The 110,374-nt window shown below is 71.9% G+C and carries 117 protein-coding genes (2 of these 117 only partly in view); 45 read left to right on the top strand and 72 right to left on the bottom strand.

Features of this window, described 5'->3' with window-relative positions; all coding sequences use genetic code 11:
* Positions 1-138, bottom strand: the beginning of a protein-coding gene (locus IEX22_RS01660) for a hypothetical protein (RefSeq protein WP_188665357.1). 219 nt of this gene lie to the left of the window's left edge; 138 of the gene's 357 nt are visible here — the first part of the coding sequence; it begins with the start codon at positions 136-138; the stop codon falls past the left edge of the window.
* A gap of 229 nt (positions 139-367) precedes the next feature.
* Here IEX22_RS01660 and IEX22_RS01655 point away from each other — a divergent pair, with 229 nt between their 5' ends.
* A complete protein-coding gene (locus tag IEX22_RS01655) occupies positions 368-1,387 on the top strand; it encodes a zinc-dependent alcohol dehydrogenase family protein (protein WP_188665354.1) in 1,020 nt (339 codons plus the stop codon).
* A 79-nt stretch (positions 1,388-1,466) separates the two neighbouring features.
* Here IEX22_RS01655 and IEX22_RS01650 read toward each other — a convergent pair whose 3' ends face one another.
* Positions 1,467-1,877, bottom strand: a complete 411-nt coding sequence (locus tag IEX22_RS01650; RefSeq protein WP_188665351.1) for an arsenate-mycothiol transferase ArsC — start codon at positions 1,875-1,877, stop codon at positions 1,467-1,469.
* Between the two features lie 406 nt (positions 1,878-2,283).
* Complete coding sequence (locus IEX22_RS01645) at positions 2,284-2,541, bottom strand: metal-sensitive transcriptional regulator (protein WP_188665348.1); 258 nt, start codon at positions 2,539-2,541, stop codon at positions 2,284-2,286.
* 142 nt (positions 2,542-2,683) lie between these two features.
* Here IEX22_RS01645 and IEX22_RS01640 point away from each other — a divergent pair, with 142 nt between their 5' ends.
* The 6 genes from IEX22_RS01640 to IEX22_RS01615 all read left to right on the top strand — a co-directional run bounded on the left by IEX22_RS01640 (position 2,684) and on the right by IEX22_RS01615 (position 7,566).
* Positions 2,684-3,271 carry a rhodanese-like domain-containing protein gene (locus IEX22_RS01640; RefSeq protein ID WP_188665346.1) on the top strand — a complete coding sequence of 196 codons (588 nt, stop codon included), beginning with the start codon at positions 2,684-2,686 and terminating at the stop codon, positions 3,269-3,271.
* Positions 3,272-3,309: 38 nt separating this feature from the next.
* Positions 3,310-3,606: a rhodanese-like domain-containing protein gene (locus IEX22_RS01635; protein ID WP_188665343.1), complete on the top strand. Its 297-nt coding sequence runs from the start codon at positions 3,310-3,312 to the stop codon at positions 3,604-3,606.
* Between the two features lie 30 nt (positions 3,607-3,636).
* Positions 3,637-4,500, top strand: a complete 864-nt coding sequence (locus IEX22_RS01630; RefSeq protein WP_188665340.1) for a sulfite exporter TauE/SafE family protein — start codon at positions 3,637-3,639, stop codon at positions 4,498-4,500.
* A 45-nt stretch (positions 4,501-4,545) separates the two neighbouring features.
* Complete coding sequence (gene trxA / locus IEX22_RS01625; protein WP_188665337.1) at positions 4,546-4,947, top strand: thioredoxin; 402 nt, start codon at positions 4,546-4,548, stop codon at positions 4,945-4,947.
* A 64-nt stretch (positions 4,948-5,011) separates the two neighbouring features.
* Positions 5,012-6,364 carry an MBL fold metallo-hydrolase gene (locus IEX22_RS01620; RefSeq protein ID WP_188665334.1) on the top strand — a complete coding sequence of 451 codons (1,353 nt, stop codon included), beginning with the start codon at positions 5,012-5,014 and terminating at the stop codon, positions 6,362-6,364.
* Between the two features lie 119 nt (positions 6,365-6,483).
* Positions 6,484-7,566, top strand: coding sequence for a HoxN/HupN/NixA family nickel/cobalt transporter (locus IEX22_RS01615; RefSeq protein ID WP_188665331.1), 1,083 nt, complete (start codon positions 6,484-6,486; stop codon positions 7,564-7,566).
* Positions 7,567-7,921: 355 nt separating this feature from the next.
* Here the strand turns inward: IEX22_RS01615 and IEX22_RS01610 are convergent, their stop codons facing one another.
* The gene (locus IEX22_RS01610; protein ID WP_188665327.1) at positions 7,922-9,088 is read right to left on the bottom strand and encodes an amidohydrolase; all 1,167 of its coding nucleotides are present in this window, start codon (positions 9,086-9,088) and stop codon (positions 7,922-7,924) included.
* Between the two features lie 94 nt (positions 9,089-9,182).
* Between IEX22_RS01610 and purB the strand changes: the two genes are divergently transcribed.
* Entirely contained in the window at positions 9,183-10,607 is a 1,425-nt protein-coding gene (gene purB, locus IEX22_RS01605; RefSeq protein WP_188665323.1) for an adenylosuccinate lyase, read from the top strand.
* 223 nt (positions 10,608-10,830) lie between these two features.
* On the opposite strand, the gene IEX22_RS01600 is transcribed toward purB, so the two are convergent.
* From IEX22_RS01600 to IEX22_RS01585, 4 genes are all read right to left on the bottom strand, one after another.
* Positions 10,831-11,100 (bottom strand): PLDc N-terminal domain-containing protein, encoded by a 270-nt coding sequence (locus IEX22_RS01600; RefSeq protein WP_188665320.1) that lies wholly within the window; start codon positions 11,098-11,100, stop codon positions 10,831-10,833.
* Between the two features lie 79 nt (positions 11,101-11,179).
* Positions 11,180-12,559, bottom strand: coding sequence for a hypothetical protein (locus IEX22_RS01595; RefSeq protein WP_229659685.1), 1,380 nt, complete (start codon positions 12,557-12,559; stop codon positions 11,180-11,182).
* Positions 12,560-12,641: 82 nt separating this feature from the next.
* A complete protein-coding gene (locus tag IEX22_RS01590) occupies positions 12,642-13,322 on the bottom strand; it encodes a DUF429 domain-containing protein (RefSeq protein ID WP_188665318.1) in 681 nt (226 codons plus the stop codon).
* A gap of 28 nt (positions 13,323-13,350) precedes the next feature.
* Positions 13,351-14,838 carry an MDR family MFS transporter gene (locus IEX22_RS01585; protein WP_188665315.1) on the bottom strand — a complete coding sequence of 496 codons (1,488 nt, stop codon included), beginning with the start codon at positions 14,836-14,838 and terminating at the stop codon, positions 13,351-13,353.
* 62 nt (positions 14,839-14,900) lie between these two features.
* Between IEX22_RS01585 and IEX22_RS01580 the strand changes: the two genes are divergently transcribed.
* The 3 genes from IEX22_RS01580 to IEX22_RS01570 all read left to right on the top strand — a co-directional run bounded on the left by IEX22_RS01580 (position 14,901) and on the right by IEX22_RS01570 (position 16,913).
* A complete protein-coding gene (locus IEX22_RS01580; protein ID WP_188665312.1) occupies positions 14,901-15,503 on the top strand; it encodes a TetR/AcrR family transcriptional regulator in 603 nt (200 codons plus the stop codon).
* Between the two features lie 28 nt (positions 15,504-15,531).
* Positions 15,532-16,227: an NADPH-dependent F420 reductase gene (locus IEX22_RS01575; RefSeq protein ID WP_229659684.1), complete on the top strand. Its 696-nt coding sequence runs from the start codon at positions 15,532-15,534 to the stop codon at positions 16,225-16,227.
* Positions 16,228-16,403: 176 nt separating this feature from the next.
* Positions 16,404-16,913, top strand: coding sequence for a hypothetical protein (locus tag IEX22_RS01570; protein WP_188665309.1), 510 nt, complete (start codon positions 16,404-16,406; stop codon positions 16,911-16,913).
* Between the two features lie 54 nt (positions 16,914-16,967).
* Here IEX22_RS01570 and IEX22_RS01565 read toward each other — a convergent pair whose 3' ends face one another.
* Both IEX22_RS01565 and mdlC read right to left on the bottom strand, forming a co-directional pair.
* Positions 16,968-18,425 (bottom strand): benzaldehyde dehydrogenase, encoded by a 1,458-nt coding sequence (locus tag IEX22_RS01565; RefSeq protein ID WP_188665307.1) that lies wholly within the window; start codon positions 18,423-18,425, stop codon positions 16,968-16,970.
* A 108-nt stretch (positions 18,426-18,533) separates the two neighbouring features.
* Positions 18,534-20,141: a benzoylformate decarboxylase gene (gene mdlC / locus IEX22_RS01560; RefSeq protein ID WP_229659723.1), complete on the bottom strand. Its 1,608-nt coding sequence runs from the start codon at positions 20,139-20,141 to the stop codon at positions 18,534-18,536.
* Positions 20,142-20,212: 71 nt separating this feature from the next.
* Here mdlC and IEX22_RS01555 point away from each other — a divergent pair, with 71 nt between their 5' ends.
* On the top strand, positions 20,213-21,103 hold the full coding sequence (locus IEX22_RS01555; protein ID WP_188665301.1) for a LysR substrate-binding domain-containing protein: 891 nt from the start codon (positions 20,213-20,215) through the stop codon (positions 21,101-21,103).
* Positions 21,104-21,168: 65 nt separating this feature from the next.
* Here the strand turns inward: IEX22_RS01555 and IEX22_RS01550 are convergent, their stop codons facing one another.
* Positions 21,169-22,401, bottom strand: coding sequence for an MFS transporter (locus tag IEX22_RS01550; protein WP_188665298.1), 1,233 nt, complete (start codon positions 22,399-22,401; stop codon positions 21,169-21,171).
* Positions 22,402-22,536: 135 nt separating this feature from the next.
* Positions 22,537-23,148, bottom strand: a complete 612-nt coding sequence (locus IEX22_RS01545; RefSeq protein WP_229659683.1) for a class I SAM-dependent methyltransferase — start codon at positions 23,146-23,148, stop codon at positions 22,537-22,539.
* A gap of 88 nt (positions 23,149-23,236) precedes the next feature.
* On the opposite strand from IEX22_RS01545, the gene IEX22_RS01540 reads away from it, so the two are divergent.
* The gene (locus tag IEX22_RS01540; RefSeq protein ID WP_188665296.1) at positions 23,237-23,680 is read left to right on the top strand and encodes a pyrimidine dimer DNA glycosylase/endonuclease V; all 444 of its coding nucleotides are present in this window, start codon (positions 23,237-23,239) and stop codon (positions 23,678-23,680) included.
* Positions 23,681-23,774: 94 nt separating this feature from the next.
* Here the strand turns inward: IEX22_RS01540 and IEX22_RS01535 are convergent, their stop codons facing one another.
* Together IEX22_RS01535 and IEX22_RS01530 are read right to left on the bottom strand one after the other, a co-directional pair.
* Positions 23,775-24,407, bottom strand: a complete 633-nt coding sequence (locus tag IEX22_RS01535; protein ID WP_188665293.1) for a TetR/AcrR family transcriptional regulator — start codon at positions 24,405-24,407, stop codon at positions 23,775-23,777.
* A gap of 225 nt (positions 24,408-24,632) precedes the next feature.
* Complete coding sequence (locus tag IEX22_RS01530; RefSeq protein ID WP_188665290.1) at positions 24,633-26,474, bottom strand: ABC transporter ATP-binding protein; 1,842 nt, start codon at positions 26,472-26,474, stop codon at positions 24,633-24,635.
* A gap of 107 nt (positions 26,475-26,581) precedes the next feature.
* Between IEX22_RS01530 and IEX22_RS01525 the strand changes: the two genes are divergently transcribed.
* From IEX22_RS01525 to IEX22_RS01515, 3 genes are read left to right on the top strand one after another with little or no spacing between them, the layout of a single operon-like run.
* Entirely contained in the window at positions 26,582-27,004 is a 423-nt protein-coding gene (locus IEX22_RS01525; RefSeq protein WP_229659682.1) for a MarR family winged helix-turn-helix transcriptional regulator, read from the top strand.
* Between the two features lie 38 nt (positions 27,005-27,042).
* Positions 27,043-27,585, top strand: a complete 543-nt coding sequence (locus IEX22_RS01520) for a helix-turn-helix domain-containing protein (RefSeq protein ID WP_229659722.1) — start codon at positions 27,043-27,045, stop codon at positions 27,583-27,585.
* Between the two features lie 3 nt (positions 27,586-27,588).
* Positions 27,589-28,173 (top strand): PIN domain-containing protein, encoded by a 585-nt coding sequence (locus IEX22_RS01515; protein WP_188665287.1) that lies wholly within the window; start codon positions 27,589-27,591, stop codon positions 28,171-28,173.
* A gap of 6 nt (positions 28,174-28,179) precedes the next feature.
* Here IEX22_RS01515 and IEX22_RS01510 read toward each other — a convergent pair whose 3' ends face one another.
* From IEX22_RS01510 to exaC, 4 genes are all read right to left on the bottom strand, one after another.
* A complete protein-coding gene (locus IEX22_RS01510; protein WP_188665285.1) occupies positions 28,180-30,252 on the bottom strand; it encodes an acyltransferase family protein in 2,073 nt (690 codons plus the stop codon).
* Between the two features lie 140 nt (positions 30,253-30,392).
* Entirely contained in the window at positions 30,393-30,815 is a 423-nt protein-coding gene (locus IEX22_RS01505) for a DUF779 domain-containing protein (protein WP_188665282.1), read from the bottom strand.
* Complete coding sequence (gene adhP / locus IEX22_RS01500) at positions 30,808-31,842, bottom strand: alcohol dehydrogenase AdhP (protein ID WP_188665279.1); 1,035 nt, start codon at positions 31,840-31,842, stop codon at positions 30,808-30,810. Before adhP ends, IEX22_RS01505 begins: the two co-directional genes overlap by 8 nt.
* Before the next feature lie 84 nt (positions 31,843-31,926).
* Positions 31,927-33,450 (bottom strand): acetaldehyde dehydrogenase ExaC, encoded by a 1,524-nt coding sequence (exaC, locus tag IEX22_RS01495; protein ID WP_188665276.1) that lies wholly within the window; start codon positions 33,448-33,450, stop codon positions 31,927-31,929.
* A 130-nt stretch (positions 33,451-33,580) separates the two neighbouring features.
* Here exaC and IEX22_RS01490 point away from each other — a divergent pair, with 130 nt between their 5' ends.
* Positions 33,581-34,045, top strand: a complete 465-nt coding sequence (locus IEX22_RS01490; protein ID WP_229659681.1) for a GNAT family N-acetyltransferase — start codon at positions 33,581-33,583, stop codon at positions 34,043-34,045.
* A gap of 12 nt (positions 34,046-34,057) precedes the next feature.
* Here IEX22_RS01490 and IEX22_RS01485 read toward each other — a convergent pair whose 3' ends face one another.
* On the bottom strand, positions 34,058-35,404 hold the full coding sequence (locus tag IEX22_RS01485; RefSeq protein ID WP_229659680.1) for a GAF domain-containing protein: 1,347 nt from the start codon (positions 35,402-35,404) through the stop codon (positions 34,058-34,060).
* 119 nt (positions 35,405-35,523) lie between these two features.
* Between IEX22_RS01485 and IEX22_RS01480 the strand changes: the two genes are divergently transcribed.
* On the top strand, positions 35,524-36,015 hold the full coding sequence (locus IEX22_RS01480; protein WP_188665273.1) for a septum formation family protein: 492 nt from the start codon (positions 35,524-35,526) through the stop codon (positions 36,013-36,015).
* Between the two features lie 12 nt (positions 36,016-36,027).
* Here the strand turns inward: IEX22_RS01480 and IEX22_RS01475 are convergent, their stop codons facing one another.
* From IEX22_RS01475 to IEX22_RS01465, 3 genes are read right to left on the bottom strand one after another with little or no spacing between them, the layout of a single operon-like run.
* Entirely contained in the window at positions 36,028-36,360 is a 333-nt protein-coding gene (locus IEX22_RS01475; protein ID WP_188665269.1) for a DUF202 domain-containing protein, read from the bottom strand.
* A 7-nt stretch (positions 36,361-36,367) separates the two neighbouring features.
* Entirely contained in the window at positions 36,368-36,802 is a 435-nt protein-coding gene (locus IEX22_RS01470) for a YidH family protein (protein WP_188665266.1), read from the bottom strand.
* A complete protein-coding gene (locus IEX22_RS01465; protein ID WP_229659679.1) occupies positions 36,799-37,953 on the bottom strand; it encodes a sulfite oxidase in 1,155 nt (384 codons plus the stop codon). The genes IEX22_RS01470 and IEX22_RS01465 overlap by 4 nt, the downstream gene beginning before the upstream one ends.
* 121 nt (positions 37,954-38,074) lie before the next feature.
* Here IEX22_RS01465 and IEX22_RS01460 point away from each other — a divergent pair, with 121 nt between their 5' ends.
* Positions 38,075-38,929, top strand: a complete 855-nt coding sequence (locus IEX22_RS01460; protein ID WP_188665263.1) for an EamA family transporter — start codon at positions 38,075-38,077, stop codon at positions 38,927-38,929.
* Positions 38,930-39,635: 706 nt separating this feature from the next.
* Here the strand turns inward: IEX22_RS01460 and IEX22_RS01455 are convergent.
* From IEX22_RS01455 to IEX22_RS01445, 3 genes are read right to left on the bottom strand one after another with little or no spacing between them, the layout of a single operon-like run.
* Positions 39,636-40,277, bottom strand: coding sequence for a hypothetical protein (locus IEX22_RS01455; RefSeq protein WP_188665259.1), 642 nt, complete (start codon positions 40,275-40,277; stop codon positions 39,636-39,638).
* Positions 40,274-40,921 (bottom strand): hypothetical protein, encoded by a 648-nt coding sequence (locus tag IEX22_RS01450; RefSeq protein ID WP_188665256.1) that lies wholly within the window; start codon positions 40,919-40,921, stop codon positions 40,274-40,276. The genes IEX22_RS01455 and IEX22_RS01450 overlap by 4 nt, the downstream gene beginning before the upstream one ends.
* The gene (locus tag IEX22_RS01445; protein WP_188665253.1) at positions 40,918-41,583 is read right to left on the bottom strand and encodes a hypothetical protein; all 666 of its coding nucleotides are present in this window, start codon (positions 41,581-41,583) and stop codon (positions 40,918-40,920) included. Before IEX22_RS01445 ends, IEX22_RS01450 begins: the two co-directional genes overlap by 4 nt.
* Positions 41,584-41,699: 116 nt before the next feature.
* Between IEX22_RS01445 and trxB the strand changes: the two genes are divergently transcribed.
* The 4 genes from trxB (at position 41,700) to IEX22_RS01425 (ending at position 46,237) form a co-directional block, all read left to right on the top strand.
* Complete coding sequence (gene trxB / locus IEX22_RS01440) at positions 41,700-42,710, top strand: thioredoxin-disulfide reductase (RefSeq protein WP_188665250.1); 1,011 nt, start codon at positions 41,700-41,702, stop codon at positions 42,708-42,710.
* Positions 42,711-42,832: 122 nt separating this feature from the next.
* Positions 42,833-43,480: a DUF305 domain-containing protein gene (locus IEX22_RS01435; protein ID WP_188665247.1), complete on the top strand. Its 648-nt coding sequence runs from the start codon at positions 42,833-42,835 to the stop codon at positions 43,478-43,480.
* A 32-nt stretch (positions 43,481-43,512) separates the two neighbouring features.
* On the top strand, positions 43,513-43,737 hold the full coding sequence (locus IEX22_RS01430; RefSeq protein ID WP_188665244.1) for a heavy-metal-associated domain-containing protein: 225 nt from the start codon (positions 43,513-43,515) through the stop codon (positions 43,735-43,737).
* Positions 43,738-43,816: 79 nt separating this feature from the next.
* The gene (locus tag IEX22_RS01425; RefSeq protein ID WP_188665241.1) at positions 43,817-46,237 is read left to right on the top strand and encodes a heavy metal translocating P-type ATPase; all 2,421 of its coding nucleotides are present in this window, start codon (positions 43,817-43,819) and stop codon (positions 46,235-46,237) included.
* Positions 46,238-46,288: 51 nt separating this feature from the next.
* Here the strand turns inward: IEX22_RS01425 and IEX22_RS01420 are convergent, their stop codons facing one another.
* Positions 46,289-47,281, bottom strand: a complete 993-nt coding sequence (locus IEX22_RS01420; protein WP_229659677.1) for an EamA family transporter — start codon at positions 47,279-47,281, stop codon at positions 46,289-46,291.
* Positions 47,282-47,358: 77 nt separating this feature from the next.
* Between IEX22_RS01420 and IEX22_RS01415 the strand changes: the two genes are divergently transcribed.
* The gene (locus tag IEX22_RS01415; RefSeq protein WP_188665234.1) at positions 47,359-47,907 is read left to right on the top strand and encodes a CGNR zinc finger domain-containing protein; all 549 of its coding nucleotides are present in this window, start codon (positions 47,359-47,361) and stop codon (positions 47,905-47,907) included.
* A 4-nt stretch (positions 47,908-47,911) separates the two neighbouring features.
* On the opposite strand, the gene IEX22_RS01410 is transcribed toward IEX22_RS01415, so the two are convergent.
* The 3 genes from IEX22_RS01410 to IEX22_RS01400 form a co-directional block, all read right to left on the bottom strand.
* On the bottom strand, positions 47,912-48,277 hold the full coding sequence (locus IEX22_RS01410) for a hypothetical protein (protein WP_188665232.1): 366 nt from the start codon (positions 48,275-48,277) through the stop codon (positions 47,912-47,914).
* A 69-nt stretch (positions 48,278-48,346) separates the two neighbouring features.
* A complete protein-coding gene (locus IEX22_RS01405; RefSeq protein ID WP_188665228.1) occupies positions 48,347-48,898 on the bottom strand; it encodes a hypothetical protein in 552 nt (183 codons plus the stop codon).
* Positions 48,899-48,955: 57 nt separating this feature from the next.
* Positions 48,956-50,311 (bottom strand): MATE family efflux transporter, encoded by a 1,356-nt coding sequence (locus IEX22_RS01400; RefSeq protein ID WP_229659676.1) that lies wholly within the window; start codon positions 50,309-50,311, stop codon positions 48,956-48,958.
* 132 nt (positions 50,312-50,443) lie between these two features.
* On the opposite strand from IEX22_RS01400, the gene IEX22_RS01395 reads away from it, so the two are divergent.
* On the top strand, positions 50,444-51,502 hold the full coding sequence (locus IEX22_RS01395; protein ID WP_188665226.1) for an alpha/beta fold hydrolase: 1,059 nt from the start codon (positions 50,444-50,446) through the stop codon (positions 51,500-51,502).
* A gap of 121 nt (positions 51,503-51,623) precedes the next feature.
* Positions 51,624-53,228, top strand: a complete 1,605-nt coding sequence (locus IEX22_RS01390) for an ABC transporter substrate-binding protein (protein WP_188665223.1) — start codon at positions 51,624-51,626, stop codon at positions 53,226-53,228.
* A 4-nt stretch (positions 53,229-53,232) separates the two neighbouring features.
* Here the strand turns inward: IEX22_RS01390 and IEX22_RS01385 are convergent, their stop codons facing one another.
* Positions 53,233-53,544, bottom strand: coding sequence for a hypothetical protein (locus IEX22_RS01385; protein ID WP_188665220.1), 312 nt, complete (start codon positions 53,542-53,544; stop codon positions 53,233-53,235).
* Positions 53,545-53,627: 83 nt separating this feature from the next.
* On the opposite strand from IEX22_RS01385, the gene IEX22_RS01380 reads away from it, so the two are divergent.
* From IEX22_RS01380 to IEX22_RS01360, 5 genes are all read left to right on the top strand, one after another.
* Complete coding sequence (locus tag IEX22_RS01380) at positions 53,628-54,581, top strand: ABC transporter permease (RefSeq protein ID WP_188665217.1); 954 nt, start codon at positions 53,628-53,630, stop codon at positions 54,579-54,581.
* Positions 54,578-55,510 (top strand): ABC transporter permease, encoded by a 933-nt coding sequence (locus IEX22_RS01375; protein ID WP_229659675.1) that lies wholly within the window; start codon positions 54,578-54,580, stop codon positions 55,508-55,510. Before IEX22_RS01380 ends, IEX22_RS01375 begins: the two co-directional genes overlap by 4 nt.
* Before the next feature lie 165 nt (positions 55,511-55,675).
* Positions 55,676-56,485: an ABC transporter ATP-binding protein gene (locus tag IEX22_RS01370; protein ID WP_188665214.1), complete on the top strand. Its 810-nt coding sequence runs from the start codon at positions 55,676-55,678 to the stop codon at positions 56,483-56,485.
* A 194-nt stretch (positions 56,486-56,679) separates the two neighbouring features.
* Positions 56,680-57,477, top strand: coding sequence for an ABC transporter ATP-binding protein (locus IEX22_RS01365; RefSeq protein WP_438816578.1), 798 nt, complete (start codon positions 56,680-56,682; stop codon positions 57,475-57,477).
* Between the two features lie 188 nt (positions 57,478-57,665).
* The gene (locus tag IEX22_RS01360) at positions 57,666-58,784 is read left to right on the top strand and encodes an alcohol dehydrogenase catalytic domain-containing protein (protein WP_188665195.1); all 1,119 of its coding nucleotides are present in this window, start codon (positions 57,666-57,668) and stop codon (positions 58,782-58,784) included.
* Positions 58,785-58,904: 120 nt separating this feature from the next.
* On the opposite strand, the gene IEX22_RS01355 is transcribed toward IEX22_RS01360, so the two are convergent.
* The 5 genes from IEX22_RS01355 to IEX22_RS01335 all read right to left on the bottom strand — a co-directional run bounded on the left by IEX22_RS01355 (position 58,905) and on the right by IEX22_RS01335 (position 63,208).
* Positions 58,905-59,396 (bottom strand): SRPBCC family protein, encoded by a 492-nt coding sequence (locus IEX22_RS01355; RefSeq protein ID WP_188665192.1) that lies wholly within the window; start codon positions 59,394-59,396, stop codon positions 58,905-58,907.
* Between the two features lie 46 nt (positions 59,397-59,442).
* Positions 59,443-60,393: an HNH endonuclease gene (locus IEX22_RS01350; RefSeq protein ID WP_229659674.1), complete on the bottom strand. Its 951-nt coding sequence runs from the start codon at positions 60,391-60,393 to the stop codon at positions 59,443-59,445.
* A gap of 62 nt (positions 60,394-60,455) precedes the next feature.
* On the bottom strand, positions 60,456-62,009 hold the full coding sequence (locus IEX22_RS01345; protein WP_188665189.1) for an MDR family MFS transporter: 1,554 nt from the start codon (positions 62,007-62,009) through the stop codon (positions 60,456-60,458).
* A gap of 120 nt (positions 62,010-62,129) precedes the next feature.
* Positions 62,130-62,588, bottom strand: coding sequence for an SRPBCC family protein (locus IEX22_RS01340; protein ID WP_188665186.1), 459 nt, complete (start codon positions 62,586-62,588; stop codon positions 62,130-62,132).
* A gap of 77 nt (positions 62,589-62,665) precedes the next feature.
* Positions 62,666-63,208, bottom strand: a complete 543-nt coding sequence (locus IEX22_RS01335) for a hypothetical protein (protein ID WP_188665165.1) — start codon at positions 63,206-63,208, stop codon at positions 62,666-62,668.
* Between the two features lie 128 nt (positions 63,209-63,336).
* Here IEX22_RS01335 and IEX22_RS01330 point away from each other — a divergent pair, with 128 nt between their 5' ends.
* The gene (locus IEX22_RS01330; RefSeq protein ID WP_188665163.1) at positions 63,337-64,716 is read left to right on the top strand and encodes an MFS transporter; all 1,380 of its coding nucleotides are present in this window, start codon (positions 63,337-63,339) and stop codon (positions 64,714-64,716) included.
* On the opposite strand, the gene IEX22_RS01325 is transcribed toward IEX22_RS01330, so the two are convergent.
* The 4 genes from IEX22_RS01325 to IEX22_RS01310 all read right to left on the bottom strand — a co-directional run bounded on the left by IEX22_RS01325 (position 64,713) and on the right by IEX22_RS01310 (position 69,014).
* Complete coding sequence (locus IEX22_RS01325; RefSeq protein WP_188665160.1) at positions 64,713-64,940, bottom strand: sulfurtransferase TusA family protein; 228 nt, start codon at positions 64,938-64,940, stop codon at positions 64,713-64,715. The genes IEX22_RS01330 and IEX22_RS01325 overlap by 4 nt on opposite strands.
* A gap of 31 nt (positions 64,941-64,971) precedes the next feature.
* Positions 64,972-66,033 carry a YeeE/YedE family protein gene (locus IEX22_RS01320; RefSeq protein ID WP_188665157.1) on the bottom strand — a complete coding sequence of 354 codons (1,062 nt, stop codon included), beginning with the start codon at positions 66,031-66,033 and terminating at the stop codon, positions 64,972-64,974.
* An 85-nt stretch (positions 66,034-66,118) separates the two neighbouring features.
* Positions 66,119-68,110, bottom strand: coding sequence for a penicillin-binding transpeptidase domain-containing protein (locus tag IEX22_RS01315; RefSeq protein ID WP_188665155.1), 1,992 nt, complete (start codon positions 68,108-68,110; stop codon positions 66,119-66,121).
* 49 nt (positions 68,111-68,159) lie between these two features.
* The gene (locus IEX22_RS01310) at positions 68,160-69,014 is read right to left on the bottom strand and encodes a shikimate 5-dehydrogenase (protein ID WP_188665152.1); all 855 of its coding nucleotides are present in this window, start codon (positions 69,012-69,014) and stop codon (positions 68,160-68,162) included.
* Between the two features lie 118 nt (positions 69,015-69,132).
* On the opposite strand from IEX22_RS01310, the gene IEX22_RS01305 reads away from it, so the two are divergent.
* Both IEX22_RS01305 and IEX22_RS01300 read left to right on the top strand, forming a co-directional pair.
* The gene (locus IEX22_RS01305; protein ID WP_188665136.1) at positions 69,133-70,044 is read left to right on the top strand and encodes a cation diffusion facilitator family transporter; all 912 of its coding nucleotides are present in this window, start codon (positions 69,133-69,135) and stop codon (positions 70,042-70,044) included.
* A gap of 34 nt (positions 70,045-70,078) precedes the next feature.
* Positions 70,079-70,360, top strand: coding sequence for an antibiotic biosynthesis monooxygenase family protein (locus IEX22_RS01300; protein ID WP_188665133.1), 282 nt, complete (start codon positions 70,079-70,081; stop codon positions 70,358-70,360).
* A 29-nt stretch (positions 70,361-70,389) separates the two neighbouring features.
* On the opposite strand, the gene IEX22_RS01295 is transcribed toward IEX22_RS01300, so the two are convergent.
* The 7 genes from IEX22_RS01295 to IEX22_RS01265 form a co-directional block, all read right to left on the bottom strand.
* A complete protein-coding gene (locus tag IEX22_RS01295; protein WP_188665130.1) occupies positions 70,390-70,809 on the bottom strand; it encodes a DUF2975 domain-containing protein in 420 nt (139 codons plus the stop codon).
* Between the two features lie 989 nt (positions 70,810-71,798).
* The gene (locus IEX22_RS01290) at positions 71,799-72,374 is read right to left on the bottom strand and encodes a dihydrofolate reductase family protein (protein ID WP_188665128.1); all 576 of its coding nucleotides are present in this window, start codon (positions 72,372-72,374) and stop codon (positions 71,799-71,801) included.
* Positions 72,375-72,453: 79 nt separating this feature from the next.
* Positions 72,454-72,636: a hypothetical protein gene (locus IEX22_RS01285; protein WP_188665126.1), complete on the bottom strand. Its 183-nt coding sequence runs from the start codon at positions 72,634-72,636 to the stop codon at positions 72,454-72,456.
* Between the two features lie 47 nt (positions 72,637-72,683).
* Positions 72,684-72,968: a YciI family protein gene (locus tag IEX22_RS01280; protein ID WP_188665124.1), complete on the bottom strand. Its 285-nt coding sequence runs from the start codon at positions 72,966-72,968 to the stop codon at positions 72,684-72,686.
* Between the two features lie 284 nt (positions 72,969-73,252).
* Positions 73,253-74,101 carry an NAD-dependent epimerase/dehydratase family protein gene (locus IEX22_RS01275; protein WP_188666056.1) on the bottom strand — a complete coding sequence of 283 codons (849 nt, stop codon included), beginning with the start codon at positions 74,099-74,101 and terminating at the stop codon, positions 73,253-73,255.
* 32 nt (positions 74,102-74,133) lie between these two features.
* Positions 74,134-74,409, bottom strand: a complete 276-nt coding sequence (locus tag IEX22_RS01270) for a helix-hairpin-helix domain-containing protein (protein ID WP_229659673.1) — start codon at positions 74,407-74,409, stop codon at positions 74,134-74,136.
* A 25-nt stretch (positions 74,410-74,434) separates the two neighbouring features.
* Positions 74,435-75,019 (bottom strand): MarR family winged helix-turn-helix transcriptional regulator, encoded by a 585-nt coding sequence (locus tag IEX22_RS01265; RefSeq protein WP_188665122.1) that lies wholly within the window; start codon positions 75,017-75,019, stop codon positions 74,435-74,437.
* Positions 75,020-75,107: 88 nt separating this feature from the next.
* On the opposite strand from IEX22_RS01265, the gene IEX22_RS01260 reads away from it, so the two are divergent.
* A complete protein-coding gene (locus IEX22_RS01260) occupies positions 75,108-77,312 on the top strand; it encodes an MMPL family transporter (protein WP_188665121.1) in 2,205 nt (734 codons plus the stop codon).
* A gap of 135 nt (positions 77,313-77,447) precedes the next feature.
* Here IEX22_RS01260 and IEX22_RS01255 read toward each other — a convergent pair whose 3' ends face one another.
* The 5 genes from IEX22_RS01255 to IEX22_RS01235 all read right to left on the bottom strand — a co-directional run bounded on the left by IEX22_RS01255 (position 77,448) and on the right by IEX22_RS01235 (position 81,319).
* A complete protein-coding gene (locus IEX22_RS01255; protein ID WP_188665118.1) occupies positions 77,448-78,197 on the bottom strand; it encodes an anti-sigma factor in 750 nt (249 codons plus the stop codon).
* The gene (locus IEX22_RS01250; RefSeq protein ID WP_188665115.1) at positions 78,178-78,750 is read right to left on the bottom strand and encodes an RNA polymerase sigma factor; all 573 of its coding nucleotides are present in this window, start codon (positions 78,748-78,750) and stop codon (positions 78,178-78,180) included. Before IEX22_RS01250 ends, IEX22_RS01255 begins: the two co-directional genes overlap by 20 nt.
* A gap of 82 nt (positions 78,751-78,832) precedes the next feature.
* A complete protein-coding gene (locus tag IEX22_RS01245) occupies positions 78,833-79,564 on the bottom strand; it encodes a class F sortase (protein ID WP_188665113.1) in 732 nt (243 codons plus the stop codon).
* A 147-nt stretch (positions 79,565-79,711) separates the two neighbouring features.
* Positions 79,712-80,527: a DUF4397 domain-containing protein gene (locus IEX22_RS01240; RefSeq protein ID WP_188665110.1), complete on the bottom strand. Its 816-nt coding sequence runs from the start codon at positions 80,525-80,527 to the stop codon at positions 79,712-79,714.
* Positions 80,528-80,671: 144 nt separating this feature from the next.
* Positions 80,672-81,319: a TetR/AcrR family transcriptional regulator gene (locus IEX22_RS01235; RefSeq protein ID WP_188665107.1), complete on the bottom strand. Its 648-nt coding sequence runs from the start codon at positions 81,317-81,319 to the stop codon at positions 80,672-80,674.
* Between the two features lie 94 nt (positions 81,320-81,413).
* Between IEX22_RS01235 and IEX22_RS01230 the strand changes: the two genes are divergently transcribed.
* Positions 81,414-82,331: a homocysteine S-methyltransferase family protein gene (locus IEX22_RS01230; protein WP_188665104.1), complete on the top strand. Its 918-nt coding sequence runs from the start codon at positions 81,414-81,416 to the stop codon at positions 82,329-82,331.
* Between the two features lie 37 nt (positions 82,332-82,368).
* Here IEX22_RS01230 and IEX22_RS01225 read toward each other — a convergent pair whose 3' ends face one another.
* Positions 82,369-82,749, bottom strand: coding sequence for a VOC family protein (locus tag IEX22_RS01225; protein WP_188665102.1), 381 nt, complete (start codon positions 82,747-82,749; stop codon positions 82,369-82,371).
* Between the two features lie 150 nt (positions 82,750-82,899).
* Between IEX22_RS01225 and IEX22_RS01220 the strand changes: the two genes are divergently transcribed.
* The 3 genes from IEX22_RS01220 (at position 82,900) to IEX22_RS01210 (ending at position 85,931) form a co-directional block, all read left to right on the top strand.
* Entirely contained in the window at positions 82,900-84,135 is a 1,236-nt protein-coding gene (locus tag IEX22_RS01220; RefSeq protein ID WP_188665099.1) for a multidrug effflux MFS transporter, read from the top strand.
* A gap of 141 nt (positions 84,136-84,276) precedes the next feature.
* The gene (locus IEX22_RS01215; protein WP_188665096.1) at positions 84,277-85,620 is read left to right on the top strand and encodes a hypothetical protein; all 1,344 of its coding nucleotides are present in this window, start codon (positions 84,277-84,279) and stop codon (positions 85,618-85,620) included.
* On the top strand, positions 85,617-85,931 hold the full coding sequence (locus IEX22_RS01210; protein ID WP_188665093.1) for a hypothetical protein: 315 nt from the start codon (positions 85,617-85,619) through the stop codon (positions 85,929-85,931). Before IEX22_RS01215 ends, IEX22_RS01210 begins: the two co-directional genes overlap by 4 nt.
* 31 nt (positions 85,932-85,962) lie before the next feature.
* Here IEX22_RS01210 and IEX22_RS01205 read toward each other — a convergent pair whose 3' ends face one another.
* Positions 85,963-86,955, bottom strand: coding sequence for a phosphotransferase family protein (locus IEX22_RS01205; RefSeq protein WP_188665090.1), 993 nt, complete (start codon positions 86,953-86,955; stop codon positions 85,963-85,965).
* 82 nt (positions 86,956-87,037) lie between these two features.
* A complete protein-coding gene (locus tag IEX22_RS01200) occupies positions 87,038-87,328 on the bottom strand; it encodes a DUF1905 domain-containing protein (protein ID WP_188665087.1) in 291 nt (96 codons plus the stop codon).
* A 196-nt stretch (positions 87,329-87,524) separates the two neighbouring features.
* Here IEX22_RS01200 and IEX22_RS01195 point away from each other — a divergent pair, with 196 nt between their 5' ends.
* The 3 genes from IEX22_RS01195 (at position 87,525) to IEX22_RS01185 (ending at position 90,407) form a co-directional block, all read left to right on the top strand.
* Positions 87,525-88,967 carry a D-alanyl-D-alanine carboxypeptidase family protein gene (locus IEX22_RS01195; protein WP_188665084.1) on the top strand — a complete coding sequence of 481 codons (1,443 nt, stop codon included), beginning with the start codon at positions 87,525-87,527 and terminating at the stop codon, positions 88,965-88,967.
* Between the two features lie 167 nt (positions 88,968-89,134).
* Positions 89,135-89,782, top strand: a complete 648-nt coding sequence (locus IEX22_RS01190) for a 4a-hydroxytetrahydrobiopterin dehydratase (protein ID WP_188665081.1) — start codon at positions 89,135-89,137, stop codon at positions 89,780-89,782.
* A 55-nt stretch (positions 89,783-89,837) separates the two neighbouring features.
* Entirely contained in the window at positions 89,838-90,407 is a 570-nt protein-coding gene (locus IEX22_RS01185; RefSeq protein WP_188665078.1) for a dihydrofolate reductase family protein, read from the top strand.
* Positions 90,408-90,412: 5 nt separating this feature from the next.
* On the opposite strand, the gene IEX22_RS01180 is transcribed toward IEX22_RS01185, so the two are convergent.
* On the bottom strand, positions 90,413-91,429 hold the full coding sequence (locus IEX22_RS01180) for an alcohol dehydrogenase (protein ID WP_188665075.1): 1,017 nt from the start codon (positions 91,427-91,429) through the stop codon (positions 90,413-90,415).
* Between the two features lie 98 nt (positions 91,430-91,527).
* Between IEX22_RS01180 and IEX22_RS01175 the strand changes: the two genes are divergently transcribed.
* Positions 91,528-92,262, top strand: coding sequence for a DUF899 domain-containing protein (locus tag IEX22_RS01175; RefSeq protein WP_188665072.1), 735 nt, complete (start codon positions 91,528-91,530; stop codon positions 92,260-92,262).
* Positions 92,263-92,308: 46 nt separating this feature from the next.
* On the opposite strand, the gene IEX22_RS01170 is transcribed toward IEX22_RS01175, so the two are convergent.
* The 3 genes from IEX22_RS01170 to IEX22_RS01160 are packed head-to-tail and all read right to left on the bottom strand — an operon-like array spanning position 92,309 to position 94,124.
* On the bottom strand, positions 92,309-92,689 hold the full coding sequence (locus IEX22_RS01170) for a glyoxalase superfamily protein (RefSeq protein WP_188665069.1): 381 nt from the start codon (positions 92,687-92,689) through the stop codon (positions 92,309-92,311).
* A gap of 22 nt (positions 92,690-92,711) precedes the next feature.
* Positions 92,712-93,482 carry a phosphotransferase gene (locus IEX22_RS01165; RefSeq protein ID WP_188665066.1) on the bottom strand — a complete coding sequence of 257 codons (771 nt, stop codon included), beginning with the start codon at positions 93,480-93,482 and terminating at the stop codon, positions 92,712-92,714.
* Positions 93,483-94,124, bottom strand: a complete 642-nt coding sequence (locus IEX22_RS01160; RefSeq protein WP_188665063.1) for an NAD(P)-dependent oxidoreductase — start codon at positions 94,122-94,124, stop codon at positions 93,483-93,485.
* A 109-nt stretch (positions 94,125-94,233) separates the two neighbouring features.
* On the opposite strand from IEX22_RS01160, the gene IEX22_RS01155 reads away from it, so the two are divergent.
* Positions 94,234-95,253 (top strand): 1-aminocyclopropane-1-carboxylate deaminase, encoded by a 1,020-nt coding sequence (locus tag IEX22_RS01155; protein WP_188665060.1) that lies wholly within the window; start codon positions 94,234-94,236, stop codon positions 95,251-95,253.
* A gap of 72 nt (positions 95,254-95,325) precedes the next feature.
* Here IEX22_RS01155 and IEX22_RS01150 read toward each other — a convergent pair whose 3' ends face one another.
* The 5 genes from IEX22_RS01150 to dnaB form a co-directional block, all read right to left on the bottom strand.
* A complete protein-coding gene (locus IEX22_RS01150; RefSeq protein ID WP_188665057.1) occupies positions 95,326-96,018 on the bottom strand; it encodes a response regulator in 693 nt (230 codons plus the stop codon).
* Positions 96,015-97,328, bottom strand: a complete 1,314-nt coding sequence (locus IEX22_RS01145; protein ID WP_188665054.1) for a sensor histidine kinase — start codon at positions 97,326-97,328, stop codon at positions 96,015-96,017. The genes IEX22_RS01150 and IEX22_RS01145 overlap by 4 nt, the downstream gene beginning before the upstream one ends.
* Positions 97,315-98,235: a CPBP family intramembrane glutamic endopeptidase gene (locus IEX22_RS01140; protein WP_188665050.1), complete on the bottom strand. Its 921-nt coding sequence runs from the start codon at positions 98,233-98,235 to the stop codon at positions 97,315-97,317. Before IEX22_RS01140 ends, IEX22_RS01145 begins: the two co-directional genes overlap by 14 nt.
* Positions 98,236-98,409: 174 nt before the next feature.
* Positions 98,410-100,215, bottom strand: coding sequence for an ATP-binding protein (locus tag IEX22_RS01135; protein ID WP_188665047.1), 1,806 nt, complete (start codon positions 100,213-100,215; stop codon positions 98,410-98,412).
* Between the two features lie 165 nt (positions 100,216-100,380).
* Complete coding sequence (gene dnaB / locus IEX22_RS01130) at positions 100,381-102,813, bottom strand: replicative DNA helicase (protein ID WP_229659720.1); 2,433 nt, start codon at positions 102,811-102,813, stop codon at positions 100,381-100,383.
* A 518-nt stretch (positions 102,814-103,331) separates the two neighbouring features.
* Between dnaB and IEX22_RS01125 the strand changes: the two genes are divergently transcribed.
* Positions 103,332-103,706 carry a nuclear transport factor 2-like protein gene (locus IEX22_RS01125; RefSeq protein WP_188665040.1) on the top strand — a complete coding sequence of 125 codons (375 nt, stop codon included), beginning with the start codon at positions 103,332-103,334 and terminating at the stop codon, positions 103,704-103,706.
* Between the two features lie 85 nt (positions 103,707-103,791).
* Here IEX22_RS01125 and rplI read toward each other — a convergent pair whose 3' ends face one another.
* The 9 genes from rplI to IEX22_RS01080 form a co-directional block, all read right to left on the bottom strand.
* Positions 103,792-104,241 carry a 50S ribosomal protein L9 gene (gene rplI, locus IEX22_RS01120; protein WP_188665037.1) on the bottom strand — a complete coding sequence of 150 codons (450 nt, stop codon included), beginning with the start codon at positions 104,239-104,241 and terminating at the stop codon, positions 103,792-103,794.
* A gap of 20 nt (positions 104,242-104,261) precedes the next feature.
* Positions 104,262-104,501, bottom strand: a complete 240-nt coding sequence (gene rpsR / locus IEX22_RS01115; protein ID WP_076694200.1) for a 30S ribosomal protein S18 — start codon at positions 104,499-104,501, stop codon at positions 104,262-104,264.
* A 131-nt stretch (positions 104,502-104,632) separates the two neighbouring features.
* Entirely contained in the window at positions 104,633-105,229 is a 597-nt protein-coding gene (locus IEX22_RS01110) for a single-stranded DNA-binding protein (protein ID WP_188665034.1), read from the bottom strand.
* Between the two features lie 78 nt (positions 105,230-105,307).
* Complete coding sequence (rpsF, locus tag IEX22_RS01105; protein WP_076694196.1) at positions 105,308-105,613, bottom strand: 30S ribosomal protein S6; 306 nt, start codon at positions 105,611-105,613, stop codon at positions 105,308-105,310.
* A gap of 233 nt (positions 105,614-105,846) precedes the next feature.
* Positions 105,847-106,722, bottom strand: coding sequence for an ABC transporter permease (locus IEX22_RS01100; RefSeq protein ID WP_188665031.1), 876 nt, complete (start codon positions 106,720-106,722; stop codon positions 105,847-105,849).
* Positions 106,719-107,651, bottom strand: coding sequence for an ABC transporter ATP-binding protein (locus tag IEX22_RS01095; protein WP_188665028.1), 933 nt, complete (start codon positions 107,649-107,651; stop codon positions 106,719-106,721). Before IEX22_RS01095 ends, IEX22_RS01100 begins: the two co-directional genes overlap by 4 nt.
* A 50-nt stretch (positions 107,652-107,701) precedes the next feature.
* On the bottom strand, positions 107,702-108,901 hold the full coding sequence (locus IEX22_RS01090) for an MFS transporter (RefSeq protein WP_188665025.1): 1,200 nt from the start codon (positions 108,899-108,901) through the stop codon (positions 107,702-107,704).
* A 115-nt stretch (positions 108,902-109,016) separates the two neighbouring features.
* Entirely contained in the window at positions 109,017-109,406 is a 390-nt protein-coding gene (locus IEX22_RS01085; protein ID WP_188665022.1) for a hypothetical protein, read from the bottom strand.
* 59 nt (positions 109,407-109,465) lie between these two features.
* Positions 109,466-110,374 carry the 3' portion of a glycosyltransferase family 87 protein gene (locus tag IEX22_RS01080; RefSeq protein ID WP_188665019.1) on the bottom strand. Its footprint extends 609 nt past the window's final position, so 909 of the gene's 1,518 nt are visible here — the last part of the coding sequence; its start codon lies off the right edge, out of view; it ends in the stop codon at positions 109,466-109,468.

Here is a 110,374-nt window from a genome sequence, read left to right as displayed (position 1 = left end):
GGCACAGGCGCAGTGTGCCAGGTCGGCCTGCTGGGCAGACAGGGCGGCGGCCTGCGCGGCGGCCCGCTGCACCAGCTCGTCCACGAGCGCGGCGGCAACGAGCCTCCCGTCGCCCGCGTCGACGCGGTCCCCGGACATCGGCACCTCCTTCCCGGCCTCACGGTGCAGCCGTTGAGCCGACCCTAGGCCGGGGCGCGGGCCGGGCGGGGTGGTTCGCGCCGGCGTGGGGACAACGGGAGAACGCTTCCCCGTTGGGGAGGGAGAAGCTCCGACGGACGGAGCCGTTCCCCGGGGCGGCGCACCAGGGCCGCCACCGTGAGGCACGATGGAATGGAACCGAACCATTCCGACACTCAGGAGCACACTCATGCGCGGAGTCATCATGCACGCCCCCGGCGACGTCCGGGTCGAGGAGCGCGAGAACCCGGTCATCGTCGAGCCCACCGACGCGATCATCAAGCTGGCCGCCAGCTGCATCTGCGGCTCCGACCTGTGGCCCTACCGCGGCGCGGACGACGTCGACGGGGCCCCGATGGGCCACGAGTACGTCGGCGTCGTCACCGAGATCGGCGCCGACGTGACCACCGTCAAGCCCGGCGACTTCGTCGTCGGCTCGTTCATGGCCTCGGACAACACCTGCGAGATCTGCCGGGCCGGGTACCAGTCCCGCTGCGTGCACGTCGTCCCGATGGGCAGCGTCGGCACCCAGGCCGAGTACGCCCGCATCCCCCACGCCGACGGCACGCTGGTCGCCACCCCCGGCCGGCCCGACGAGGACCTGATCCCGTCCCTGCTCGCCGCGTCCGACGTGCTCGGGACCGGTTGGTTCGCGGCCGTCGCCGCGGAGGCCGGCCCGGGCAAGACCGTCGCCGTGGTGGGCGACGGCGCCGTCGGGCTGCTCGGCGTGCTCGCCGCGAAGCAGCTGGGCGCGGAGCGGATCATCGCGATGAGCCGCCACGCGGACCGGCAGGAGCTGGCCCGGCGGTTCGGCGCCACCGACATCGTCGAGGAGCGCGGTGACGAGGGTGTGGCGAAGATCAAGGAGCTGACCGACGGGCTCGGCGCCCACTCGGTGATCGAGGCGGTCGGCACCCAGGAGTCGATGATGCAGGCGATCCGTTCGACGCGGCATGGCGGCCACGTCGGTTTCGTCGGCGTCTCGCACGACGTCGAGCTGCCCGGACAGGAACTGTTCGGCTCGATGGTGCACCTGCACGGCGGCCCCGCTCCTGTCCGCCAGTACCTGCCCGAGCTGATCCAGCTCATCTGGGACCGGACGATCGACCCGGGCGCCGTGTTCGACCTGACGCTGCCCCTGGATCAGGCGGCCGAGGGCTACCGCGCCATGGACGAGCGGCGCGCCACGAAGGTGCTGCTCACCGTCTGATCCTCTCCCGCGCACGACGAAGGCCCCCGGCACCTGCCGGGGGCCTTCGTGGCGCCGGACCGCTTCCTGCCGAGCTCGCTCAACCGGCGGTCAAGTCACGGATCAGGGCTCGAACCCGCCGGTCGATGTCATCGCGGATGAGTCGCATGCGCTCCTCGCCCTCGATGCCTCTCAGGCTCGGCTCGTCCGTCTCCCAGACGTCGATGGGCGCACGCCCGGGATGGTCGATGACCGCCTCGGTGCCGATGACGACCACGCGGTCGACGGTGTCGAGCAGCCCGCGGTCGATCGCCTTGGGCTGCTCCCCGTCCATGGTCGCGCCCACCTCTTCGACGCTGGCCCGCGACTGGGCGTTCAGAGCGGTGCCGGGCCTGGTTCCGGCGGAGTGCACCCGAAGGCGGTCTCCGGCGTGCTGACGCGCGAGGGCGGCAGCCATCTGGGACTTCCCGGCGTTCTTGACGCAGACGAACAGGACGGACGGGGTGCTCATGACGTCTCCTGGGCGGGTTGGAGCCGACGGGTGCTCACGCGCGGACCCGCGCGGCCTCGGCGAGAACGCCGTCCTTGTCGGCGGCGTTCCGGCGGGCCAGATTCGATCTCCCTCGACAGGTGCGCAGGTTGCCCGTTGATTCGATGCTATTCAACATGGGGTAGGGCTGGCGCGACCCCCCTGCGGGACAGGTCCGGACCGCCGAGCACACCGCGCTCGATTCCTCTCGACGGCGCCCAGGCAGAGGCCGTGGCCCGGTCGTTCAAGGCGCTGGCCGACCCGGTGCGGCTGCGGCTGTTCAGCGCGATCGCGGCCGGACCGCGGCCAAACCGCCGCGAAGGCGATCGCCGCGCTCCGCTGACCGGGTTCCGTCCGTCGTCCTGCGCGTCTCCCCTCCGCGATCGCCTCACGCGAGGGAGAGGAACAGCTTCTCCAGGTCCTTCGTGTCGAGCGTCTCGTCGGGGTTGCTCAGGCACTGCTGGAGCCCGCTCGCGATGATCGCGAAGCCGGCGCGGTCCAGTGCCTTGGAGACGGCGGAGAGCTGCGTGACGACGTCCTTGCAGTCCTTGCCGTCCTCGATCATGCGCACGACGCCGGCCAACTGGCCCTGGGCGCGCTTGAGCCGGTTGATCACCGGTGTCATCTCGGTGGTGTCCAGTTGCACGGGGGCCTCCTGTAGCAGTGCCGGGCGGGTGGTGGGCGGTGGGAGCGATCTCATCGTATACCCCCGGGGGTGTCTTGCATACCCCGGGGGGTATCTGTCATGCTGAGGTCGACGCCCCATCGAGAACTCCCGAGAGGACCCCATGACGACCCCTACGATCACCACCATCGAGCCGACGACCCTGCGCGAGTGGATCGACCAGCACGACGACCTCGTGATCCTCGACGTGCGCTCCGCCGCCGAATTCGAGGCCCTGCACATCCGCGGCTCCTACAACGTGCCGCTGCCCCTGCTGGCCGAGCACACCGCGGACCTCGCGTCCCGCCTCGGCGAGCGCGTCGTGCTCGTGTGCCAGTCCGGCGTCCGCGCCGAGCAGGCCCGCGTGAAGCTCGCCGGCGCCGGCGTCGACACCGCGTTCGTGCTCACCGACGGGGCGCCGGGCTACGCGGCGGCCGGCGGCGACGTCGTCCGCGGCGCCGGCACCTGGGCGATGGATCGCCAGGTGCGGATGGCCGCGGGCTCCCTCGTCCTCGCCGGTCTGGTCGGTGGCCGCTTCCTCTCCCCGAAGCTGCGCACCGTGGCCGGCGTCATCGGGGGCGGCCTCGCCTTCTCCGCCGCCTCGAACACCTGCGCCATGGGACAGGTGCTGGCGAAGATGCCCTGGAACCGCAGCGCCCAGGAGCCCACCGCCGCGTCCGCGATCGGCCAGCTCCCGCGACCCACCGCCTGACCGCTCCCCCCGACCACCGCCCCCGAGGAGACGACACCATGTCCGAGATCACCGTCGCCGACGCCGACCGGCGCCGCAGCAACGAGCAGGTCCTCGACGTCCGCGAGGACGTCGAGGTGAGCGCCGGCATGATCCCCGGCGCCCTGCACATCCCGATGGGCGCCGTCGGCGACCGCCTGGCCGAACTGGACCGGAACCGGCCCGTGATCGTGGTCTGCCGCAGCGGCAACCGCAGCGCCCACGTCGCCGAGGCCCTGAGCCGGGCCGGCTACCGCGCCGACACGATGGCCGGCGGCATGGTCGCCTGGCAGCGTGCCGGCCTGCCCGTCGGCTGACCCGGGCCCCGACCGCGAAGGACGCCACCGATGACCGTGCCCCTCACCCTCGCCTTCGCCGTACTGATCGGGCTGCTGCTCGGTCTGCTCGGCGGGGGCGGCTCGATCCTCACGATCCCGGTCCTCACGTGGGTCGCGGGATTCTCCCCGGCGCAGGCCATCACGGCCTCGCTCGTGGTGGTCGGCACGACGTCGGCGGTCAGCGTGATCGCGCACGCCCGAGCCGGCCGGGTCGCCTGGCGCACCGGGCTGCTCTTCGGCGCCGCCGGGGTGCTCGGAGCGTTCGGTGGTGGTCTGCTGGGCCGGCTCGTCCCGGGCACGGTGCTGATGATCCTCTTCGCGCTGATGATGCTCGTGACGTCGATCGCCATGATCCGCGGGCGTCGCGGCGGGCCGGTCACGACGGCGGGACCCACCGGACGACGAGTGCCCCGCGTGCTCGCGGTCGGCGTCGGCGTCGGGCTGCTCACCGGGCTGGTGGGCGCGGGCGGCGGCTTCATGATCGTGCCCGCCCTGACGCTGCTCGCGGGTCTGTCGATGCCGCAGGCCGTCGGCACGTCCCTGCTCGTCATCACCGTCAACTCCGCCGCCGGGCTGGCCGGCCACCTGACCACCAGCACGGCCCTGAACTGGCCGCTGATCGGCGCGGTGACGCTCGTGGCGATCGCCGGCAGCCTGATCGGCGCCCGGCTGGTCGGCCGCGTCCCCGCGATCGCCTTGCGCCGCTGGTTCGGCGTCTTCGTCCTCGCCATGGGCGTCATCGTGCTGGCGCAGAACCTGCCGGGCGCGACGGGCCTCGTCCTCGCGGGCGTCGCCGTGGCCCTGGCCGCCGGCGCCATCGTCTGCTGGTTCGCCGTCCCCCGGTGCCCGCTGCGGCGCACCGTCACCGCCTGATCCCCGTTCCCCCACGCGAATCCCCCTTTCCCGAAGGAGTACCCCATGGCCGTCATCGACATCACCGAACAGCAGTTCGCGGACACCATCGAGACCAACGACGTCGTCCTCGTCGACTTCTGGGCGTCCTGGTGCGGACCCTGCCGCCAGTTCGCCCCCACCTACAGCGCCGCGTCCGAGAAGCACACCGACGTCGTCTTCACCAAGGTCGACACCGAGGCAGAGCAGCGCCTCTCCGCCGCCGCCGGCATCACCTCGATCCCCACCCTGATGGCCTTCCGCGAGGGCATCCTCGTCTTCTCCCAGCCGGGCGCCCTGCCCGCCTCGGGCCTCGAGAAGGTCATCGCCGCGGTCAAGGACCTCGACATGGACGACGTCCGCGCCCGCATCGCGGCTCACCAGCAGGAGCAGCAGACGGCCCACCGGAACGCCGCGCAGGCGTCCTGACCGGCGCCGCTCCACCCCACTCGCTCCATCGATCACCGCCCGAGAACCACCCAGGAGGACCACCATGGACGTCATCACCATCGATACCCCCCAGCTCGGGGACCGCAGCTACCTCGTGCATGACGGCACGTCGGCGCTCGTCATCGACGCCCAGCGCGACATCGACCGCGTCGAGCAGGCCGCCCGGGCCGCCGGCGTCACCGTCACCCACGTGGCCGAGACCCACATCCACAACGACTACGTGACCGGAGGCCTGGTCTACGCGCAGAAGCACGGCGCGGCCTACCTGGTCAACGCCGCGGACACGGTCTCCTTCGAGCGCACCCCGATCAGCGACGGCGAGACCGTCCAGGTCGGCGACCTGACCGTGAAGGCCGTCGCCACCCCGGGCCACACCCACCACCACCTCTCCTTCGTCGTCTCCCACGGCGAGGACCAGGCGGTGTTCTCCGGCGGCGGCGTGCTCTACGGCTCGGTCGGCCGCACCGACCTGCTCGGCCACGAGCACACCGAGGGCCTGACGCACGACCAGTACGCGGCGGCCCGCCGCCTGGCACAGGAGGCCGCCGCCGAGGCCGCCCTCTACCCGACGCACGGCTTCGGCTCGTTCTGCTCCTCCGGTCCCGCGACCGGGGCGTCCGAGTCCACCCTCGGCGAGCAGTTCGCCGCCAACCACGTCTACACCGATCCGGACGAGGAGCACTTCGTCCGCGAGCTGATCGCCAACCTCACGGCGTACCCGAGCTACTACGTGCACATGGGCCCGGCCAACAGCGGCGGCCCGGTGGAGGCGGACCTGAGCGTGCCCGCGTCGCTCACCGCCGAGGAGCTGACCGCGCGGCTGGACCGCGGCGAGTGGGTCGTCGACCTGCGCCGGCGTGTGGCGTACGCCGCGGATCACCTGGCCGGCACGATCAGCTTCGAGTACGGCGACGGCGGCAGCTTCACGACGTTCCTCGGGTGGATCTTCCCGTACGAGCAGCAGCTGACCCTCGTCGGCTCCGAGGACGACGTCGAGAACGCGATCCGCGACCTCTCGCGGATCGGCATCGACTCGCCCGATGCCGCCGTCGGCGAGGATCCCCGACAGCTGGCACCCGGCGCCGCGGTCTCGTCCTACGACCGCGTCGACTGGGCCGGCCTGCTGAAGAACCGCCCGACCGACGAGCCGATCCTGGACGTCCGCCGCACCGAGGAGTTCGCCGCGTCGCACCTCGATGGCGCGGTCAACGTCCCGCTGCACGAGCTGGTGGCGCGGATGGACGAGGTGCCGGCCGGCCGCGTGTGGGTCCACTGCGGCTCCGGGTACCGCGCCGGGGTGGCCGCCTCGCTCCTCGAGCGCGCCGGCCGCACCCCGGTGCACGTCGACGCCGCCTTCGCCGACGCGGCGGACGCCGGTCTGCCGATGGCGACCTGACGCCCGAGCGCGTCGGCGGGCCCGCCGGCCTGCGGGCCGGCCCCTGGACCGGCCGGGCTTCCTCGTTCCCCTGTCCGTCTCACTCTTCATCGTCTTTCGAGAGGGCTACCGTGACTTCCGTGACACCCCCCACCGTCGCGGCCGCCGGATCGGGCGCCGTGCATGGCATGGCCGCGACCGTCGTCGGCCTCCACCTGCTCGGCGTCGGCGCGCTCCTCCTGTGGCTGCTGCCCGCCCAGGCGGCCGCCGGCGCCGACCCCGGCGTCCTGCTGGGCCTGGCCCTCAGCGCCTGGGCGCTGGGGGTGCGGCACGCGTTCGACGCCGACCACATCGCCGCCATCGACAACGCGACGCGCCGCCTGCTGGCCCGTGGCCGGCCCGCCGCCACGACCGGCTTCTGGTTCGCCCTGGGCCACTCCTCCGTCGTGCTGCTCGCGGTGGTCGGGCTCTCCCTCGGCGTCGCGTCCCTCACCGGCGGCCTGGCCGACGAGCACTCATCGCTCCGCGAGGGCGCCGGCGTCTGGGGGGCCAGCGTCTCCGGCCTGTTCCTGCTCACCGCGGGGCTGCTGAATGTGCCGACGCTGCGCGGCCTGCTCCGGCTGCGGCGCTCCGCCGGCACGCGCAGCGCCACGGAGGGCTCCGGTGACACCGCGATCGACCGGGCGAGCCTCGCCGCCCAGCTCGACCGGCGCGGCGTCCTGCACCGCGTGCTCCGCCCGGTCGGCCGGTGGGTGGGTCGACCGGCCGCGATGTACCCCGTCGGTTTCCTGTTCGGGCTGGGACTGGACACCGCCGCGACGATCGGCCTCTTCGTGCTCGCCGGCGCCCTCGCCCCGGGCCTGCCCTGGTACGCCGCCCTCGTGCTGCCGGTGCTGTTCACCGCGGGCATGTCGGCGTTCGACAGCGCGGACGGGCTGCTGATGAGCCGCGTCTACCGACATGCCGCCGACGACGCGCGTCGCACCCTCGACCTCAACCTGGTGATCACCGCGGTCTCGGTGGGCGTCGCGTTCCTCGTCGGCGGGGCCAACCTGCTCGGCGTCCTCGGGGACGTGGTCGTCCCCCTGGCCGGGCTACCGGCCCTGAGCGCCGTCGCCGACGTGGACCTGAACCTCCTCGGGGTCGCGCTGGCGGCCTTCTCGGCACTCGTGTGGGCCGCCCTGGCGTCTCGCCGACGCCGTCCGGACGTCGTCGGCGGCTGATCCGTGCGGCCGGTCGTCCAGCCGATGTCAAGGTCGATCGGCCAGAATGGTGGTTCGCCGATGTCGAGACGCCCCACCGAGGGCACCGTTCACGATGACCGTCCCGATACCGGCTTCCTTCGGCCGTTCCGGTCCAGCGCCGTCATGAGACGCGGCGCAGGACCGTCGCAGCGTCGCCGAACCGGCCGGACGGGTTTCCCCTACCCGTTCCGGCCAGCACCGGCCGGCAGGTATCCCCCCACCTGACGGCCCCGCCGGTGGTGTCCCCAGCGCCATCGGCACCGCCGGGGCGAGTCCCCAGCTCGTCCCGGCACTCTCGTCCTGCCGGGCGAGGCGTCCGTCGGCCCGACCCGCGTCAGGCGGCGGGCGCCTCGTACCGGTAGACCTCCGTGCCGCCGATCCACACCTGCTCCGCGCGGGAATACAGGTCCAGCGGGTCACCCGACCACAGCACCACGTCGGCGTCCTTGCCGGGCGTCAGCGACCCGAGCCGGTCGTCCACGCCGAGCACGCGCGCCGGGTTGATGGTGATCGACCGCAGGGCCGTTTCCCGGTCCAGGCCCTCCTTGACCGCGAGCGACGCCTGGTGGACGAGGAAGTTGATCGGCACCACCGGATGGTCGGTGATGATGGAGATCTCCACGCCCGCGGCGGCCAGCAGCCCCGGATTGCGCAGCGATCGGTTCCGAAGCTCGACCTTCGACCGCGTGGTCATCAACGGGCCGATCAGCACGGGGATGTTCCGCTCGACGAGCAGGTCCGCCACCAGGTGGGCCTCCGTGCCGTGGTCGATGACGAGCCGGTAGCCGAACTCGTCGGCGATCCGCACGGCGGTGGCGATGTCGTCCGCCCGGTGGCAGTGCTGGCGCCACGGGATCTCTCGGTCCAGCACCATCGCCAGCGCGTCCAGCTTCAGGTCCCGCCCGGCGAACGCGTCCCCGGCGGCGTCCCGCGTGGCCCGGTAATTGCTGGCCTCGACGAAGGCCTGCCGGATCACGGCGGCGACGCCGAGGCGGGTGCTCGGCATCTTCTTCTGGTCCCCGTACACGCGCTTCGCGTTCTCCCCCAGCGCGGACTTCAGGCCGGCCGGTGACTTGACCACCATGGCGTCGACGGTCCGGCCCGCGGTGTGGATGGCGACCGCGAGTCCGCCGATCGGGTTGGCGGACCCGGGGTTGACGTTGACCGTGGTGACCCCGCCGGTGAGGGCGTCGGTGAAGCCGAGATCGGCGGGGTTGATGGCGTCCAGGGCCCGGACGTGGGCCGTCACCGGATCGGTTCTCTCGTTGGTGTCGTCCCCGGCCCAGCCCTCGGCCTCCTCGTGGGTGCCCAGATGTACGTGCGCGTCGACGAAGCCGGGCAGCAGCCACTTCCCGGCCGCGTCGATGACGTCGGCGCCGTCCGGGACGGTGACGTCCGGACCGAGGGCGGTGATCGTGCCGTCGGTGACGACGACGGTGCCGTCGAAGGGTTCGCCGTCGACGGGGACGACGTGGGCGTGGGTGAAAGCAGTGGTCGACATGGGTACCACCGTAGATCGCCCCACGTCGGAGCGGGAGTGCCTCGGCCGTCGTCATCCCCGGTGACCCGCTCCGGCTGCATGGGAGAATGAGCCCATGCCTTCCGCCGCGGACTCGACCCTGCCCTCCGGCCGCCGCTCCCTGGCCGCCACCGACATCGCCCTCGGCCCACTCGACGGCCGCTACCGGGTGGATGCCGCGCCGCTGGTGGACCACCTCTCCGAGGCGGCACTGAACCGGAACCGGATCCACGTCGAGGTCGAGTGGTTCCTGCACCTGACCGATCAAACCGTGCTGCCGGGCCTGTCTCCGCTTTCGCCGACGCAGCGCGACGGGCTGCGAGCGGTCGTCACCGGCTTCGGGACGGACGAGATCGCGGAACTCGCGGCGATCGAGCGGGAGACCGTGCACGACGTCAAGGCCGTCGAGTACTACATCGGTCGCCGCCTCCCGGCGCTGGGCCTCGAGGCGCTGACCCCGCTCGTGCACTTCGCCTGCACCAGCGAGGACATCAACAACCTCGCGTACGCCCTGGGCATCCGGGACGCCGTCCGGGACGTGTGGACGCCGACCGCGCAACGCGTCGTCGACCAGGTCCGCGAGCTGGGCGAGGCCCACGCCGAGACGCCGATGCTCTCCCGCACGCACGGGCAGCCGGCGACGCCGACCACGCTCGGCAAGGAGCTCGCCGTGTTCGCGCACCGCCTCGACCGGCAGCTGGCCCGGATCGGGCAGCAGGAGTACCTGGGCAAGATCAACGGCGCCACCGGCACCTTCGCCGCGCACGTCGCGGCGGCGCCCGCCGTCGACTGGCTCGAGGTCTCACGCACCTTCGTCGAGGGGCTGGGCCTGACGTGGAACCCGCTGACGACGCAGATCGAGTCCCACGACTGGCAGGCGGAGCTGTACGCCGACGTCGCCCGGTTCAACCGGATCCTGCACAACTTCTGCACGGACGTGTGGAGCTACATCTCCATCGGCTACTTCAAGCAGATCCCGGTGGCGGGGGCGACCGGCTCCTCGACCATGCCGCACAAGGTCAACCCGATCCGGTTCGAGAACGCCGAGGCGAACCTCGAGATCGCGAACGGGCTGCTGGACACCCTCGCGGCCACCCTGGTCACCTCCCGCTGGCAGCGGGACCTGACGGACTCGTCCTCCCAGCGCAACGTCGGCGTGGCGTTCGGCCACGGCCTGCTGGCGCTGAACAACGTGGCCAAGGGGCTGCGCCAGCTCGATGTCGCCGGCGCGGTCCTGGCCGAGGACCTCGACCACAACTGGGAGGTGCTCGGCGAGGCGATCCAGACGGTGATGCGGGCCGAGGCCCTCGCCGGGACGCCGGGCATGGACAACCCCTACGAGCGGCTCAAGGAGCTCACCCGCGGGCACCGGGTCGACGAGGCGCGGCTGCGGGAGTTTGTCGGCGAGCTCGGCCTGTCCGACGGCGCCGAGGGCCGGCTGCAGCGGCTCACACCGGCGTCGTACGTCGGCATCGCGGCGAAGCTGGCGCGGAGGGCGTAGGGGCACGGCGGGGCGTAGGGGCACGGCGGTCGCTGCTCGACCGAGCCGCCGATCGCCGTCTCGTCGCGCCGAGTGGGCGGCAGACGCATTCATCCGTCGCGTTTGACTGCATCTTCCGGACACTCGGCGCATGGGTAGGACCATCAGGTGGAAGGGAAGGGTGTCTCGCCCCGGCGTGCCTCGCGGTCGTCCATCGCCTCAGCCGCCTCCCCGGTCGCCGGCCTCAGTGCACCGACGTGCTCTGCCGCGCCCGCCAGACGAACCATGCCGTCGGCCCCAGCAGCGGGAACGCCAGCACGACGACCGCCCACGTCACCTTGACGGGTCCGGTGACGACGCGAGAAGACAGCACCGACACCAGGCCGACCACCATGTAGAGCAGCAGGCTCAGCCCGATGCCGCCGACCAGCACCTCCCAGGCCATGGGGGCCAGCGCGTTGCCCGGCTCCTCGGCGGAGAGGACCGTCGTGGCTGACGGGGTTCCGGTGCTCATGGTCCGAATCTAGACGGTTGCCGCCGCCCCCTCGTCCGAGAAGGCTGCGCCTCATCGAGCAGCATCAAGTGTCCCGCCATCACGACGCCTCGATGTCCTGAGACGAGAGGGCAGCAGAAGAAAGCCCGGAGCGCACCGTGTCATCCTTTTCAACATCCGCGTCGTCCCGCATCTTCGGGGCGGCCGGCTGCCAGGCCTTCAAATTCTGACCGACGTCCCGATAGCACTCGTCGATTGCGTCGAGGACCGAATCGATGAAACCGCCGCGGCCCTGCGCACGCTTCATTCCGAGGGGCCGCTGAATGGCGACCCTGAAGGACTTCAGTTCCTTCGCCTGGTCAAGGATGAGCGACGACGGGTTGTCCCTCGCCGTAGCGAGCAGTTCGGCCGCTCCTTCCCGGGCGCGGACGGCGAACGACTCCAGTCGCACGTTCTCCGGGGCCTTCTTCAGCTGGCGCACGAGCCAGTTGACGCGAGTCGTGGATCGACCCTCTCCCGGTGCGTCCACATCCATGTGGCAGGTGACCACTCCGGAGCGGACATCGACAGTCACAACGATCGGACTGACAGCGTGCGGGATACGGATCGCCGCAGCCATGGTTCCAGCCTCGACGAGAGAGTGCACGAGCCGCTGCGAACGACCAGACGGGTCATTCATCTCGGCCCTCGTCAGGGCCGGGACGACGTCTGCTCCCAAGCGGCGGCCCAGCTGAAGGCACGCGAACCGAATCAACGCGTCGAAGCGGGCGACGACATCGAGGGTTCCTGGGTCAGTGGCACGAAGCGTGCGCGCTCGTACCGCGTCCCGTATCGGCACCCAGCTCGATCCCATGTCCTCGAAACTGAGCGCGCCCGACCGCGGATGCTCGAGGTAGCGGATCAACTCGCCGAGGATCCAGGCCTGGTCCGGATCGGCGACGCCTCGGTGCTCCTTCTGAACGACCGCCTCGGTGACGACCTCCGTCCACGACAGGTGGTGCAGCGCCACCTTGCGCAGCTTTCGCTTGTCCACCGTCGTCGGATGCTGACCGGCCGACGGGGCGAGTTCGTTGGAAATGGTCAGAACGCAATCGAACCCGTGCTCCTTGGCCACGTCGAGATAGTTCTCCAGCTGCTGGGTTGCCAACTGATTGGTGCCGGTCTTGACCTCAACGAGAGCGGTCCATTCCTTCTGTCCCCGCCTAGCCCGGATCAGTCCATCCGGGAACACCTTCTTCTCCCCGAGTTGGAATGGAACCTCGATGAACGTCTGCAACGGAGAGTTCGGTGCACCGTACCGCGAGGTGAGGACGCGCCCGAACTCGCGCACGGACTGCATGACTGCGAGCAACGCCGATGTTGCGCGACGCTCCTGTTCCTCCGCTCCATTGATCCCCGATGTAGGAATCAGACGCGCTGCGTTCCACGGTTGCTCTTCGACCACGACCACTTCCCCTTTGTTCATCGCGTCGATCGACACGACGCCCCAGACTTCGAACCCTATAGCGGCCCGTCGACGGTCGGGGCGCGGGCCTTCGGGGATGCAGATCCTCGCCTGAACCTCAGGCGAGGATCTGCATCGGAAGGCCGGTCGCGTCGAGGAGTTGCTCGGGCGGGAACGGGACCGCGGCCCCCTCGGCCACACGCCAGGACGACCAGGCCGCAACGACCGCGTCCATGGCGTCGTCGGGTGTGCACTCCAGCTTCCGTGCCGGCAGGGGATCCAGGCCCGCTGCCTGCAACGCCTCCATCCGCTCGAACAGACCCGCTGTCGTCTTCTTGCTGGACCGCGCAGGGTGGCCGAGCAGCTGGGTGAAGCTGACCTCCGGATGTACCTCCACAACCCGGTTGCTCGTCGTCCGGACCCACGCATCCGCCTCACGGATCTTCGCGAACAGCCCGAAGCTCTGCGCGGAGACGCCGCCCGCGTCGTTAGCCCGGTTGACGATGTCGGCCGCGGCCCGCGTCGGCTCGGCCAGCGCGGGCCTGGTCGGCGTCAGGAAGACAGAATTGCGCCGGTCACCCAATGCCGCCCGCGCCAGCCGGTCGGCGTCCCGCGTGCCGCGCTCGGGCAACCCGATCGGAATGTCGATCCCGATGCACGCCAATCGACCGGCGCGATCGAGTTCGGCCAGGGAACCGATCACTCGCAGCTCCCGCAGGCGCAAACCCTGACGGCGTGGCTCGACCAGGGCGAGCACCCATCCCCCGCGACACCCGTCCAGTCCCGCCACCGTCGTCATGCGCACATGATGTCAGGAGGACCGTGCGTCAGGCCGGTGGGGCAGGGACCGGTGATGCGGCGGCGACCGTCTCGCCCGCCGCCGTACGACCCGACCCGTCGTCCGCCAACCCCGGCGCTGTCGGTCGGCCCGGCAGGGTGAACGAGAGCAGGACACCCACCACGGCGAATCCGGTCGCCCACCAGAACGCCTGCTGAAAACCGCCGGCGAGCGCCGCCGTCGTGGTGGCCGCCGTCGTCGCACCCGTCAGGATGACGGCCAGCACCGCGGTGCCGAACGAACCACCCACCTGCTGCGCGATGCGGGTGATGATGCTGGCGTCCGGCACCTCGTGCCGCGCCAGCCCCCGGAACCCCAGCGCCATCAGGGGGACGGTCACGACGCCGAGCCCGATCCCCCGCACGAACAGGGCGGCCAGCAGCACCCCCACGTTCGTCGTCGCATCGGCCACCGCGAACGGCAGCGTGCCCAGGAGCACGACGGCGAAACCGGCCACGGCGAGCCGACGTGCCCCGATCGTGTCCGACAGGCGCCCCGCGATCGGGCGGGCCACGAGGGTGCCCAGTCCCTGCGGGATCAGCAGGAGCCCCGCCTCGAGCACGGTCGCCCCGCGCAGCTGCTGGAAGTAGAGCGGCATCAGCAGCATGGCGCCGTAGAGCGTCACGCCGGAGAGGAACAGCAGCAGCGACGACGACGCCAGCGGCCAGTGCCGCAACAGCGCCAGGTCCACCAGGGCACGGGGCCCGCGGCGCAACGCCCACCCGACGAACGCCAGCAGCAGCACCAGCCCGCCGACCATCGGCACCAGCACGTCCCCGCGCGCGAACGCGCCGGGCTCGCTGGTGTTCGACAGCCCCCAGAGCATCCCGGTCAGGGCCGGCGCCATCAGCACGAACCCGACGACGTCCAGGGGGACCCGCCGCACCGGCTCGTCGGACGGCAGGAACACGACGGCGAGCACGATGCCGGCCAGGCAGAACGGGACGTTGACCCAGAACATCCACGACCAGTGCAGCTGCTGCAGGATGAGCCCGCCGATGACGGGCCCCAGGATGGGGCCGAGGACGGCGGGCAGGCTCACCACGGACATGATCCGCCCGAGCCCGCGCCCCCCGGCCGCCTGCATGACCATGGTCGACATCAGCGGCATCAGCAGCCCTCCGGCAACGCCCTGGACGATCCGGAAGACGATCAGGCTCGTGGCGCTCCAGGCGAGACTGCACAGCACCGAGCCCACCAGGAACAGCGCCAGCGCCGCCACCCAGAGGCGTTTGGCGCCGAGCGCCCGCTGCGCCCAACCGACGAGGGGGATCGTCGCCCCGAGCGCGAGCAGGTACCCCGTGCTGACCCACTGGATGGTGGCGACGGGGGCGTCCAGCTCGCTCGCTAGGGTGTGCAGTGCGACGGCGACGATGGTGGTGTCGAACAACACCGCCATCCCGCCGACGAGGACGGTCCACACGATGCGCCAGACGGCGGGGTCCACGCGGCCGGAGTCGGCCTGGGGCACGGACATGACAACACTCCTTTAGAGACAATGTGTATCTAAAGAGTACGGCGACGAGAGTAAGAAACACAATGTCTCTTGACGAGGACGAGGCCGCACCCCGGCGCCGGCGTGGCGCTGCCCTGGAGCACGCCCTGCTGGACGCCGCCTGGAACGAGCTCGAGGAGAAGGGCTACGCCGCGTTCACCATCGAGTCCGTGGCCGAACGGGCGCGGACCAGCCGCGCCGTCCTCTACCGGCGCTGGCCCACCAAACCCGAACTGGTGCGGGCCGCCGTCGGGTACGCGGGGCGGAAGGAGCGCGTCGAGATCCCGGATACGGGAGCCTTGCGCGAGGACGTGATCGAGCTGCTGCGCCGCGCCAATCACTCCCGTGCGCGGCTGGGCGTCACGATGACCGTTCAACTGGCTGCCTATTACGCCGAGACGGGCACCGGCCTGTCCGAGCTGCGCGGCGAGTTCCTCATGGGCCGCGGCACCGCGATGGACACGCTGGTCGCCCGCGCGGTCGCACGCGGCGAGGTCGACCCGGCCCGGCTGAGCCCGCGGGTGGTCGGCGTCCCGTTCGACCTGTTCCGCCAGGAACTGCTCATGACGCTCAAGCCGATCCCGGACGAGGTGATCCTCTCGATCGTCGACGAGGTGTTCGTGCCCCTGGTCCGCCCGACGGCATAAGGCCCGACGCCCCGGCGTTGTGCCGGAGGTGAACCCCTCGACGGACATCCGCACCCTCGGCATCCTGGGCGCCGGCAAGCTCGGCACCGTGCTGGCTCGGCTCGCCGTGGCCGCCGGCTACCGGGTCCTCATCGCGGGCAGTGGTGACCCCGCCCGGGTCGCGGCCGTCATGGACGTCTTCGCGCCGGGCGCCACGGCGGTCACCGCCGAGCGGGCGGCGCGCGAGGCGGACGCCGTCGTGCTCGCCATCCCGCTCGGCAAGTACCGCACCCTCCCGGTCGACGCCGTGGCGGGGACGCTGGTGCTGGACGCGATGAACTACTGGTGGGCGGTCGACGGGGTCCGCGACGATCTGACCGACCCGCGCACCTCGACCAGCGAACTCGTCCAGGCGTTCCTGCCCGCCGCCCGCGTGGTCAAGGCCCTCAACCACGTGGGCTACGAGGACCTCGAGGAGGAGGCCGCTCCCCGCGGGACGCCGGGCCGGACGGCGATCGCCGTCGCCGGCGACGACGCGGCGGACGTCGCGATCGCCGCCTCGATCGTGGACGCGCTCGGATTCGACCCGGTGCTCGCCGGCCCCCTCGCGGAGGGCGTCCGGATGGAGCCGAACGCGCCGCTGTTCGGTGCCGACGTCGACGCCGTCCGGGTGCGCCGCTACCTCGACGAGTTCCCGCACTCGGCCCGGGGTCGCGTGATCGCGCGGGCCCGAGCCGCCGCCTGAGACCGACGCCGCCGTCGGGAGATGTCCCGCTACGGACGGGAGATGTCGGTACCCGTCAGTAGGTGACGAAAGGAGGTGGCGGCCACCCGATCCGTGCCGTACGGTCGCCTCAACGAAGGGTTGCGTGCCCTCCGGGACGAGGTGTTTCCGGGGTGCTCGCGGGCAGGGGGCCCACCATGAAGAACATCCATACCGACGAGACCGCACCGGCGATCACCGCCGAGGGCGCCTGTCCCGGGCACCGGCACTGGCTGGTGACCGGCGGCGCCGTGGGGTTGCTCTTCGCCTACGTGACCGGCATGCTCTCCTCGTCGCTGCTCGCCGCGGTCGCGGCCGGCTCCGGGCCGCTCGCCCGGCCCCTGCCCGCCGCCACCGCGCTGATGCTCGCGACGGTGGCGCTGGCCGCGGCGATGGCCGCGGTCCTGCAGTTCCTGCCCGCGCTGCGGATCGGCATCGTGGCCGTGCTCGGGCTGCTGCTGGCCACCGGAATCGGCCTGACGGCCCTGACCGGCGGGGCCGGCACGCTCGTCGTCACCGATGTGTGGTCCCCGGCGGTGCTGCTGCAGGGCGCCGGTTACAACCCGATCGGCGTCGCCATGGTCGCCTGCGCGCTCGCCCACGGCATCACCGCCCTGATCCACGACCAGCTCCACGACCGCGCCGCCCTCCAGCGGCAGCACGGCTGACGCGACGAGGTCGCCGGCGCCATACGCGCCGGCACCGGCGACCCGAGCCGCGCCTCAGTACGGGTAGTCGGCGATCTCCGGGCGGACGGTCAGCCACTGCACCTCGGTGAAGGCGTCGATGTTCGCCTCCGCCCCGCCGATGCGGGAGCCGTTGCCCGATGCCTTGACCCCGCCGAACGGCGCGTTGGCCTCGTCCATCACGGTCTGCTCGTTGATGTGCACCTTGCCGGACTCCAGCCGGTCCGCCAGGGTCATCGCCGTCCCGACGTCGCCGAGGACGCCGACCGAGAGGCCGTACTCGTTCTCGTTGACCAGGGCCACCGCCTCGTCGAGCGTGGAGTACGCGACCACCGGCGCCACCGGGCCGAAGATCTCCTGCGTCCACGCCGGGTTGTCCGTGGCGACGTCGGCGAGCACGGTGGGCTGGTAGAACGGCCCGTCGTTGGAGCCGCCGGCCGCCAGCCGCGCGCCGTGCAGCACGGCGTCCTGCACGATGCCGTCGATCCGCTTGAGCTGCTTCTCGTCGATGATCGGGCCGAGCGCCGCCGTGCCGCTGGTCGGATCGCCGACCGGCAGGTTCGCCGCCTTCTCGGCGAGCGCGGCGACGTACTCGTCGTACAGCGACTCGTGCACCACGTGGCGCCCGGTGGTCATGCAGATCTGCCCCTGGTGCAGGAACGAGGCGAACGCGCCGGCCGAGGCGGCCTTGGCGACGTCGGTGCCGGGCAGGACGACGAGGGCGTTGTTGCCCCCGAGCTCCAGGTGCGCGCGCTTCAGCCCCCGCGCCGCCGCCTCGCCGACCGACCGGCCGGCCGCCGTCGACCCGGTGAAGGCGACCACCTGCACCTGCGGCGCCTCGACCACGGCGGCGCCCACATCGGCACCACCCGGCAGGACGGCGAACAGCCCGGCGGGCAGCCCGGCCTCCTCCAGCACACGCGCCAGGGCGACGCCGCCGCACACGGCGGTGCGGGGATCCGGCTTGAGCAGCACCGCGTTGCCCAGGGCGAGCGCGGGCGCCACGGCGCGGATGGAGAGGATCAGCGGGAAGTTGAACGGGGCGATCACGGAGACGACGCCGGAGGGCTTGCGTCGGGCGAACGACCAGCGGTCGTCGTTGGTGGCGAGCACCTGGCCGGCCGGGTGCGACGGGAGCGCCGCCGCCTCGTAGCACTCGTTGGCGGCGATGTGGGTCTCGAGCTGGGCCTTGGGCTTGATCGCGCCGGACTCGCGCATGATCCAGTCCTCGATCTCCTCCGCGTGCTCCTGCCATAGGTCGCCCGCGCGGCGCAGGACGGCCGCCCGGTTCTCCGGGGTCGTCGCGGCCCAGGACCGCTGCGCGGCGACGGCCGCCTCGGCGGCCTCGGCGACGTCGTCGGCGGTGGCCACGCCGTAGCTGCCCAGCGCGTTGCCGGTCGCGGGTTCGATCGCGTCGGCGGTGCCGCCGCGGCCGGTGCGCCAGCCGTTCAGGAAGATCTTGCCGTCCCAGGTGGACGTCTCGAGCAGGCTCATGGTGCTCCTTCGGAAGGGGTCGGGTCGGACAGGGGGGAAACCAGGTGCAGCGGTGTCTTCCTGGGGCAACGGCGGGGTGGGCCGCGGTGTTCCCCATCACACCGTCGGTCACATGCGGGCGAGGGCCTCGGTCGTGACCTCGATCAGGACGGGCGTCTGCGCGGCCAGGGCGGTCTCGAACGCGGTCCGCAGGTCCGCGAGCGTGGACGCCCGTCCGGCGGGCACGCCGTAGCCCTCGGCCAGGGCGACGAAGTCGATGCCGGGGACGTCGAGGCCGGGCGCGTTCAACGCGTCGAGCTTCGTGGCGAATCCGCGCAGGGCGCCGTACGTGCCGTTGCTGAGGATGACGAAGACCACCGGCACCCGGTAGCGAGCGGCGCTCCAGAGGGCGGTGATGCCGTAGTTGGCGGACCCGTCCCCGATCACGGCGATGACGCGACGCTCGGGGTCGGCCAGCTGGACGCCGACCGCGGCCGGCATGCCGAAGCCGAGTCCCCCGGACGCGGGGAAGTAGTAGCTGCCCGGCCGGCGCATGCGGATCGCGGCCCAGAAGTCGCCCACGGTGGAGGTCGCCTCGTTGACCCAGACGGCGTCCTCGGGGGCGAGCGCGTCGAGCGTGGCCAGCACGTCGGCGGCGACCAGCCGCTCGCTCCCGGCGTCACCGGCGGCAGCATCCGGCAACCGGGCGACGTCGGTGTCGCCCGCCGCGGCCCAGCGCTCCGGCTCCGGTCGGGGGGTGACCGCCTTGGCCAGCGCGGCGACGGCCGGGCCGATGGGGGTCACGACGGCGTCACCCATGGGGGCGCGCGCCGCCTCACCGGGGTCACAGCTGACGTGCAGCAACCGGGTGCCGGTGGGCAGGTACTCGCCCGGGTCGTACTGGTGGTACCGGAACACGGGCGCACCGATGACGAGGACGACGTCGTGCCCGGTCAGCCGCTCGGTGATGCCCGTGACCGAGGCCGGCAGCACGCCACGGAAGGCGGGGTGGACGGTCGGGAAGGGGCAGCGCGACGCGGACGGGGCGACCCACACGTCGGCCCCGAGCCGCTCGGCGAGCACGACGGCGTCATCGTTGGCGCGGGCGCTGTCCACGTCGGGACCGAGGACGAGCACGGGAGCCGTGGCGGCGTCCAGCACGCCGGCCAGCCGGGCGATCTCCGCCTCGGCCAGTCCGCCGCCGATGGTGACGCGCCGCTCGAGCAGGTGGGCGGTGTCGGTGCCGGCCTCGGCGGACCAGTCGTCGTACGGCACGGAGACGTAGACGGGGCCGGCCGGGTCCAGGGTGGCGGTGTGCAGCGCTTGGGAGAGCGTGCGCACGACGTCCTGGGCGCACGTCGGCTCGGCGGCGTGCTTGACCAGCGGGCGCGGCAGCAGCGTGGCGTCGACGTTGGAGAGCATCACCTCCTGCCCGATCGTGGACCGCACCTGCTGCCCGGCGGTGATGACGAGCGGCGTGTGGGCGTACCAGGCGTTGGTCAGCGCCCCCATCGCGTTGCCCGTGCCGGAGGCCGCGTGCAGGTTGACGAAGGCGGGCCGGCCCGTGGCCTGCGCGAATCCGTCGGCCATGCCGAGCACCGCGCCCTCGTGCAGGCCGAGCACGTAGCGGAAGTCCTCGGGCATGCCGGCGAGGAACGGCAGCTCGTTCGAGCCGGGGTTGCCGAAGACGGTGGTCATGCCGTGGCGCCGGAGGAGTTCCCAGGCGGCCTCGTTCACGGTGGTCAACGCGAGCTCCTTCTGCTGAGTGTTCGGGTGAGTGCGGCCGCGGGGTGCCGCATGATGGGCGGGTGAGCCTGGACCTGAATCTGCTCCGGACGTTCCTGAGCATCTACGACACGCGCAGCGTCACGCGGGCCGCGGCGGAGCTGTCGCTGACCCAGCCGACGGTCAGTCACGCCCTCGGCCGGTTGCGTCGCCATCTGGGCGACCCGCTGTTCGTCCGCGCCGGCTCCGGGGTGGCGCCGACCGCGCGGGCCGTCGAGCTCGCCCTGGTGTTCCGGCGGGCGGTGACCGCCGTGGACGACGCCGTCGACGCGGACCGGGTGTTCGATCCCGCCACCAGTGAGCGCCGGTTCCGCATCGCGCTCTCGGACGTCGGCGAGGCCACGTTCCTGCCGCGGATCATGGGCCGGCTGGCCGACCGGGCGCCCGGCGTCAGCGTCGAGTCCGTGCCGATGCGCATCGACCGGGTGACGAGCTGGCTGGCGCACGGCGACGTCGACGCGGCCGTCGCGAGTGTGCCGATCGACTCCTCGGGGCACCGCGCGCTCGTGCGCGGGGAGCGGTACGTGTGCGTCCTTCCCGCCGACCGTGCGCCCGCCGGCGACCGGATCGAGCTCGACGACTTCCTCACGGTCCCGCACGTCGCCGTCGACCCGGCCCTGGGCCACCGGCAGGCCGACGCGGTGCTCGAGTCGATGCGCATCCGGCGCCGGATCGGCCTGTACGTGCACCACTTCTCGACGCTGCCCGGCGTGGTGGCCGGCTGCGGGATGGCCGCGATCGTCCCCGCGCAGCTGGCGGCCCTGTGGGCGCAGCGCTGGCCGATCGTCATGCGCGAGTTGCCGATCGACGTGCCCCGCTTCGACGTCACACTGTCCTGGAACGAGGACATCGCCGGGACGGGGGCTGCGGCCTGGTTCCGCGACCAGGTCGCGGGTGCCCTGACCGACGCCTGAGCCCCACCGCACCGGTGGCACGCCGGAACCGGCCGACATCGGCGGGATGCCGCGGTCGACGCCGGTCATGCGGCGCGAGCGGCCGGGGCGGCGTCCTCGTCGTCCGGCGTCGTCGTGCGCGGCTTCGGGATCAGCGCGACGGCGCACACGCCGAGCACCGCGGCCGCCGCGAACAGGTAGAACCCGCCCGGGTAGGCGGCACCGGACGCGACGAGCAGTCCGGTGAACCAGGGGCCGACGATGGCGCCGAGGCGGCCGACGCCCGAGGTCAGGCCCATGCCGGTGCCGACGATGCGCCGCGGGTACAGGTAGCCGACGAAGCCGTAGACGAGCACCTGCGCGCAGAACACGAACACGCCGGTGACCAGGACGACCGCGTTGAGCAGGATCTCGTTCTGGATCCGGATGCTGAGCAGGAGCAGCAGCACGGCCGCGGCGCCGAACCAGAACATCGTCGTGCCCTTGACGCCGCGCCGGTCGGCGATCCGGCCGCCCACCAGCAGGCCGATGATGGCACCGACGTTGAGCACGAACAGCATCAGCAGCGAGTTGGAGACGCTGTAGCCGGCGCCGCGCATCAGCTGCGGCAGCCACGTGTTCAGGCCGTACACGAGCAGCAGGCCCATGAACGCGGCGATCCAGAGGCCGATCGTGGTGCGCAGGTAGGGCGGACGCAGCACGTCACCGGGCCGCACGCGGGGGTGCTGGCCGGCCTGCCCCGTCGTGCCGGCCACCTCGCTGGTCTCGGGCAGCTTCGCCCACATCACGGGCAGCAGCACGAGGCCGAGCACACCGCCGACGGTGAACAGCCAGCCCCAGTGGGCGCCGAACACGATGGCCAGCAGGGAGGCGGCGACGGCGCCGGCGTGGTAGCCGGTCATGGTCAGCGTGCTCGAGTGCGCCTTGCCGTTCTCGTGCGCGCTCTCCTGCATCATCGTCACGGCCACCGGCATGCAGCCGCCCAGGCCCAGTCCGGCGATGAAGCGGACCAGGGCGAGCAGGCTCGTGTTGGGCATCACCGGGAAGATCAGGGTGAAGACCGAGAACACGAGCACGCACATCATCAGGGGCAGGCGGCGGCCGAAGCGGTCGGTGATCGGCCCGATGGCGGCGGCGCCGATGCCGACCCCCACCAGGGAGATCGTGGCGATGAAGGTGGCGTCCAGCGCGGTGATGCCGGCGTGCTGACTGTCGAGCAACCGCGGGATGGCCGCGCCCAGGGCGACGATGTCGAAGCCCTCGAACACGACGGTGAGCCAGCAGAGGGCCAGCGTCCAGGGAGTCCGGGTGACGGTCATGAGTGTGCTTCCTTGCGCCTCGGCCGGCGTCGGGCGCCGGCGTGATCCGTGTCACCGCTCAGTCTGCTGGTCGCCAAACACAACGTCCAATCAATGATTGCCGCCTACGTCATCGACGTGTTCGATGCTTCACGGTCACGCCGTGTCGAAGATCGACACCGCCCACCCGGCGTCGACGGTGAAGGGGGCCAGCTGGTAGGTCGCGAACCGGTGCCGCAGGGCGAACCCGGCCGCCGCGGCGTTCCGGTCGAGGTCGGCCACCGTGTAGTCCCGGTCGGTGGCGAAACCGGTCAGCAGCAGCCCTCCGTCGGGTAGCAGCGCCCGGAAGCGCTCGAGGATGCCGCGCTCGGACCCGGGTGCGGCGAACACGAGGACATTACCGATCGCGGCGACCGCGTCGAACGCCTCCGGCAGTCCGGCGCGCGCCAGCATGGCGGCGTCGAGCTCGGCGAGGTCGGCCTCGAGGAACGGGACCGACGCTCCCTGCAGCTCGCGGGCGGCCCGGACCAGGGCGGCGTCCTTGTCGACGCCGACGGCCCGGTGCCCCTGGCGCGTGAGGTGGGCGGCGAGTCGTCCGGTGCCGCAGCCGGCGTCGAGCACCCGCGCCTTGCGTTCCAGCAGTGCGTCGAGGAGGCGACCCTCGCCGTCGAGGTCGACCCCGTCGGCGTGCAGACCGCGGAACCGCCGCTCGTACAGGCGACGCATCACCGCGTTCTCGGGAGCGTCCCATCGCGTCGTCGGCGTCATCGGCCCGGCCCCTTCTCCTCGTCCCGTCGTCGGTCAGCTGATTCTCGAGGCTACCCGCGCACCTCACTGCTCCCCTTAGGGTCGAAGGATGCGTTTGTGGAGCCTGCACCCGTCGCTGCTGGACCGTCGTGGTCTGGTAGCCTGCTGGCGCGAGTCGCTGCTGGCACAGAAGGTGCTGCGGGGGCAGACGAAGGGTTACCGCAACCACCCGCAGCTGACCCGGTTCCGCCGGATGGTCGACCCCGTGGCCTCCGTCGGTGCCTATCTGGCCGGCCTGGCCGAGGAGGCCGACGCGCGGGGGTTCACGTTCAACCGTGCGCTGATCGAGGTGCCGCCGTCGGCGGCGATGCCACCGGCCCGGATGACCGTGACCTCCGGCCAGCTCGACCACGAGTGGACGCACCTGCTGGCGAAGACCGTGGCGCGGGACACCGCCTGGCACGAGCGGCTGACCTCCGTCGAGCACCGGCCGCATCCGCTGTTCGACGTCGTGCCCGGTCCGGTCGAGGAGTGGGAGATCATCGGCGACTGACCCCCCTGCGCCAGCTCGTCAATAGATGCACACCGGAGGCCTGATTCGGGGCCGATCGAACATCTATTGACGAGCTGGCGGTGGGTCGGTGGGATCAGAGGCCGCGCTCGACCATGAGGAGCAGCCGTTCGGCGAGCGCCCGGCGCGTCGCGGGGTCGATCACCCGCAGGGGACCGTCGATGGTCAGGGTGGCCAGGCCGTGCACCGTCGACCACGCGAGCACCTCGGCGCCGGCCCGCTGGTCCGCGGGCAGGACGCCGGCGACGACCATGGCGTCGAGGGCGTGGGCGAGCATCTGGAACGGCGTCTTTCCGCCCGGGCCGGCGGCCATCGGCGCGGCGGCGTCTCGCAGATCCTCGTGCACCCAGAAGGCGGCCCGGAACCAGCCCGGCTCGGCCCACGCGAAGCCGAGGTAGCCCGCCCCCACCGACCGCAGCAGGGCGCGGGAGCGGGCGACGGCGTCGGCGTCCGGCGGCAGCTTCGCCAGCTCGTCCGCCTGGGCCCGTTCGATGGCCTCGGCCAGGTGCGCCTGAGCGGCCATGGACACGGCGTGGACGAGGGCGTCCCGGTCGGCGAAGTGGCGGTAGGCGGCGCTCGCGGCGACCTGCGCCTTGCGCGTGGTCTCGCGCAGCACGACGGCGTCGGGGCCGCTCTCCCGGGCCAGCTCGAGCCCGGCCTCGACGAGGGCGCGCTGCAGATCGCCGTGTCGATACGTGGTGCGGGCCATGACCGTTGACTCTACCCACGGCCGCGGTCGAATGTGAACGTCGTACACAACGGTGTGTCGCCGCGTGACGACTCGCACATCGCTTCACCGCCGAGTGTGCGGACGAGGCACGCATTCGCCGGGCCTTGACTGCGACAGTCGCACACTCGACGCAGTGGCGACGGCGATGTCCCGGCGCTGCCCAGCGCACGTCGCTCGACAGGGCCGCCGCCCGGGGAGCGTCCCTCAGGCCGCGGGTCGCGCGGGGTCGCGCTCGGCGGCGTGGACGAGCCGGGCGTACGCGCCGTCGGCGTCGAGCAGGTCCGCATGGGTGCCGTGCTCCACCACCCGGCCGCCGTCGAGCACGGCGATCTGATCCGCGGCCTGCACCGTGGTCAGCCGGTGGGCGATCGAGATGGTGGTGCGGCCGTCCGCCAGCGCGTCCAGCGCGGCGAGCACCTCGCGCTCCGTGTCGTTGTCCAGGGCGCTGGTGGCCTCGTCCAGCACGAGCACCCGCGGGTCGCGCAGCACGGTGCGGGCGATGGCGAGGCGCTGCTGCTCGCCGCCGGAGAACCGGTGCCCGCGCGCCCCGACCACGGTGTCCAGGCCCTGCGGCAGTGCCGCGACGAGGCTCGACAGCCGGGCAGTCCCCAGCGCGTCCCACAGCTCGGACTCGGTCGCCTCCGGGGCGGCCAGCAGCAGGTTCGCCCGAATGGTGTCGTGGATCAGGTAGGTCTCCTGGGAGACGACGCCGACGATGGCGGCGAGGGTCTCGGGCGCGAGGTCCCGGACGTCGACGCCGTCGATGGTGACGGCCCCGGCGTCCACGTCCTGCAGCCGCGGCACCAGCGACGCCAGCGTGCTCTTACCCGCCCCGGTGTGACCGACCAGGGCCAGGGAGCCCCCGGCCGGCACGGTCAGGTCGATCCCGCTCAGCACCGGCCGCCCCGGCCCGTAGGCGAAGTTGACGCCCTCGAACCGGACCTCGCCACGCACCGCCGCGGGGTCCAGCGGTACCGGATGCTCCGGCGGCGCGATCTCGACCGGCAGGTCGAGGTAGCCGAAGATCCGGCTGAACAGCGCCATCGAGGACACCCACTGCACTCCGACGTTCAGCAGCGACATGATGGGCCGGAAGATCGTCGTCTGCAGGGCGATGAAGGCGACCAGGGTGCCGATGGTCATCGCGCCCGACGTCGCCGGCAGCCCCGCGACCAGATAGAGGACGGCGGGGATGGCGGAGAACACGATGCTCATCGTCGCCATCCGCCAGCGACCGGCGAGCTGGGAGCGGATGTCCAGGTCGACGAGGCGTTCGGAGGTGGCGGCGAAGGCGGCCGTGTCCCGGGCCGTCGTGCCCAGGGTCTTCGCCAGCCGGGCGCCGCTGACGGAGAGCTTCTCCTCGACCTGCGAGTGCATCAGGGCCAGATGCCGCTGGGTCTGCGTGGTCACGTCCCGGCGCAGCAGGGCCACCCGGCGACTCAGCCACACGGCCGGCGGGATCACCACCAGCGAGATCAGGCTCAGCTGCCAGGACAGCGCCACCATCGCGGCGGCGGTGGCGACGGCGGTCGTGAGGTTCGCGGCGATCGACGTCGCCGTCGTCGTGAAGACCGACTGCATGCCGGAGATGTCGTGGGTGAGCCGGGACTGCACCTCGCCGCTGCGGGTGCGGGTGAAGAAAGCGAGGGACTGCCGCTGCACGTGCGCGAAGACATCGGTGCGGAGCCGGTGCATCACGCGTTCGCCGACCGCGGTGGACAGGTAGGTCTGCCAGACGCCGAGCAGCGCGGTGACGACGGCGACCACGAGCATCCCGCCGACACACCACAGCAGCACGCCGACGTCCTGCCGGGGCAGCGCGACGTCGATCACCTCCTTGACCAGGAAGGGCTGGGCGAGGCCGACCACCGAGGCGATCGCGATGATGATGAACACGACGGCGAGGGTGGGCGCGTGGGGACGGAAGAGGCCGGCGACGCGGCGCAGGGAGACGGGCGACTCGGCGAGGTGGGCCGCGTCGGCGGGGTCCACGCGGCCCGGGCCGCGGGAGCGGGAGAGGCCATCGATCATGGCGGCTTCGGTCATGCGTCCTCCTGACGACGAGGTCGGCGGCGCGCGTGTCGCGGCGGCTCACCGACATTCAAGAGGTTACCTCACTATGTGGTTGCCACACAATAGTCTACGCTGGGACCGTGACCGACTCGCCCGACCCCCGCGAACTGGCGGAACTGTTCCACGCCGTCTCCCGCACCATGCGGCGGCGCACGCTCGCTCAGCTCGAACCGTGGGGCATCACGCCGCACCACGCGCGGGCGCTGCGCTGCGTGGCCGAGACGGAGCCCGCGCGCCTGCGTGACCTCGCCGACCGGCTCCGGATCGCCGCCCGGTCCGCGACCGAGGTGGTCGACGCCCTGCAGGAGAAGGGCCTGGTGACGCGGGCACCGGATCCACACGACCGCCGGGCGACCCTCGTCTCCCCCACGAGCGACGGGCTCAGCCTGGTCGAGCAGATCGACGCCGCCCGCGCCGAGCGCAACGCCGAGTTCTTCGGCGCGCTCTCCACCGAGGACCGCATGGCGCTGCAGCGCATCCTCGGATCGCTCCCGGTGGAGTGAGGCCGGTCGAGATACCGTCGACTTGACACGTGGATGATATGGACGTTTTGACCGATTTGAACGATGATGAACGGATGAACACCAGCACCTCCCGTTCGATCAGGGACGGACATGTCGTCGACCCTCCTCAAGACCCGGAGGAGATGCTTGAGCTCGCGCGCTTTCTCGAGAACCACGCGACTCCCGCCGTCCTGCTGGGGCCCGATGGTGAACAGATCCCGCTCCCGCTGGCTGCGTACGAACTCCTCCGGGAGGTGGTGAGCGCCATGGAGCGAGGGGCTTCTGTCAGCGTAGAACCGATCGACCGGCAGTTGACCACTCAGGAAGCAGCAGGTCTCTTGGGCGTCAGCCGCAACACGCTGATCCGACTCCTCGATGAGCATGAGTTGCCCTACGAACGTCTGGGGCAGTCACGGCACCGCCGATTGAGGTTGAGAGACGTGCTTGCCTACCGTGATCGCAAGCGGACGGATCGGCGCGGTCGACTCGATGAGCTCACGCGCCAAGCGAGCGAAGACGGGCTGTATGACGTCGACGCGGACACGTACAAGGCAGCACTCGCCGAAGCGAGGAGATCCTAGCCGGTGGCGCGGTTCGCGGCTTTCCTCGATGCGTGCGTTCTCGTTCCGATCGCCCCGTGCGACACCTTGCTGCGGATGGCGGAATCAGGCGCCTTTCGTCCGCTCTGGTTGAGACGCGTCGTCGACGAGGCGCTGCGCGCACTGGAGCGCATCCACCCTGACCTCGATCCGAGCAGATTCCGCATCCGATTTCGCTCGATGGATGAAGCCTTTGAGGACGCACTCGTCGACGGATGGGAGCCACTCGAACGCGGTATCGAGTTGCCGGATCCCAACGACCGCCACGTCGTTGCCGCAGCCCTACTCGGCCGCGCGGATGTCATCGTCACAGAGAACGTCAAGGATTTTCCGTCCACGACACTTCGCCCGCTCGGTCTCGAGACTGTCCGCCTCGACGACTTCCTTCTCGATCAGTTCGACCTGAGCCCAGTCGCCACTCGTCGAGTGATCGTCGATCAGGCCAGAGCGACGACACGACCACCCGTACCCGTCGAAGACCTGCTGGAGAAGCTCCGGCGGAGTGGTGCTCCAGAATTCGCGAGCGCCGTAGGCAAGATGCTCGTCGAGAATCCTGCTGAGGATGTATGACCCGCCTCAGTAGTCCTTCGCGATCGTCCAGCCCTTCGGTACCGCCCCGCCCGTGCGCACGGCCAGGTCCCGGAACGCCTGCTTGATGGTGTCCGCGTACAGGTGGGCGCCGAAGATGCCGGGATGGATCTGGTCCGGCTGCAGCAGGTCGACGCGGCCCGCGATCGCGTGGTTCCAGTCGGCGACGATGACGTTGCGACGCCCGTTCGCGAGGTCGGCGAACACCTTGTTGGCCTCGGGGACGAACGGGCTCGCCCCGTAGAGGTTGACGAGGACGACCATCCGGTCCGGGCCCAGCTTGTCGAGCACCTGCCGCACCATGCCCGGATCGGGCACGCCGGCGTTGGTGCCGAAGTGCAGGATCACGGCCCGTGGCATCGTGCCCGCCGCCAGGCGCGCGTCCACCGCGGCCACCCCGTCCGGCCACTGCCGGTTGGACTGCGCGTCGAAGGCGAGGCCGGGGAACCGGTCCGTCAGCCCATCCGCACTGGTGACGACCAGCGAGTCGCCGATCGCGATGATCTCGTTCCCTGCGGGGTAGGCCATCGCCGGTCCCCCGTCCCCGCGCGGACCCGGCGGCGGCGCTGCTGCCGTCGCCGGCGCACTCGCACCGGCGGGGCCGGGTGACGGGGCGGCGGGCGAGCCGGACGCGGGCGCCGTCGCCCCCGGAGATGCCGGCTTCCCGCGGGTGGCGCCCGGCGTCCCGTTCGGCGACGCCGGCGGGGCGCTCGGCGCCGTGTCGGTGATCAGCGACTGGTTCCGCTCGATCGTCGCCTGTACCGCCGACTTCGCGGGGGCGGAGACGACCCCGACGACGGCCAGGACCAGGGCCACCCCGGCAACGCCGGCGGCGAGGCGCGGCGCCGTCACCGCCCGCCCGCCACCGCGCAGCCCGGCGACGACCGCCCGGCCCGCGGCCCGGAAGCCGTGCCGCCGGACGGGCAGCTCGATCCAGCGATAGGACAATGCGGAGACCACCACCGTGACGACGAGCGCCAGGATCCGCAGCGTCCACCACCCGGGGGTGCCGACCGCGGTGGGCACGAGCGCGTCGGCGACGACCAGCGCCGGCCAGTGCCACAGGTAGATGCCGTAGGACCGCTCCCCGATCCAGGCGACGGGGCGGTTGTCCAGGACGCGCTGGACCGGGCTCGTCCCCTCGAGCAGCGTCAGGATGAGCACCGCGGTGATCAGGCAGGCCAGCAGGATGCCGCCGCGATAGGCGAAGACGCCGTCGGCGCCGATCGCCACCATGGCCAGGAGCAACAGGACGACGGCCCCGACAGAGATCGGCACCCGGCGACGCCGCCAGAGCGGCCGGGTCAGGTTCAGCCCCGTGCCGCCGGACCACGCGAAGGCCAGGGCGACGCCGAGCAGCAGGCCGAAGGCGTGAGTGTCGGTGCCGTAGTAGACCCGCGTGGCGTCCGTGCCCGGCGTGTACAGCACCGCCATCAGCAGCGCCGAGACGAGGGCGCCGGCGGCCGCCAGCCCGGCCCGGGCGCCGTTCCGCAGCGGCAGCGCCATCACCGCGAGGAAGAGGAACGGCCAGACCAGGTAGAACTGCTCCTCGACGGCGAGCGACCAGAAGTTGACGAACAGCTGCGGCGACGTGTGCGCGAAGTAGCTCGATCCGGCCGCGATCTCGAGCCAGTTGTTCGAGAACGTGAGCGCGCCGAGCGTCTGCCGGCCGATCCCGACCAGCAGATCCTTGCCCACGAGCAGGCCGACCGCCACGCTGACCACCACGACGACGGCCAGCGCCGGCAGCAGCCGACGGGCGCGACGCAGCCAGAAGCCACCGAGCGCCACCCGTCCGCTGCGGTCCCGCTCGCGGATCAGCAGCGTGGTGATGAGGAACCCGGAGACGACGAAGAAGACGTCCACCCCGAGATACCCGCCCGGCAGCAGCGCCGGGCTGAGGTGGTAGAGGAGCACGGCGACGACGGCGAGCGCCCGGAGCCCGTCCAGACCGCCGATGTGGCCGGGCCGGCCGGTGCGGTCGACCGCACCATCGGGCGCCCGGTCGGCGCGCGTCGCGGGCACGACCGCGCGCCCGTCGTCGAGTGTCCTTCGTTCCACCGGTGTCCCCTCGCTCCGGCCCGCCCCTTCGCTTCTCAGGCTAAGCGCCGCCACCGACGGTTCCGCGGCGAACCACCGAACATGACGTCCGGAACCGCACCGGCCGCCGGCGTTGACTGGCCGGCGAAGCGGGGGAGCCGTCAGGTGCCCATGAGGGTGCTGCGGATGAGGAAGCGCTTGCCTTCGGGTGCCTCCACGGAGAAGCCGCTGCCTCGACCGTCGACGACGTCGACGAGCAGCCGGGTGTGCCGCCAGTAGGAGAACTGCTCCACCGACATCCAGAACTCGAGTTCGCCCAGGGCGCCGCCGTCGGATGAGGCGTCTCCCGCGGGCAGGTCGAACACCCCGAGCAGGACGTCGGCGTCACCGGTGAGGAACTCCCCGGCCGGGTAGCACATGGGCGAGGAGCCGTCGCAGCAGCCGCCGGACTGGTGGAACATCAGCGGGCCGTGCTGCGCCCAGAGTCGCTGCAGCAGGGCGATGGCCGCCGGGGAGAGGGCCACGCGTGGCTCCGTCTCCCCGGCGACGACCACCCGGGCGTCCAGCGCGGCCGACTCAGGCATCGACCGCCTCGTAGTCCACGACGACGCGACCGTCGATCTTGCCGTGGTGCATCTCGTCGAAGACGGCGTTGATGTCCTCGAGCGGGCGCTTCTGGATGGTCGGGTGGATCTTGCCCTGGGCGTAGAAGGCGAGCGCCTCCTCCATGTCCTGCCGGGTCCCGACGATGGACCCGCGGATGGTCAGCCCCTTGAGCACGATGTCGAAGATCGGGGCGGGGAAGTCGCCGGGCGGCAGGCCGTTGAAGACGATGGTGCCGCCGCGCCGGGCCATCCCGATCGCCTGCCCGAACGCCTTCGGGTGCACCGCCGTGACCAGCACGCCGTGCGCCCCGCCGGTGGCGGCCTGCACGGCCTCCGCGGGGTCCTCGCCGAAGGCGTTGACCACCACCTCGGCGCCGTGCCGGGAGGCGAGGGCGAGCTTGTCCTCGGCGACGTCGACGGCCGCGACCCGCATGCCCATCGCGACGGCGTACTGCACCGCGAGGTGCCCGAGCCCGCCGATGCCGGAGATGACGACCCACTGCCCCGGCCGCACCTCGGTCTGCTTCAGGCCCTTGTAGACGGTGACGCCGGCGCACAGCACGGGTGCGACCTCGTAGGGGTCGGCGCCGTCGGGCACGCGCGCGGCGAATCGGGCGTCCACCAGCATGTACTGGCCGAACGACCCGTCGACGCTGTACCCGCCGTTGGTCTGCGCCTCGCAGAGCGTCTCCCAGCCGGTGCGGCAGTACTCGCAGTCACCGCAGGCGCTCCACAGCCAGGCGTTGCCGACGACGTCGCCCTCGGCCAGGCGGGTCACGCCCTCCCCGACGGCGACGACGGTGCCGACGCCCTCGTGGCCGGGCACGAAGGGTGGGGACGGCTTGACCGGCCAGTCGCCCTGCGCGGCGTGCAGATCGGTGTGGCAGACGCCGGAGGCGATGAGCTTGATCAGCGCCTGGCCACGCCCGGGGGTGGGGATCTCGATGTCCGAGACGGCCAGGTCCGCGCCGAACGACTCGACGACGGCGGCTTTCATGGTGGTCATGGGGGTCCTCTCGACGAAGGAAGGGGGCGATCGGGCGGCGCCGTCCCTTCCAGGGGGCGGCGCCGCCGGCCGCAACGGAGCGGCCTAGAAGAAGCCGAGCTTGCTCTCGGCGTAGCTGACCAGCATGTTCTTGGTCTGCTGGTAGTGGTCGAGCATCATCCGGTGGTTCTCCCGGCCGATGCCCGAGGACTTGTACCCGCCGAACGCGGCGTGCGCGGGGTAGGCGTGGTAGTTGTTCACCCACACGCGGCCGGCCTGGATGTCCCGGCCCGCGCGGTAGGCGATGTTGCCGTTGCGGCTCCAGACGCCGGCGCCGAGCCCGTAGAGGGTGTCGTTGGCGATCTGGATGGCCTCGTCGTAGTCGGTGAACGAGGTGACCGAGACGACCGGGCCGAAGATCTCCTCCTGGAAGATCCGCATGCTGTTCCGGCCCGAGAAGATGGTCGGCTGCACGTAGTAGCCGCCCGCCAGGTCGCCGGAGAGCTCGGCCCGGGCACCGCCGGTGAGCACCTCCGCGCCCTCCTGCTTGCCGATGTCCAGGTAGGAGAGGATCTTCTCCAGCTGGTCGTTGGACGCCTGCGCGCCGACCTGGGTGGCCGTGTCCAGCGGGTTGCCCTGCACGATCTGCTTCGTCCGTTCGACGACGGCGTCGAGGAAGTCGCCCTTGATCGACTCCTGGATCAGCGCCCGCGACGGGCACGTGCACACCTCGCCCTGGTTGAGGGCGAACATGGTGAAGCCCTCCTGGGCCTTGTCGTAGAACGCGTCGTCGGCCGCGGCGACGTCCTCGAAGAAGATGTTCGGGCTCTTGCCGCCGAGCTCCAGGGTCACCGGGATGAGGTTCTGCGACGCGTACTGCATGATCAGCCGGCCCGTCGTCGTCTCGCCGGTGAACGCGATCTTGCGGATCCGCTTGTTCGACGCCAGCGGCTTGCCGGCCTCCACGCCGAACCCGTTGACGACGTTGACGACGCCGGCGGGAAGGATGTCCGCGATCAGCTCCATCAGGACGAGGATCGACGCGGGGGTCTGCTCGGCCGGCTTGATCACGACGGCGTTGCCGGCCGCGAGCGCCGGGGCGAGCTTCCACGTGGCCATCAGGATCGGGAAGTTCCACGGGATGATCTGCCCGACGACGCCGAGCGGCTCGTGGAAGTGGTAGGCGACGGTGTCCTCGTCGATCTGGCTGACACCGCCCTCCTGGGCGCGGATCGCGCCGGCGAAGTAGCGGAAGTGGTCCACCGCGAGCGGGAGGTCCGCGGCGAGGGTCTCCCGAACGGGCTTGCCGTTGTCCCAGGTCTCCGCGACGGCGAGCATCTCGAGGTTCTCCTCGATCCGGTCCGCGATGCGGTTGAGGATGACGGCGCGCTCGGCGACGGACGTGCGACCCCAGGCCGGGGCCGCCTTGTGCGCGGCGTCCAGGGCCGCCTCGATGTCCTCCGCGGTGCCCCGGCCCACCTCGCAGAACGGCTTGCCGGTGACCGGGGAGATGTCCTCGAAGTACTGGCCCTTGACGGGGGCGACCCACTCGCCGCCGATCCAGTGGTCGTACCGGGGCTTGAAGGAGACGACGGAGCCCTCCTGGCCGGGCTGTGCGTAGACGGTCATGCTGATCCTCCTGATGGACGTCCTCGTTGACGTGATGCCGGTCACGGTAGGCGCCCGGGTCCGCCTCGAGGGTTGCGGGAGCGTTGCAGCGCGGGCACCGCAGCGCGGGCCGGCGCCGATACCGTGGAGTGTGCCCATCGAGATCCGGCGTGCCCCCGTCGCCGACTGCGACCCCGTCCTGCTGTACCGCCTGCTCCGGCTGCGGGTGCAGGTGTTCGTCGTCGAGCAGGGGGCGGCCTACGACGAGCTGGACGGCCGGGACATCGAGCCCGGCGCGGAGCTGATGTGGGTCGACGAGGACGGCGAGCCGCTGGCGACGCTGCGGCTCCTGCGGGAGAGCGCGGCGGACGGGTCGCCGGTGCTGCGGATCGGGCGGGTCGCGACGAGTGCGGCGGCTCGCGGGCGGGGCGTCGCCTCCGACCTGATGCGCGCGGCCGTGGCCCGGTGCGAGGAGCTGGCTCCCGGCGCCCCGATCCTGCTCGGCGCCCAGGCGCACCTGGCCGACTGGTACGCCCGGTTCGGCTTCGCCGTGGCCGGTGACCCGTACACCGAGGACGACATCCCGCACCTGCCGATGGCCCGTTCCGGCGGGTAGGACGCCGGATCGTCAGTCGCGCTCGCGTCGCTCCAGGTGGGCGACGACGACGGCGCGTCGGGGGGACCGCGGGGGCAGGACAGCGAGCGCGAGCCGCCACGCCTCGACGTCGTCCGCGGCCTCCCGCAGGTCGAGATAGCTCATCAGCGCGTCCGGCCCGGCGTCGGCGAGGATCGACTCGCGTAGCTGTGCGGACACCTCCGCCCGCAGGGCGGCGATCCCGGGGGCCGTGGACCGGGGCAGCAGCAGCCCGCGGTACAGGTTCAGCGCCAGGCGGTGCGCGCCACGGCGGACGTACCGCACGACCTGGTCGGCGTCGAGCGTGAGGTCGACGGTCAGCCGGTAGGGCTGGGACGCCAGGGCCTCGGCGGCGCCCAGCCCGGCCAGCACCCGGCGCAGCCGCACCAGCTCGGCCCGCAGGGTGGTGGGGTCGGGGTCGGCGTAGAGCCGGTCGGCCAGCTCCTGTGCGGTCAGCCCCTCGGGGTGCCGGGCGAGCAGGGTGAGGATCTCGGTGTGCCGCAGGCTCAGCTCGCGGCTCGCGCCGCCGAGGCTGAGCAGCCCGCGGTCCCGGCCGGTGATCTGCAGAGTGTTCCGGTGCAGAGTGTTCCGGTGCAGGGTGTTCCGGTGCAGGGCCGGTGACGCCGCACCACGGCTCCGGGGCCGGGAGCCGGACCCGTCGCGCGTGAGCCGGGCGATGCGCAGTTCCGCCTCGGCGGCGGCGACGGCGGCCTGGACGAGGGTGAGGGTGTGGGGGGCGACGGCGTCGGCACCACCGGTGATGTCCACGACGCCGAGCACGGCACCCGTGTCCGGGTCGTGCAGCGGGACGGCCGTGCAGGAGAAGATGTGGGCGATCTCGCTCAGGTGCTCCGCGCCGCTGATCTGCACGCCCGCTCCGGTGGCCAGGGCGGTGCCGGGCGCACTGGTGCCCATCACCCGCTCGGACCAGTCCATGCCCGGCGCGAAGAACCGCGCCTCGGCACGGCGCACCGCGTCGTCGTCGCCCTCGACCCACAGGAGGTTCCCGAGTTCGTCGCCGACCGCCACCAGCAGGCCGGTGGACGCGCTGGGCCGGATCAGGAGCCGGTCGATGACGGGCATGACGGCGGCCATCGGGTGCGCGCGGCGGTACCGGTCCACCTCGTCGAGGAAGCCACCGGGGGCCGGAGCGGGGGCGGCACCGGCGCGCAGGTCGAGCGAGCGGAGCCAGGAACTGCGCACGACGGCGCGCAGACCGTCGAGGTCCGGGGCGCCCTCGTCGAGGACCTGGTGGGCGTGCCGGGCACGTCCCTGGGCACTGGTGGAGGTGTCGTTGCCGATCATGGGTCCGTCGTCGTCGTCGGAGGCCGGATCCGGCACGCGGGCCGGTACTCACGGCTGATGTGCACGGAGTCTACGGAGCACCGGCGGATCGCGCCACGCCCGGCCGCTAGGGTGTGCGCATCGGGCGGCGGACGTCGGCCCGGGAGGGAGCCGACTTGAGCGCACGTCCGCTTCGCGCCCCGGCCCCCGTGCTGGCCCTGGCCGTCGCCCTGACCCTGACCGCCTGCGCTCCCGCCGGGTCTGGAGTGCCCCGGGACGCGCTCGGCCGGGTGACGGAGTCGGCCCGGACGAGCGCCTGGGCGCTGGCGGTCGGGGACTGCACCGCCGCGCTGGACGCCACGGGCACCCTGGAGACCGTCGACGTCGTCCCCTGCGAGGCGCCGCACGCGTTCGAGGTGTTCTCCTCCCGGACGATGACGGAGCCGACGTTCCCGGGCCTGGACCAGACGGACGACCTCGCCGCCCGGGAATGCCGGTCGGCGTTCACCGCGTTCGTCGGCGTCCCGCCGGACCGGTCGCGCTACACCGTCCTGTTCCTGCACCCCACGCAGCGCAGCTGGGACGAGCAGACGGACCGGGAGCTGCTGTGCCTGGCCGGCCGGTCCTCCGGTGGGGTCACCGGCTCGCTCAAGGACGTCGAGGAGTAGCTCTCGCGCGGCTCAGTCGGCGAGGACGAGCACGAGCCCGACGACCCCGAGGGCGAGGCACACCAACGTCATCCCGGCGACGGGTCCGACCGCGGCGTGGACCTCCTCGCGGTGGATGCCGTGCACGCTGCGGGTGTGCCGGCGACGGGCGGTCGTGAGGACGACGACGGCGGCCGCCACCGTGACCAGCGGCAGGGCGAGCATCGCCGGCCCGTAGTGCGGCAGCCAGCGCAGTCCGACCGCGCTGGCGACCAGCAGGGAGAGCGCCGTCCGGGACCAGGCCAGCGTCGTCCGCTCCGGCTGCAGCCCGGGGTCGGCCGTGGCGGGCCAGGCGGGGGAGCTCACGGGTGCGTCACCGGAGCACGATCAGCACGAGCACGACGAGCGCGCCGATCGCGGCACCGAAGCCGAGGATGGGGGCGATCAGCGGCAGCGGCAGGGGCCGCTTCTCTCGCATCGCCCGCTCGACCCGCACCCAGCGGGTGAACGCGCCCCCGCTGACGAGCATGCCGAGCACGATGAGGATGATGGCCACGGCCTTGCGGAACGGGGCCTCGAACACCTCGACGGCGAAGGCCTCGATCGCGATGCCGCCGGCCAGCAGGGCGAGCGAGGTGCGGATCCACGCGAGGAAGGTGCGCTCGTTGGCCAGCGTGAACCGGGGGTCAGGCTCCGTGCCGCCGGGAAGCAGCCGGCGGCTCAGGGCGCCACGGCCCGGCGCCTCGGCGGCGTCGCCTTCGCCGGCGGCCCGGCCCGTCGGCGGCGTGGGGACCGGTGATGCCGTCATGCGCGCACCTTCCTCTCGTCGGCCGGCGACTCGGCGACCGCCTCGACGCGGACCCGGACGCGGGGCCACGCGTTGTTCATGTAGCCCTTCGGGTTCCACAGCCCGGCGGGGTCCTCCGGCTGCAGGGCGGCGGCGCTGTCCCAGGCACGGGCGACGAGCTCGAGCCCGCCGGCCTGCGGCTCGGCGTCGACCTCCGTGCTCCACTGCCGCCAGCACCAGGGGCCGTGGTCCTCCCCCAGGTCGGCCTGCACCCAGGTCGCGCCGCCGTCGGCGGACACGTCCACGCGGGCGACGCCGCGGCCACCGCCCGCGAGCGCGTAGCCGGTCACGGTCACGGGCCCTGCGGGCACGGTGGTGCCGTCGGCGGGGTCGAGGATCGCGCTGGTGAGAGCCAGTTCCCCGAGGGAGAAGCCGGCGCCGGCCGGGATGGCGGACGGATCGGCGTCGGGCGGCAGCATCCGGTAGGCATGGGCCTGGAACCAGTTGTCCGACGGCCGCGCCTGCACGGTGATCCGCTCGATCCACTTGACGCTGCGGGCGCCGATCCAGCCGGGCACCACCACCCGCAGCGGGGCCCCGTGCACGGGCGTGAGCGGCTCGCCGTTCATCGCCCACGCGAGCAGGACCTCCGGGGCGAGCGCCTTGGCCAGCGGGATCGACCCGCCGAAGGCCTGGGCCGGGCCGGGTGCGACGTCGGGCCCGAGAAGGGCGACGTGGCGGGCCTCGGCGTCGTCGGCGTCGTTCCGTTCCCCGGCACGCGAGCCGGCGGCGGCGAGCACGTCGGCGAGCCGGACGCCGGTCCAGGTGGCGGTGGAGACGGCGGCCTCCCGCCACGGCGTCTCTCCCGGGATGTCTCGGACGGCGATCAGCCCGGTGCGGCGGGTGCCCGCGCACTGCAGGGTCGCGGTGAGCGTGTGCTCGGCGAACCGGTCACGGAGCTCGGCAAGGGTGAGACGCAGCGGCGTGTCGACGAGGCCGTCGACCGTGAGGCGCCAGGCGTCGGGGTCGATGTCCGGGATGGGCCCGTGGTTGCGGCTGTAGAAGGTGTCGAGCGACGTCACGACGGCTCCGACGAGGGCCTGCGGCGGCGGTTCCGCGTTGAACGGCTCCCGCCCGTGCACGACCATGTCCGCACGCTTGTCCCACATCATCGGAGCTCCTCGTCGGTGCTGGCGCCGCGCGGCCCGGTTCCCGGGGACTCATCCCCCGGCCCGGCCGCCGCCCTCCATTGTCCTGCCCATCCTGCCCGCTGCCGGGACGTACCGTGGTCGCATGACGCCGACCAGCCCCTCCGGGTCCACCACCGGGGCGGCCGGTCTCGTGGTGTTCGGGCTGTTCGTGCAGGAGATCGGCGCCGCCGTGGCGGTCCTCGTCTTCCCCCGCACCGGGCCGGCCGGGATGGTACTGCTGCGGTTGTTCTTCTCCGCCCTCTTCCTGCTGGCGCTCAGTCGACCCGGCCTGCGCGGGATCACCCGGGCGAACTGGGCGGCGGCGGCCCTGTTCGGCGTGTCGATCGGCGTCATGAACCTGCTGTTCTATGCGGCGCTCGCCTCGATCCCGCTCGGTGCGGCGGTGACGTTCGAGATCCTCGGGCCGCTGGTGCTGTCGGTGGTTCTCGCCCGGCGGGCGGCGGCGTGGCTGTGGGCGCTGCTCGCGGCCGTCGGTGTCGGCATGCTGGGCAGCGGCGGGTTCGGTGCTCTCACCGCCTCCGGTGTGCTGTTCGCCCTGGGCGCCGGCGCCATGTGGGCGGCCTACATCCTGGCCTCCCGGCGCGTGGGAGCCGCGTTCTCGGGCCTGCAGGGGCTGGCCATCGCGATGGCGTTCGGCACGGTGCTCGCGTTGCCGATCGGCCTCGGCCAGGCCGGGGGCGCCGTGCTGGATCCGGCCGTGCTGGCCCTCGGCGCCGTCGTCGCCCTGTTCTCCTCGACCGTGCCCTACGCCGTCGAGCTGCTGGCGCTGCGCCGGATGCCGGCCGCGGCCTTCTCGGTGTTGATCGCGCTGGCCCCGGCGGTCGCGACGCTCACCGGCGCGGTCCTGCTCGCCCAGCACGTCGGCTGGCTGGAGTCGGCCGGCGTGGCGCTGGTGGTGGTCGCCGCGATGGGCGCCCTCCGGTCCCCGGCCCGGTGAGGGCCGTTCCGCCATCGGGACAGGCCACGGGACCGCGGTGAGACCGTTCCGGCGACGGGACACCCTTCCGGCGGGCACCGTTCCGCCCTCGGGACAGTTCTTGCCGTTTGACGCCACTGACCCGTCCCGAATGACGACAACGGTCCCATCGGCTGATCGCCGCCTTCGTGGCGGGACCCCGGATACCGGGCACCGTTCCGCCATCGGGACACCCTTCCGCCATCGGGCCAGTTCTTGCCGTTTGACGCCACTGACCCGTCCCGAATGACAACAACGGTCCCATCGGCTGATCGCCGCCTTCGCGGCGGGACCCCCGTCGACGGGCACCGTTCCACCATCGGGAAACCCTGCAGCCATCGGGACAGTTCTTGCCGTTTGACGCCACTGACCCGTCCCAAATGACAACAACGGTCCCATCGGCTGATCGCCGCCTTCGCGGCGGGACCCCCGTCGACGGGCACCGTTCCACCATCGGGAAACCCTGCCGCCATCGGGACAGTTCTTGCCGTTTGACGCCACTGACCCGTCCCGAATGGCAACAACGGTCCCATCGGCTGATCGCCGCCTTCGCGGCGGGACCCCGGATACCGACGGCGGTCAGCGCCAGCCGCGGCGGCGCATCCACGCGCTCAGCCGCTCCAGCCAGGTGCGCTTCCCCTGCGAACCGCGGGCGGCGGGGAGGTTCCGGTTGCTGCGAGCGTTCATGTCACTCTCCTGCTTCGTCGATATCGGACAGGCGCGGCGCCGGGTGACGCCGCAGGAACGCAGACGCCTGTCGGTACTGCCACCAGCCCACCACGGCAGCGGCCACCAGCACCAGCAGCAAGAAGAGCACCAACGCCGGCAGGACCCGCGGGTTGGCGAGCAGACTCGCCGCGACCGCGACCGTGGACGCCAGGGTGAACGGTGTCCGCAGGGCCTGCGCCTGTTGTCCCTGCGCAGCAGCGCGCACGACGGTCAACTCCCTGTCCGCCACCCCGACGCGGCCCCGGATCTGCGCGTGAACGCTCTTGCGCTGCCGGGGAGTCAGCACGCCCAGGACATGCGGCCCCCACGGGTTCCTGACCGAGTGCACGACGCCGGCCGCCGCCACGGCCAGGCCCGCGACGACCAGCCCCCAGCGGGCAGCAAGCCACAGGTCGTTCTCCTCACCGCCGCGCAGCAGGGCCACCGCCACGGCCAGGCCGACCCCGAGCGCCAGGAGACCGGGCACCTCGACCAGGACGAACCGGCGGAAGGCCGGTCGCAGGTCGGGGACGGGCACGCGTTCGGCCTCGCGCTCGGCGCGGTTCCACCGCCAGGCGTCGCTGCGATCGTCGTCGCGGGTCGTGTCCAGCCAACTCCTCACGACGGCGGCGCTTCCGACGCCACCGGCGTGGGATCGGGGTGCGCCCGCAGGAAAGCGCTCGTCCGGCGGATCCGGCGAAAGCTGACGACGAGGAAGGCGGCACCGAGCGCCATCCCCAGCACCGCGAGGAGGAGGGGCCACCCGCGGTGCGAGCCCGCGACGGTGTTCCCCACCATCAGCAGTACGAGTCCGAAGATGGCGGGTACGCCGCGCATCAGATCCCGCCGGTCACGCCGCGCGACGAGCCGCGCGACGACGAGGTGATCCGTATCGACGGCCGCACCACCGCTGATCTGCCGTTGCAGCTCGCGGTGCTGCTGCCGAGTGAGGGACGAGGAGCGGGGGCCGTTCAGCGGGTGCGGATCACGCCGTAGGAGTTGCGGCAGCCGGCGGAACAGGGACCACAGGCCGGTCACCACGACGGCGTACCCGATCCAGCGATGCCATTCTCCCCAGATGCTCGCACCCACGACGGCGAGTCCCAGGCACACCGCGAGCACCACGGGCAGCTCCACCCGCAGGAACCGGCGCAGCACCGGCCACTCGTCCGGCACGACGACGCCGACCGCCCGCTCCTCCGCCTGCGCCCACCGGCGCGCGTCGCTGGGATGCTCGGCGGGCGTCCGCTCCCACCAGTCGCTCATGGCGATGCCTCGGCCGACTCCGGCGACGGCTCCGGGTGTTCCCGCAGGAACGCGGTCGCTCGGCGGACCTGGCGGATCGATACCAACAGCAGCACGAGCAACGCGACGCCCATCGCGATGTAGAAGGCGAGCCCCCAGCCGCCGCGGTGGAGGTTCCGCACGATGTTTCCCACGGTCATCACCTCAAGGCCGATCGGGGTGTACAGCGTGCGCATCACACCGAGCCGCAGTCCACCAGCGGCCAGCCTCAGGACATTGAGGTGAGCGACATCCACGGGCTCCCGGCCCGTCACCTGACGCTGATTCTGCCTCCGCTGGTCGTTGGTCAGGAACAAGCGGACTGCCGGCGGGTTCGGGTGCCGTCGGACGGCGCGCACCACGCCCATGATCATTCCGACGAGTCCGGCGACCATGATGGCGGTCCCGATCGACTCCGGCCACTCGCCTCCGAGCAGGGCGCCCAGCACCCCGAGCCCCACGCACACCACGAGCACGATCGGCAGTTCCACCAGCAGGAACCGGCGCAGCACCGGCCACTCGTCCGGCACCACGACGCCGGCCGCCCGCTGCTCCGCCTGCGCCCACCGGCGCGCGTCGTCGTCGGCCACCGAACCAGCCCCCGGGCCGGCAGCGTCCCCGGCCGTCCCATCCCCCGATGTCATGCCCGCATCCTGACATGCGACGACGCTCCCGGACCAGAGTGGGGCCGGCAATCGGACCGAGACCACGACACCCGACCCCGGTATCGTGGGAATGCCGCACCGGCCCGTGGCGTTCCATGGGCAGCTTCGACCGCAACGCCACAGGAGAATCAGCAGTGACCGAGCAGATCATCATCGTCGGATCCGGCCCCGCCGGATACACCGCCGCCATCTACGCCGCCCGGGCGGGGTTGAACCCCGTCGTGCTGGCCGGCTCCGTGACCAGCGGCGGCGCCCTGATGAACACCACCGAGGTCGAGAACTTCCCCGGCTTCCCCACCGGCGTCCAGGGCCCGGACCTGATGCAGAACCTGCAGGAGCAGGCCGAGCGGTTCGGCGCGCGCATCCTGTTCGAGGACGCCACCGCCGTCGACCTGCACGGCCACCTCAAGACGGTCACCACCGCTGACGGCGAGACCTTCGAGGCCCCCGCCGTCATCCTTGCCACCGGCTCCGCCTACAAGGAGCTCGGCCTGCCCGAGGAGCAGCGCTACTCCGGCCACGGCGTCTCGTGGTGCGCCACCTGCGACGGGTTCTTCTTCCGCGACCAGGACATCATCGTGGTCGGCGGCGGCGACTCCGCCATGGAGGAGGCCACCTTCCTCACCCGCTTCGGCAAGTCCGTCACCATCGTCGTCCGTCGCGACTCGCTTCGAGCCTCGAAGATCATGGCCCAGCGCGCGAAGGACAACGAGAAGATCAGCTTCGCCTGGAACAGCCAGGTCACCGCGATCCACGGCGGCGAGAACGGCAAGGTCACCGGCGTGACGCTGCGCGACACCGTCACCGGCGAGGAGCGTGAGCAGGCCGCCACCGGCATCTTCGTCGCCATCGGCCACGATCCGCGCACCGAGCTCGTCAAGGGCCAGGTGGATCTGGACGACGAGGGCTACATCGTCGTCAACTCCCCGACGACGATGACCAACATCTCCGGCGTCTTCGCCTGCGGTGACGCCGTGGATCACCGGTACCGCCAGGCCATCACCGCCGCCGGCTCGGGCTGCTCCGCGGCGCTGGACGCCGAGCGGTACCTCGCCGCGCTCGAGGACGCCGACGCGATGGCGACCGCCGTCGCCGCCGAGGGCTGAGCACGGATCGTCCGACGGCGCTCACGCGACCATCCGACGACGGCCGTCGCGGGATCCTCCGTGGCGGCCGTCGTCGTCCGCGTCTTGTCGGAAATACCCCATGGGGGTATAGTCGGGAGGCGATGGGACAGCGAACGGGTCAGCGGCGGGCGGCCGTGCACACATCCGCCCTCGGTCTCGCCCTGGCCACGTTGCTGGTGACCGGCTGCGCCGGCGCGGGAAACGGGAACGACGGCGGTCACGGCGACCACGACATGGCGAACACGAGCGCTTCGTCGACGCCCTCCGGGACGGCGACGACAGGCGGCACCACCACCACCCACAATGACGCCGACGTCACGTTCGCGCAGATGATGCTCCCCCACCACGAGCAGGCCGTGCAGTTGAGCGACATCGTGCTCGCCAAGTCCGGTGTCGACCCGCAGGTCACCGCCGTGGCGAAGCAGGTCAAGGCCGCCCAGGGACCGGAGATCACCACGATGCGGAACTGGCTCCGTGCGTGGGGAGCCCCGGCCACGATGAGCGCCGCCCACGGGCATGCCATGAGCGGCATGGTCTCCGATGCCGACGTGCGGGCCCTGCGCGACGCCGACGCCGCCACGGCCGCCGACCTCTTCCTGACGCACATGATCGCCCATCACGAGGGCGCGGTGGCGATGGCGAGGGAGCAGGCCGCGAACGGGCAGAATCGAGAGGCGGTCCGGCTCGCCCAGGACGTCGTCACCAGCCAGACCGCTGAGATCGCCCGGATGACCGCCCTGCAGCACTGATCGACCCACCAGGACACGAGAACGAGGATGCGATGACCACCACCGTCAAGATCTCCGGCATGACCTGCGGCCACTGCGTCGATGCCGTGACCGAGGAACTGCGCGCGCTGGACGGCGTCGAGAACGTGGCGGTGGAGCTCGTCAACGGCGGCGTCTCCACCGCCCGGATCACGACGACCGGCCCGGTCAGCGAGAGCACCATCAGCGAGGCGATCGCCGAGGCCGGCTACGTCATGCTCGGCGACGACGCCGACTGATCAGCCGACCCGGTACCCGACCCAGATCCGAGACACCGACGCCGGCGGCATCCGCCCGGCCGAAGGGGAGCGACCGTTCATGAGCAGCGACACCCGCGTGGTGGACCTGGCGATCGAGGGCATGACGTGCGCGTCCTGCGTCGCCCGGGTGGAACGGAAGCTCAAGCGGCTCGACGGCGTCGACGCCGTCGTCAACCTGCCGCTCGAGTCCGCCCGGGTGACCGCCCCGGCCGACGTCACCGACGACGAACTGCTCGAGACGGTGCGTGCGACGGGGTACGGCGCCCGCCTGGTGCGGCCCACCGTCGGTCCGGCCCGCACCGGCCGCGTCGACACCGCCCGCGTCGACACCGCCCGCGTCGACACCGCCCAACTCGACACCGCCCAACTCGACACCGTCCCGGGCAGCACCGTCCCGGGCAGCACCGACACCGTCCCGCACGCGCAGACCGGACAGCCCGACTCCGCGCCGGGTTCCGACGCCGAGGTCGCGCCGAGCGAGCGCCGCGACGCGGCAGCCCTGCTGCGGTCGCGGATGATCATCGCCCTCGCGCTCAGCGTCCCGGTGTTCCTCATCTCGATGGCGCCGGGGCTGCAGTTCGCGCACTGGGGCTGGGTGGTCGCCGCCCTCTCCGCCCCGGTCGTCACCTGGTCCGCCTGGCCCTTCCACCGCGCCGCGGCGATCAACGCCCGGCACGGCGCCAGCACCATGGACACCCTGGTCTCGCTCGGCGTCGCCGTCGCCTGGCTCTTCTCCCTCGCCCAGCTGGTGCTGCACCCGGATCTGACGGCGCATCCCGGCCACGGCCACGCGCCGGTCTACTTCGAGACCGCCGCCGTCATCACCAGCTTCCTGCTGGTCGGCCGCTACGCCGAGGCCCGCGCGAAGGCGCGCAGCGGGGAGGCGCTGCGGCGGCTGCTCGACCTCGGTGCCCGGAGCGCCTCGGTGCTGCGACGCAGCGACGACGGCCACATCGTCGAGGTCGCCGTCCCGGTCGCGCAGCTGCGGATCGGCGACGCCTTCGTCGTCCGGCCGGGCGAGAAGATCGCGACCGACGGCGTCGTCGTGCACGGGGCCAGTGCCGTGGACACGTCGCTGATCACCGGCGAGTCCCTGCCGGTCGAGGTGACCGACGGCGACGAGGTCACCGGGGCGACCGTCAACACGAGCGGGCGGCTGCTCGTCCGCGCCACCGCCGTCGGCGCCGACACCGCGCTGGCGCAGATGGGTCGGCTGGTCAGCGACGCGCAGAGCGGCAAGGCGCCCATCGCCCGGCTCGCGGACCGGGTCTCGGCCGTGTTCGTCCCGATCGTCCTCGGCATCACCGTGCTCACCGCGGCGATCTGGCTGCTGACCACCGGGGACGCCGTCGCGGCGCTCACCGCGGCCGTCTCCGTCCTCGTCATCGCCTGCCCGTGCGCGCTCGGCCTGGCGACCCCGACGGCGTTGCTGACCGGCACCGGCCGCGGCGCCCAGCTCGGCATCCTGATCAAGGGCCCGGCCGTGCTCGAGGACACCCGCCGCGCGGACACGATCGTGCTGGACAAGACCGGGACGGTGACGACCGGCCGGCTGACCGTCGAGCACGTCGACGCGTTCGAGAGCTTCGACGGTGGCGACACCGATCGCCTGCTGCGCCTCGCCGCCGCCGTCGAGCACGCCAGCGAACACCCGATCGCCCGCGCCATCGCCGGCACGCAGCCCTCCCCGGCCGCGGTGGAACACTTCGCGTCCGCGCCCGGCGGCGGGGTCCGGGGCCTCGTGCTGGTGCCCTTCGCCGAGCAGGGCGGCGCCGGGCACATGGTCGTCGTCGGCCGCGAGGAGTGGCTGGGCGTCAGCGGGGTCGACGTCGACGAGCCGACGCGACTCCGGCTCGCCGAGGCCGAGCGCGACGGCGCCACCGCCGTCCTGGTCGCCGTCGACGGGCAGGTGGCCGGCATCATCACGCTGCGGGACGCCGTCAAGCCCGGCGCCGCCGACGCCATCGCCCGGTTGCGTCGTCTCGGACTCTCCCCGGTGCTGCTCACGGGCGACAACGCGCACTCCGCCGGTCACGTCGCGGCGCAGGTCGGCATCGACGCGGATCGGGTGCACGCGGGCGTGACGCCCGCCGAGAAGGTCGCCGTGGTCGAGCGGCTGCAGGCGGACGGCGCGACGGTCGCGATGGCCGGGGACGGCGTGAACGACGCGGCCGCACTCGCCCAGGCGGACCTCGGCCTGGCCATGGGCACCGGAACCGATGTCGCCATCGACGCCGCGGACATCACCCTGATGGGTCACCACCTCGGCCAGGTCGCCGACGCCGTCGAACTCTCCCGGCGTACCCTCGGCACGATCCGGTCCAACCTGTTCTGGGCGTTCGCCTACAACGTGCTCGCCATCCCGGTTGCCGCCCTGGGGCTGCTCAACCCCATGATCGCGGGGGCCGCGATGGCGTTCAGCTCGGTGTTCGTCGTGCTCAACAGCCTGCGGCTGCGCCGCTTCACCCCCGGCGGCTGACGCCGCGTCGGTCGGCGCGGCGAGCCCGGAGTACGCAGCGCAGCAACTCCCCTACCGCGCGACGGGCAGCGTGCCGGTCGTCGGATCGGCCAGGTCGACGTCGGTGACCGGCGTGCGGCGATTCGAGGCGGCCGAGCGCGCCTCCTGCCACCGGACCAGCACCAGCCCGATGATGATCAGCGCTCCACCGGCGAGCTGGATGCCGACCGGGCGCGATCCGACCAGCCACCACGCGAACAGGATCGAGAACATCACCTCGGTCAACCCGATGAACGAGGCCATGGTCGGGCCGAGGGCGCGGGTGGCGATGATGCCGGTGATGTAGGCCGCCGCGGTGGAGATCAGGATGACGCCGATCACCGGCACCAGCCAGGACACCCGGGCGCCGGCGAGGGTCACGTCCGTGAACGCGAACCGGGCGGGAAGCACGCCGGCCACCGAGCAGGCGATCAGCACGGCCGCCGCCACCATCATCGACGCGGTGGCCATCACCAGCGGCGGCAGCTCCTCGTACGGCCTGGCGGAGAGCAGGAAGAACACCACCAGGCAGACGGCCGCACCCAGGCCCCACAGGATGCCGACGGGGTGCAGCGTCACGCCGGCGAAGACATCGATGACGAGCAGGAGCCCCATGATCGCCGCGCCGCAGCCGGCCAGCGTCAACGCACCGGGCCGCACCCGCGTCCGCAGCCAGATCAGGCCGACGACCATGACCGGGGCCAGGTACTCGAGCAGCAGCGCGATGCCGGGCGAGATGTACTGGACGGCGTTGAAATAGCAGAGCTGGCAGCCCGCGATGGCCACCAGGCCGTACACGGCGATCAGGGAGCGGAACCGGCGCAGCAGCCACCAGCGGCCACGCAGCATCAGCAGCGCCGGCACGGCCAGCACGACGGCGGCACCGGTGATGCGGACGGTGACCGCGGCGCCCGGGCTCCAGCCGGCCGTCAGCAGGGCACTCGCGAAGCTGCCGGACGTGGCGAACACGGCCGCGGAGACGAGGGCGGCGATCAGGCCGGCCGCCGGGGGACGCGTGGCTGCCACGGGGCACCTCCGTCGAGCTGTCATGAGTGAAACGGTTTACACTGGTGACAGTAGAACCGTCGAGGTCAGGAGTCAAGGTGGTTTTTGCCCATGACGCGGAGATGTCGCTGCTCTCCGCTGCGCGGCTGGTCAACACCGCCGTCGAGGGCGGCGATCCCTTGCGCACCCCCGCGGATCTCGACGCCTTCCTGGACCGCGAGCAGTACTCGGGCGTCCGCGCCGGCGACGACGCCGAGCTGCGCGAGATCCTCGCCCTCCGCGACCGTGTGCGCGAGCTGTGGACGATGACCGAGGACGAGCTCGTGATCGCCGTCAATGCCCTGCTCGCCGACGCCCGAGCGCTGCCGCAGCTGGTCAAGCACGACCACTGGGACTGGCACCTGCACGCCACGGCGTCGACCGACCCGCTGGCGAAGCGTGTGGGCGTGGAGACCGCGATGGCGCTCGTGGACGTCGTCCGCGCGGGCGAGGTCGCACGGCTCAAGGTGTGCGCGGCGGAGGACTGCGACGCGGTGCTGGTGGACCTGTCGAAGAACCGGTCGAAGCGCTACTGCGACGTCGGCAACTGCGGGAACCGGGCGAACGTCGCCGCGTACCGGGCGAGGAAGGCGGCCGCGTCCGGCTGAGGCGTCAGTCCGCCTCGTCCGCGCGCCGCTGGCCGAAGGCCGGGTCCTCGACGTGGTCCGGGTCGGTGGGCGCCTTGGCCGCGCCGCCCGGGATCCGGGAGGAGACCCGGTTGATGCCGCTGCCCTTGCCGAGGTGGTCCGCGTTGGGCCGCTCGATCATCATGAGCATGGCGGCCACGACCAGCGAGACGATGAAGGCGATGCCCGCCGCCACGGTCGCCGTGTCCACCCGCATCTGGTGAGCGGTGCCGCCCGAAGCGGCGAAGAGCACGACGACGAAGGTCACGGCGGCCAGCACCGCGGAGAAGATGAGGGGAGCCTTCACGGTGGCCTTGATCCCTCGCGTCGACCGCTGCCCGTCCTGCGGCACGTGCACTCCTCCTTCACGACAACGGGCCGCCAGTGGTGCGGGCGGCCCGTTCTCCAGTCTACGTCGTCGTCAGGCGGGCAGAGACCCGGAGACCGTCTCATGCCGGACGGTCAGGGCGCCGATCAGCATGACCACGGCACAGATGATCGCCCCGCCGCCGAGGACGCCGAGCATGCCGTGCGGGCCCAGATCCTGCACGAGCGGCAGGATGATGCCGGAGCCGGCCATGGCCAGACCGATGATCACGCCGTCGCGGACCACGGGATGCGAGCGCCGCGACATCCAGCACACGCTGGCCTCCATCAGGCCGAACAACGTGAACCCGAGAGCGGCCACCATGGCGAACATCGCCCGGCTCGGCGCGACCAGCACGATGACGCCGAACAGCGCGATCGTCAGGGCGTACGCGAGCACCCGTCGGTCCCGCACGGCCGCGGAGATCCGCCAGTTCACCAACCCGAGGAGCAGCATGTAGACGGCGACCATGACGTGCATCGCGGTGTCGTCGGGCGTCGCCCAGAAGGTCGTGGTCAGGCCGAACAGGGCGCAGACCAGACCACGCGCCAGCAGCAGGGACCAGGCACGCCCCAGGAAGCGGGGCGTGTGTGCGGAGGAAGACATCGCGGTCAGTCTAGTGCGGCGCCCCGAGGTCCTCGCCCGAACGGGATGCGCGGCCGCTCAGGGCGCGCCCGTCACCATCCAGGCCCCGGTGCGGGCCCGCAGGCTCAGCGTGAGCGCGCGGGAGGCGAGGTAGCCGATCGCGAATGCGGCCCACAGCCAGGCCAGCGCCGCGGTGCCCTCCGCCCCGCCCAGGTGCACCCAGGCGAGCAGCGGGAGGTAGGTGGCCAGGTTCACCAGGCCGGTCAGGGCGAGGTAGCGCGCATCGCCGGCACCGATCAGGATGCCGTCGAGCACGAACACCAGTCCACAGATCGGCTGGCCGACCGCGAGCACGAGGACGGCGACGGCGAAGGCCCCGCGGACGGCGTCGTCCCCGGTGAACAGGAACCCCAGCCAGGGGGCGGCGACGGCCAGCAGCACGCCGGTGACGACGCCGAAGCCGGTGCCCCAGAGGATCATCCGGCGGGTCAGCCCGCGGACCAGCGGGAGATCACCGCCGCCGAGTTCCCGGCCGATCAGCGCCTGACCGGCGATGGCCAGGGCGTCCAGCACCATCGCCAGGGCGTTGAACATCGTCATGGTCAGCTGGTGCGCGGCGAGATTCACCGGTCCCTGCGCGGTCGCGACGAGCACCGTCGTGAGGATCGCGACGCGCAGGCTCAGGGTGCGCAGCATCAGCCACGAACCCACCCGGGAGGCGGCGACGATGCCGGCCGGCGACGGTCGCAGGCTCAGGCGCTCCGCCGCGAAGGCCCGGCCGAGGATGACCAGGTAGACGACCGCCATGCTCCACTGCGCCAGCGACGTGCCGATCGCGGCGCCCGTCACGGACCAGCCGGCCCCGTAGACCAGCGCCAGGTCCAGCACGATGTTCAGGCCGAAGCCACCGACCGCGACGACGAGCGGGGTGCGGGTGTCCTGCAGTCCGCGCAGCACGCCGGTCGCGGCGAGCACGAGCAGCATGGCGACCAGGCCCGGCATGCTGTTCCGCAGGAAGTCGGCGGCGAAGCCCGCGACGGCGCCCTCCGCCCCCAGCGCGCGCACCACCGGCCCGGCGGTGAGCCAGCCGGCCACGGCCAGCACGACGCCCAGGCCGACGCCCAGCCACATCCCGTCCCGGCCCATCGCGAGCGCCGTCGCCCGGTCACCGGCCCCGATCCGCCGGGCGACCGCGGCCGTCGTCGAGTAGGCGAGGAAGACCATCAGCCCGACGGCGGTCTGGATGACGGTGGCGGCGAGCCCGACGCCGGCGAGCTGGTCGACGCCGAGGTGGCCGATGATCGCGGAGTCGGCGAGCAGGAACAGCGGCTCGGCGACCAGCGCGCCGAGGGCGGGTACCGCGAGCGCGAGGATCCGCCGGTTGATGCCGGCACCGGCCCGACGCTCGTGTGCCCGGGCCTCTCGTGTCGTCACGTCTCGAGCCTAGACACCGCCACCGACCACACCCCGGCGCACGGGTTCCGAGGACGCGGTGTCACGGCACCGCCCCCGCGAGAGCCCGTGCGGCAGGATGGGCACAGAGCGCCGTCCGTCCAGGGGAGCATCATGACCGAATCGCCCGAGTCCACCGAACGCGCCACCGCGCCCGCGTCTGCCCGCGCCGAGCCCGACGAGTTCTCGTTCCTGCCGGAGGACGCCGACCGGGTGGGCCTCGGCTCCGCGCTGCCCGCGCATCGCCGCATCACGGTCACCCGAGCGGAGGACGCCGTCGTCTCGGCCATCGAGTGGGGCTCGCACCCGCCCCAGGTCACGCTGCTGCACGGCGCCGGCCTGAACGCGCACACCTGGGATCCCACGGTGCTGTGCCTGAACGTCGGCACGCTGGCCGTCGACCTGCCCGGGCACGGCGACTCCACCTGGCGCGACGACGCCGACTACGGCCCCGCCCGCAACGCCGACGCCGTCGCCGACCTGTTGACGGAGATCGACGCCGGCCCGCAGGTGGTCGTGGGCCAGTCCCTCGGCGGCCTCACCGGCATCCTGCTGGCCGCCGCGCACCCCGAGCTGGTCTCGCACCTGATCCTCGTCGACATCGTGCCGGCCCTGCCGCAGACCGCCGATGCCGCCGACGCACCCGCCGACACCGCGCCCGTCCCGGCCGGCACCGGCGCACCGGTCACCGACCCGGGTGCCGCCGAGTCCGCGGCCACGCCCGGCAAGCCCACGCTCGCGCAGATCCGCGAGTTCATGACCGGCCGGCGGCAGTACGACAGCCGGGAGCAGATCATCGACCGGGCCCTGGCGTTCGGCTACGGCCCGGATCGCGGCGCCCTCACCCGCGGCGTCACCCTGAACACCCGGCGCCGCGACGACGGGCAGTACGAGTTCAAGCACCATCTCGCCCACCTCGCCCCCGAGGCGGCGCTGGCGGCGGGCCGGGACAGCGCCGACCTGTGGGAACCCCTCACCGGCCTGTCCATCCCGGTGCTGCTGATCCGCGGCCGGCAGGGCGTGATCGACACCGCGCAGGTCGCCGAGTTCCTGCGCCGCGTGCCCCAGGGCGACGTCGTCGAGCTGGACTCCGGGCACAACGTCCAGGAGGACTCGCCGGCGGCGCTCGCCGACCTCGTCCGGGCGTTCTCCGAGCGGCCGTCGCCGAACTGACGGCGTCGGGCGTCGGTGTGTGACCAAGGCCTCACCCGCCGTCCCGCCGCGGCGTCTAGACTTCTTCGCTTGACGGGTCAAGCATCCGTTCGCTGCCCGCTGCTTCAACGATGAGGACCCCATGTCTGACGCCCAGACGCCCGATCCCGGTACGCCGTCCCCCGGTTCCGCCCCCCGCGTCGGTTTCGAGCGCCGCCGCCGGCGCGGCCCGGGGCTGCCGATCATCATCGGGATCGTCGTGCTCGCGCTCATCGCCGGGACCATCGCGGTCATCGCCAACCTGAACGCCCGGCCGACGGCGTCGCCGTCCGGCGGGGCCGGGGAGGCCGACACCGGTGCCACGCTCCGGCTGGGGCTGCGGCTCGAGCCGACCAATCTGAACATCCGCCGGACGGCCGGCGTCGCCCTCGAGCAGGCGCTGTTGGACAACGTCTACCAGGGCCTGGTCTCCCGCACCGCGGACGGGCAGTACCGGGACGCCCTCGCCGCCGGGCACGAGGTGTCCGGCGACGGGAAGACCTACACGTTCACCCTGCGCGACGGCGTGACCTTCCACAACGGGGCCGCGCTGACCGCGCAGGACGTCGTCGCCTCCCTCACGCAGGTGAAGAACGACGCGAGCCTGGCCAATCATGCCGACCTCGCCGCGGTCCGGTCGATCACCGCCGAGGGGTCGACCATCCGGCTGACGCTCGACCACCCGGACTCCAACCTCATGTTCGCGTTGGCGGGGCGGGCCGGCATCGTGCTGAAGCAGGGCGCGACCAACGACCTGGCGTCGACGGCGAACGGCACGGGCCCGTTCCGGGTCGCGTCCTGGAAGCAGGGGTCGACACTGTCGCTGAAGCGCTTCGACGGGTACTGGGGCGAGAAGGCGAAGCTCGCGGGTGTCGACCTGACCTATCTGCCCCAGGCGGCGTCGGCCAACAACGCGGTGCTCTCCGGCTCCGTGGACGTGCAGACCGCGCTGGACCCCACGCTGATCGAGCAGGTCCGCGGTGCCCGCGGCTACACCATCGCCGAGGGACGCACCAACGACGAGTACACGCTCGCCTACAACAGCGGCAAGGCCCCGCTGAACAAGCTCGAGGTGCGGCAGGCGCTCAGCCAGGCCATCGACACCGACGCCATCATCAAGGCCATCAACGACGGCGGCACGAAGCTGGGCGGGCCGATCCCCGAACTGGATCCCGGCTACGAGGACCTGACGGCGATCAACGCCTACAACCCGGACAACGCGAAGAAGCTGCTCGCCGCGGCCGGCGCCGACACGCTGTCCCTGACGCTGACCATCCCCAACGTCTACGGCTCCACCGTCTCGGACCTGCTGGTCTCCCAGTTCGCGGCGGTCGGCGTGACGCTGAAGGTGCGGCAGGTCGAGTTCCCCACCTGGCTGACCGACGTCTACACCAACAAGAACTACGACCTCAGCTTCGTCAACCACGCCGAGGCCCGGGACTTCGGCAACTATGCGAACCCGGACTACTACTTCAACTACCGCAACCCGAAGGTCACCACCCTGTACCAGCAGGCGCAGCAGGCCGTGAACGAGCAGGAGGCCGGAGACCTGCTGAAGCAGGCGGCGCGGCTGGTGGCCGAGGACGCCCCGGCGAAGTGGCTCTACAGCGGCAAGGCCCTCACGGCGATCTCCGACCGGGTGCACGGCTTCCCGACGGACGCCACGACGTCACGGCTCGACCTGGCCGGGGTGTCGATCAGCAGGTAGCGGCTCACGTGGGGTGAGCCGCGCCCTCCTCGGGATCGACGACGTCGTCGTCGTCGCGCCCGTGGCCCGACCCCATCGGGATCGCCCCGGTGTCCGTGCGCTCCACGCCCTCGGGAGCGTCCCAGGTCAGCGTGATCTCGACGCCCTCGTCGGTCGGGCTGACGCGCAGGACGAGGTCCTCCCCGAACAGGCGCTCGTGGCTGTCGTCGGCGAGGGCCTGGGTGGAGAGATCGGACATGGCCCACGCCATCGCGCGGCCCCAGTCCTGCGGATTGCGGCTGTTCGCCTCGGTCGTGGCTCGATACTGCTTTCCCATGCCTCCATGATGACGCGCCCCCGTGGGCGGCACCACCGGCGACGAGGCGTTGCGGGCGGCACCGACCTGCCAGACTGGGGCCCGTGCTCCGGTTCCTCCTCACCCGCCTCGGGCTGCTGCTGGTCGCCCTGTGGGTGACGAGCGTGCTCATCTTCCTGGCGCTGCGGGTGCTTCCGGGCGACGTGGCCCAGGTGATCGGCGGGACGACGGCGACGCCGCAGCAGCTGGCCGCGATCCGCGCCGGGCTCGGCCTGGACGACCCGCTGATCGTGCAGTACCTGCACTGGATCGGCGGGGTACTGCGCCTCGACCTCGGCACATCGCTGCTCACCGGGGTCCCGGTCGCCGACGAACTGGCGCAGAAGATGCAGGTCACCGTGCCGTTGGCGGTGCTGAGCCTCGTCATCGCCCTGCTCGTCGCCCTGCCGCTCGGCGTGATCGCGGCGGTGCGCCGGCACCATCCCGACGGCGGCGTCCTCGGCGTCGTCGGGCAGCTCTTCGCGGCGGTGCCCGCGGTGTGGGCGGGCATGATGTTCATCGCCGTCTTCGCGCTCGGGCTCGGCCTGTTCCCCGCGCAGGGATTCCCGCTGGACGGGTGGCATCGGCCGTGGCAGGCCTTGCACTCCCTCATGCTGCCGGCCCTGACCATCGGCATCGTCGAGGGGGCCGTGCTGCTGCGGTTCGTCCGGTCCGCGACGCTCACGGCCCTGGGGCAGGATCACGTGCGGACCGCCGCGGCCAAGGGCATGACCCGCACCCGGGCCCTGGTGACCCACGGGCTGCCGAGCGTCGGGCTGTCGATCATCTCCGTGCTCGGGCTGCAGGTGGCCGGGCTGATCGTCGGGGCCGTCGTGATCGAGCAGTTGTTCGCGTTGCCGGGACTCGGTCGGATGCTCGTGGCCGACGTCGGCAACCGTGACCTGCCGAAGGTGCAGTCGACCATCCTCGTGCTCACCGCACTCGTGCTGATCGTCGGCACCGCGGTCGACGTCGTGCACCGGCTGATCGACCCCCGGCAGCGGGAGACCGTCTCGTGAGCGCGCGTGTTTCCCACCCCGAGGCGCCCCGACGGCGCCGACGGCGACCCGGTGCCGGCCGGCTCCTGCTCCGGCAGCCGATCGGCGTCGGCGCGCTCGTCGTCCTCGCCGGCGTCGTGCTCGCCGCCCTCCTGTCGCTGGTGTGGACGCCGTACGACCCGATGGCCGCCTCCTCGCGACTGTGGGCCGCCCCGAGCCCGGCGCACTGGTTCGGGACGGACCAGATCGGCCGGGACATCTTCTCGCGCGTGCTGGCCGGGTCGCGGGTGGCCGTGCAGGTCGCCGTGTTCTCCGCGCTGCTGGCCGCCGTCGTCGGACTCGCGTTCGGCGCCCTGAGCACACTGACCACCCGCTGGGTGCGGGAGCCGGTGGCCATCCTCGTCGACGTGCTGATCGCGTTCCCCACGCTGCTGATCGCCATGATGCTCGCGGCGACGTTCGGCGGGTCGCTGGCCGTCGTCGTCGTCGCCGTCGGCATCGGCTACGGCGTGGGCGCCTCCCGGGTGCTGCGCAGCGAGTTCCGGATCGTCGCCGGTGCGGACTACGTGCTCGCCGCGGAGGCCTCCGGGTTGAGCCGGTCGCGGATCCTCACCCGGCACGTCCTGCCCAACATCGCACCCGCCTTCATCGTGCAGCTCTCGCTCACCATGGCCCTGTCGCAGCTGGCCGAGGCGGGCCTGTCCTACCTCGGGTACGGGGCGCCGACGTCGGTGATCAGCTGGGGCCGGATGCTCGCCGAGATGCAGGACCACGTGACCACCCACCCGCTGGCCGCGTTCTGGCCCGGGGCGGCGATCGCCGTCACCGTCCTCGCGCTCAACCTGCTCGGCGACGCCCTGCGCGAGGCCACCGACCCGACGCTCGGCACGTCCCGGTCCGCCCGCCGTCGCGGCACCGAGTCCGCCGGCGCCCTGAGCCTGGGGGCATGATCCGATGACGTTCCGTTCCCCCGGTGACTCCGCGGCTCCCCGTGTCTCCGTCCACTGGTCACTCGATGCCGGTTCTCGACCCGGATCGGCCCCGAAAGCGGCGGCAACGGACCAGTGGACGCGGGCGTCCCCGTCTCTCCGTCCGCTCGACGACAGGGGGCGGCGATGACCCTGACCGTCACCGACCTGACCGTGACGATCGGCGACCGCGCCGTCGTGGACACGGTCTCGTTCGCCGTGCCCGACGGCGGCCGCCTCGGCATCATCGGCGAGTCCGGCTCCGGCAAGACGCTGACCGCCCTGGCGATCACCGGTCTGCTGCCCGCCTCGGCCACCGCCACCGGATCCGTCGTCCTGGACGGGCGGGAGCTGCTCGGCGCCGGCGAGCGCGAACTGGCCGGCATCCGGGGCGATGCGATCGGCATGGTGTTCCAGGAACCCCGCACCGCGCTGAACCCGCTGCGCCGCGTCGGGCGGCAGATGTCCGAGCCGCTGCGGCTGCACTACCGTCTCGACCGCCGTCAGGCGCGGCAGGCCGCCGTCGACCTCGCCGCCCGGGTCGGCCTGCCGGAGCCCGAGCGCATCGTCGACCGCTACCCGCACGAGCTCTCCGGCGGGCAGCGGCAGCGCGTCGGCATCGCGATCGCCGTGGCCTGCAATCCCGGCCTGCTGATCGCCGACGAGCCGACGACGGCGCTCGACGTGACCGTCCAGGCGGCCATCCTCGACCTGTTCGACCGGCTCGTCACGGAGCAGTCGTCCAGCCTCGTGTTCATCACCCACAACCTCGCGGTGCTCGCCCGGGTGTGCACCGACGTCGTCGTGATGGCGGACGGGCGGATCATCGAGGCCGGCCCGACGGCGCGGGTCGTCGACGCTTCGGAGCACCCGGTCACGCGTGGCCTGGTCGCCGCGGCGCGGGCCACGGGACTGACGCCGGGCGATCCCGGCACCGATGCGGAGGTGGGCCGATGAGCACGGCATTCCCGCCGACCAGCGGTCCGGGCGACCGGCACGACGGCGACCTTCCCGACGGCCGCAGAGCGGGCGATCGACTGTCGGACGACGGAGCGCCTGGTCGAAGCGGCAGCGGTACCGCGCCCCGCGGGGTCTCCGCTGACGGCGACGCCCGTCCGTCGTCGCCCGACTCGACCGTTCGCGGGGGCGAGGTGCCGTTCGTCCGCGCCGAGGGCCTGGGCCGCGACCACCGGCTGCGTCGGGAGCGGCTGACGGGTCCGCGGCCCGTGCGGACGGCCCTTCACGACGTCGACCTCGACCTGGCCGAGGGCGCCTCGCTCGGCGTGATCGGCGAGTCGGGCTCCGGCAAGACCACCCTGGTCCGGTTGCTGCTCGGCCTGGACACCCCCACGCGGGGGACGGTCACGGTCGACGGGCGGTCCGTGCGGCGCGGCCGCGGGGCCGACCTGCGGTGGCTGCGCCGGCAGACCGGCATCGTCTTCCAGGACCCGTACGCGTCGCTGGACCCGCGGATGGACGTCGGCCGGATCGTCGCGGAGCCGCTCCAGGCGCTCGGCCTGGCCGGCGATTCTCCGGGCGGCTCGGTCGGCGAGAGCGATGCCGTCGCCCGCGTGCTGACCGACGTCGGGCTCGAGCCGGACATGGTGGACCGCTACCCGCACGAGTTCTCCGGCGGACAGCGGCAGCGCATCGCCCTGGCCCGCGCGCTCGTGCACCGGCCGCGGCTACTCGTCGGCGACGAACCGCTCAGCGCCCTCGACGTGACGGTCCGCGCCCAGATCCTCGACCTGTTGCAGGGGCTGCGCGCCGACCTCGGCCTCACACTGATCCTCGTCTCCCACGACATCGGCGTCGTCGCCCACCTGTGCGACCAGGTGCTGGTGCTCAAGGACGGCCACGCGGTGGAGTCGGGCGCGACGTCGGAGGTGCTCGCGCATCCTCGGGCGGCCTACACCCGGGACCTGCTCGCGGCGGTCCCCCGGCTGTAGGGCTTCGGCCATGGCGGGAGGTCCATCCGAGCGATCGGTCGCACCGGCGCCGAGAGGTCGATCGGGGTCGTCATTCCCTGCTGGTGACGGCACTGATCGACATCTCGCGTGCGGCGGGAGGCGACCGCGACGAGCGCGTGGGCGCCGCGAGGAGGCCCGACGACGGCGTCGCCCCCTAGGGTGACACCATGCGCATCACCGGAGCCGTGCTCGAGTCCACCGGCCGTGACCGGCCCTTCGCGTCCAGCCGCCCGCTGACCATCAGCGAACTCGAGCTGGACCCGCCGGGCGAGCACGAGGTGCTGATCCGGATCGAGGCCGCCGGCGTGTGCCACTCGGACCTCTCCGTCGTCGACGGCAATCGAGTCCGCCCGACGCCGATGCTGCTCGGCCACGAGGCCGCCGGCATCGTCGAACAGATGGGCGCCGGCATCACGGACCTGACCGTCGGTCAGCGCGTCGTCACCGTCTTCCTGCCCCGCTGCGAGGACTGCGCCGCGTGCCGCACCGGCGGTCGCCTGCCCTGCACTCGGGGGTCCGCGGCGAACGAGGCCGGCGAGCTGCTCGGCGGCGGACGACGGCTGCACCGCGACGGCGATGCCGTGCACCACCACCTCGGCGTCTCCGGGTTCGCGACCCACGCCGTCCTGCACCGCGCATCCGTCATCCCGGTCGACGACGACGTGCCGCCCGAGGTGGCCGCGGTGCTCGGCTGTGCGGTGTTGACCGGGGGCGGCGCGGTGCTGAACGCCGGCACGCCCGGGCCGGACGACGACGTCATGGTCGTGGGCCTCGGCGGCGTCGGGATGGCGGCCCTGCTGGTCGCCCTCTCGGTCACGGCGGGCGGTTCCGGCACCGTGATCGGCGTGGACGCCAACCCGGACAAGCTCGACCGGGCCCGCCAGCTCGGCGCCGGCGCCGCGTACAGCCCCGCCGACGCCGCCGAGCAGGGCATCACGGCGCCCGTCGTGATCGAGGCGGCCGGGCACCCGCGCGCGTTCGAGACGGCGCTGACCGCGACCGCCCCCGGCGGCACCCTCGTCACCGTCGGCCTGCCCGCCCCCGACGCGCGGGCCAGCATCGCGCCGCTCGGCATCACCGCCGGCGCGCGCACCATCATCGGCTCCTACCTCGGCTCCGCCGTCCCCGCCCGCGACATCCCCGCCTACGCCGCGATGTGGCGGGAAGGCCGGCTGCCGGTCGAGGAGCTCGTGTCGTCCACGATCGGCCTGGAGGACCTCAACGCGGCGATGGACGAACTGGCCGAGGGCCGGGCCGTCCGGCAGATCATCCGCTTCGGCGACTGACACGCCGGCCGGACGTGCTCATCGTCCGCTGACACGGCGGCCGGTCCGGCGTCGAACATTCGACTTGTGCGGTTTCACTGCCCCGGAAACAGCAGACTTCCGATGTTCAACGCAGCGACGTCACCAGGTCTGGGCGAGCAGGGCGTCGAGTTTGACGAAGGAGCTGTGCCAGCCGTCGGTGGCGGGCGCGATGACGGCGGCCGGGAACAGGCCCTGGCGCAGCTTCAGCAGGGTGCCGCCACTGGCGCCGTCCTCGAAGTCGAGGTGCAGGCGGGTGCGCTCGGAGAAACCGGTCATCGGTTGCGGCGCCTCCGAGCTGTGAAGGCGGTGCGGGGGTTCGAACACCTCGATGACGGCATCGACGGCCGACTCGGCGGTCTCGTCCTCGGCGACCATGGTCAGGCGGAAGACGCCGCCCTCGCGCGGATCGATCTCGATGGTCTCCCGCGGCACCGGCCACCCGGCGGGGCCGAACCACGCCGCGAGCATGTCTGGGTCCGTGAACGCGCGGAAGAGAATCTCCTTGGCGACGGCGAACTCCCGCTCGATCACAACCTCGCTGTCCGCGGGGCCGAGGGAACTGAAGGTCAGGTCGTCGTGGTTCTCGCTCATCGGGCGTCCTTTCGGTGGGGTCTGTGCTCCACTGTAGGCGGAGGGATCAGCCGGCGAGGAAGCGCTCGAACGAGCTCTCCAGCCTTCGCCGGTCCGGCCTCTCGCTGCGAATCTTCGGCACAGCCATGAGCTTCTGCCCATGGCGCTCTTGCAGCCCATAGCGAAGCATCGGACCATCGATCTCTTCGAGGAGATCCGGGCGGATGTGAACGGTATAGTCCGGGTCGATCCCAAGGATTCGGGCATCGAAGGCGCTGTGGTGAATCTTGCACAGAGCCAAGCCGTTGGTGACGGCAGCAATTCCGTTGGCGTGGCTGTCGGGAACGATGTGCGCGGCATCCAGCAGCTGACCGTGCTTGAGCTCGCACACGGCGCATCGCGTCTCATACGCGCGCATCACCATGGAACGGAACACCGGCTGGTGCACCCGCGCCAGCGTCGTTCGCTCCACGTACTCTCGGAGCGCCTCTTCGGCAACGCTCGCAGGCGCGACGGGGATGTCCTGAGTTCCATCGGTGGCGACGACGAATTGCTTCAACTCAGGTTCCTCTGCGACGAGGAACACCGGGAAGATAGCCTGGTACAAACCGGGGCCGACGCCATGAAACCAGATCAAGGGCTTTTTCAGCCGCATTGCCTCTCGGAGGGCGCGATTGTCGGCGAGGTCGGCGTCGTCGCGACGTTTCGCCTCGCTCTTCGATTGCCGCCACTTGTACCTGATTCGCCCGTCAGAATGGATTGCATCCTCGTATGGCGGTTTGCTCCCCGGTAGGCTATACGTCGTCGTGATCGACAATGCAGCTTCGAGTTGCCGTGGCTTCCAAATTCCGGTGTATCGGTTGCGGAGGATGATGCCCTCATCGGCGAAGCGGAAATCTTCGATGTCGAGGTAACTCAGCGGGTCGGCACCGTCGTTGGTACGGATCGTCAGCCACGCCATCGCCTCGCGGCGGAGCCGATCATCCTCACTATCGTCGAATGACCCTCCGGACGGCATGGGCTGAGTCTAGTAGTGGCCGAGACGTACCGCGGTTGGCCGGCCTCCACCTAAGCTGGCCCTCAGTGGCCCCCGTGACCGCCCGTCACCGGCGCCTCCCGGCGGGTGAACAGTGACAGCACCACCGCGGCGAGCGCCCCGACGGCCGCCACCGTGAATGCCGCGTGCATGCCGGGCACCAGGTCGACCCGTGGACCCGTCGTGACCGCCGCCGCGCTCATGATCGAGATCAGCACCGCGGTTCCCGCGGCACCGGCCACCTGCTGCAGCGTGGAGAGGATCGCCGATCCGTGCGAGTACAGCCGCGGCGGCAGGGGGTTCAGCCCGCCCGTGAAGCACGGCGTGAACAGCAGCGCCAGCCCGAGGGTGAGCATCAGGTAGAGCACCACGACCAGCCACACCGGCGTCGTCGTGTCCATCCGCGCGAACATGAACAGCACGATCACGAGCAGGGCCGACCCGGTGACGGTCAGCGGCCGGGGTCCCAGCCGGTCGAACAGGCGCCCCACGATCGGGCCCATCACGCCCATCAGCAGGCCACCGGGCAGCACCACCAGGCCGGTGACGACGGCGGGTAGCCCGAGCACGCTCTGCAGGTAGATCGGCAGAATGATGGCCGAACCGAGGAGCACCGCCATCGCGATGCACATGATCGCCACCGAGATCCGGAACATGGGGAACCGGAACGTGCGCAGGTCCAGGAACGGGGCGTCCCGCCGCTGCAACTGCAGCTGCCGGGCGACGAAGACGGCGAGGACGACGACGGCGCCCGCGATCACCGCGACCGCGACGGGGTCCACGCTGCCGCCCCCGCCTTCGCCGATGTGGCTGAGCCCGTAGACCAGCCCGCCGAAGCCGGGCACGGAGAGCAGGACGGAGACGATGTCGAAGCGCTGGTCCCCGCCCTCGTTGACGTTGGTCAGCTTCCACGCACCATAGGCGAGCGCCGCGAGGGCGATCGGCAGCACGAAGACGAACACGAAGCGCCAGGAGAAGGCTTGCAGGATCAGGCCGGACACCGTCGGCCCGAGGGCCGGGGCCACGGAGATGACGATGCTGAGGTTGCCCATCACGGCGCCACGGCGGCTCAGCGGGACGAGGGTGAGGATCGTCGTCATCAGCAGCGGCATCATCATCGCGGTGCCGCTGGCCTGGACGACGCGGGCCGCCAGCAACACGCCGAAACCGGGGGCGAGCGCCGCCAGCAGCGTCCCGGCGCTGAACAGGCCCATCGCCGTGCAGAACACCGCCCGGGTGGAGAACCGCTGCAGCACGTACCCGGTGATCGGGATGACGACGGCCATGGTGAGCAGGAATCCGGTGGAGAGCCACTGGACCGTCGTGGCACTGACGTCCAGGTCAGCCATCAGGCGCGGCAGGGCGACATTGAGGATCGTCTCGTTGAGGATGACGACGAACGCGGCGACCAGCATCGTGATGATGACGGCGACGCCGCCGGCGGGGATCTTCTCCGGCTCGACGGGGCGGCCGCCGGCGTGCTGCGACGGCGCCGCCGGCGGCACGATCGGCTGCACGCCGGACTGGGGATCGGGCTCGGCGATCACCTGGGTGCTGCCCGTGCGGGGGGCGGCGTCCTCGGGCACGGCGGAAGGCATGGGTCGTCCTCAGAACGAAGGGAAGGATGATGACGGGGCAACGCTGCCCGCCCGCTCATTCTTCCCGAGGGCCGCCTCCCCCGGAACCGGCAGAGCCGGCAGCGCCGGGTCCGGCGCCGCTCAGGCGTAGCGCCGCTGCAGCTGTTCCAGGGTGGAGCGGATGCCCCGCGCGTTCAGCGCCGGGAACCGCAGCCACTCGTAGATCCGGCCGAGACGCTGACCCGAGTAGTCCCAGGTCTCCGTCACAGCGGTCCGGTTCTCGCCCAGATCCTCGAACGCAAAGCGCCAGCGGTGGCCGGCCGGGTGCCGCCACTCGATCACCCGGCCCGGGTACAGGCGGGTGACCGTGGAGGTGATCCGGTAGGGCACGCCGTGCATCCGCATTCGCACGGTGAACCGGTCGCCGGCGCGCAGTTCCCGGGGGCCGATCACCTCCGGCTTGACGGTGCCCGAGCCGTCGAGCTCCGCGTGCCGGTGGGGATTGGCGACCAGGGCGAACAACTCGTGCACGGGCGCCTCGATGACGGCACGGCGGCTGACGGCCCGGGGACCGGCCTGGACGGTGGCGATCTCACTCATCGGGCCAGTCTCTCATCGAGCGAGCCGGGTCCGGACGCCGTCGGCGCCGACCCGGCTCGCTCGGCTGGACCGTGCCGTCAGCGCCGCTTGAAGAGGCCCTTGGTGACGTTGGTCGGGCGCTGCTGCTCGCCCTGCTGAGCACCGAGCACGATCACCGTGCCGCTGACGACGGGGATGACCCACTGCAGGGCCTTCAGCTGCAGCTGCGCCGACTTCAGCTCGGACGACGCGTTCGATCGCGGCTCGGTGGCACCCACGGCACCCTGGTCGGCGTGCTTGGCGATCTTGCTGCCCAGCACACCGGAGTACAGCGACAGGCCCATGCCGACGACCGTCAGCGCGCCCTTGACGACGGTGTTCGTGCCGGCACCCTTCTGCCCGGCGAGGCGGCCCTTGTTGTCGAGGATGAGCCCGACGCCGCCGACGCCGTGCGCAGCGAACGCGCCGACGAGCACGGGCGTCCACTTGCCCCAGCCGACGGTGGACAGCCGGGTGCGCTCCGCAGGGTCCTTCGCCGCCGCGGCGGCACCGTTGACGCCGATGGCGCCCATCAGGGAACCGCCGAACCAGGCGGCGGCGCTGAGGTCGTGCAGGGAACGGGAGAGCAGGGAGTTGGCCATGGGATTACCCTTCACGTGGTCGGTCGATGGTCGAACCCACACTAATCAGTGTGCTGATGTTTCGTCCATCGAACGATCGGCTCATTCGCATCGCCGATGTCGTGAACCGGCGCCCGTAGGCTGGCGGTGTGGGACTGCCGGCCGCGCTCGCGCCCTTCGAGAACCGCCAGTACCGCGTGCTGATCGCGGGACTCTCGGCGTCGATGGTCGGCGCCGGGATGTGGGCGGTGGCGATGGTCTACCAGGTGATCGCCATCGGTGGTGGCGCCGTCGAGCTGTCCGTGGTCGCGACCGTCAACAGCGTCGGCATGCTCGCGTTCCTCCTCGTGGGCGGGGTGGCCGCGGACCGGCTGCCCCGACGGCGGATCCTCGTCGTCGTGGAGGCAGCGAACCTCGCCGCCGTCGCCTTCACCGCGATGCTCTCGGTGACGGGCGCTCTCACGCTCTCGGCCCTGTGCGTGACGGCGTTCGTGCTCGGCGTCTCGCTGGCCTTCTTCTACCCGGCGTACTCGGCGATCCTGCCGCAGCTGCTGCCCGCCCGGCAGTTGCTCGCGGCCAACGGCATGGAGGGCACCGTCCGGCCGGTGCTGCAACAGGCGGCCGGCCCCGCCCTGGCCGGGGTGCTGGTCGCCGCGCTCACCCCGGGGCCGGCCCTGCTCGGCATCGCCGCATGTCACGCGGTCGCATTCCTCGTCCTGTTGCTCGGGCTGCCGCACTGGCTCGACACGGCTCCCCTGCGACACGAGGCCCTGCCACCGCCCGTCGCCGAGCCGGTCGTCGCGCTGCCCGTCACCGACCGGCGCCTGCCCGGCACGACGGCGGACGACGCCGACGCCGGGGAGCGCGGGAGGTCCGTCTGGACGGACCTGCGCGAGGGCGTGGCGTTCACCCTGCGCACCCGGTGGCTGTTCTGGACCCTGTGCTGGGCGGTGCTCGTCGTCCTGCTGTTCATCGGCCCGCTGGAGGTGCTGCTGCCGTTCCTCGTGCGGGACCAGCTCGGCGGCGGCAGCCAGACGTTCGGGTTCCTGCTCGCCCTGTACGGCGTCGGCGCGGCGGCGGGATCCCTCCTGACGGCGTCCCTGCCACTGCCGCGCCGCTACCTGACCGTGATGATCTCCGTGTGGGGACTGGGCATGCTGCCCCTGGCCGTCCTCGGGTACACCGACCAGTTCGTCGTCATGGCCGCAGCGCTGGTCGTGTGTTCCTTCACCGGCGGCGTCGGTCAGGTGATCTGGGGGACGTTGCTGCAGCGGCGGGTGCCACCGGCCCTGCTGGGACGGATCTCCAGTCTGGACTTCTTCGTCTCGCTCGCGCTGATGCCGGTGTCGATGGCGCTCGCCGGGCCGGTCTCCCGGCTGGTCGACGTCGGGACCATCTTCGTCGTCGTCGCCGTCGCCTCACCGCTCCTGGGTCTGATCGCCCTCGTCGCCGGCCGGCTCGGTCGCGACGAGCGGGAGCACCCGCTGCGCGACGAGGCGGCACCGGCGTCGACGGAACCGGTGGACTAGGCCTTCTGGACCGTGATGGTCCACTCCGCCGCGCCGCGCCTGGCGAAGTTCGTCACCGGGTAGCCCTCGTCGGCGGCCCACTGCGGGATCGCGTCGGTCGCCTGGGTGCAGTCGAAGTTGATCACCAGTTCGTCGCCGACCGGCAGGCCGTCGATGGCGCGCTTGGCCTCCACCAGGGGGAACGGGCAGACCTGGCCGTCGGTCTCGAGGATGTGCTGAGCCATGGGTGTCTCCTTCGTGAAGAGCGGGATGCGGTCAGGCGGGGACGGGGGCGGCCACCGGCGCCGCCGAGCCCGCCGGGTTCCGCCGGCCGGTGATGAAGACCCGGGTGGCGACGCCGGTGCCCAGGATCATGAAGATCAGCGCCACCCAGCCCTGGTAGCCGAAGGTGGCGGTGTTGACCATGGCGTTGCCGATGGTGCAGCCGCCGGCCCAGGACGCCCCGATGCCCATCAGGGCGCCGCCGGCGATCGACCGGACCGTGGTCCGGGCATCCGGCACGCGGATCTTGAACTCACCGCTGGCCTTCGCCGCGATGAACGAGCCGACCAGCAGGCCGGCGATGAGGAGGACGCCCCAGTCGACGAGGTCGGCATCGCCGGTGGTGAGCCAGGTCAGCGCGTTGGCCGACGGCGTCGTGATGCCCAGGCCCGAGTGCCGCCCGGTGGCCCAGCTCAGCGGCCAGGCCGCGATGGCCAGGGCGCCGATGACGGCGGCGGTCGCGAACGGGTGCCACGGCTTCTCGAAGAGCAGGTGCGCCAGGCCGGTGCGTTCGGGCGGCAGGGTGGCGACGGCGCGCTTCGGCTTGGTCAGGTGGTGCCGCACGGCCAGCCCGACGCCGGCGACGAGCAGCAGCACGAGCAGCCAGGGGGAGACGCCCAGCGACCCATGGATCGTGTCCATCGGCACGGTCACGGACCGGAGCGCCTTCGTGGACGCGCCGAGCGGGCCGTACTTGGCGACGGCGGAGAGCAGCATGTACATCGCCAGCGCGATCCAGGACCCGACCAGGCCCTCGCCGGACCGGTAGAACGTGCCGGTCGCGCAGCCGCCCGCGAGGACGATGGCGAACCCGAAGACGAAGGCACCGACGATCGTCGCCAGCCAGGCGAAGTCCGGAGTGGTCAGGTGGATGATGCCGAGCCCGTCGAGCGCGAAGACGCCGACGCTCTGGATCGCGACGACCACCATGAACGCCGTGAACCAGCGAGTGTTGCGGGTGATCCACAGGTCCCGGAACGCACCGGTGACACAGAAGCGGCCGCGCTGCATGGCGAAACCGAGGGCGGCACCGACGACCAGACCGGAGAGGAGCATCCGTCGAGGCTAACGAGCCAGGGCACCTGCGGTCACGGCCGTGTGAACCCTCGTGACGCAGGTGAGGCTCACCTCACCGGGCGCGCTACTTCGCCAGGTCGGTGAACAGGCGGGCGGCGATCGGGGCGCTCGTGACGGCACCGTGGTCGCCCTTCTCCACGAAGACCGCCACGGCCAGGTCGCCCTGGTACGCGATGATCCACGAGTGCGTCTCCGGCGGGTTCGCGGTGCCGAACTCGGCGGTTCCCGTCTTCGCGTACACCGGGCCGCCGGGCACGTCCTTGAGCGAATCCACGCCTCCGCCCGTGACGACGCTGCGCATCAGGGTGCGCAGCCCCGCGGTCTCGCCCGCGGTCAGGGGCGTGGCCGGAGCGGGGGTCGTCGGGGTCGGGGAGGCGGGCGAGGTGCCGGACGGCGAGGCGGTGGGCTGCGTCGACGGCGCCGCGGAGGAGGACACGGGGTCCTCGGTGATCAGCCGCGGCGTGACGGTGGAGCCGTGCGCGACCGACGCGGCCATGGTGGCCGCCGCCAGCGGGGACACGAGCACCTTGCCCTGGCCGATCATCGACGCCGCGTGGTCGGTCGTCCCGACGCCCGTGGGCACGGAGCCGAGGAACGCGGCGGCGCCGGTCTCGTTGGGGCGGCCGACGCCGAGGCTGGCCGCCGCGGAGGTGAGCGCGGCGTCGTCGATGCGGTCGTGCTGGGCGATGAAGGCGGTGTTGCAGCTGAAGGTGATGGCGGTGCTCAGCGGGACCTTCCCGAGCGCGGCGGCCGGGTAGCCGGGGAAGTTCCTGAAGGTGCGCCCGTCCACGGTGATGCTCGGGGTGCACGGCACGGTCGTCGACGGTGTCGCCCCCGTGCGCAGCAGGCCCAGCGAGGTGGCCACCTTGAAGGTGGAGCCCGGTGCGTACTGTCCGAGCAGCGCGGTGTCGTAGCCCTTGCTGCCGGGCCCGCTCGCCGCGGCGAGGATCTCGCCGGTGCTGGGTTTGACGGCGACGAGCGCGCTGGCGGGCTCCTGGTCGGCGAGCAGACCCTCGGCGAGTGTCTGCATCGTCGGGTCGAGGGTGGTGCGCACGTCCGTCCCGGGCTGGGCCTGGTTCTCGAACAACACCCGCGGGTCGCCCGTGGCGGGCACGGCGAGGACACGGGCGCCGGGCGTGCCGGCGAGGCGGTCCTCGTACTGCGCCTGCAGACCGGAGAGGCCGGCGACGTCCCCGGCGCGATACCGGCCGCCGGACTGGGCGACCATCTCCGCGGTGACGGGACCGACGGTGCCGAGGACCGCCCGCGCGAAGGTGGAGGTCGGGGCGAGCGGGATCCGGTCCGCCACCTCGACGGCGCCGGTGACGGCGGCCGCCTCGCGCCGCTCGGCGTCGTGGGTGCCGTCCCGGTAGGTGATCGCCTCGACGAAGGCCTGCGCGCCGGCGGCCTTGACCGTGGCGGCGTAGCCCGCCGCGTCGATGTCCACGGCCGCGGCGATCGCCCGCGCGGCGCGGTCCTGCTGGGCTGCCGGGACCTTGGCCTTGTCCAGACCGACGCGCACCACCGGGCGGTCCGTGACGATCCTCGCGTTGCCGGCGCCGAGGATGTCACCGCGTTCGGGCGCCACCCGACGCAGCGCGAGCTGCTCCCCCGGGTCCAGCGACGGGTTGATCAGTCCGTCACCGTTGGTGACGGACCAGTGCCCGTCGGTGCGGCTGAGCTGGGCGGTGACGGCGTAGGTCCAGTCCCGGTCGGACGCGTCGACGTCCCACGTCACGTTCATCGCGACGTTCGCGGCATCGTCGTCGGGCCGGTCGACCTTCTCGACGGTGACCTTTGGGGCCAGGCCGCCGAGCCGGTCGGAGAGCGTCGTCAGCTGCTTCGTCACCGCGGTGCCTGTGGTGCCCGTGAACGCGATCTGATCCGTGTTGCGCGCCGACAGGGCGGCGGCCAACCGCTCCGCGGCCGGCTGGACGGGATCCCCGGAGTCCGTGCACGCCGTGAGGGTGGCGGCGAGCAGGCCGACGGCGACGACGGCGGCCGCGCGGGTTCGATGGTGAGGACGCGGCCGAGCCCGGCCGGGGGTGAGCTGCATGAGCTCCAGTCAAACGCATCCGGTGCGGATCGTGGGCTCGTCCACGCCGTCAGCCGGCCGCCGCGTAGTCCTCCGCGGCGGCCACCTGCTCCGGGGTGGGACGGGCCCCGGTGTAGAGCTCGAACTGGGCCGCGGCCTGCAGCGCGATCACCTCGCCGCCGGTGATCACGGTCTTCCCCGCCGCCTGCCCGGCCGCCACGAGCGGGGTGAGCGCGGGCATCGCGACGACGTCGAACACGACCGTCGCCGCGTCGATGACGGCGAGGTCGAAGGAGAGGGCGCCGGCGTCCTTCCCCGCCATGCCCACCGGCGTCACGTTCACCACGACGTCCGCCCGGGCATCCGCGCTGTCCGCCGCGTCGGCCGAGACCCGGTGGGCGAACCCGTACCGGCTCGCGAGGGCGGACCCGGCGTCCGCGTTGCGGGCCAGGATCGTGACGTCGGTGAAGCCGGCGTCGGCGAAGGCGGCGATCACGGCCTTGGCCATGCCGCCGGAACCGCGCAGCAGCACCGAGGACGCCGGGTCCACCGCGCGGGAGGCGAGCAGGGAGGCGATGGCCAGGTAGTCGGTGTTGTAGGCGGTCAGCTTGCCGTCGTCGTTGACGATCGTGTTGACCGAGTCGATCGCGGTGGCGGAGGCATCCATGGCGTCGACGAGCGGGATGACCGCCTCCTTGAACGGCATGGAGACGGAGCAGCCGCGGATGCCCAGCGCCCGCACCCCTCCGATCGCCGCGGTGATGTCGGTGGTCGTCATCGCCTTGTAGACGAAGTCGAGGCCCAGCTCGTTGTACAGCCAATTGTGGAAGCGGGTGCCGTGGTTGGAGGGACGCGCGGCCAGCGAGATGCACAGCCGAGTGTCCTTCGTCAGGGGTCGGGCGTGGGCGGCGGGGTTCTCGGACATGGGACCATCCTGCCGGACGCGGGGGTCGCGTCCACGCGTGACCCGAGCCGCGTGGCGCCCTCTCGACCCGGGCGTCACACTGGAGGGAGGACGCCAGCACGACGGAGGAGGCGGGGACATGGCTCACGATCACGCGCACGGCCATGCGGGCGCCGACCGCGGCCGGCTGCTGGTCGCCTTCGGCGTCACCGCCCTCATCCTCGCCGCGGAGGTCGTCGGCGCCGTCGTCACCGGCAGCCTCGCGCTGCTGGCCGACGCCGGCCACATGTTCACCGACGCGGCCGGCCTGCTGATCGCCGTCATCGCCGCCACCCTGGTCCGCCGCCCGCCGACCATGCGCCGCACCTGGGGCCTGGCCCGCGCCGAGGTGCTGGCCGCCGCCCTGCAGGCCGGACTGCTGCTGATCGTCGGCGTGTTCGTCATCGTCGAGGCCATCCGTCGACTGATCGAACCCCCCGAGGTGGCCTCCGGCGCCATGGTGTGGTTCGGCGTCGCCGGCCTGGTCGGCAACGTCGTCGCGATGGCCGTGCTCGCCGGCGGACGCGGGTCGTCGCTGAACACCCGGGCGGCCTTCCTGGAGGTGCTCAACGACGCACTCGGCTCGGTCGCCGTCATCGTCGCCGCCGTCGTCATCGCGACGACGGGCTGGACCGGCGCCGACTCCGTCGCGTCCCTGCTGATCGGGGTGCTGATCATCCCGCGGACCCTGCGCCTGCTCCAGGAGACCACCGACGTGCTGCTGGAGAGCACCCCGCGCGGCCTCGACCTGGCCGACGTGCGCGAACACATCCTGGCCATGCCGCACGTGGTGGACGTGCACGACCTGCACGCGAGCCTGGTCGGCAGCGGCACCCCCGTGCTCTCCGGCCACGTGACCCTGGAGGACGAGTGCCTGCGCGACGGGCACGCCCCGGCGATCCTGTCCGACCTGCAACGTTGCGTCGCCGAGCACTTCGCCGTGCCGATCGAGCACTCCACGTTCCAGCTGGAGACCGCCGCGCACCGGGACCAGGAGCACATCCCGCACTGAGCGGACGCGGCGGCATCGGCACTAGCATCGGCCCATGTTCGCCATGATGTCCGTGCACACACCGCACCCGGAACACCGCGACGCGCTGATCGACTCGATGCACCGGTTCGGCGCCGCGATGCGCGGCCACCCGGGCCTGATCAGCGTCCACACCCTCGAGGACGAGCGCAGCGGCCGACTGGTCGGTCTCGCCCTCTTCGAGTCCGAGGAGGCGGCCGAGCGCCTCGCCCCGCTCGCCCGCGCGGCCGTCGCCGACGACGACTTCGACACCTGGGAGGCCGTCGACCCGGACGGTCTGCGCCTCACCGAGATCTGACCGCGGTCGATGTGAGTGCGAATGACCACTCAGACCACCTCGTCCAGTTCTCCATGCATCGCAACGGCGCGGCTCAGGAGTGAGCGCAGGACGAGGAGCACCAGAGTCATGGTGGCCGCGACAGGAATGCCTGCTTCCACAAGCAGGAACAACTGCGGTGGACCGGGGATGAAGAACAGGGCGACGATCACCACCACGGTGGCGGCCACAACGGCGACGACAAGCGCGTCGACGAGCCGCAAGGCCGATGGGCGGAAAATGCGATCGGTGCGGATGTACCCGACGAGGACTCCCGTGATCGCGAGCAGGGCTTCGATGCAGACCCCGAAGGCCAGGGCCGCCGCGACGAGTTGATCCTGGACCGGCGCCAGTTCAGGGAGGAATGAGGTCAATTGGTCCGCGCTCCACGCGGCGCTGAGCACTCCGGCAGCAATCAACGCTGCGGTCACTCCGAGAGCGGCCCAGGTGAGCCACGTCAGGCTACGAGATAGACGCCTGGTAGCACTCATGTATTGATGATCGACGATGATCTGTCGATAGTCGACGGATCATTCACCTCTTCATCAGGGAGCGGCGGGCTCCCAGGTAGGAGGAGCCCGATTGACAGGGAGCTGCGAGCACGAGGAACCTGATTCCCAGCGCCCAGGGCGGCGCGGTACCGCTTCGATGGCCACAGGGGGGCTCGGATGGGCGTATACGCTCCGGCCGCGCGCAGGCTGCTCTCCTGGTCGCTGGCGTTGACCGCACTCGGTCTCGTGACGGCATGCACGGTGGAGAACTCGGCGGCACGCGTCACTGCCCCGGTTGTCACGCCGAGCGGTTCTGGCAGCTGCGATGCCGCGCTGAGCGGGACTGCCTGCAATTCCACTCCGGTGGTGCAAGGTGCGCTCCCCCCCGCGCTTACTCGGCCAGGCTGATCCGGTGAGTCTGACGTGGACGGGCACGGACAGATTCGCGGCCGTTCTGTTCTATTCTCGCGACGGCACATCCTCCATGGGAACCGGCGGAATCATGCCGGATGGTGGCGCGACCAAGATCTTGTGGCTCGTGCCCGACGTGGACGCTTCCAGCGGCCCTCTGACCGTCCGAGGGGTTTCGGCCGGGGGGAATCGGTTTCAAGCTTCATTCGATGGCGGCGGCAGCTATTCCAGTATCGTCAAAGTGCCGGCACCGGGGTGTTGGACCCTGACGGGAATCCTCCAAGGACGGGTGTTGGGCAACATCGTCATACCGGTCGTCCCTTCTTAGTGTCCAGGTCACCCGGCAGGTGCAGCACCGGGCAGCGATGCCAGCGGCGCTACCCCCGGGCGAGACTGTGCATCACGTGCTTCGTCCGCGAGTAATGCTCCAGCGCGTACAGCGAGAGGTCGCGCCGTAGCCCGAGCTCGCGGCCCGCACGATTGCCGAGGCGCCGCCCCGCCGTGCTTCCCCGGGTCTACTACGAACGGGCCGCGTCTCGCGTGGGCCGGTACCGCACGGCGACCGCACCCGAACGGAACTCCCGACGGTCCACGAGCTCGAGCCGGATCCGCTCGCTCAGGCCGGCGAGCAGCCTCGGCCCGTGTCCGGCGAGGACCGGCTGAACCAGGAACTCGTACTCGTCGATCAGGCCCTGCTCGGCCAGCGCCAGCGGGAGCGTCACGCCGCCCACCCACAGGCCCTCCCCGGGCTCCTGTTTGAGCCGCCGGACCTCCCGGTCCAGATCACCGCGCAGCAGCTCGGCGTTCCAGTCGACCCCGCTCGGCCTGCTCGACACCACATACTTCTTCGCCCGGTCGATGGTCTCCGCGAACGGGATCTGCCACGCGGCCATCCAGTCCGGCCACGTCCCCGTGGCCGGGCGCCGCCACGCCGACTGCATCATCTCGTAGGTCACTCGGCCGAAGAGCAGGGCATCGGCTCGGTCCAGCTGGTCCGTCCAGTAGCTCATCGACTCCTCGTCCGGGGGGAGCCCCGCCTCGTGATGGCAGCACCCGTCGAGGGTGACGTTGATCGAATACCGCAGTGGCCTCATGTCCGTTGCTCCCTCCGAAGCGCACGCGTTGCGGTCGCTGCCATCCACGCATACCCCCTCAGGACGATCGCGGCAAGGCTCACCGCCCGCGAGCGTCGAGCTCTCGCACCCCGCGCCATCGGGAAACGAGAACGGCGACCGCCCCCGCGCCCGGATGGGCGGCGGGCTGGTCCGGGTCGAGCTCCCACAGGTCCAGGTCGAGGCCGCTGTCACGCATCGCGTCGGCGAGCACGTCCTGCGCGCTGCGCTCTCGGGTGCGCACCGACCGGCGTCGAACTCGCGACCCGTCGACGTCACTGGGCGTCGGCTTCACTGGCCGTCGAGGCTGCCGATCACGATCGTCCAGGGCTGGACGGTCCGCTCGGTGATCAGGCCCTCGAGCCGGAACGGGTCCTGGTCCAGGTCCGCCTCGACCGCCTCCGCGCTGTCGGCCTCCATGACGATCAGCGCGGTGCCGCCGCCGTCGGTCGGACCGGACAGGCGCAGCCGGCCCTGTTCGTGCAGCCCCCGCAGGAAGGACCGGTGCGACGGGCGGTGCTCGTCGAGACGGGCGGTGTCGTCGGCGTAGCGGTAGGTGACGGCGAAGACGGCCATCGCGAAGCTCCTTCGGTCGGCGGGACGGTGGGGGACACTGCGAGGGCGCCGTGCAGCACCCGGTCCCCCGCCCATCCTGCCGTCGGCGCGACGATCCAGCCAACGGTGACCGCGGCCGTGGCGCCGGGATCCGCCTCGTTCGCTCGCCGGATCGAGGGCTACATCGAGTGGAACCAGTGAGGCGGATGTGACGCACGACCGTTGACTCGCGTCACTCCCGCCACACTCGGTGTCGCCGTTGCACCGGTTCCCCCGTGAAGCTGTTCACGCGGAGACCGGCGGGATCAGACGTGGTCGCGCCAGGAGTGCTCCGGGGCGAACCCGAGCAGCCGCTTGGCCTTGGCGTTGGAGAGCAGGCTCTCGTGCTCGCCGAGCTCCTTCGTCACCGGAACGTCCGGGAACCGCGCGGCGGCCAGCTCGGCCGTGCTGCGGGACATCACGCTGTCGTCGTTGGCGATGACGAAGGTCGCGTGACCGTGGTGCTGCCAGGTCAGGGCCTTGCGCACCGCCTGGGCGCCGTCACGCCGGTCGATGTAGGCCCACAGGTTCCAGTCGCGGCTGGCGGGATCGGCGTCGAACTCGGGGAACTGCGCGTAGTCCTCGACCCGCATCACGTTGGAGAACCGCAGGCCCACGATCTTCAGCCCCGGCGTCCACCGCACGAGCTGTTCGGCCATCGTCTCCTCGAGGTGCTTGACCAGGGAGTAGGTGGACTCCGGCCGTGCCGGGTAGTCCTCGTCGACCGGCAGGTACGGCGGGTCCTGTTCGAAGGGGATGCCGAGCAGCGTCTCACTGGACGCGTGCACGATGTTGCGGATGCCGACGCGCAGCGCGGCGTGGAACACGTGATAGGTCGCGAGCATGTTGTTCTCGAAGGTGGCGACGTCGGTCGCCAGCCCGGGGGCGGGCAGCGCGGCCAGGTGCACGACGGCGTCGAGCCCGCCGTGCCGGTCGTCGATGCCGCCGAGCGCGTCCACGGTCTGGCCGTAGTCGGTGAGGTCGACGCGGCTACCGATCGACGGATCCTCCGGCGGGGTCTGGTCCAGCACGACCACCTGGTGGCCGTGCGCGGTGAGGTCCTCGACGACGGCGGAGCCGAGCTTGCCGGACGCCCCGGTCACGGCCACCCGCAGCGGGGTGGTCGCGTGGTTGGTGGTCGGAAGGGTCACGCGTGATCTCCTGTCTCGGGTTGCGGACCGGCCGTCTCGTCGGTCCTCGGCGCTGCTGGGTCGTGGGGAGCATTCGATGCCCGATGGGCGGCGAAACCCAGCCCGGCGTCGGCGAGTGCGGCCCGCAGCATCCGCATCACCTTGGGGCCGACGCCGTGCAGAGAGGCCACCCACGCCTCGGGGTAGGTGCTCAGTTGTTCGAGTGTGGCGATGCCCTGTGCGGCCAGCGCGCGCTGGGCGGGGGCGCTGGTGGTCGGCAGGGGCGTGCTCATGGGTCGACGCTAGTGCACGTGCGGGTCACGGCCCAGTGTGGCCCGGGCCCCCGGTGCCGGCGTCCGCCGCCGGACCGGTGAGCGCCGCGGCCGTGGCGTCCAGGAAGCGGATGACGATCTCGCGTTCCCGGGGCGTCAGCTCCGCGGCCGCCCCGTAACGCCGCGCCTGCAGCGGACCCACCGTGTTCATGGCGGTCTCGTGCGTCTGTGGGCTGATCCGGATGGCGACCGAGCGCCGGTCGGTGGGGTGCCGGTGGCGGGTGACATGCCCGGCGGCCTCCAGGCGATCCAGCATCTTCGTGGTGGAGGCGCTCGCGATGCCGAGGTGCCGCGACAGCATGCTGGGCGTCACGTCGGCCCCCCGGTTCGCGGCGACGATGAGGAAGTAGAGGGCGCGCATGTCGGTCTCGTTCAGCCGCATGTACCGCTGGGCCTCTTCGCCCATCCGCCGCTCGACGTCGCTGAGCCGGCCCATGGCCTTCATCAGCCGGTCGATCTGCGCGATGTCCTCCGGTCGCAGCCCGGACCGGTCGACGAGCCGGCCGTGCGGGTCGCTGGCGTCCAGCCGGTACAGCGCCTCGTCGGGCGTCTCGTTCCCCGCGTCGGACATCGGCCACCTCCTCGGCTCGATTGTATGCAGGGCTTCCTTCTCGCCAAGCGATTTGCTAGCTTGGCGAAACAACCCAGGAGGAGACGTCATGAGCACGCGCATCGCGGACCGCGCCACCCCGAGCCCCGCCGACCGGCGGCGGCGGCCCGGCGGCCGAGTGCTCCGGATCGTCATCCCGGCCCTGCTGATCCTCGTCTGGCTGGTCGCGGCCGGGGTGGGCGGACCGTACTTCGGCAAGGTCGACGAGGTCTCGTCCAACGACCAGACGAGTTTCCTGCCCGCGAGCGCCGACGCCACGCGCGTGCAGGACCGGTTGGGGGACTTCACCTCTTCCGACGCCCTGCCCGCCGTCGTCGTGATGACCGCGGAGCGCACGCTCACCGCGCAGGACCGCGAGGCGTTGACGACGGCGGTGAGCGGGCTGACGGACGTCACGGGCGTCGAGGACGGGATCTCGCCCCTGATCCCCGCCGAGGACGGCCGCGCCGCGGAGGCGTTCGTCCCGATCGGCTCCTCCGGCGAGGTGTCCGACGTCGTCGAGCAGGTCCGCGAGCGCCTCACCGAGGCCGCCCCCGACGGGGTGACCGTGCACGTCACCGGTCCGGCCGGGTTCACCGCGGACCTCGTCGGCGCCTTCGCGGGCATCGACGGCGTCCTGCTGCTGGTGGCGCTGGCCGCGGTGCTCGTCATCCTCGTCATCGTCTACCGATCCCTGCTGCTGCCGGTCGCGGTGCTGGCGACGAGCATGTTCGCCCTCTGCGTGGCCCTGCTGGTGGTGTGGTGGCTGGCGAAGGCGGGGATCCTCACCCTCACCGGGCAGACCCAGGGCATCCTGTTCATCCTCGTGATCGGCGCGGCCACGGACTACTCGCTGCTCTACACGGCGCGATACCGCGAGGAACTCCGGTCCACGGCGGACAAGGGCGCGGCCACCCTCGCGGCCTGGCGCAGCGCCGTCGAGCCCATCGCGGCCTCGGGCGGCACGGTGATCGCCGGCCTGCTGTGCCTGCTGCTCTCGGACCTCAACTCCAACAAGTCGCTGGGCCCCGTGGCCGCGCTCGGCATCGTGTTCGCCATGCTGGCGGCCCTCACCCTGCTGCCCGCGCTGCTGTTCGCCTTCGGCCGGGCCGCGTACTGGCCCCGGCGGCCGGTGTTCGAGCCGGCCCACGAGCACAACGCGATCGATCCGCGAGGCCTGTACGCCCGGGTGGGCCGGCTCGTCGCCCGCCGGCCACGCGCGGTGTGGATCGTCTGCGTGCTCGTCCTGCTCGCCGGTGCCGTCGGCATCACCGGGCTGCGGGCCGACGGGGTGCCGCAGAGTGACCTGGTGATCGGCACCTCGGACGCGCGGGACGGCCAACAGGCGCTCGCCGAGCACTTCCCCGGCGGCTCCGGGTCCCCCGCGTCGGTGATCGTCGCCCGCGGCGACCTGCAGAAGGCCGCGGACACGCTGCTGGCGAATGACGGCGTCGACGCCGTCACCGTGACGAGCGCCGACTCCCCGTCCGGCTCGGCGCCGGTCACCGAGCGAGGCATCGGTGCGGTGGGCCGGCCCGGCACCCCGGCACCGGAGCCCACGGTGGCCGACGGCGACGTGCTCCTGCAGGCGACCCTGACCGACCCGGCGGACAGCGCGGCGGCGGAGCGGACGGTGCGCGCCCTGCGGTCCGATCTCGCCGGTGTCGCCCTGATCGGCGGGGAGACGGCCACGGCGATCGACACCAACGACACGTCGATCCACGACCGGACGCTGATCATCCCGATCACCCTGGCCGTGATCCTCGTGATCCTGATGCTGCTGCTGCGCGCCGTGGTGGCCCCGGTGCTGCTGATCCTCACCACGGTGCTTTCGTTCGGCACCGCGCTCGGGGTCTCGGCCCTGGTGTTCAACCAGGTGATGAACCTGCCCGGCGCGGACCCGTCGGTACCCCTGTTCGGTTTCGTGTTCCTCGTCGCGCTCGGGATCGACTACAACATCTTCCTGATGACGCGGGTGCGCGAGGAGTCCGTGCGGCACGGCACCCGGCCGGGGATCCTGCGCGGCCTCGCGGTGACGGGGGGCGTGATCACCTCCGCCGGCATCGTGCTGGCGGCGACGTTCGCGGCGCTGGCGGTGATCCCCGTGCTGTTCCTGCTGCAGATCGCGTTCATCGTGGCGTTCGGGGTGCTGCTGGACACCTTCGTCGTGCGCACGCTGCTGGTGCCGGCGCTCGCGTACGACGTCGGGCCCGCCATCTGGTGGCCGCACCGGCTCTCCCGCCCGGCGGGTCGGCACGCCGCGGTCACGCCCTGAACTCCGCCCGCATCGACACCCCGCCCGCCCCCCCCCCGCGCCAGCCCCCCGCGCCAGGTCGTCACTAGTTGTCGCATCCGGGTCCTCCCGGATGGGTTAACGACATCTATTGACGACCTGGCGTGAAGCGGGGGGTCAGAACGTGAGCGAGCCACGCAGGATCGAGTCGCCCGAATGGGCCGGATTGCCGTCGAGGGGCTCGTCCGAGACGTCGACGGTGGCGTAGTCCCGCACGTCCAGGCCGGCGGGCACGGGCAGCACCGCGGACCCGTCGTGCAGGGTGCCCAGGCTCACCATCCGCTTGCCGTCCTTCGCGATCAGCCAGACCTCCGGGTAACCGCGCACGCGATCACCGCCGACCTGCAACCGCAGCTGGTCGATCCCGTCCGCGGTGCGCTGCAGTTCCGCCGAACCGGAGCCGGTCGCCTGCCCGAGGGGCGCCAAGTCCGCGGACGCGAGCACCCGGTCCGGCGACCGGACGCCCACGGCCCACACGACGGCGACGACGACGAGTGCGGCGGCCACCGCGCCGGCGAGGAAGCTCCACGTCCGGGCGCCCACTCGGCGTCGGCGGCGGGGCGGCCGGGTGTCCGCCGGTCTCGACCCCGACGGCGACCGTGCAGGCCGCCTGCCGGCATCTTCGGAGCCGGTGACGGGGCCCGAGCCGGTGACGCCGTCGTCGATGCGGGAGCGGATCCGTGCCCACACGGCGTCCGACGGCGGCTCGAGGTCCGGGCCGCCCTCCCGGGCCGCGCCGACCAGGGACGTCAACTCGGTCAGTTCCGCCCGGCAGCTCTGGCAGCCCTCCAGGTGGGCCCGGGCTGCGTCGTCCGCGGGCTCGCCGAGGGCGAGGAGAGCGATGGCCTCACCATCCAGATGCTTCACGGCTCTCCTCCATCCGTCGTCTCAGGTCGAGCAGCCCGCGACGCAGGTGGCTCTTCACGGTACCGAGCGGCACCCCGGTGCGGTCGGCGATCTGCCGGTGGGTCAGGTCTTCGTAGAAGGCCAGGTGGAGGAACGAGAGCGGTGGGTCCGGCAGCGTGGCGAGCACGTCGCGGACCATCAGCCGTGTGACGGCGGCCTCCACCTCGTCCTCGGTCGGCCCGGCCGCCTCGGCCTCACGGTCGTCCAGGTCCGCCGTGCGGTCCCGGTCGGTGGCCGCCTGCCGCGCCCGGTCGGCGATCACGCGCCGGGTGATGCCGATGATCCAGGCCGGCAGCGGGGCCCGCTCGGGGTCGAAGCTGGCCCGGTAGGTCCAGGCGCGCACGAACACGTCCTGCACCACGTCGTCGGCCAGGTGCGGGTCCCGGACAGCGCGCAGGGCCAGACCGCGCACGAGGGCTCCGCAGTGGTGAAACGCGCGTTCGAGCACCTCCGGGTCGCCCTCCCGGAACCGCGGATCGGCCGCGGCATCCCACACCGGAGCGGTGTGCTTCATGCCGACCCCCGTGCTCGACCGCCCCGAGCGGTGCCACCGGGGCCGGATCCGTGCCTGTCTGTCCGCGAGTATACGGAAGGCCTCACCGGACGGGTTCAGCGGTGACGACGACGTTGTCACGGTAGTCCTGCCGGTCGGGCAGCCACGGGCCCCCGCACGTGACCAGCCGCAGCACGGGCGCCCCGTCGCGGCGGAAGAGGTCGGTGTCTGCCAGCCGCGCCTTGCTGATGGTGTCGACCGCGCGGACGCGGTACGCGAGGACCCCACCGGTGTCGAGCACGACGTCGATGGTGTCCCCGGGCGTCAGATCCTTGATCCGGTAGAGCGGCGTCTTCCCCCAGGGCGCGTCGACGTGCCCGGCGAAGACCGCCGATCCGGCTCCCTCCCCGGGTGCGGGCCCGTACCGGTACCAGCTGATCCGTCCGGGAGTCATCGGGATGCCCAGGGCGCCGCGGTCGTCGATGCCCATCGGGTCGATCGGCAGGACGAGGTCCTGAGCGGGAGCGCGCAGTTCGGTCGGCGTCGCGACGGACCGGGCAGCACGGGGCACGGCGCGGGTGACGGGCACGCGACCCAGCACCGGTGAGCGCCGGGGTGCGGCGGTGCTCGCCGTGGGCGCGGGCGTCCTGGCCGACGTCGCGGCCGGTCCGGTCGCGGTCGGTCCGGGTGCGGCCGGTACAGGCGCGGCCGGTACGGGGACGCCGGACACGGGTGGCGCGGTGACCGCCAGACCGGTGGGTTCACCCGATTCGGGCGGCGGCAGCGCGGCGAGGCCGGCGGAGCCGAGCAGCAGCAGCCCGGCCACGCCGAGCACGGTCGAGCCTCGCGTCAGCCGTAGCGGTGCAGCACGGCGGGCGTCACCGCGCGAAGCAGCGCCGCGCGGGCGGGCGAAGGGAGGACCCTGCCGGTGCCGCGGCGTCCGCGCACCGGCAGGGTCGCTGGGTGGGATCATCGGTCAGGCTCAGGCGCGGGCCCGTGCCGCCCTCCGGGAGAGCACCACCGCGCCGGCGAGCGCGGCGACACCGAGCACGGCGCCGATGGTCAGCGCGGGGGCGGGTTCGGCGGCGGCGCCGGTCGTGCCCGCGGGCACGCCGTTCGGGTTCTGCTGCATGCCGCCCACGGTCTGGGTCGCCAGGGCGAGATTGCCGTCGGCCGCCGATCCCCAGGCGTAGACGATCGTCGTCGTGCCCTCGCCGAGCGGCAGGTCCGCCGGCCCGATCACCGCTTGCGTGGTGCCGGCGAGGGCCACCGCCGCGGAGACCGTCCCGGCGGGCACCTCGAGGGAGGCCTCCTTCGGGTTGGTCAACCCGCTGACCACGGCCTTGCCGCCGGCGAGGATGTCGACGGCGGGGGCAGCCGCGACGTGCCGCACGGTGAGCCGAGCCTGCCCGGCCGGAACGGTGGAGGTGTCGTTGGCGAACAGGGTGGCGCCGGGCTTGCCGGCCGCGGTCAGGTGGGCGACGGCGGTGTAGTCGCCCCCGGCCTTCAGATCGGCGGCGACGGGGCCGATGATCGGGGCCGACGCGTCCGCGGCGTCGGATGCCGTGATCGCCAGTTGGTGGGAGCCGGCGGGGACGGGAAGCGGGCCGGCCAGGGTGCCGGGGGTGAAGTCGTCGAGCGTGAGCGCCCCGTCGACGTAGACGTCGACCGTGGTGCCGGGGACGGCGTGGAGCACGGAGAGCTGGGCGTCGCCGTCGGCGGCACTGGCGGGCGCGGCGGTGGCGAGCGCGGCGCAGGCGAGGCCGAGGGCGGCGGTGGCGGCGAGGGTGGTGCGCATGGTGGTTCCTCCGGGGGTGGGAACCGGCGCGGGAGCCGGTCCGAGTGAGTCGGGACACTCGTGCTACCGGCGCGGACCCGGATCCGGATGCAGGGCCGCCGTGGGGGGGATCAGCCGGCTCGCCCCGGCCGAGCTCAGCCCCGCTCAGCGGACGAGGTGGTCCACGAGCTGCCGCAGCACCCGCAGCTGGGCGCGCATGTGCCCGGCGTCCCCGGTGGCCCGGCACAGCACGAACGCGCCCTCGAAGGTGACGAACAAGTGGTCGGCGAGCGCGTCGGCGTCCACTCCGTCCGCGTTCCCGTCGTCGTTCGTCTCGTCGTCCCCGCGCTCGTGGCCGGCGTGCGCCTCGACGGCGGCGCGGATCAGGCCGGCGACCGGCTCGCGCCAGCCCACGACGGCGTCGACGATCCGGTCGGCGGTCCCGGCCGTGAGCAGGTCGCGTTCGACGACGGTGCTGACGTACAGGCAGCTGGACTGCTCGGACATGAGCTCGTCGGCGCCGTCCTCGAAGATCCGCAGGAAGGCAAGCAGCCGCGCCCGGGGATCGGCGGCCAGGTGGGCCGTCTCGGAGAGCGCGTTCTGCAGTTGACCGAGGTCCGCCGTCACGTAGCGGTCGACGAGGGCCTTCGCGAGGTCCAACTTGGTCGGGAAGTGGTGGAAGAACGCGCCCTTGGAGGTCCCGGCGCCCTCGATCACCTCGTCCAGGGCGGTGGCCGCGAAGCCCTTCTCGATCACGAGGTGCTCCGCGGTCGCGAGGATCCGCTCCCGGTTGATGGCTCCGTTGCGTGGCATGCCACCACTTGTACCAGACTATTCACCCTGCTATAAACAGACTATCCAGTCTGGTATGCGCCGATCGCGACGCGCGACACCCTCGGGAGGGGTCATGGCCACCACGACGGTCCTGGATCCGGAGCGCCGGTACGTCACCGACGGCGGGATGGAGACCGACCTGATCTTCCACCACGGCGTGGACCTGCCGGAGTTCGCGGCGTTCCCGCTGGTCGAGGACGCCCCGGGGCGCGAGCTGCTGACGGCGTACTACCTCGGGTACGCCGACGTCGCCGGCCGGGCCGGGGCCGGGCTGCTGCTCGAGAGCCCCACCTGGCGAGCGAACCCGGACTGGGGGGCGCGCCTGGGGTACGACGCCCCGGCGCTGGATCGAGCGAACCGGGCCGCGATCGCGTTCCTGCGCCGGCTCGCCGACCGGCTGCGCGACCGGGTTCCCGCGGTGCTGGTCAACGGGATGGTCGGGCCCCGATACGACGGCTATCACCCGAATGCGGCGATGAGTGCGGACGAGGCCACCGCCTACCACGGGCCTCAGCTCGCCTCCTTCGCCGCCGCCGGCGTCGACCTCGTCACGGCCTACACGCTGGGCAGCGTCGCGGAGGCCCAGGGCATCGTGGAGGCCGCGCGCGACGAAGCACTGCCGGTGGGCATCTCCTTCACGGTGGAGACGGACGGCACGCTGCCCGACGGCACCCCCCTGGGCGCGGCGGTGCAGCGACTGGACGCCGTCGCCGCCCCGGACCACTACCTGGTCAACTGCGCGCACCCCGACCACATCGCCCGGGGCATCCCCGCGGACGCGCCGTGGCGGCACCGGGTCGCCGGGACCCGCGTCAACGCGTCCCGGCTCAGCCACGCGGATCTGGACGAGGCGGAAGCGCTGGACGACGGGGACCCGGCCGAGCTGGCCGCGGACCATCGCCGGCTGGCCGCCCGGCTGCCCGGCCTGCGCATCCTCGGCGGTTGCTGCGGCACGGACGTGCGGCACGTCGCCGCCCTCTGGGGGCAGTGAGGCCGGGCCGGGTGGACGAGCGCGCGGTCGTGGCGCGTCAGTCCCAGCAGAGGCAGAACGGATGACCGGCGGGATCGGCGTACACCTGGAAACCGTCCCGCGCGTCGAGGTCGGGAGCCGCCCGCAGCAGCCGCGCCCCCGCCGCGATCGCCTCCTCGTGCGCGGCGCGGATGTCCGGCACGTGCAGGTCGAGATGGATCTGCTGCGGCGTGCCGTCGGGCCAGTCCGGCTGCTGGTGATTCGGAGCGAGCTGAACGGCGAGCCGGGCCAGTCCGTCGACGCGGACGGTACGCCAGTCGTCCTCCGCGTCGTCCGGGTCGGCGGGGTCGACCGTGCCGCCGAGCAGCGACGCCCAGAAGGCGCTCTCCGCGTCCATGTCGGCGGCGTCGAACACGATGATCTGTCGGGTGATCTCCATGGGCCCATCCTCATCGCTCCCCGTGGTCGCCGACAGGCCCGCGGGCGCGGTCACGGTGCGCCGCGGACAGCCGTGGTCCTCGGTCGGCGTGCTAGAGATGGAAGCGACGACCAGCCCCACCAGCGGATCTCCGCCTGTCCGAAGGACGCCATGACCGCCGCGACCCCCGACGAACCCGTCCGGTCCCGCCTGCGCCTGTCCGGGGGCAAGGACCGGGTGGTGCTGATCGGCGCGCTGGGGGTGCTCAGCGCCGTCAGCCCGCTGGCGACCGACATGTACCTGGCCTCGATGCCGGGGATGAGCACGTGGTTCGGCACCTCCGCCTCGGCCGTGCAGCTGACGCTGACGACGTACATGGTCGGCATGGCGTTCGGCCAGTTCTTCCTCGGGCCGATCTCCGACGTGCTCGGCCGGCACCGCCTGCTGGTCGCCGGCAACGCCCTCTTCCTGGTGTGCTCGGTGCTGATCGCGGTCGCGCCCACCATCGGCGTGATGATGGCGCTGCGTGCGCTGCAGGGAGCGGCCGGCGCGGCCGGCGTCGTCATCGCCCGCGCGATCGTCGCCGACATCTCCACCGGCCGGCAGGCCGCCAAGCTCTACTCGATCCTGGCCACCATCACCTCGGTCGCGCCCGTCGTCGCGCCCCTGCTCGGCGGCGTGATCGCCACCGTCGCCCCGTGGCAGGCCGTGTTCTGGGCGCTGACGGTGTTCGGGCTGCTGATGCTGCTGTGCTCCGTGGTCGTGGTGCCGGAGACCCTGCCGGTGCACGCCCGCCAGCACGCGCTGCGCGGGGTGCTCGGACTGTCGCTGCGGGTGATGCGGACCGGCTCGTTCATGGCGTACGCCTTCACCTTCGCGTTCACCTTCGGCGCCCTGTTCTCCTACATCTCCGCGTCCTCGTTCGTGATCCAGAACGTGCTCGGCTTCTCGGCCCTGGCCTACTCGGTCGTCTTCGCGGTCAACGCGTGCGGTGCCATCGTCGGCGGCCTGGTCAACGTCCGGCTGGTCGACCGGATCGAACCGGCCACCATCCTGCGGATCGCCGTCACCGTGATCTGTGTGACCAACGTGATCGGCCTCGTGCTGATCCTCAGCGGCGTCACGGGCTGGACGACGCTCGTGCAGCTGCTCGTCGGGCAGACGGCGCTCGGCTTCGTGATGGGTAACGCCGTCGCCCTCGCGCAGAGCCGGGTGCCGGGCCGCGCCGGCGCCGGCGCGGCCGTGCTGGGGTTGCTGCAGTTCGTCCTCGGCGGCCTGGTCAGCCCGCTGACGGGCATCGCCGGGCAGCACACCGCCGTGCCGATGGCGGTCTCGATGGCGGTGTGGTCCAGCCTCGCACTGGGTGCCGCACTGCTGGCCCGACGGCTCAGTCGCCACGCTCCCTGAGCACACACCCCTCGCACGACGCCGCCTCGCGCACCGGCCCGAGGTCCGGGTTCGGGTCGATGCGGTGGCATCGACCGGCGCTCGTCTAGAATCGGGGTCGACGCCGTGCGTGGTGCCGGAGCGTCACGGTGAGGAGAAGCGATGGGCCCGGGGGCGTCGAGCGTGCTGCTGCGTCGAGGACATCTGATCCCGCCGTTGGCGGCCGGCGGCCTCTTCCTGATCGTCGCGGCGCTGCTGGGTCCGGGCGTCGTGTGGGGCGACACGGTGCAGTACATCCGCATCGCCCACGAACTCGGTGGGATGCCCGTCCACCAGGCATGGTTCACCGCCTACACCGAATACTGCGCCCACCCGTCCTCCGGGCTGCAGGGCACCGGCGCGGACTGCGCGTCCGCGGCCTGGGCCGGGGCGGGACCCATCGTCGGGGTGCACGACCGCACCCCGGCCTATGCGGCGATCTTCAGCCCGCGCATCGGCTACCCCCTGGTGTCCCTGCCGCTGATGACGCTGCTCGGGGACCAGGTGGGCCTGTGGATCGTCGCCGTGCTCAGCACGGCCCTCGCCGGCCTGCTGGTGCACCGCATCGCTCGCGTGGTCGGCCTCGGCCGGCGGACCGCCCTGCTCTCCCAGCTCGCGTTCTACCTGCTCCCGGTCGGCCTGGACCACGGCACGGCGCTGCTCGCCGAGGGGCCGTCCCTGATGGCCGCCCTGATCCTCGTCCTCGGGGTGGCGCACCTGTTGCGCGGTTCTCGGCGCCGCGGGCTGCTGCTCGCCGTCGCCGGCTACGCCCTCGTCTACTTCTTCAAGTACTCGTCCGTGCTGATCCTGTGCGTGGCCGTGCTCGCGGTGTGCGTCGTCATGGTGATCGTGCCGTCGTCCCGGCACGATCGGCGGGTTCGCCTCACCGGCGTGGTGGCCCTGGCACTGACGCTCGCCTCCTTCGTCATCGGGTCCGCGTTCGGGCTCCCGGGGGTGGAGCACAGCCTGCAGGACACGTTCACCTGGCACTTCACGCTGCCCCCGGTGCCGGACCCGTGGGTGAAACTGCTCTTCCTCGAGGGGAACTTCCTCGGCACGTTCGTCGGCAACCTGCCGTTGAACCCGGGCTGGGTGCTCGTGGCGGCGATCGGGATCGCCGGCATCGTGCTGCTGCTGCGCCGTCGTCGGCCCGACCCCTCCGCCTGGGCCCTGACCGTCCCCGCCGGGCTCGGCGTGCTGACCGTCGTCGGTCATCCCGTCTACAGCCAGTCCGCCCGGCTCGGGTCGCCGGTGTGGGTGACGATGGCCTTCGGCGTCGGGATCGCGATCAGCTGGGCGGTGGATCGGTTCGCGAGCCGACGGCGCCGTTCGCGGCGTGCCCCCGTGAGCCCGTTGGCCGCCGACCACGACCTGCTGGGCGCGCACCGGCCCACCCGCGCACGACGTGATGCCGCGCCGGCCCCGGAGCGGGCGGCCCCCGGCCCGGACGCGGTCTCGTCCGCATGAGCATGTCCACGCGGTGGGCGTCGACGTCCGCGGGGTCGATCGCGTCGGTAGCCTCGGCGGGCTCCATCGCCTCCGTGGCCTCGGCGGGCTCCATCGCCTCCGTCTCCTCCGCGGGATCGATCGCCTCCGTCGGGTCGATCGGCTCCATCGCCTCCGTCGGGTCGATCGCGTCCATCGGCTCGGTCGGGTCCGTCGCGTCGATCAACAGCTTCGGCGGCATCGGCGTGATCAACGGGATGCCGGTCCTGGTGCTCGCCGCGCTGGCGGCGATCCCCGCCGTGCTGCTCGTCCGCAGGCGCAGCCGCGGCTGAGCGCCGCTCGATCTCTCCTCCGGGCGTCGCCTCAGGTCCGGGCGCGGATCCAGCCCGCGAGGGTCACCGTCTTGTGGCGCCAGTCGGCGGGCCGGTCCGTGGCCACCCACGCCCACTCCGCCGTCATTCGCAGCACCACGTGCAGTGCGAGCCGGGACCGCGCGGCGGGGTCCATGCCCCCGTGCGCGTCGAGCAGCACGGGGACGAGATCGGCTTCGCCCTCGTGCATCAGGTGGACGACGGTCAGGGCCAGGTCGTGCGCGGGATCCGCCCACTCGGCCCGCTCGAAGTCCACCAGGCCGCTGATCACCGGGACGGACCCGGGGTCGCGGCGCAGCAGGATGTTCCCGCCGTTGAGGTCCTGGTGACACAGCGACGGCGGGACGGCGTCGTCGAGGAGGCTGGCGGCGGCGAGCCGCTCGACGCCGGTGGCGAGCACCGGGTCCCCACCCGCGGCGTCGAAGGCGGCCAGCGTCCGCTCCACGAGCGCGGTGGTCCAGCCGCGTGAAGTCGCCCAACGACGCGGTGTCGGCCCGCCGTCACCGTCGTCGGCGAGGGCGCCGAAGTGTTCGCCGGTCACCGCGTGCAGTCGACCCGCGACGGACCCGACCTGCGCGACGACGGCGGCGGCGTCCGCCGGGCTCAGCGCGGGCCGGACGTCAGCCCAGCGGTCACCGGGCAGCCGCGTCATGACGAGGAATCCCGTGCCTCCGGCCAGCCGCCCGGCGACGACCGCGCGGGGAACCTCGTCACCCAGGACGGCGGCCGCCGTCAGTGCGGTGGCCTCCGTCGCGGCGCGGGCGCTGACGGCCGGCGGGAACAGCTTGGCGACCAGCAGATCGGCATCGTCGGCGTCCGTCCGGCCGGCCAGCCGCAGGCCGAGCAGATGCCCGACGGCACCCTGTACCGGGGGCCGCCACCGGGCATCCGGGTATGCCGGCCGCCCGGTCGCGGCCGTGACGGCGCGGATCACGTCCGCGACCACCGCGTCGGTGACCGGTGCGGTGGCGATCGGGTGGGCCATCGTCCGATCGTCCCACGAGTCCGGGCGGGACCGAGCTCCGGAGCGCGTCCCCGGAGCCGAGGGCGGGCGCGGTGGGGGCGGGTCAGGTGCCCGGCACGTCCAGGTACACGGTCACGACGTCGCCGAGGTCGATCCCCTCGGCCCGGCGGACGGCATCCTTCACCGGCAGCGCGTACGTGCCGTTCTTGGCATACATGGCGGTCGTCCACGTCGTGCCGCCGATCCGCGCCCGGGCGGGAATCATCCCCCAGCCGTACGTCACCTCGGCAGCCAGGTCGCGGACCTCGGTCGCCGCCGTGGGCGGCAGGCTGACGAAGTGATACGGCGCGGGGCCGCGCCAGTGCCACACCTCGGCGTCGAATCGTGCCTCCATCCGGCCTCCCTCGATACGTGCGCCCGTCGTTCCGCCCGATCATCGCAGCACCCGGGGTTCCGGTCACGCCGGCTCAGGTCAGCGTCGGTCCTGATCGGTCCGCTCTGGCCAGTGCCGGCACGTCGCCGTAGTCTGACGGCGGGGGGCTGGACGTTCCCTGAGCGGGCGTCCCCATCGCGAACGACGAGGCGCCACCATGCTCGGTACCGACCCCCTTCTCCGTTCCCCGTCCGGCCGCGAACGCTCGCGCCGGCAGCACGTGTGGACCCGGATCGCGTCCTCGGTCGTCACGGTCGCCGTCGCCGTCGCCACGCTCGTCGCCGGGCCCGCCGCGGCCCAGGCGGCGACGCCGGTCAGCGACCCCGCCAACGTCCAGGTGCTGGTGAACAAGCAGCGCCCGCTCAATCCGCTGCGCTGGGTGCCGCCGGATCTGGTGTGGGGCCCGAACGGTTACCTGATGCGGTCGGTGACCTCGTCGGCCCTCGCCCGGCTCTACGCGGGGGCGGCGGCGGCCGGAGCCCCGCTCACGACGGTGAGCGCGTACCGGTCGTACGACCAGCAGGCCGCGCTGTTCCAGAGCTACGTCAACCAGTACGGCCTCGCGCAGGCGGAACTCATCTCGGCGCGGCCCGGGCACAGCGAGCACCAGACCGGGCTGGCGGTCGATGTCGGGAACGCCGACGGCAGTTGCGGGCTGGGCAGCTGCTTCGGGAACACCGCGGGCGGCCGGTGGGTGGCGGCCAACGCGTGGCGGTACGGCTTCATCGTCCGCTACCCCAACGGCTACACCGCCGTCACCGGCTACGCCTGGGAGCCCTGGCACCTGCGGTACGTGGGCCCCGCCCTCGCGACCGACATGCACCAGCGGGGCATCCCCACGATGGAGCAGTACTTCAGCACGCCGTCCCGACCGGCCTTCGCCACCGCCGCGGATCTGGGCGCGGTCGACCGGGCCGGCGTGCTGTGGAGCTACCCGGGCACCGGGCGCGGCACGATCGGCCCGCGGGCCGCGGTCGGCACCGGCTGGGGTGCGATGACGAGCGGGGCGGTCGTCGACTGGAACGGTGACGGCCGGTTCGACGTCATCGCCCGGTTCACGGACGGGTCCCTGTACCTGTACCCGGGTCGCGCGACGCCCGGCCTCGGGCCGAAGGTGCTGCTGGGCCGCGGCTGGAACGGCTACGCCATCACGCCGGGTCCGTGGGTGAACGGGCGGGCGGCGTCGATCGTGGCTCGCGCACCGGACGGGACCATGTACCTCTATCCGAACGTCGGCAACCGGGTGGGAGCGCGCACCAGGATCGGCGGCGGCTGGGGCTCCATGACGACGAGCATGGTCGACGTCGACCGTGACGGTCGTCAGGATCTCATCGCCAAACGCGCCGACGGCGTGATGCTGCTCTACCGCGGCAACGGAACCGGCGGCTTCGTCAACGAGCCGCGTCGGGTGCTCGGCGGCGGATGGACCACGATCTCGTCGGTCTCGGTCGTCCACGGGTTCGGGGGGGCCGGAAGCCGGGGCCTGCTCGCACGGGCCGCCGCGGACGGGCGCCTCTACTACTACCCCGTGACGGGCGGGCGGCTCACGTCCCGCACCGCCGTCGGGTGGGGCTTCGGCCCGTACCGTCTGCTCAGCTGAACACCTCCACTGCTTCGCGTGGTCTCCGGCACCGGCAGACGGCCAGATGTCGCCCAGCCCCACAACACGCATCGGGCGGCAACCGCTCAGTCACCCGGCGCCGTACCGCGGACCGGGTCCGTCCGCTTGCTCTGTCCGCTCGGGCGGATTCCTGCCACCATGACGAGATGGAGACCCTCACCGTCGACCAGATCCTCGATGCGTCGCTGACCGACTGGCGCCGCCTCGCCCAAGGCCTGCACGCCCGCTACCGGACCCGGGACTTCCGCACCGGCCTCGCCCTGGTGGACGCGGCGGCGCAGGCTGCCGAGGACGCCGGCCATCACCCGGACATCACGCTGCGCTACGCGGCCGTCGAGTTCGCCCTGCTCAGTCACGACGCCGGCGGCGTCACCGACCGGGACGTCGAGCTGGCGCGGCGGATCACCGCGATCGCCGCCGATCTCGGCGTCGAGGCCACCCCGCGGAAACTCGCGCTGGTGGAGCTGGGTCTGGACACGGCGCAGGTGGCCGCGCTCGGGCCGTTCTGGGCCGCGCTGCTCACCGGCGCCGCGAAGAACGTGGATGGGGACGACGTCGTCGACCCGACCGGTCAGGCACCGCTGGTGTGGTTCCAGCACACGGAGCCGCACGAGACACCGCGGCAGCGGTTCCATCTGGACGTGTGGGTGCCGCACGATGTGGCCGACCAGCGGATCGCGGCCGCCGTGGCGGCGGGCGGCACCGTCGTGGACGATTCGCCGGCTCCCGCCTTCACCGTCCTGGCCGACGCCGAGGGCAACCGCGCGTGCGTGTGCACCTGTCTCGGCCGGTGACCATGGCACATTCCGCATACGGCATGAACCCCGGTCCACCGCCCGCGGTCGCGTCATGACGCGCCTCGTCTACCTCGTCGCGATCAGCCTCGACGGCTTCATCGCGGATCCGCACGGCGACTTCTCGGCGTTCCCCACACCGCCGGCCTACCTCGACCACCTGGTCGAGCGGTTCCCGCAGACCATTCCGACCCACGTGCGCACCGCCCTCCGCCTCCCCGTTCCGCGCGGGAGGTTCTCGAGCGTGCTGATGGGCTGGAGCACCTACGCGGTAGGTCTGCCGGTCGGCGTGACCTCGCCCTACCAGCACCTGCACCAGGTGGTCGCCAGCCGCGGGCGGCGCCGGGACGTGCCGGACGAGATCGAGGTGACCCGGGACCCGGTGACCACGGTGACCCGGCTCCGCGCCGCGGATGACGGCGACATCTGGCTCTGCGGGGGCGGCAGCCTGGCCGCCGCCCTCGCCGACGAGATCGACGAGCTGATCCTGAAGATCAATCCGATCACTCTCGGGGCCGGCATCCCGCTGTTCGCCGACCCGGCCGCGGAGCCGCGGTCCTGGGCGGCGTCCGACGTCGTCAGCCTGCCGACGGGGCACGTCGTCGCGTCCTACGCGCGGCCCTGAGCGGCTCAGTCCCCCGTGGTGAGCACCATCCGGAACCGGGCGTCGCCGGCCATCATCTTGTCGTAGGCGGCCTGGGCGTCCTTCAGCGGCATGGTCTCGATGGTCGGGCGGACACCGGTCAGGACGCTGAACCGGAGGGCGTCCTCGGAGTCCTTCGACGTGCCGGAGGCGTGCCCCTGGATCGCGGTGGACCCGGGGATCAGCGCGAAGGGCGGCACCTGCATCGGGTCCGCGGAGGCGCCGACGACGACGAGCTGGCCGCGCGGCCGCAGGCCGCCGAGCGCCGGGGTCATCGCGTCGGGCACCGTGACGGTGGCGAGCACGACCGAGGCGCCGCCGAGCCCGGTGAGCTCCTCGGCGACGTCGGCGCTGGTGGAGTCGATGTAGTGGTGGGCGCCGAGTTCGCGGGCGAGCGGCTCCTTCTCGGTGCCGCGGGCGATCGCGACCGTCTCGAAGCCCATCTTCACGGCGTACTGGATGCCGAGGTGCCCGAGGCCGCCGACGCCGAGGACGGCGACCAGATCGCCGGGCCGGGCGACCGACGTGCGGAGCGCGTTGAACGTCGTCACCCCCGCGCACAGCAGCGGGGCGGCGTCGACGTCGGAGAGATCGTCGGGGATGCCGACCAGCGCCTCGGCCGGCGCGATCATGTAGTCGGCGTACCCGCCGTCGTAGGCGATGCCGGCGACGAGGCCGTTCTCGCAGGCGATGAAGTCGCCGCGCCGGCAGGAATCGCAGGTGAAGTCGCAGCCGCCGAACCAGCCGACACCCACCCGCTGACCGGCGCGCCACGCGGTCACGCCCTCCCCGAGCGCATCGATCTCACCGGCCACCTCGTGCCCCGGCGCCCGCGGGAAGTCGTTGCCCATGGCGCCCGCCACGGTGAGGGAGTCCGAATGGCACACCCCGCATGCGCGCACGCGGACCCGCACCTGCCCGGGGCCGGGTTCGGGGATCTCCACCTCGGTGATCTCGAAGGGGGCGTTGGCCGCCGGGACGCGGGCGATCGTCATCGTCGTCATGGGCGCGATGCTACCCATTGCTCCTCCCGCCCGGCTGTGCGACCGTATGTGTACAGCGTCCACATAGGGGCAGCGCCCCGCTCGCCGAGGAGACGGACATGAACGCCACCCCCACCGCCCTGCCCCCCGTGGTCGATCAGGACACCTGGCGGCGGCACCTGGCCGACCTGCGCGTGCGCGAGAAGGCCGCCACCCGCGAGCTCGACGCCATCGCCGCGCAGCGCCGGCGGCTGCCGATGGTGGAGCTGCCCGAGTACACCCTCGTCGGCGAGGACGGACCGGTGCGGTTCGCAGAGGTCTTCGACGGCCGATCCCAGCTGATCACCTACCACCACATGTGGTTCCCCGGAGAACAGTGGCAGTGCGGGGGGTGCACCGGCTTCACGTCGCAGTTCACTCGGCTGGACTTCCTCGACGCCTACGACGCGCGGTTCGTCGTCGTCACCCAGGGCCCGATCGACGAGGCCCTCGCCTATCGGGACACGGTCGGCAACCGGATGACGTGGTATTCGACGGCGGACAGCCCGTTCGGCGCCGACATGGGTGCCGGCCCCGGCGAGGGCTTCGCGGTCAACGTGTTCCTGCGCGACGGCGACACCGTCTACCGCACCTGGCACACGGACGGCCGCGGCACGGAGCAGCTCTCCCACACGTTCCCGCTGATCGACCTGCTGCCGTGGGGCCGGCAGGAGGAGTGGCAGGACTCTCCGGAGGGCTGGCCGCGGCAGGGCACCTACGCGGGGTGGCTGGATTCCCCGGACATCGCCCGACTGTACGGCCCGGAAGGGACGTCGGACCCCACCCCCGTGCGGACCACCCGGGCGACGGCATAGCGGGGCCGGTGATCGCCGCCGACGCCCCTCGACGGGTTCGGCGGCGTCAGTCGCGCTGCCAGAAGGTGAGGTTGTTGCCGAAGGGATCCGTGATCGTCATCGTCGATCCCCACGGCTCGTCCGTGACACCCGGCCGCGCATGGCGATGGTGCTGCGCGAGCAGCACGCGCTGGTAGGCGCGGACATCGGCGACGACGATGAGGACGCCGGCGCCGGGGGTCGCGTCGCCGTGATGCTCCGAGAGATGCAGCACACTGCCGTCCCGCGCCACTTCGGCGTAGATCGGCAGGCCGGGCTCGAACTGGTGCTGCCACCGCCAGGTGAAACCGAGGAAGTCGACGTAGAAGGCGCGGGCCAGCGCGTGGTCGAAGACACGCAGGACCGGGATGACCTGCTGCCGCGTTACCGGGTCCTCGTTCTCTCCCATGTCCGCCCCTTCGTGCGCATCGTCAGCGCCGCGTCCGAGCGTACGCCGCGTCGCGCTCGTACCCGCGGGCGTGCTCGGCCAGCTCGGGCCTGCCCAGCTCGACCGCCTTCGCGGCGGAGAACACGGCAAGCTCCTCGAGCCGGTCGGCCACGGCGGTGAACAGGTCCGCGCGGTCGTACCGGACGCCGCGGTCACCGTAGCGGTCGAGCAGCCGGTCGAGCCGGTCATCCCGCTGCGCGTCGGTGAAGCCGTCGGCGCGGTCGGTGCCCAATGGCACGATCCGGTACGCGAGGTAGGCGAGGTCCCAGATCCGAGGGCCGGGCGAGGCGAAGTCGAGGTCGATCAGACCGACCGCCGTACCGTCGCGGAAGACCATGTTGTACGGGGCGGCGTCGTTGTGGCAGACCACCTCGACGGGTTCGCGCCCGGGCGATCGCCACGGCCCCGTGCGGTCGGCGGTCGCGGACGCGGCATGGAAGCGACGCAGGAGGTCGACGGCCGAGTCGAGGGCGGCGGCCCTCCAGACCCACCCGGGCATCGGATAGGCGGGCACCTCGCCGTCGAGGTACTCGAGGACCTCTCGCTCCGCCGACTCCCCGACTCCGGGCTCGACGCCGCGTGGTTCGGGGACGCCGTCCATGCCGTGGGCGCGGCAGTGCGCGAGCAGCCGGTGCACCGCGGGCGTCCACGCACCGGCGGTGCGGAGCACGACGTCGCCCCGCCGGCTCACCGGCCCCATGTTGCCGCCGGCGAGCACCTCCTCCGGCTCGGGGGTCGTCCCGTGGGCCCGCATCTAGTAGGCGACCGTGAACCGCTGCCGGTGGTGGACCGGCCGCTCGATCTCGTCGACGATCGCTGCGGCGAGATCCTGGCCGGAGAGGTTCGACTCGCCGTTCTCGTCCGTGAGCAGGACGTCGCCACCGGTGCGGTAGGTGCCGGTGGCCTCGCCGGGCGCGTAGGCGCCGAAGCCCGCGGCGGGGCTGACGAAGAACCAATCGAGAGTGTCGTCCTGCTCCGTCAGCCAGTTCAGGACGGCGGTCAGCTCCTCGGCCTCGGCCTTGAAGGCGTCAGGGAACTCCGCGGTGTCCATCAGCCGGGGACCGTTCGGCTCGACCTGCAGGGAACCGGCGCCGCCGATGACGCCGAACCGCGTGCCCTTCGCCCGGGCGAGCTCGGCCACCTTCTCGGCGGCGGGGGCGACCTTGCCGACCATGTCACCGCGCGGGGAGACCGTGACGATGACGACATCGGCGTCGACGGCGGTCTGCGCGACGGCGTCGTCCAGAACCGAGCCGGCGCGGAACGTCACGCCGTCGACCTTCTCGTCCGGAACGGTGCGGCTGATCGACGTGACGGTGTGGCCGCGTCCAGCAGCCTCCTTGACGATGTGGCCACCGGCGTACCCGGTGCCGCCGATCACGGTGATGCGTGCCATGGGTTCTCCTTCTGGGCAATCGGACTGTGCATCCCTGACAAGGCACTCGTCGTGCCCGGCATTCCCGCGACTCGCGGAGTGACGCGGCCCGATCCGCTACATTGCCGCCATGGCGATCGATGACTTCGAACGGTATCCGCTGACGTTCGGGCCGAGTCCGATCCATCCGCTCAACCGGCTCAGCGACCACCTGGGCGGCGCGAGGGTCTGGGCCAAACGGGAGGACGTCAACTCCGGCCTGGCCTTCGGCGGCAACAAGACCCGCAAGCTCGAATACATCGTCCCCGACATCCTGGCCTCGGGAGCGGACACCATCGTCTCCATCGGCGGGTACCAGAGCAATCACACCCGGCAGGTCGCCGCGGTCGCCGCTCACCTGGGGTTGAAGGCCGTCCTGGTGCAGGAGACGTGGGTGAACTGGCCGGACCCGCTGAACGACCGCGTCGGCAACATCCAGCTGTCCCGCATCATGGGCGCGGATGTCCGGATCGACCCGCACGGCTTCGACATCGGCATCCGCCCCAGCTGGGAGGACGCCCTGCGGGAGGTCGAGGAACGCGGTGGCCGGCCCTATCCGATCCCCGCGGGGGCGTCGGAGCACCGCCTGGGCGGCCTCGGCTTCGCCAACTGGGCGCACGAGGTCGTTCGGCAGGAGGAGGAGCTCGGCGTTTTCTTCGACACGGTCGTCGTCTGCACCGTCACGGGGTCCACGCACGCCGGCATGATCGCCGGCTTCGCCGCCCTGGAGGACGCGGGCGGCCGGCCGCGCCGCCTGCTCGGGATTGACGCGTCCGCCACGCTCGAGAAGACCCGCGCCCAGGTGGGGCGGATCGCCCGGAACACCTCGCGCCTCATCGAACTCGGCCGGGACCTGCGCGACGACGAGATCACCGTGCTTCCGGGTTGGGCCGGCGACGAGTACGGCATTCCCGTGGAGTCGACGGTCGAGGCGATCCGGCTCACCGGCCGGATGGAGGGCGTGATCCTCGACCCGGTGTACGAGGGCAAGTCGATGGCGGGACTGATCGACCTCGTGACGTCGCGAGAGATCCCGGCGGACAGCACCGTCCTCTTCGCCCACCTGGGCGGACAGCCGGCGCTCAACGCCTACACCGCGGTCGTGCCCTGATCCGGTGTCGCCGGCCACGTCGTCCTGGCGGGGCTTGCTTGCGGGGCCGGTCCTTGCGGGGCCGGGCGGCCGTCACCGTCCGGCAGTGGACTCCTCGTCGGAGCCCGGGACCGCGACGATCCGGTTCTGGTAGGCCCACACCACGGCCTGCAGTCGCGAGCGCACGCCGAGCTTGGGCAGGATTCGCGCCACGTGGGACTTGACCGTGGACACCTCGACCACGAGTTCGTCTGCGATCTGCTCGTTGGACATGCCCTGCGCGAGCAGGAACAGCACATCCCGTTCGCGCTCGGTGAGCAGGCCGTCCGCCCGGTCCCCGGTGACCGGTTGCAGGCGGCGGCGGGACACGAACTCGCGCAGCACCCGGCGGGTGAGGGCCTGGTCGATCGTGCCGTTGCCCGCGGCGACCTGGCGGACGGCGGTGACGATGGTGTCCGGGTCGGCGTCCTTGAGCAGGAACCCGGAGGCGCCGGCCTCGAGAGCACCGAAGACGTAGTCGTCCAGGTCGAACGTCGTGAGCATCAGGACGGGGACCGGTGAGTCGGCCTCAGGCCCGGCGAGGGCGCGGGCCACCTCGATGCCGTCCCGCACCGGCATCCGGATGTCCAGGCACGCCACGTCGGGGTCGGTGGTGCGGGCGAGGTCGAGCGCCTCGCCGCCGTCGGCGGCGACGCCCACGACGTCCATGTCGGGCTCGGCGTCGAGCAGGGCAGCGACGCCGGCGCGGATGAGCGGCTGGTCGTCCGCGATGAGCACCCGGATCACGCGACGTCCTGCCCGTCCGCGCCGGCGCCCTCGCGTGCGGACTCCCGACGGAGGAGGAGGTCAACCCGCCACCCGCCGTCCGGCAAGGGACCGGCGGACAGCTCCGCGCCGACCAGGTCGGCTCGCTCCCGCATGCCCCGGAGTCCGTGGCCGCCGTCGCCCGTCCGGCCGGCACCGGCACCTCCACCCCCACCGGCGGCGCCGTTCTCGACCCGCAGGACGAGCCGGTCCGGGTCCCGGTCGTCGATCTCCACCGTGGACGCCGCCCCCGGGGCGTGCAGGGCGGCATTGGAGAGGGCCTCCTGCACCGTCCGGTAGGCGGCGAGCTGGGCGAGCGGGCCGATACCCGATCCGAGCGGCCGGTCGGCGGCCGTGAGCACCCGCAGGTCCACGGCCTGGTGGGCGCGGGCGCGCTCGACGAGGTCAGCGATGCCGGCGAGCGTCTCGACCGCCCGAGTGGCGAGCCCGTCCTCCCGCAGCAGCCCCACCAGCCGCCGCAGGTCGTCGAGCACGCTCGTGCTCTGCGCCCGCATCTGGCGGACGCCCTCGTGCGCCCGGGCGGGATCGGTGTCGATCTGCCGGTCCACGACGGCGGCCATCAGCGCGATCCCGGAGAGGTGGTGCGCGGCGATGTCGTGCAGTTCCCGCGCCATCGCCGTCCGCTCGCGGGAGACCGCGGCGTCGATGAGGGCGTCGCGTTCCCGGACGAGCGCGTTCTGTTCGTCGCGCTGGGCGCGCCGGACGTCCCGGCGCGACCGGATCAGGAGGGCGACCAGCAGCGGCAGGCCGACGACTCCGGCGGCCTGCAGGAGGCCCTGCCCGGCCGCCGCCGGCGGCGAGGAGCCGTTGACCGCGATGCCGGCCGTCGTCTCGCCGGCCGCGACCAGGATCGCCGCCGTCGTCAGGGCCGGCCACAACCGGACGGCGGGGGCGGTCAGGACGGCGACGACCACGACGACCATGACGGCGAGGAGCCCGAGGCTGTGCAACGTCGTCGGGACGACGGCCGACGGCACGGCCGCGAGCGCCGCGACGACGACGAGGACCGTGCGCGGGATGAGCCGGGTGAGGGCCACGGCGGCCGCCTGAAGGAGGAGGACCAGCGCGAGGACGATCCACTCGCCGGAGAACGGAGCCGGGGAGACCAGGGACGCGGTCGACGGGTCCTCGGCGGCGAGTACCGGGGCGCCGAGCAGCAGGGCGAGCGCGACGACGGCGGTGGCCGCGGCGGTGAGCACGTCGCGGCGGTGGACACCGGGCCGGGCCGGCGTCCCGGGGCCGTGCGCGCCCCGCCGCTCAGCGGTGTCCATCGCCCGAGTCTACGAGCCGGGCGGGGCCGGGGTAGCCGAGGCGCCCGCGGGTGGCGACGAGGATCGCGGCGGCCCCGATGGTGGAGAGGATGGCCAGGCCGAGGATCATCCGGTCGGCGGGGATGCCGGGGTAGATCTCGGTCCACAGCATCGAGACGGTGTTGTTGACACCCACGTGCAGCAGCATGGCCACCGGCAGGCTCTCACCGGTCCGGTTGAACACCCACGCCATCACAATGTTGAAGGTGATGCAGAAGCCGGCGAACCAGACGAGCTGGGTCCATGGCGCGTTCGGGAAGCCGCCCCAGTCGCTGAGGAAGAGGGGCAGATGCCATGTCGCCCACACCGGGCCGAGGACGGCGGCGGCGCCCATGGGGCCGAAGCGTTCCTGCAGGCGGGGCAGGGCGAAGTCGCGCCAGCCCGGTTCCTCGGACAACCCGGTGGTGAACAGCTGGATGACCAGGCCCGGGATGACGGCGGCCAGCGCCAGCAGCGACGGCGCCTGGACCACGCCGCCGGAGAACGGCAGGCCGGAGACCAGAACCAAGGCAGGAACCCCGACCAGGGCGAGCGCGTACCAGCGCCACCCGACCCGCCACCGGAGCAGCCGCCCGGCCCAGCGGCGCAGGCCGGGACGTCCATCGGCCACCGCGGTGACGAGGAAGGCGCCGCCGAGAGGCCCGAGCAGAGCCCCGGGCAGGACGCCGGAGAGCTGGGCGCTGCCGAGGATCGCGGGGAAGGCGAGGTCCCAGACGCCCAGCCCGTGCGAAGACAGGGTGTACGGGACCCAGGCGAGCCAGCTCAGCCCGCATGCGAGGACGAAGAAGGAGAGGAGCGGGTGTCCGGCCACGGCGGCACGGACGCCCCGGGTGCGCAGCCCTTGCCGGTTGTCGATCGTCGTCGTCATGACGCCTCCGTCGGTCAGGTGACCGCGATTCGGCCACATCTCGACGCTAGAAATCAGCGCGACGCCGATCGACCGGCTCAGGACGGAACCTCAGCCGTTCCATCGAAAGGTGGAGGCGAGACCCCGTCCGTGGCCATGTAGGGCCATGGCGTGGAACCGCTCGTCGCGGAGGTCTTACGGACCCCCGTCGGATGACTGTTCCGACCCGTGCTTACTTCCTGCTTCGTCGCCCCCTGCCCATCTGTAGAAGAATCCACGACCCCTACCCGCCGCGCTCGAAGGCTCTAGTACCCCCTCAATGGCCAGCGCCTTGAGTGTGGAGCCAACATTCGATGGGCTGGCTCCGACCAAAGAGCCAAATTCGGTCGAACTGATACGGCCGCGTGCCTGCGCGTACGAACGAGCTATCTCAGTGCGCGTCGGGACGTTTCGAGTTCGCGCTGCGTCCTGATCCAATGACGCTAGATTGCCTTGCGCCTGTGGGCTCAGTCGCCACGCTGTAGCCGTACCAGCCGGAGTGCCCTCGACCGCCACGACGAGTGGACCCCCACCGATTTGAGCCCGCGCCAGCTTCAGTAGGGTGCCCCGCGCCTCCTCTGGAGGCAGTTGGACCAATACAGACGCGGACCGCTCGTCTACCCAACCGATATTTGCTAGATGACGCAGCACCAGGAGAGACGAGACGTCGACGGCTTCTTCCGGCGGATTGATCTGAGCGAGCCAAGCGATCCACGACTCATCCAGAGCATCCCCCACCAGAGAGGCGCGAACATATGGCCCCTCGATCTCCCGGATCAGTGGCTGTTGGTGGCCGACTCGGATCATCTCACGGACCATCCGGTCTACGCCGATGCCTTCCCGTTCAGCGACCCGCAGATCAGCTAGGAGTTGCGCTAAGGCCGGATTTCGGGATTGGGAAGGATGGGTGATGATGTTCGACTCGTTGACACCGCCAAAGAATCCACCTGGACTGGTGACGCGTAGTGTCCGTCCGACATGCTCGATCACCGTGGGTGCCTCTACACCCCACTCCCGGTGCGCTAGTCCGTTAACAACCGCCTCGCGAGCAGCGAGCATAGGAATATCCCGAATTTGACGAACCACGAGTCGTGTCTGGATGTGTCGCATAGAATTATGCGCCTCAACCGTCAGGAAAACTTCGGACAGCTCTTCGAGGAGAGAGCGATCCTGTCGACGGACACGCGCAGTGCTGTCGCCGCCTGCATAGTCCCGGTGGACGTAGTCGACCGAGGCGGTACCGCGACCTACCAGTGTAATAACACCGGCATTGGTCAGCATTCCCTCCTCCAGGACAACGTTGAGACGACGAAGAAGGTGGAAGTCATCCGCCTGCGCAAGGTCTTCAGCGGATCCCTCGCCGCTCGCGCGCAAGAAGTCTCGTGCAACCGCCAGCGCGGCCGGCCGTACTGCTGCAACCGGGACCGTCGACACATCCGCCGACCAGTCGTAATTGAGTCGTTGCATCCGACGGGCGTGCCACGTCGCAGCATCGATCTCCACGCAATGATCGCCTACCCGCCATGTGATGCGTCCGTTGATTCGCACGGGCTCGACGGCAGACGGCGACACGACCACCAGAAGCCGGTGGTCCGCAACCGTCACGTTGGCGACGTCGACGGTCAGCAACTTGTGCGATAGCTCGTAGATGCGATGCCTCAACCACTCGACTTCCAGCTGTGTCCCAAGCACTTGCCCGTCGTCGGCCACGCCCACGATGAGCGCACCGCCCCCCGGAGTGTTGGCCATGCAAGCTGCTTCCGCCGCGAGCGCCTTGGCAGCTGCCTCATTCGTAGGTTGACCTGGGAGGATGACGCCGGACCGGTCACGACGGCCGGCTTCCTCTTTGAGATCCACGATGCTGCGCTCAACCGTTCGATCCACCGTCTCGCCGCGGTCGATCCTCCTGAGCAGACTCTCCACTTCGGCGCGAACGGGGTCTTGACCGAAAATTATGGGCATGCGCCTCAGTCTGCCACGGTCATAATTAAGTCGGCAACAAAATTATGGCCCGTCCTCCGAAGTGGCCTGGATCATAACGTTGGCCTAGGTGGCCCGGCCGATCCAGCGTTCCACCACTGTCGCTTGAGACTCAATCGGCGCGACAGATCGTGCCCGGGGTTTGCACTACATCCCGTCCGGGGCCATGTTGTTGAACCGCGAGTAGTGGCCCTGGAAGGCGACCTCGATGTTCTTCGTGGGGCCGTTGCGGTGCTTGGCGACCATGATGTCCGCGCTGCCCGCCTTCTCGGACTCCTTGTTGTAGAGGTCCTCGCGGTGCAACAGGATCACCATGTCGGCGTCCTGCTCGATCGAGTTGTGGACGGTCAGGCCGTTGGCGACGAAGTTGTGGTTGCCGAGCACGGTGGCGTCGAAGACCTCTTCTTCGCCGTCCGGCTCGACGGAGACGATCTTGTCCCAGAAGACGTCGTTGACCGCGAGCACGTCCATCTCGGCGCGGTCGAGCACCCGGGCGATCTGCCCCATCGGCGCCGTCGAACGGTCGATCCCGGTGAGCACCGAGCCGCCGAGCTGCGAGCCGAGGCTCGCAGGCTCCACCGATGGAGGCTGCCGTTGCGCGAGGATCGACGAGACAGCCTCCCAGATCCCCGTCGGCTCGGAAGCGCCGGCCGCGTTCTTTCCTCGAGCTCGCACGATCCTGAGCAGCTGGGCTGCAGCAGGCTCACTGTCGCCTTCCACACCGATCTCCTGAAGGAAGCGCCGCTGATCATCCGTCCCGGCAACCTCGAGTGCGTAGCCGACCGTCTGCGGCTCGGTCGACGCCTTCCGAGCCTTCGCACTCACTCGGCGAATGCGGCCGGTGATGCCGAAACGCATCAGCAGCCGAGCGACATCGTCCACCAGCCGGCGCGAGGACGAGTTCAGGACGATCCGTCCGTCGCGATCATCGCTCGTGACGGTCACCCGGCCGCCGGTCGACCACAGGCGTTTGAGAAAGAGCGAGATCTGCACCTTCGGCAACGCAAACACCGCCTGCGGCACGACGCCTCCGGTCGTCACCGCCGCGAGGTTCTGCTCGTCGACTGAGGCGTACCGGATCGGCTGGTGCCGAACGAACGAGCCGTCGCCGAGCAGGTGCGCCAGCATGATGACCCGGGAGTCCTCCCATTCGGTCCGCTCGGTCGGGCCGTCGGTGTGCCGGGGAGCGGCGATACGGGTGCCGGGAGCCAGGTCGCCGAGCGCCCGCCACCCGTCGTAGGTGAGAAACGGGTGGTTCGCCGTCGCGCGCAGCGTGCGGCCGGACGCAGTGGTGAGCCGGTAGACCGGCTTCACCCCGGTGGAGAACACGTGGGTGAGGTGCCGCTCGACGTAGCGCAGGTCCTCACCCACCGACCACACCGGCACGTCCGTCGCGCCCGCGCGGTACAGCTCGCCCATCGTCGTCTCCGCACCGGTGTCCGAGCGGAGGATCCGGGTGTCCGCCGTCAGGCAGCCCGACTCGCGCAGGTCCGAGACCATCGGCCGCTTGTCCGTGCGCTGCTCCGAGCCACGGTTCAGCTGCGACAGGGCGATCACCGGGATCTCCAGCTCCTTGGCCAGCAGCTTCAGGGCACGGGAGAACTCGGAGACCTCCTGCTGGCGGGACTCGACGCGCTTGCCCGAGGACATCAGCTGCAGGTAGTCCAGCACCACCAGCTTGAGGCCGTGGTTCTGCTTCAGGCGCCGGCACTTGGCGCGGATCTCCATCAGCGACATGTTCGGGGAGTCGTCGATGAACAGCGGCGCGTCGTTGAGCTTCTGCGAGACGGCCGCGATCTTCGTCCAGTGCTCCTGCCGCAGGGACCCCTTGCGCAGGTCCTGCAGGTTGATCGTCGCCTCCGCCGAGAGGATACGCATGGCGATCTCGTTGCGGCTCATCTCGAGCGAGAACACCACGGTGGGCAGCTCGTGCTTGATGGCGGCGGACCGGGCGATGTCCAGCGCGAATGTCGACTTGCCGACGGCGGGACGCGCGGCGATCACGATCATCTGGCCGGCCTGCAGGCCGTGGGTCAGCTCGTCGAACTCGTAGAAGCCCGTCGGCACGCCGAGCATGCCCTCACCGCGGCCGGACGCCGACTCGATCTCGTCGATGGTGTGCTCCATGATGGCCTGCAGGGGCAGGTAGTCCTCGTTGGAGCGGGTGTCCGCGACCGAGAAGATCTCCGCCTGCGCAGCGTTGACCAGGTCGTCGACCTCCCCATCGCTGGAGTAGCCGAGCTGGACGATCTTCGTGCCGGCGTCCACGAGCCGGCGCAGCACGGCCCGCTCCCGGACGATCTCCGCGTAGAACCCGGCATTGGCCGCCGTGGGCACCGAGGAGATCAGCGTGTGCAGGTAGGCCGGGCCGCCGATGCGGGACAGCTCGCCGCGCTTGTTCAGCTCGTCCGCGACGGTGACGGCGTCCGCCGGTTCTCCCTTGCCGTAGAGGGTGATGATCGCGTCGTAGATGTTCTCGTGCGCGGGCCGGTAGAAGTCGTTGCCCTTGAGCACCTCGACGACGTCCGCGATCGCGTCCTTCGAGAGCATCATGCCGCCGAGCACGCTCTCCTCGGCCACCAGGTCCTGCGGCGGGGTGCGCGAGAACTCGTCCTGCCGTGACCGCTGTTCCCGATCCAGTTCCCCGATCGACACGCCGACCCCTCCGCTTCCGCTGTGCGTCGTCCTGCTTCCGTCCCGAGCGGGATCCGGCACGGATTCCGTGGTGCTCACCGGTCTACCGGCGCCCACCGACAGGACTGCCGCGTGGGCGTCGGGGGGAGGACAGAGTCACGTTAGCCCGCGGCGGCGGCACCACCAACCCGATCGTCCACCGCCGTCCCGCCCGCCTGTGGGCGACACGCCCCGCATTGGGGAAAACGCCGAGCACACCTGTGCACGAGGTGGGGACAGCGGTGTGGATCAGCCGGTGGATAACTTCACGACCCGGCCTTGACGTGGGACGACGCATCGCACAGTCTGTGGATGAGGATCCGTCCCCCGGCGTGTCCAATCCACAGCATGCTTGTTGACAACGTCCCCCTCAGGCCGTATCACAGCAGCGAGACCGCAGGATCCACGACCACGAGGGGATCACCATGACGACGTCGGACGCGGGGGCCCGCTACGTCCGGGCGCTGGCCCGCAAGGACCGTGCCGCGCTGGCTGCGGTGCTCGCGCCCGACGTCGACTTCCGGGCCATGACTCCGCGCCGCTTCTGGGAGGCCGATCGAGCCGAGGACGTGCTCGACGTCCTGCTCGGCCACTGGTTCGAGGACGGCGACCACATCACGGCGGTGCTCGGCACCAGCGAGGACGACGTCGTCGACCGGCACCGGATCAGCTACCGGATGACCGTCCGCAACGACGGGGGCGACCATCTCGTGGAGCAGACGGCCTACTACGACGTCGACGGCGACCGGATCTCGTTGCTGCGCGTCATCTGCTCGGGGTTCGTGCCCACCGGAACCTGATCGGCGATCGCCAGGACCTGCAGACGCACCACGGGCCGGGCACCGTGATGGTGCCCGGCCCGTGGCGTGAACCGTCAGGTGATCCTCAGAGGGGAACGACCTGCAGGTCGATGGTGGCGGAGACGTCCTCGTGCAGACGGACGGTCGCCTGGTAGTCGCCGGTGGACTTGATGTGTCCCGGCAGCTCCACCGTGCGCTTGTCGATCGAGCCCAGCCCGGCCGAGGACACCGCGGTGGCGACGTCGTCGGTCTTGACCGTGCCGAACAGGCGACCGGACTCGCCGGCCTTGACCTTGATCTGCACGGGGGTGGAGGACAGCTTCGCGGCCAGCGCCTGAGCGTCGGCCAGGGAGGCGACGGCGCGGGCCTTGCGGGCCGCGCGGATCGACTCGACCTGCTTCTCGCCACCGCGGGACCAGGACAGCGCGAAACCACGCGGGAGGAGGTAGTTACGGGCGTACCCGTTCTTCACCTCGACCACGTCGCCCGCGGTGCCGAGCCCGGTGACTTCCTGGGTCAGAATCAGCTTTGCCATGAGAAGGGATTCCTTTCCGTTCAGCCGCGGCCGGCGCCGGAGTAGGGCAGCAGGGCGACTTCGCGCGCGTTCTTGATCGCGAGGGCGATCTTGCGCTGCTCCTGAACGGACACGCCGGTCACGCGGCGGGCGCGGATCTTCCCGCGGTCGGAGATGAACTTCCGCAGGAGGGCGACGTCCTTGTAGTCGATGACGGTGACGTCGGCCGCCTTGAGCGGGTTCTGCTTCGGTTTCGGCTTGCGGATCTCAGCCTTGGCCATCGTGGTGCTCCTTCTGTCTGTGGAGCCCGCGGACGTGGGTCCGCGGGATGGGGTGAATGGGTGGGGGTGACGCCGTCAGGCGGCACCCGTCGTCCCGGCCGGGCCGGGACCGCATCGGTCGGAAGGGCCGATCAGAACGGCGGCTCGGAGTCCGCGCCGTTGCCCCACCCCGAGGAGGTGGAGGTGCCGGGCGTGGCCCACGGGTCGTCGTTGGACTGTTGCGAGCCGCCGGAGTTGCCGCCGCCGTATCCGCCACCGCCCTGGCCGCCGCCGGAGTTGCCCCCGAAGCCGCCCTGGTTGCCCCCGCCGCCGCCGAAGCCGGAGTTGCCGCCGCCGAAGCCGCCGCCTCCCTGGCCGCCGCCGCGGGCGTTGCGGTTGACCTTGGCCGAGGCGTACCGCAGCGAGGGGCCGATCTCGTCGACCTCCAGCTCGATGACGGTGCGCCGCTCGCCTTCCTTGGTGTCGTACGAGCGCGACTTCAGCCGGCCCTGGGCGACCACGCGGGTGCCCTTGGTCAGCGTCTCGGCGACGTTCTCGGCCGCCTCACGCCACACCGAGGCGCGCAGGAACAGCGTCTCGCCGTCCTTCCACTCGTTGGCCTGACGGTCGAACGTGCGTGGAGTGGACGCGATCGTGAAGTTCGCGACCGCGGAACCGGACGGCGTGAACCGCAGCTCCGGATCGGCCGTGAGGTTACCCACGACGGTGATGACGGTCTCGCCTGCCATCGGGCCCTGCCTTCCGTGATTGACGCGGTGAATCGGTTCGTCCGGAGTGATCGTTGCCTTCTCGATCCGGACGGGAGATCACTCGGCGCTGACGCGCTGCTCTTCCGGACGGGTGATCTTGGTCCGCAGGATCGTCTCGTTCAGATTGAGCTGACGATCGAGCTCCTGGGCACCGGCCGGGGTCGAGTGGAAGTTGACGACGGCGTAGATGGCCTCGTTCTTCTTCTGGATGTCGTAGGCCAGCCGGCGACGGCCCCAGATGTCGACCTTGTCGACGGTGCCGCCATCGTTGCGGACCACGTTGAGGAACTTGTCCAGCGACGGCTGGACGGAGCGCTCCTCGACCTCGGGGTCGATCAGAACCATCAGTTCGTATTCACGCATGTGTGAACCCACCTCCTTCGGGCTGAAACGGCTGCGGTCCTTCCGCAGCAGGAGGTTCGTGCGCTTGATCCGCGCGAGTCACGGCATCGGTGGAATGGACGCACGCGAACGCGCGCAGACCGGACCGTGCCCAGCACAGACTTCCCCATCCTACCGGACCGAGCGAGAGACCGCCGAACCGACGGACCGCTCCCCGGGGTCCGGCGACGCCCGGCGACGCCGGCCGAGGCCGGTCAGACGTCCCGGGACTGGATCAGCGCAATACCCGCCCCGAGCAGCACCACGGGCCACCCGGCGATCACGGCCCACGAGCCGGCGGCGTCGAGCTTGCCCTCGGCGGTGGGATTGAGGGCGACGTCGTGAGCGGTGCTCGGCAGGAACGCGGAGACCCACTGCACCCAGTCCTGCTGGAAGATGGCCACCAGGATCGGGAAGACGAGCAGGATGGCGACGAGGACGACGATCGCGGCCGCGGTGTTGCGGATCAGGGCGCCCAGACCCAGGCCCATGACGGCGATCGCGGCCGCGTACAGGCCGGAGAGGAAGATGATCTGCGGGACGCGCGTCGCGTCGAAGGCGAAGTCGAGGTCCGCCGGCGCCAGCAGGGGCTGCGCCACCAGGTAGCCGAGCAGCTCGCAGACGGTGATGGTCACCCAGGAGACGACGGTCAGCACGATCGCCTTCGCGACCAGCACCGGCCACCGCGCGGGCACCGCCGTCATGGTGGCGAGGATCGACCGGTTGCCGATCTCCCCGGCGACGAACATCGCCCCCATCGCCCCGAGCACGAGGATGGCCAGCGAGAGGCCCGACGAGGGCACCGTGTGCACGAAGTCCGTGGCGCCGCCGGCACCGGGCCCCCCGGGACCACCGGGGCCGTTCGCGCCCCCGGACTGGCTGTCCTGCGTGAAGGAGGCGATGGCCCAGGCGCTGAGCGCGGCGAAACCGACCATGAGGACGACCGTCACGATCAGCAGCACCCAGGTCGACCGCAGGCCGAAGAACTTGATCGTCTCGGCGGACAGCACCCGGCCGAACGACGGGCCGGCGCCGGGCCGGTCCCCGGCGGCGCGGTGAGCCGGCGTGTGAGTGGAGGTGGCGGCGCTCATCGGGTTCCGTTCCCTTCCGCGACCGGCTCGGCCGCGCGGTAGTCGACGTGGTCGTGGGTCAGGCGCAGGTACGCGTCCTCGAGGGACGCCCGCATCGGCGTCAGCTCACTGAGCAGCAGGCCGTGGTCGAGGGCCGCACGCGAGATCTGCAGGGGGTCCCGGCCGGTGACCACGAGCGCTCCGTCGGGTCGCTGGTCGACGGAGACCCCGTCGCCGGCGATGGCGACGCCGAGCCGCTCCGTGTCGGGCGACCGGACCAGCACGCGTGGTTGGCCCTCCCCGTCGAGCATCGCGTCGATGGGGGCGTCGGCCATCAGCCGGCCCTGCGCGATGACGACGAGGTGGTCCGCGGTCTGTGCCATCTCGCTCATCAGGTGGGAGGAGATCAGGACGGTGCGGCCCTCGGCGGCCAGCGCCCGCGCCAGGTTGCGCACCCAGATCACCCCCTCGGGGTCCAGCCCGTTGACCGGCTCGTCCAGGACCAGCACGCCCGGGTCACCGAGCATCGCGGTCGCGATGCCGAGCCGCTGGCCCATGCCGAGCGAGAAGCCGCCGATCCGTTTGCCGGCGACGTCGGAGAGCCCGGTCAGGCCGAGCACCTCGTCGACCCGTCGGGTAGGGATGCCGTGGGTCGCGGCCAGCGCGCGCAGGTGATTGCGGGCGGTGCGCCCGGGGTGCACGGCGCGCGCCTCCAGCAGGGTGCCGACCTCACGCAGGGGCGCAGCGAGCTCCTGATAGCGCTTGCCGTCGAACGTGACGGAGCCGGAGGTGGGCCGGTCCAGGCCCACGGCCACCCGCATCGTGGTGGACTTGCCCGCCCCGTTGGGACCGAGGAACCCGGTCACGGTGCCGGAACGAACGGTGAAGGAGAGGTCGTCGACGGCGACCTTCTCCCCGAATCGCTTGGTCAGGTGCTCGACCTGGATCATGCCGCTGCCTCTCCTGTCACTGCCGGGGTTGCGCGTCGGTGACTCCCACGCTACCGGCTGCCGTCGCCGCTTTCGACGGGCGTCGTCGTGGCCGGTACCGGCCGCGCCGCCCGCACCGCGACCGTGGAGGCGAGGGCCACCACCCCGACGGCCAGCAGTGCCGTTCGGATGCCGACGTGGTCACCGAGGAAACCGAGCACCGGGGGGCCGGCCAGGAAGGCGGAGTAGCCGATGGTCGAGACCACCGACACCCGGGCGGCGGCCCTGCGGGGTTCGTCGGCCGCGGCGGAGATGCCCAGGGGGAACCCCATCGCGGCCCCGGCTCCCCAGAGCACGGCGCCGATCAGGGCCGGTACGACGCCGGGGCCGAGCACGAACAGCAGCACGCCCACCAGCCCGGTGCCGAAGCTCGCGTACAGCACGGCGACGCGCCCGAACCGGTCCACGAAGGCGGACCCGGCGTACCGGAACACGGTCATCGAGAGCACGAACGCGGCGAAGGTGAGGGCACCGGTCGCCTCGTCGACACCGAGCCCGTCGACCGCGGCCTTGGCGATCCAGTCGTTCGCGGCCCCCTCGGTCAGGGCCGCCCCGAGGACGATGAGGCCCAGCACGAGGGTGCGCGGCTCCCGCCAGGCGTCGAGGCGCCCCGGGGCGGGACCGCCGTCGGGCTCGTGCACGGTGTCGGTGAGGAACCAGCGGGGGATGACGGCCATCGCCAGGACGGCGAGGACGACGATGCCCCACAGGTGCGCCGGCAGCGCCACGCCGGCCCCGGCCATGGCCGCACCGACGAGGGCGCCGATGAACGCGCCGCCGGAGAAACCGGCGTGGAACTTCGGCAGCACGGTGGCCCGCAGCACCCGTTCGACCTCGGTGCCCTGGATGTTCATCGACACGTCCCAGAGGGCGATGCCGGTGCCGAGGACGAACAGGGCGACCCCGGTCAGGGGCACGGAGGCCACGGCGAGGGCGCCCCCGAGTCCCGCCGCCCCGGCCGCGGCGGTGAGGGCGCCCACACGCACGCTGTTCGCGGACCCGAGCCGGTTGACCACCGCGCCGCTGAGCGGGAGGGCGAGCAGGGAGCCGACGGCGCCGAACAGGAGCAGTCCGCCGATCTGCCCGGAACTCAGGTGCAGGATCTGCGCGGCGGCGGGGATGCGTGCGGCCCACGTGGCGAACAGGAAACCGTTGAAGACGAAGACGACGAAGGTGGCGACGAGCGCGGCGCGCGTCGAGGGGTTGGACACGGGTCCAGCCTAGGGGCGCGGGATCGGTGCCGGGCACGCCGATCGGCGCACCGCCGGGACAGTGGCGGTGCGCCGATCGTCATCACTGAGGGAGGAAGGAGAACCGGTCGATGGATCACCCCCGTCCCTTGCGTGGGGGCAGGGAAGCGGTGGACCGAGTCAGCTGGACCGGGGTCGTGAGCGTGGCGTGCTGCTGCTCGACCACGGTGGCCGCGGCCGAGGGGCGCGTCGCGTCGGCGGCCGCCGCCTGGGCCGGCAGGGCCGAACCGGTGGCCAGGGTCGCGGTGAGCAGCGCCGCCGCACCGAGGCGTCGCCACAGCGGGCGGGGACGGTGGCGCGTGCCGTGCGGCCGGGTGGGCGCGGTGGTCGCGCGGTCCCGACCGTCGTCGGGAGCCGCGGTCAGGCCGTTGGCGGCGACCAGGGACGGCGTGTGCGCGTAGCGGATGAGGGGTCGCGGCTCGATCGTGCCGGGACGGTCACGACGCTGATCACGGGACGGCGACATGGGATCCTCCGGTTCTGCTGGGCTGGTGGATCCAGTTCAGCGCCCGGAGTTGGGTCGGCTCACAGCCGCGGCTGTGGATCTCCTGTGTCCGCGGGAGCGACGCGGTCCGGCCGCGGCCCCGGCCCCGGCGCGAGCCACGGCAGCACGTCGCCGGCACGCACGAACGGCCCGCCCTGGGGGTCATCGATGCCCTGCCGGCGCACGACGTCCAGTTCCGGCCGGCGGATCTCCCGCACGACGGCGGCCATCAGGTAGATCAGCGCGCCCATGTGGGCGAGCACGGCCGCCGAGTAGTAGAGGATGTCGATGTTGTGCTGGGGGTTGCCGCCGGACGTGAGCTGTCCGAGGTAGAGCCACGTCGCGGCCCAGTGCAGCACCTCGATCACCTGCCAGACCAGGAAGCTGCGCCACCGCGGCCGAGCGAGCGCGAGCAGGGGCACCAGCCACAGCACGTACTGCGGGGAGTACACCTTGTTGGTGAGCACGAACGCCGCGACGATGAGGAACACCAGCTGCCCCATCCGGGGACGGCGTCGCGCGGTCAGCGCGAGCACGGCGATACCGACGCAGCACAGCACGAACAGGCCCGTGCTCAGCGTGTTGATCACGGGGACCGGTGCCGGAGGCATGTGCAGCCGGTCCGCCATCGCCACCTGCACGTACCAGAACGACGAGTAGCCGGCGGGTCGCTCCCGGGTGAAGTCCAGGAAGTAGCGCCAGCCGGTGTAGTCGGTCAGCATCAGTGGCAGGTTGACGACGAGCCAACTGCCGGCCGCCGTCGCGGCACTGAGCAGGAACGGGCGCCATCGGCCGCTGCGGATGGCCAGGACGAGGATCGCGCCCAGGAGCAGCACGGGGTAGAGCTTCACGGCGGTGCCCAGCCCGATGAGGACACCGGCCAGCACGGGACGGTCCCGGGCGAAGGCGAGCATCGCGAGGGCCGCGAGCATCACCGCCCAGAAGTCCCA

Source organism: Tersicoccus solisilvae (assembly GCF_014643255.1).
GTDB lineage: Bacteria > Actinomycetota > Actinomycetes > Actinomycetales > Micrococcaceae > Tersicoccus > Tersicoccus solisilvae.
Note: the sequence above shows the minus strand (reverse complement) of the source record. Positions and strands in the feature narration are given on the sequence as shown.

Bases quoted from the DNA above. Each gene is read 5' to 3' on its own strand.
- IEX22_RS01465 (WP_229659679.1), bottom strand. From the start codon at position 37,953: ATGATGTGGGACAAGCGTGCGGACATGGTCGTGCACGGGCGGGAGCCG.
- IEX22_RS01580 (WP_188665312.1), top strand. From the start codon at position 14,901: ATGTCTCTTGACGAGGACGAGGCCGCACCCCGGCGCCGGCGTGGCGCT.
- IEX22_RS01405 (WP_188665228.1), bottom strand. From the start codon at position 48,898: ATGTCTTCCTCCGCACACACGCCCCGCTTCCTGGGGCGTGCCTGGTCC.
- IEX22_RS01620 (WP_188665334.1), top strand. From the start codon at position 5,012: ATGGACGTCATCACCATCGATACCCCCCAGCTCGGGGACCGCAGCTAC.
- IEX22_RS01270 (WP_229659673.1), bottom strand. From the start codon at position 74,409: ATGAGCACGCCCCTGCCGACCACCAGCGCCCCCGCCCAGCGCGCGCTG.
- IEX22_RS01100 (WP_188665031.1), bottom strand. From the start codon at position 106,722: ATGAGCGCCGCCACCTCCACTCACACGCCGGCTCACCGCGCCGCCGGG.
- IEX22_RS01220 (WP_188665099.1), top strand. From the start codon at position 82,900: ATGACCGCCGCGACCCCCGACGAACCCGTCCGGTCCCGCCTGCGCCTG.
- IEX22_RS01600 (WP_188665320.1), bottom strand. From the start codon at position 11,100: ATGAGCACCGGAACCCCGTCAGCCACGACGGTCCTCTCCGCCGAGGAG.
- IEX22_RS01640 (WP_188665346.1), top strand. From the start codon at position 2,684: ATGACGACCCCTACGATCACCACCATCGAGCCGACGACCCTGCGCGAG.
- IEX22_RS01550 (WP_188665298.1), bottom strand. From the start codon at position 22,401: ATGACCGTCACCCGGACTCCCTGGACGCTGGCCCTCTGCTGGCTCACC.
- IEX22_RS01165 (WP_188665066.1), bottom strand. From the start codon at position 93,482: ATGCGGGCCCACGGGACGACCCCCGAGCCGGAGGAGGTGCTCGCCGGC.
- IEX22_RS01630 (WP_188665340.1), top strand. From the start codon at position 3,637: ATGACCGTGCCCCTCACCCTCGCCTTCGCCGTACTGATCGGGCTGCTG.
- IEX22_RS01535 (WP_188665293.1), bottom strand. From the start codon at position 24,407: ATGGCCCGCACCACGTATCGACACGGCGATCTGCAGCGCGCCCTCGTC.
- IEX22_RS01170 (WP_188665069.1), bottom strand. From the start codon at position 92,689: ATGGGAGAGAACGAGGACCCGGTAACGCGGCAGCAGGTCATCCCGGTC.
- IEX22_RS01655 (WP_188665354.1), top strand. From the start codon at position 368: ATGCGCGGAGTCATCATGCACGCCCCCGGCGACGTCCGGGTCGAGGAG.
- IEX22_RS01385 (WP_188665220.1), bottom strand. From the start codon at position 53,544: ATGGGAAAGCAGTATCGAGCCACGACCGAGGCGAACAGCCGCAATCCG.
- IEX22_RS01180 (WP_188665075.1), bottom strand. From the start codon at position 91,429: ATGACGACGATGACGATCGCCCGCGTCCCGGCGGCCAACGCCCCCTTC.
- IEX22_RS01195 (WP_188665084.1), top strand. From the start codon at position 87,525: ATGCTCGGTACCGACCCCCTTCTCCGTTCCCCGTCCGGCCGCGAACGC.
- IEX22_RS01395 (WP_188665226.1), top strand. From the start codon at position 50,444: ATGACCGAATCGCCCGAGTCCACCGAACGCGCCACCGCGCCCGCGTCT.
- IEX22_RS01340 (WP_188665186.1), bottom strand. From the start codon at position 62,588: ATGAGTGAGATCGCCACCGTCCAGGCCGGTCCCCGGGCCGTCAGCCGC.
- IEX22_RS01435 (WP_188665247.1), top strand. From the start codon at position 42,833: ATGGGACAGCGAACGGGTCAGCGGCGGGCGGCCGTGCACACATCCGCC.
- IEX22_RS01110 (WP_188665034.1), bottom strand. From the start codon at position 105,229: ATGGCAGGCGAGACCGTCATCACCGTCGTGGGTAACCTCACGGCCGAT.
- adhP (WP_188665279.1), bottom strand. From the start codon at position 31,842: ATGACCACCATGAAAGCCGCCGTCGTCGAGTCGTTCGGCGCGGACCTG.
- IEX22_RS01155 (WP_188665060.1), top strand. From the start codon at position 94,234: ATGGCGATCGATGACTTCGAACGGTATCCGCTGACGTTCGGGCCGAGT.
- IEX22_RS01590 (WP_188665318.1), bottom strand. From the start codon at position 13,322: ATGACGACGGTGGCGGGACTGGACGGGTGTCGCGGGGGATGGGTGCTC.
- rplI (WP_188665037.1), bottom strand. From the start codon at position 104,241: ATGGCAAAGCTGATTCTGACCCAGGAAGTCACCGGGCTCGGCACCGCG.
- IEX22_RS01570 (WP_188665309.1), top strand. From the start codon at position 16,404: ATGAAGAACATCCATACCGACGAGACCGCACCGGCGATCACCGCCGAG.
- IEX22_RS01300 (WP_188665133.1), top strand. From the start codon at position 70,079: ATGTTCGCCATGATGTCCGTGCACACACCGCACCCGGAACACCGCGAC.
- IEX22_RS01610 (WP_188665327.1), bottom strand. From the start codon at position 9,088: ATGTCGACCACTGCTTTCACCCACGCCCACGTCGTCCCCGTCGACGGC.
- IEX22_RS01505 (WP_188665282.1), bottom strand. From the start codon at position 30,815: ATGCCTGAGTCGGCCGCGCTGGACGCCCGGGTGGTCGTCGCCGGGGAG.
- IEX22_RS01470 (WP_188665266.1), bottom strand. From the start codon at position 36,802: ATGACGGCATCACCGGTCCCCACGCCGCCGACGGGCCGGGCCGCCGGC.
- IEX22_RS01335 (WP_188665165.1), bottom strand. From the start codon at position 63,208: ATGGCCAACTCCCTGCTCTCCCGTTCCCTGCACGACCTCAGCGCCGCC.
- IEX22_RS01260 (WP_188665121.1), top strand. From the start codon at position 75,108: ATGAGCACGCGCATCGCGGACCGCGCCACCCCGAGCCCCGCCGACCGG.
- IEX22_RS01320 (WP_188665157.1), bottom strand. From the start codon at position 66,033: ATGCTCCTCTCCGGTCTGGTCGTCGGTGCCGCCCTCGGTTTCGCCATG.
- IEX22_RS01095 (WP_188665028.1), bottom strand. From the start codon at position 107,651: ATGATCCAGGTCGAGCACCTGACCAAGCGATTCGGGGAGAAGGTCGCC.
- IEX22_RS01235 (WP_188665107.1), bottom strand. From the start codon at position 81,319: ATGCCACGCAACGGAGCCATCAACCGGGAGCGGATCCTCGCGACCGCG.
- IEX22_RS01240 (WP_188665110.1), bottom strand. From the start codon at position 80,527: ATGCGCACCACCCTCGCCGCCACCGCCGCCCTCGGCCTCGCCTGCGCC.
- trxA (WP_188665337.1), top strand. From the start codon at position 4,546: ATGGCCGTCATCGACATCACCGAACAGCAGTTCGCGGACACCATCGAG.
- IEX22_RS01345 (WP_188665189.1), bottom strand. From the start codon at position 62,009: ATGCCTTCCGCCGTGCCCGAGGACGCCGCCCCCCGCACGGGCAGCACC.
- IEX22_RS01310 (WP_188665152.1), bottom strand. From the start codon at position 69,014: ATGTCCGAGAACCCCGCCGCCCACGCCCGACCCCTGACGAAGGACACT.
- IEX22_RS01350 (WP_229659674.1), bottom strand. From the start codon at position 60,393: ATGCCGTCCGGAGGGTCATTCGACGATAGTGAGGATGATCGGCTCCGC.
- IEX22_RS01160 (WP_188665063.1), bottom strand. From the start codon at position 94,124: ATGGCACGCATCACCGTGATCGGCGGCACCGGGTACGCCGGTGGCCAC.
- rpsR (WP_076694200.1), bottom strand. From the start codon at position 104,501: ATGGCCAAGGCTGAGATCCGCAAGCCGAAACCGAAGCAGAACCCGCTC.
- IEX22_RS01545 (WP_229659683.1), bottom strand. From the start codon at position 23,148: ATGACGCCGACGACGCGATGGGACGCTCCCGAGAACGCGGTGATGCGT.
- IEX22_RS01200 (WP_188665087.1), bottom strand. From the start codon at position 87,328: ATGGAGGCACGATTCGACGCCGAGGTGTGGCACTGGCGCGGCCCCGCG.
- IEX22_RS01315 (WP_188665155.1), bottom strand. From the start codon at position 68,110: ATGCAGCTCACCCCCGGCCGGGCTCGGCCGCGTCCTCACCATCGAACC.
- IEX22_RS01290 (WP_188665128.1), bottom strand. From the start codon at position 72,374: ATGAGGCCACTGCGGTATTCGATCAACGTCACCCTCGACGGGTGCTGC.
- IEX22_RS01175 (WP_188665072.1), top strand. From the start codon at position 91,528: ATGAACGCCACCCCCACCGCCCTGCCCCCCGTGGTCGATCAGGACACC.
- IEX22_RS01370 (WP_188665214.1), top strand. From the start codon at position 55,676: ATGACCCTGACCGTCACCGACCTGACCGTGACGATCGGCGACCGCGCC.
- IEX22_RS01460 (WP_188665263.1), top strand. From the start codon at position 38,075: ATGACGCCGACCAGCCCCTCCGGGTCCACCACCGGGGCGGCCGGTCTC.
- IEX22_RS01250 (WP_188665115.1), bottom strand. From the start codon at position 78,750: ATGAAGCACACCGCTCCGGTGTGGGATGCCGCGGCCGATCCGCGGTTC.
- IEX22_RS01230 (WP_188665104.1), top strand. From the start codon at position 81,414: ATGGCCACCACGACGGTCCTGGATCCGGAGCGCCGGTACGTCACCGAC.
- IEX22_RS01185 (WP_188665078.1), top strand. From the start codon at position 89,838: ATGACGCGCCTCGTCTACCTCGTCGCGATCAGCCTCGACGGCTTCATC.
- IEX22_RS01390 (WP_188665223.1), top strand. From the start codon at position 51,624: ATGTCTGACGCCCAGACGCCCGATCCCGGTACGCCGTCCCCCGGTTCC.
- IEX22_RS01135 (WP_188665047.1), bottom strand. From the start codon at position 100,215: ATGCCCATAATTTTCGGTCAAGACCCCGTTCGCGCCGAAGTGGAGAGT.
- IEX22_RS01085 (WP_188665022.1), bottom strand. From the start codon at position 109,406: ATGTCGCCGTCCCGTGATCAGCGTCGTGACCGTCCCGGCACGATCGAG.
- IEX22_RS01565 (WP_188665307.1), bottom strand. From the start codon at position 18,425: ATGAGCCTGCTCGAGACGTCCACCTGGGACGGCAAGATCTTCCTGAAC.
- IEX22_RS01205 (WP_188665090.1), bottom strand. From the start codon at position 86,955: ATGGCCCACCCGATCGCCACCGCACCGGTCACCGACGCGGTGGTCGCG.
- IEX22_RS01540 (WP_188665296.1), top strand. From the start codon at position 23,237: ATGCGTTTGTGGAGCCTGCACCCGTCGCTGCTGGACCGTCGTGGTCTG.
- IEX22_RS01280 (WP_188665124.1), bottom strand. From the start codon at position 72,968: ATGGCCGTCTTCGCCGTCACCTACCGCTACGCCGACGACACCGCCCGT.
- IEX22_RS01225 (WP_188665102.1), bottom strand. From the start codon at position 82,749: ATGGAGATCACCCGACAGATCATCGTGTTCGACGCCGCCGACATGGAC.
- IEX22_RS01215 (WP_188665096.1), top strand. From the start codon at position 84,277: ATGGGCCCGGGGGCGTCGAGCGTGCTGCTGCGTCGAGGACATCTGATC.
- IEX22_RS01445 (WP_188665253.1), bottom strand. From the start codon at position 41,583: ATGACATCGGGGGATGGGACGGCCGGGGACGCTGCCGGCCCGGGGGCT.
- IEX22_RS01265 (WP_188665122.1), bottom strand. From the start codon at position 75,019: ATGTCCGACGCGGGGAACGAGACGCCCGACGAGGCGCTGTACCGGCTG.
- IEX22_RS01355 (WP_188665192.1), bottom strand. From the start codon at position 59,396: ATGAGCGAGAACCACGACGACCTGACCTTCAGTTCCCTCGGCCCCGCG.
- IEX22_RS01305 (WP_188665136.1), top strand. From the start codon at position 69,133: ATGGCTCACGATCACGCGCACGGCCATGCGGGCGCCGACCGCGGCCGG.
- exaC (WP_188665276.1), bottom strand. From the start codon at position 33,450: ATGACCGTCTACGCACAGCCCGGCCAGGAGGGCTCCGTCGTCTCCTTC.
- IEX22_RS01425 (WP_188665241.1), top strand. From the start codon at position 43,817: ATGAGCAGCGACACCCGCGTGGTGGACCTGGCGATCGAGGGCATGACG.
- IEX22_RS01585 (WP_188665315.1), bottom strand. From the start codon at position 14,838: ATGTCCGTGCCCCAGGCCGACTCCGGCCGCGTGGACCCCGCCGTCTGG.
- IEX22_RS01190 (WP_188665081.1), top strand. From the start codon at position 89,135: ATGGAGACCCTCACCGTCGACCAGATCCTCGATGCGTCGCTGACCGAC.
- IEX22_RS01325 (WP_188665160.1), bottom strand. From the start codon at position 64,940: ATGGCTCAGCACATCCTCGAGACCGACGGCCAGGTCTGCCCGTTCCCC.
- IEX22_RS01125 (WP_188665040.1), top strand. From the start codon at position 103,332: ATGACGACGTCGGACGCGGGGGCCCGCTACGTCCGGGCGCTGGCCCGC.
- trxB (WP_188665250.1), top strand. From the start codon at position 41,700: ATGGGCAGCTTCGACCGCAACGCCACAGGAGAATCAGCAGTGACCGAG.
- IEX22_RS01635 (WP_188665343.1), top strand. From the start codon at position 3,310: ATGTCCGAGATCACCGTCGCCGACGCCGACCGGCGCCGCAGCAACGAG.
- IEX22_RS01140 (WP_188665050.1), bottom strand. From the start codon at position 98,235: ATGACGACGACGATCGACAACCGGCAAGGGCTGCGCACCCGGGGCGTC.
- IEX22_RS01210 (WP_188665093.1), top strand. From the start codon at position 85,617: ATGAGCATGTCCACGCGGTGGGCGTCGACGTCCGCGGGGTCGATCGCG.
- IEX22_RS01450 (WP_188665256.1), bottom strand. From the start codon at position 40,921: ATGAGCGACTGGTGGGAGCGGACGCCCGCCGAGCATCCCAGCGACGCG.
- IEX22_RS01530 (WP_188665290.1), bottom strand. From the start codon at position 26,474: ATGACCGAAGCCGCCATGATCGATGGCCTCTCCCGCTCCCGCGGCCCG.
- IEX22_RS01520 (WP_229659722.1), top strand. From the start codon at position 27,043: ATGGACGTTTTGACCGATTTGAACGATGATGAACGGATGAACACCAGC.
- IEX22_RS01430 (WP_188665244.1), top strand. From the start codon at position 43,513: ATGACCACCACCGTCAAGATCTCCGGCATGACCTGCGGCCACTGCGTC.
- IEX22_RS01145 (WP_188665054.1), bottom strand. From the start codon at position 97,328: ATGGACACCGCTGAGCGGCGGGGCGCGCACGGCCCCGGGACGCCGGCC.
- IEX22_RS01650 (WP_188665351.1), bottom strand. From the start codon at position 1,877: ATGAGCACCCCGTCCGTCCTGTTCGTCTGCGTCAAGAACGCCGGGAAG.
- rpsF (WP_076694196.1), bottom strand. From the start codon at position 105,613: ATGCGTGAATACGAACTGATGGTTCTGATCGACCCCGAGGTCGAGGAG.
- purB (WP_188665323.1), top strand. From the start codon at position 9,183: ATGCCTTCCGCCGCGGACTCGACCCTGCCCTCCGGCCGCCGCTCCCTG.
- IEX22_RS01360 (WP_188665195.1), top strand. From the start codon at position 57,666: ATGCGCATCACCGGAGCCGTGCTCGAGTCCACCGGCCGTGACCGGCCC.